A 115343-nucleotide genomic window follows, 5' to 3' on the forward strand; every position below is an offset into this window, starting at 1 on the left:
AACCAAATTACAGTCAGAATTGTTTTTAAGTAAAAGTATGGCTTCTTTACTCGTGATATCTTCATCAAACATAGCATTTAAAAGATGAGCTGTTTTTTCTTTGTGGTCTTTTGAAGTTTCAGTAATTAAACGCTTAAATTCTTCAGCATCTTTAGAGTTTGAATCTCTCATTATGCTGTTAGGAATCTCGGTGATAACGGGTCTGGCTTCCATAGGTTTGGCATCTTTTCTACCTTTTGTCCATGCTTCATTTTTTAAGGCAATGAGCTTTGGCTTCAAAACACTTTTTTTTGGATCTTCAGGAAAAGTAGTATTCAGATACTCTTCAATCTCTTTAATATTGGTGCTTTTTAGAATATTTTTCGAATTTTTTTGAGCTGCAACAGAACTACTGATCATTACAAAAAGTAATGAAAAGATGAACGTATTTTTTTTCATCAATGATCAATTTAATTAGTGTGTTTTTCATTTGTGGTTGTACGTCATAAGACATGACAACATAGGATTGTAAATTTTTACAACCTTTATTCTTTTGGGTGAATTTTATCACCCAGAAAATGGAAAATGATTAACTAATTAAATAGAAATAGGGAAGGGTGTTTTTTTTCATCTTGTGTGTATTTTTAATTTATTTTAAACTTAATATAAGTTATTGTTTTTCCTTTTGCAGAAAACAATTCTTCATAATAGGTTTTTATATCTTTTAAATGTTCGGTACCTGGATCATATTCTGCTGCACCATAAATGTCATGGTGTGCTGATACAATTTCATAGCCTGCCCCTTGAAGGTAGCCTAGTGTATAACCATGTAAAAACTCAGAATCGGTCTTTAAATGAATGATACCGCCCGGTTTAAGGAATTTTTTATATCGCTCAAGGAAATCAGGATGGGTTAGTCTATGTTTGGTACGTCTGTATTTGATCTGCGGATCAGGGAACGTAATCCAGATTTCATCTACTTCGTTTTCTCCAAAGAAATGATCTACCAATTCTATCTGAGATCGTACAAAAGCAACATTCCCCATGTTGTTTTCTACGGCTTCTTTTGCACCAAACCAGAATCTGGCACCTTTGATATCAATCCCGATAAAGTTTTTTTCAGGGAAAGCTTTTGCAAGTCCTACAGAATATTCTCCTTTACCACAACCTAGCTCAAGAACAATAGGGTTGTCATTTTTAAAGAAATCTGTTCTCCATTTTCCTTTCAGTGCAAAGCTGTGTAAAGCTTCTTCTCTTGTTGGCTGGATAACGTTCGGTAATATTTTGTTTTCAGCAAATCTTGCTAACTTATTTTTTCCCATGAGATATATAAAATCCCGCAAAAATAGCAAAATTTGTATAGATTACCTTGTCTTTTAACGATAAAAGACTTTTATGAAGACGTATTATTTTTTTGCTGAACTTCCCAAAGCTACCATAATGGGCTTCTGAATTGTTTTTTGAGATGCATATTGAGCACCACATACAATACTTGTGAAGAGGTAGTCTCCTTTATTCACTACGACAGAACTTTCGTTATGTGCAGGAACCGCAAGTCTATATTTTGTAGTACCCACACCTTCCATACGTACAATAATATTACAGTCTGATTTGTTTTGAATAAGAACAATACAGTCTTTACTCATCGGATCATTATCGAAAAGTGAGTTTAATATTTGTACGGTTTTATTTTTGTGTTCCGTAGGAGAAACAGCCATCAATAGATTAAACTCTTCTGCTTCAGTATCTTTAATAATGGTGGTGGATGCTACCGCAGTAGTATTGGTAACGTATACGTTTTTTGCATTACTGGGCGTATAAACAATCAGAGATTGTTTTGCCTGTAATTCTGCATTGTATTTGGCAATTTGTTTTTGTTTGATAATCGCATTCATTTCATCGAATGTGATCTTTGTAGAAGGTCTTCTTTTCAGCAATGCAAGTTGCTCCTGCATTTGTCTTACTTTTTGATCTTCCGGAAGGGCATTCTTGATGTATTCCTTCATCATTTCCATTACTCTAGGCTTTAGGATGCTTCTGCGAGGATCATCAGGATGGGCATCTCTTAAGAAAGCATTTATTTCATAAATGTTCTTGCTTTTTAAAATTTCGCTGTAGTCTTTATCCTTTCTCTGTGCAGAAAGAAGACCAAAGAATAGGAGGGCACTAAAGAGTAAAAGTAACTTTTTCATTCACTAATATTAAGGTAAAAAATAAATTATTCTTTTTCTTTATTTGTGTTTTGATGGTTTTAATTTAATCATTAGAGTCCACTACATTGTGATATAAAATTAAAGATATTTTTAAAAAATAAAGGAATGTATATCACTTAATTTTATGACGTACATTCCTTTACTACAAATATGATGCTAATTTATTTAATAATGTCCTGAAGATGAGAATTTCTAAGCCTTCTCTGGTAGATCGGCATATACTTCTCAATCGGGATTTTGACGGCCTCAAAATTACCATTCATGATATAAGGCTGAATATTTTCTGATGAATAGACAAATTGAAGGAAATTATCAATTAAATTTTCAGGGATTTTAAATTTCAGGAAGTAATCTTTTCCTAAATAATTTTTAATCTGAGAAATTGAACTGTTCATTTTTTCATAGGCAACATAGCGTTGTTTTTTCTTTCTTTCTCCAGATAGGATATCGTAAATACTTTCTAAACTAAAGGTAAGTCCGCCATCTCTTAATCCTGCAACAGGAAGTTCCGGTGGTGTTCCGTCTCCTTTTGGTTCCGGTAAGCCGATCACTTTTTTCAGTGCCCATGCTTTGTCATCTTTTTTCAGCGAGTTTACATCATATCTCAAATTTCCGGTAGGCTTAAACCTGCTGAGAACAATTTCCTGAATATCGTGATAGGCTATTTTTAATTCAATTAAATTTTTAGGTCCCAACATTTGAGGAGAAAGCTGAATATCTTTTCTTTCTGTTACAATGGAAGTAAAACGTACAATATCTCCGGCATTGGCAGGGATATTAAAATCACCATTGTAATCTGTAAGAACCGTTTTTTGAGTCGTAAGATTGGTTACATAAACCTGGTTAAGATATAATACAGAATTGTCCCTTAGAAAGACTTCTCCGGAGTATATTTGAGCATTGATTTTTACCAGAAAAACCAAGACTAATAAAGTGATAAGCTTCTTCATATAATGCAGCAAAATTACATAGAAATACAATAATTTATACCTAGTTAAATAGTGAAATCAGGTTAAAGTTATATTAAACTTTATGATAAAACTGTTAATGAATGTTATAAACCTAGTTTAGACAATAGATTAAACTATCTGTTCTTTACCAATAGCCAACTTGAATATTTTACCGATGTGCTTCCTCCAAATTCTGTCCAGCTGATAAAATACCAATAAGTGGCTGTGTTTATCGGTCTTCCGCCTAATGTTCCGTCCCAAGTAAACCTATTGGTAGGTGTTCCTCTGAAGACTTCGGCTCCGTATCGGTCAAATATTCTGAACACCAGATTGTCATTACCCATTAATGCAGAATAATCTATATCATCATTAAGTCCGTCATGATTTGGGGTGATGGTATTGATCAAATTAATAATGGTGAATGTTCTGGTAACCTCATCACACTTTCTGGAATCTCTCACATGGATCACATGATTTCCTCTAGGCACATTTTGGAAAACATTGGAAGATTGCCAACTGATTCCGTCCAAAGAATATTCATAAGGAGGAGTTCCACCGCTGGCACCAATGGTTACCGTATTTCCGTTAATTTCTATGGAAATAATCGCAGGGAGAACAGATTCGGTAACATTTACATTCTGTCTGTACGTACACCCGTCAAAAGTAAGATCTACCCAATAACTTCCTGCCGGAACGTTTGTAATGGAAGGAGTGGTTGCTCCTGTACTCCACAAATAAGCATCGAATCCAGGACCTGCATCTAATGTTGTCGTTGTTTTTGGACAAATTATTTGATCAAAAAGAACAGTTGATTTTTTAGGCGTTTTAATATTGATCGTTATTGAAGCAATGTTTGGGCAAACGCCAGGTTTTTCAAATCTGATATGGATGGTCTGCGCTCCGGTAAGATTCATCGGGTTACTGATAGGCGCAATGTTATTCTGAGCATCGGCCAAAGTTGCATGATAGGTTACGGTAACGTTAGGATCAATGGTAAATTGAGGAATGTACTGGGTGAGATTTACGTTTTTAATTCCATCCAGATCATCATCACAAACACTGATAACGAATGACGTTTTTATCAAAGGAATTTTAGCTCCGATACTGAAATTTAAAGGTTTAATAACAGAAGCACATCCATCAGGAGATTCAACTCTTATGTATATGGTTGTAGCTGCGGTATAGCTCCAGTTGTTAGGTAGTGTATTGGCATTTCCTGCGTTGGCATCCGCTAAATTGGCGTAATATCTTACATTCGTAAAATAAGCGGGAGTATTTAGAACAATAGGAGTGATGTTTGATAAAATAACAGTTACTGTTCCATCTAAATTATCATCACAGAAAACGCCATTATAATTGTTTAATATGATAGCCAGGTTGTATAAATTCAGAGTAATCTGAGCAATACTTTTACATCCTACATTATTCTTAACTACGGCATAAACGATCGTTCCATTGGGGGCAGGATAGGTTGTTGGCGCTGTAATTAATGCTGCTGTATTTTCATTCTGAGCATCCAGCAGGGTAGGGTAATACGCAATGGTTACCGGCGTATTGTTGGTAATATTAGCTGAAGTTAAATTAAAAGTTCCTTGTCCGTTGATGTTACAGGCGGTTAAGGTTGCATTATTTACGGTCAGTGCCTGAATATGAATCGTTACAGTGACCGTTTCACAATCTGGAAGATCGGGATGATTTCCGCAGAAAGTATAGGTTAAAGTATCTGTTCCTGTAGTTCCAGGAGTTGTAACAGTATATGTAATTATTCCTGTAGTGGGATTGATAACGGCTGTTCCTAATGTTGGCTGAGTTGTAATAGCAACGGTAGAAGGCACCGGTATTTGGGTAGAACTGCTAAAAGCCGGTGTGATGGTTTGTGTGGAACAGACATTATAAACTGCAGTCGTTTCCTTCATACAGTTCAATACCTTTAATTTTTCTGTGACCAAAGGTGCACAACTTCCCATGGTTACCGAACAGCTGTAAAATCCAGATTGGGTAGGCGTATAGGTTGATAAAGTGGCTCCCGGAATTAGAACATCATTCCGATACCATTGATACGAATCATAAATAAGAGGATCTACGGTAAGAACGATTCCCGGCGCGCAGCCATTACCCGATTTTAAAATGACCGGCTGGGTTGGGAACCCTGCAAAGAAACCGCCATATCCCACGGCATCACTTCCTGCACTGATTCCTGCCATAATGGCTTTAGAGGAAACTACAGTAATAGTCCCTGTGGTATTGGGAATTCCGTACGTTACCCAATTGTTGGTCCCCGTCATATTAAATGGGCCTGTGCTGGTAAGAGGAGTATTTCCATTGACGGTTACCACAGCGCCTCTTTCGGTAATTAAATTAAGCTTAGTGGGAATATTTAGAATTCCGTTAAGATTAGCATTGGAATGCACAAAGTTTTCATCAATAAAACCTAATTCATTGATCTGTTTTGGCAAATAACAATTCAGGGCGGGGATGAAATTAAATCCACCCGTTGCGACCTCACTTCCCGAAGCGGAATCTCCCGCTAAAAGCTGATAAACATAAGCGTTTTTGGAAGTTCTTACATATAAATTATAATGTCCACTTCCCTGAAGCTGATATTTGGTATCGGGAATTACAAAATATTGTCCCGTGTTTAGAGTAGCTACCGGAGGAATTTCATTATTTACGAAAATTTGGGTGTTGTCTTGTGTGGCAATCACCATCGCCCCTTCCATATTGGCGCCAATACTACCGTTGCCTTTTACGATGGCGAATTCGCTCCCCAGTCTTTCAACCGGAACCGACTGATCCATCAAAATATCCGAACTCGAATCATAATTTCCCGCATATTGACCGTTGAAGTTTCCGTTGGTAATATTTACAGGTTTATCAGAAACGATTTTAGATCCTATAAATCCGTTAAAGTTTCCTACAAGAGATCCATTTCCATCAATGATGTAAGATTGCCCTTTGTTTAATGTAAAGGTCATGGTGGGGTTGGTTGCTCCGGTGGTTCCGTTGGAGAACTGAACCGTACTCTTATATCCGGAAATTGTAACCGTTGTATTGTCTTCAGTGGCTAAAACACTGGTCATGAAATTTAAAATAAAATTGCTCACGGTGATAGGAGCACTTGCTGCATAAAATGTCTTTCCTGTAGAAGGAATTCCTTTTGAGGTAATAATTTCTGCGTGGTTAAAAACAGAGAATCTTAAATTGACATAAAAGGGAAATTCTGCTTTTAAATAAAGCCCCTTTGAGGTAGGCGTAAATAAATCTGTTTGCTGAGTAGTGATGATATAATCTCTTAATACATCAAACTTTTGAGGATTATTTTTACTGATATTCACAGTCCCGATCAAGACATTGTTATTATAAATACTTACCGGAAAAGAGGTCGTTCGGTTGGTAGATAGATATAATTTTTGATAAGGATTCGGATTTCCCGTTCTGTCTACCATAGGGGCAAACCAATGTTCTCTGTCCAACTGAGCGAAAGTTGACGTGAAAATATAAAGTATAAATAGAAAAGATAGAATTTTCTTCATTCAGGATCAGCTTTTACCACAAATTTAATAATAAAATATAGTTAATCCTTGAAAAAACAATAAAAAAACCACGATTCTAGAATCGTGGTCTCAATACTTATATGTTATTATTGTTATTCTCTGTTTTTAACAAGGATCCAACCTGAGAATTTAATTGGAGTTTGCTTTTTATTAGGCTCATTCCAGCTGATATCGTACCAGTAATTTCCTGTAGATACTTTATTAGTTCCGTTTGTCATTCCGTTCCATTTGTATCCGTTGGTTTTATTAGCCTGGAAGATCTGACTTCCATATCTGTCGAAGATATTAACGACTAAATTAGGTTTGTGAGCTAGTGAAGAATAATCCAACACATCATTTACACCGTCATTGTTTGGCGTAATGACATTAATTAAATTAGGAATTGTAATTTCTACTTCAATAGGAGCACAGTTATAGTCATCTTTTACATATACCGTTCCGTTTCCTCTAGGGACATCTGTAAAGATGTTAGAATCCTGCCAAGTGATATTATCCATTGAGTATTTGTATGGAACAGTGCCACCCACTACGTATACTGTAACTGTATTGTTGGCAATGTCAATATTTGAGATAACAGGTTGCTCAGAAGAGTAAACTTTTACCTCTTGTTTAGTGATACAGTCTCCTGTTTTTAGTTTTACCCAATAAGTACCAACACCTACATTGTTGATCGCTTGAGTTGTTGCCCCTGTGCTCCATTCGTATGCATTGAACCCTGGACCAGCGTCTAAAGTTGTTTTGTCTTCCATACAAATGATCTTATCTGCCAATACGGTAGATTTTACAGGAGGAAGAACCACCAATGTTATTTCTGCTACTTTGAAACATCCGTTTCCATTGGTCACTCTTACGTAAGCAACGCCATTAGGAGCAATATAGTTTGTAGGGTTAGGAATTTCATTCGTTCCGTTAGCTGCATCAGTAGGAGATGGATAATACTTTTTAGTAATCAAAGGCTCCACAGTAACACTTGCTATGGTAAGGTTAAATAATGCAGTCGCAGGATTAGTTTCAATAAAACAAGATCTTAAAGTTGCATTATTAACTACTGGACTTTTAGATACAGTTAAGTTTAACGTAATCTGCTCACAATCTACAAAGTTTGGATCGTTACCACAGAATTTATAAACAATTTTGTCTGCTCCAAAATATCCTACAGTAGGTACATAAGTAATTACTCCAGTGATTGGATCTACGCCTGCTGAGCCATTTGCCGGAGGAGTAATGATTGTTACCGTTCCTGGAACAGGTACCTGACTTGAGGTCGTAAATTGAGGGAGAATATTTAAAAGACCTTCACAAACAGTCATTGCTTTTGTAGTCTCTTGAAGACAAGTGTATACTTTATATGGCGGAGTTGTTTCAGGAGGACATGATCCTATGGTAATTCTTACTGTATAATCTCCAGACTGAGATGGAGTGTATGAATTAGTTGTTGCTGCCGGAATGGCGACTCCGTTTCTAAACCATTGGTAGGTTTCATAACTGTCATCAACTTCTAATATAAGACCCGGAATACAGTTTCCGGTTTGTTTAGCAATCAAAGGAATGGATGAAAATCCTGCAAAATAACCTCCATACCCCGCTGATGAATACCCACCGTTCATCCCAGCTGTTACAGCTTTTGTAGACGTAATAGAAACGTTACCTGTAATTCCTGTAATAGCATAGGTTACCCATTGATCATTACCCAAAAGAGGATAAGGTCCTTGAGCAGGGGTAGGAGTAACACCGTTTACTGTTACAGCAGCCCCTTTCTCTGTTAATATGTTTAACTTTAAGTTGATTGTAGAAGTCGTAATACCTGGCATTTCGTTAATCTTGCCAATTTCATCAATTTTTCTTGGTAAGAAACAGTTCAATGGTGGGATATAATTGTATCCTCCTGTATTATTTGCGCTACTGGCCGCAACTAGCTGATAGAGATAAGCATTTTTAGACGTACGGATGTACATATTAAAATGCCCTCCACCTTGGTTTTGATATTGATTTTGTAAGATTCTATAATAATCTCCTTCATTAATGGTTGCAATCGGAGTGGTTCCATTATTTAAAAAAATCTCGGTGTTATTTTCTGTAGCGATAATGATTCCACCTTCCATATTGGTATTACTGGTGGATATACTTTTTACCATCGCAAATTCATTTCCTAAACGGTCTGTAGGAACAGATTGATCCATAATAAGATCAGACCCATCCGTAGAAGTTGTGGTAGCGTAAAACCCATTAGAGTTACCATTGGTCACAGAAATAGGTTTGGTTGCTTCTATTTTTGCTCCGATAAATCCATCTTTGTTCACAGGTGTAGCTGTAGAAAGGCCAGTAAGAATGTAAGACTGTCCTTTGTTTAATGTAAAAGTAAGAGTAAGCGGTGTGGGACTAGGAATATTTACAAGCACGATATTAGGATCATATCCTGAAACGGTAACCACCGTATTATCTTCAGTAGCTAAGATTCCTGTTGTAAAATTTTTGTCGCTTTCAGCCACTGTTACAGGTGCTGCAGCCGAATAGAATTTTAATCCGATACCGGCTTTTCCTTTAGAGGTAATAACCTCAGCGTGCGAACTTACCGCAGCTCTTAATGATGCGAAATAAGGTTTGTCTCCCTTAGTGTAAACACCTAAATTGGTTACTGCCCCGGCGCTGGAGGAAGATGTAGTTCTGATTAAGCTTGCGTTTAAAGCAAATGTTTGAGGTGCACCTTTACTAATTGTTACAGTTCCAATTAAAGCATTATTACTGTATACTTTTACATCAAACGGAGTCACAGAATCTGTTGAAAAATATAAACGATGGACATATTCACCACCGATAGAAACGTCATAGTATGGCGCGAACCAATGTTCAGTGTCTCTTTGTGCAAAGAGGGTATTAACTGTAAAAACAATTAATACTAAGGATAGTAGAAATTTTTTCATAAACGTGGAATTAGGATTTTGCAAAAATAACAGAATATTTCAACATTCATTGAAAGTATTACTAAAAATGTAAATTTATAATATAAAAAAGCCACGATTTTTAAATCGTGGCTTAAAATAATTTATTATTCTCTATTTTTTACAAGAATCCAACCTGTATATTTTATTGGAGTCTGCTGCTTATTGGGTTCATTCCAATTGATGTGGTACCAATAGGTTCCGGTCTGTATTTTCTTATCGAAATGTTTACCGTCCCATCTGTAGTTGTTAAACTTATCGCCTGTGAAAATTTTATTGCCATATCTGTCATAAATCACGAAGGTTAAATTGAGTTTGTAAGACAGTTCGCTGTAATCTATATAATCATTTTTGTTATCTCCGTTTGGAGTAATCGCATTGATTAGATTCGGTATTGTAACCTCAACAGAAGTAGGGGTGCAATTGTAAGTATCTTTTACATAGAATGTATGCTGACCTCTTGAAAGATCGGTAAATACATTAGAATCCTGCCAATTGGTAATTCCGTCTACTGAGTATTTGTAAGGTGGAGTTCCTCCATTTACATGTACTGTTGCTGTGGTGTTAGAGATCTCTATTTGGGTAATTACAGGATCTACTGTTTTCTTAACTCTTACAACTTGTGTAATGAAACATCCGTTTTTTCCAAGAACTACGGTGTATTCTCCAACACCTACTCCTTGAATCCCTGATGTTGTTGCTCCTGTATTCCAAAGATAAGAATCATATCCCAGACCTGCCTCTAAATCTGTTCTCGCATCTATACAGATATATTTGTCTACAAGAATTGGTGATTTTTTAATAGGCTTTGCAACTAATTCAATTTTTGCATTGGCCGTACATCCTTCGCTGCTTGTTATTTTTACATATACAAAACCTCCTGCAGAACCATAGTTGGTAACATCTATAATTTGATTGGTGTTTGCATTTAAATCAGCTAGAGTAGGATAATATTTTTTAGTTACCTGAAGAAGATCAATAACGTTTGCTTTCGTTAGATCAAAAAATGCTTTGTCATCATACTGACAAGCTTCCAATCTCGCATCTTTTACAATGAATGGAACAACGGTTAGGGTTAATGTTACGATTTCACAATCTACAAATTCGCCGCCATTTCCACAGAACTTATAAACGATAACGTCTGGTCCTGTATATCCAGTCGTAGGATTGTAAGTAATTATACCTGTTGCCGGATTTACGGTTGCCGTTCCATGAGTGGGATTTGTTGTTATTATTACCGTACTTGGAACCGGAGCTTGTGGTGAACTTGTAAATGCCGGAGTGATTATTTTTGTAGCACAGGCATTTAGATTAGCTGTTGTATTTTTAACACAAGAATATACTTTATAAATAGGTGTTGTTACTGGGGCGCAAGTTCCCATACCTACTGTCACTGTATAATTTCCACCTACTAAAGGAGCATATGTGTTTGATGTAGCACCAGGGATGGCGACACCATTTAAATACCATTGGTAACTGTCATAACCACTATCTACTTCCAGTATGATCCCAGGAGCACATTCACCTGATTTTTTTGAAATTACAGGAATTGAAGAGAATCCTGCGAAATATCCTCCATATCCAGAAGTATTGTATCCACCATTAATACCTGCAGTTACTGCTTTGTTAGAAACGATTGTTAAGTTACCAGTAACACCTTCTATTGCATATGTTACCCAAGTTGTATTCCCTGTAAGTGGGTAAGGCCCTTGTGCTGCTGTAGGAGCAACGTTATTTACTGTTACTACAGCTCCTGCTTCAGTTACAATATTTAACTTTATTATCATGTCACTAGGAGTAGGATTCGGAAGAGGCATTTCATTTATTTTACCAATTTCATCTATTATTCTAGGTAAAAAACAGTTTAGTGGAGGTATATAGTTAAAACCACATGTAGCACTGCTGTTATTAACAGCAACTAATTGATATAAGTATACATTTTTTGAAGCACTTACTAGCATATTGGCATGCCCTGAAGTACCTTGTGTAAGATAGTCGTTTCCGGAAATTCTGTACCATCCGCCTTGGTTTATTGTTGCAACAGCAGTGGTAGATCCATTTAAAAATATTTGTGTATTATCTTCTGTGGCGATTACTATTCCTCCTTCTAAGTCTGCATCAGTAGATCTGGTTCTTACCATGGCAAAAGTGCTTCCCAGTCTTTCAACGGGAACCGATTGGTCTAAGATTGCATCTGATCCTGAGAGATTTGGAACGATGCCCACATTCCCATTAACATTTCCGTTAGTCAATGTAATAGGTTTATTGGAAACAATTTTGGCTCCAATAAAAGATTCCATATTGGCAACATTTGCTCCAGAACCTGCAAAAATAAAAGATTGCCCTTTATTTAGAGTAAAAGTATTTGATGTAGCGGTAGAGGTAGTGCCAATAAATGATACACCTGCATTCCAGGTAGCGGTTACGACTGTATTATCTTCGGTGGCTAATACTCCTGCTGTGAAATTATTTGTAGAAGATGAAGAAGCAGATGGTGTTGCAGCAACATAAAATTCTTTACCGGTTCCTGCTTTCCCCTTACTCGTCACAATTTCTGCGTGCGTAGTGCTGCTCACCATTCTTAAAGTGCAATAGAATGGTTTGCTAGCATTGAGGTACAAGCCTTTGTTAATGACTTTGAAAGCATCTGTAGACACAGTAGCCGCAATATTAGTCACAGGAATTACGAAAGTTTGAGGATTCCCTTTGCTAATCGTTGCTGTCCCTAAAACAGTGTTATTGCTATAGATGGTAACCACAAAGGGTGTTGTTGCATCTGTAGATAAATACACTGATTGTGTGTAACTTGTGGAAGCATAATAGGGTGCTATCCAATGTTCTGTATCTCTTTGCGCAAAGAGGGTATTGATTGTAAAAAAAATCAATACCAAGCTAAGTAGAAATCTTTTCATAAAAAGTGGAATTAGGATTTATACAAAATTAGGATAATATTTCAAACAATATTAATAAAAATTAATTAAAATTAGAAAATTATTCACGGTTTTTGATTAAAATCCATCCTGAATACGAAACGGGTAATTTGGTGTCTGGCTCTATCCATTTTAAAACATACCAATAAGTCCCTGTTGGTAGAGTTCTTCCGTTAGATTTTCCATCCCAGATATAATTACGATCTGAAGATTTATAAACTATAGCTCCGTATCTATCAACAACTTCTATAGTAACATCTTGTTTTATTCTTAGGTCAGAATAATTTAATACATCATTTTTACCATCCCCATTAGGAGTGATTGCGTTAATAAGATTTAATACTAAAAACTCTTTAGTGACAGGCTGACATCCATCTGCTCCTAGAACATATACGGTATGAAGACCTCTTGATAAATTTGTGAAAACATTTGACGCTTGATAGTCAATATCATTTAATGAATATCTATAAGGCGCTGTCCCTCCTGAAACATTAATAGTTGCAGTAGTTCCTGAAACCATAATACTTGTAATAGTAGGTGCTTGAGCAGTAGTAACATTAACAAATTGACGGAAAACACATCCGTTAAATCCTAAATCTACATAGTAACTTCCGGCTACTACAGTAACTGTTTCTGTGGTAGCTCCTGTGCTCCATAAATAAGATGTGAAACCTGGTCCTGCATTCAACATCACTTTGTCATTAGAGCAGATAATCTGATCACGAAGCGTTGTAGATTTTTTTGGAGTTTTTAACATTATTTTTAAAGTTCCTGTATTTGGGCAATCTGTAGCACTAGTAAATCTCACATAAAATGTACCTACTGAATTGATGATTTGTGTTGTAGATATTGCGTTGGTTCCTGTCTGTGTATTGGCTAAAGAGGTATAGAATGATAAGTTTACAGCTGGATTGTTTGTGAATAAGTTTTTATAATCAGTAAGGTTTACAGTTTCAGAACCATTAAGATCATTGTCGCAAACTTCTGCATTTATCGTATTCGATAATAATGTTATTTTATTTCCAATTTTAAAATTGATCTGTCCAAAAGCTGGTGGACAGTTCGATAGATTATTATCAACTCTTACATAAACAGTTGTGTTGGATGTATAAGTCCAGTTCGTTGGCAAGGTATTGTTATTTCCAGCGGTAGCATCCGCTTGGTTTAAATAATATCTTACGATGAAATTCGCAGAATTAGTAACGATTTGAGGGGTTACTGTTGCAAAATTTACATTAATGGCTCCTTCAAAACTATTATCACAAAGTGTAGCGTTATAATTGTTTGTATTGATATTAGGTGATGGAGTTGTTGTTAATGTAATCTGAGCCACTTTTGAACATCCAAATGGAGAGGTAACATTTGCGTAAATGATTCCTGCAGGCCCTGTGTAAGTTATAGGTGCTGTAATTTGACCTGTTAAATTAGCGTTGGTAAAATAAGTAATCGTAGTTCCTAAATCAGTTGAAAGACTTACCGAAGTAAGATTGTAAGTTCCATTTCCGTTTGTTCCCGCGCAAGATGATAAAGAACCATTATTTACGTTTGGAAGCGGATTTACAGTTAATGTGATTTGAGCTATTCTTGAACATCCTGCCGATGAAGCTACATTGGCGTAAATTATTCCTGCAGGTCCGGAATATGTTGTAGGGTTTGTAATCTGCCCCGTTAAATTTGAATTCGTAAAATAGGTAATTGTAATCCCAGGATCTGAAGAAACATTTGCCAACGCAAGATTGTACGTTCCGTTTCCGTTTGTTCCTGCACAAGATGATAAAGAACCGTTATTTACATTTGGAAGCGGATTTACAGTTAATGTGATCTGCGCTGTTTTTGAACATCCAGCCGATGAAGTTACATTAACATAAATAATTCCTGCAGGTCCAGAATACGTTGTTGGATTTGTAATCTGCCCCGTTAAATTTGAATTAGTAAAATAGGTAATTGTAATCCCAGGATCTGAAGATACATTTGCCAAAGTGAGGTTGTAAGTTCCGTTTCCACTAGTTCCAGTGCAAGATGTTAAAGAAGCATTATTTGCGTTCGGTGATAGATTTGCAGTCAATGTAATCTGAGCTGTTTTTGAACATCCATACTGGGAAGTTACATTAGCGTAAATAATTCCTGAAGGTCCGGAATACGTTGTTGGATTTGTAATCTGCCCCGTTAAATTCGGATTGGTAAAATAAGTAACCGTTGTTCCTGTATCTGTGGATACACTTGCTGTTGTTAAATTAAAAGTTCCATTTCCACTGGCATTTGTACAAGAACTTAAAGATGAGTTATTAACATTTAAAACATTAGTGTTGATAACTATTTTAAAATATTCAAAACTGAAAGGGTTTCCATTTCCCTGAATATAATAAATAAAAGTATCTGTAGTATTTGCTGTGGCTCCTGCGTTTGGAGTATAGGTAATCTGTCCTGTTGTAGGATTTACCGTTGCTGTTCCTGAACTAGGCGGAGAAATAATACTTGTTAATGAAGGAACAATAGCTTGTGTTGGGGTGGTAAAAGCCGGAGTAATTACTTTCGTATTACAAGAGCCTATATTATAAGTTGTTGTGGTAATTGGCGGACATAAAGTATAGTTATAAATAGCCGTTAGTCTTGTTTCACAATTATTTTTTGTGATTTGGCACGTGTAATCTCCTGCTCCGTATAATTCAGGATTAATAGAGTAGGAGGTAGCTCCAGGAATCAAAACTCCATTGAAATACCATTGGTAGGCATCATAATTACTGTCTACCTGAAGTAAAATTCCGGCATAACAATCTCCAGTCTTTGTAATGGCTGGTACAGAAGAAAACCCAGCAAAATAACCACCATATCCTACAGCGCCGTTTCCAGCTGCTATTCCTGCAGTTACAGGTAAAGTTGAATTAACAGTGATATTTCCTGTTACATTCGGTACAGAATAGGTTACCCAGTTCGGATTTCCGGTTACAGAATAAGGTCCGTTGGCTGCTGCAATATTATTTCCGTTAAGGGTTACGGTTGCACCTACTTGGGTGATGATATTAAGTTTCGTATCATAAGAATTATTTCCTATTTTATTGATGAATCCTATTTCATTGATCTCTTTAGGAAGAAAACAACTTAATGGTGGGATAAAATTCATTCCTCCCGTTGCATAGACGGTACTTCCGGAAGTACCGGCAAGAAGCTGATAAATATATACATTATTCGTAGCGGAAATACTCATGTTGTAATTTCCGTTTCCATGATTAATATAATTGGTTCCTTGTACAATATAGTATTGCCCTGCATTTAGGGTGACATTATTTAAAAGAGCTCCATTTACGGTAAGTTTGGTGTTATTTACGGTAGCAACCACTAAAGCTGCTTCCATTCCTGAATTCGCAGGCCCGTTACCTTTTACCATAACAAAGTCTTTTCCTAATCTTTCTACAGGAACAGCCTGATCCATCAATACATCTACATTGCTGTTGTTTTGAGTTGTATAGATACTGTTGAAGTTTCCGTTGGTTACAGATATAGGTTTATTAGCAACCAATTTTGCACCTACCAATCCGGCTAAGTTACTTGTTGCCAAATCGCTTTGTGCTTCTATGATATATGATTTACCTTTATTAATGGTGAAAGTTCTCGTCGGAGCCGAGATGCCATCAGTGAAAACAACATTAGGATTATATCCGGATAAGGTCACTGTTGTGTTATCTTCTGTAGCGATTACTCCGATGGTTGAGTTTACATAAGGTTTAGCTGTTGTGTTAGGAGCCAGTCCTATAAAAAAGTTTTTTCCAACTCCGGCTAGTCCTTTTGAAGTGATAATTTCTGCCTGATTGGGAACGCCAAATCTAAAGTTGGCAAAGAATTTTTTATTTCCTTTTACGTTTAATCCCATCGTTCTTTGTGTAAAAAGATTAGACAGCGTAGAAGCAATCATAAAATTATTCGGGATTGTTACCTGTACAGGATTTCCTTTGCTTACCTGTACGGTTGTAAATACTGCATTGTTATTGTAAACCTGTACGGGGAAAGGAGTTGTCTCGTTGGTTGATAAATATAAGTAACACTCTGGAGTGCCTATTAGAGAGCTTGCCGACATGGGGGCAAACCAGTGTTCGTTGTCTAATTGGGCATTTACAAATAGACAGAGAAATGTGCAAATAGCTAGTAGAAGTTTTTTCATTGGTTATAATAAGGGGCCGCAAATATAATAATTAAGAATCGAGATTTTGTAAAAAAAAATCTAATAATAGTCTCATATCATGCATATTGTTAATTATTTAATATTGACGTCATATTGGCTTTGTGAGTTTTTAATCTTGATAAGATTACGGCACAAAAAAAGAGGCTACCCTTTTCGGATAGCCTCACAATAAATAAGTTGAATTCTTTAAAATGTATAACCAATTCTTAAATGTAAATCGCTTTCTGCATAATTACCATAATCTGTTTCATGACGAAATCCCAAACCCGCACCCGCTTCGTAATTGAAGTTTTTACTGAAGCTTCTTCTGATTGCCCATTTAGGAACGATTGAAAAGCTTTCAATTCCTTTCAAATTTTCATTGTTTGAAAATAATACAGTTTCTGGTCTGTAATTAAAAGCTATCCCAAAGAAATTCCCTGAGTTATTGGAGGTTTTTAATCCTTTTTCGGCTCTTTTATTAAGATTGTAATAGAATCTAGGTTCAATTCTTATATTCGGATGCCATATACTGCCATTCCCAACAGACCAAGCGGGTTCTATGCCTACTTCTGTACGAAGAGCAAGTTTATTGGCTAGCCTTAGCTCATTATTTATCCAAGCTCCTACAAATCCGGCTTGAATATTAAATATAGATTTTTCAAGTTGATTATTCTGTTGCGAAAATGCGGTGCAGTATAATAGCAGGCAGATCATTAAAGTTGGTTTTTTCATTACATTTATTGTTTAGTGACTGACCATGTTCCATTCCAGTTCTGTTGCTTCCATGTTCCAGATTTAGTTTCTAGGCTTCCATATAATGTGAATTGGGAAGTAGGAGAGGTCGAAGGATTTAACGAACCACTACCTCCACCTAAAAGGTTGGAGTAAAATACTTCTTGTACACCATTGTTCGAAATTCGTGTAACTTCTACAACCCCGCTTTTATTCACAATTAAAACTAAGCTTCCATTGCCATCTCTCATATAATTTCCTACCCATTTCCCCATTAGGGTGAGGTGTAGTCATTCTGTGCACTTTTAAGGTAGGCGTCATCAATAATGTTACTGCAAGATGATATAAATAATAATCCGATTATTGTGCCTGTAAATAAAAATGTTTTTTTCATTATTATTTTTTATTAATAGTGAAGTTTCCTGAGGCTGTCCAATTAGGAGCTGTTTTTTTCCATTGCCCAATTACGGGTTTTGAATTATTGAGAATTCCTGAAAATGAATAATTTGATTTAGTATTCATGTCGAACTTTCCATCAAAATTTACATAGCCCTCTATAATTTCTTTAGTATTGCTGGGAGTGAAAATAATTTCCCCAGTCATCGTTCCTTCTTTTCCTATAATAAAACTAAGACTTCCGCTATCGTCTCCGCTAAAGGTACCTAACCATTCCCCTTGAAAAGAAGAATTAACTTGTCTTTTGCTCTCTTCATCGGAAGTGCAAGCATTAAAAGATAAAATTGGTATTAATAATAAAATTAGAATATATTTCATATTTGTTTAATCCCTATCTAGTTATTTTAGATTATTATTTAATATTTAAAAGCGAAAAAAAGCATGGGGCAGTAAACAAGTTGTGAGGAGACTTTTACTAGAATTAAAAGAAAAATAGGAGATTTAACCTATGGTATTATAAATTTGCTTCTTCATTTGTGTTTACAATATATGAAATAATGATAAAAAAGCAAAATTATTTAGTTTTTATTTGTTTTTTTGATTGCCTGTTATGAGAAAATGGCAAAATAAATCCCGATGAAAATATTCACCGGGATTATAATTTTTATTTGAAAGATTGATTAAGCTAAGCTTACTCTTACAAATCCTGTTACTTTAAGATCTCCGTTTACAGATTTTACATAGTCAGAAACAGAAATACTTCCGTCCTTAATGAAATCTTGGTGTACTAAAGTATTGTCTTTGTAGAATTTCTGCATTTTACCTTTCAAGATATTGTCGATAATGTTTGCAGGCTTACCTTCTTCAGTAAGTTTGTGTCTTTCGATCTCTAATTCTTTATCGATAGTTTCCTGAGAAACCGCGTTTTCGTCAAGAGCGATAGGGTTCATAGCAGCAACCTGCATAGAAACAGCTTTAGCAACTTCTTCAGATCCTTCTACTTTAGCAGAAAGAGCAGTGATAGCAGCAATTTTGTTTCCAGCGTGGATGTAAGCTCCTAAGAAAGGACCATCTAATCTTTCGAAAGTACCGATTTCGATTTTTTCACCGATAACACCTGTTTGCTCGATTAATTTTTCAGCAACAGTCATTCCGTGGAAAGCAGTCGCTAAAAGTTCTTCTTTAGAAGCAGCAACAACAGCCATTTCAGCTAATTCGTATGCTAGCTCAATGAATGCTTCGTTTTTAGCAACAAAGTCAGTTTCACAGTTTAAAGAAATAACAGCACCTAATGTATTATCTTCGTTTACTCTAGCGATAACTACCCCTTCAGCAGACTCTCTGTCAGCTCTGTTAGCAGCAACTTTTTGTCCTTTTTTTCTAAGGATGTCAATCGCTTTATCGAAATCTCCTTCAGCTTCTACTAAAGCTTTCTTGCAGTCCATCATACCTGCACCTGTTGTGTTTCTCAATTTTGCTACGTCTGCAGCAGCTGGTGTATAAGACATAATATCTATTATTTTTTTATTGTAAGATTAGTATTGATTTTTTTAGCTTATTTTTAGAGCAGTGCAAAGATAATGATTTTAATGATAAACTAAAAAATGACTTTTCACGTTATTTACTTATTTAATAATTTTTTAAATGTTTATTTAATGAAAAAAATATTTCTCCTCCTCTTTTTATGCATTTTTACCTTGGGCTTTTCTCAAAAGAAGAAAAAAACTAAATCTAAAGCGATTATAGAAAAGGAAACCCTGATTATATACACAGAGAATGATGCCGAAAGTACAAAAGAAGCCAGAATAATTGCTGGATTTTTAAAACAAAATCCGGGTCATGCTAAAACAGATTATTTTAAAAAGAAGTTAATAGAAATCATTATGGCAGATAATTCTCCGGAAGCAAAGCCTATTATTAAACCATTGAGTAAAGAAAAAGTTGAAAAAATTGTTAGCAATAATGAATTAAATAATCCCAGAGCCCTTGCTTCAAATTCAAATAATAAAGCTGCTGCGCCGGAAAAAAACGTTAGCTACGCAAGTGTAGGAAATACAAGTAAAAAGGCAGAGCCAAGCGAGAAAAGTAAGAAAACGGCAGCGATGTTAACGCATATGTTTAACAACGATCCGATGGATAAAGAGGCTTATATTAATATTAAAAATAGGTCTAAATGTAACTTAATTGTAAAAATAAGCGGAAAGAAATATTATAATTTGGATGTGCCGGCTAAGAGTCAAAACTTTATTTTAATAGATAAAGGTGAATATGTGGTAACAACAATGGTATGTGATGCAAAATATTCTTCTTTGAAAAAGATAGATAAAGATATTGAGATTGAATTGAACCTGAGTGATGATTAAATAAATCTGGAAGAACAGCATGAAAAAAGCGGCTAAGAAATTTCTTTGCCGCTTTTTATTTTTATCCTTTATATTGCCCCATTGCAATAAATTTGTCTTGTCTTTGGGTTTCAAGCTCTTGTCCTGTAAATTTAGAAAAAGCCTTAATGTTTTGTAAAATTGAAGCTTTTAAATTTAAGTACGTTGTTGCAGGATCATAATGCGCTCCTCCAAGTGGCTCTTCAATGATACCATCAATAAATTTCTCTCTTAAGGCATCTTTTGGGGTAAGATTTAATGCATTTGCAGCATCTTCCTTGTGATCCCAGTTTCTCCATAAGATAGAAGAACAGCTTTCTGGCGCAATTACGGTATACCAAGTGTTTTCCAACATATACACTTTGTTTCCTACACCAATTCCTAAAGCGCCACCACTAGCTCCTTCACCTATGATATAAGTGAAAATCGGAGTTTTTAGCTGAACCATTGTGAAAATGTTTCTTGCAATAGCTTCACCCTGACCTCTTTCTTCAGCCTCCAATCCTGGATAGGCTCCCGGCGTATCAACCAAAGTAATAACAGGAATGTTGAATTTTTCAGCAAGCTTCATTAGTCGTAAAGCTTTTCTGTATCCTTCAGGATTTGGCATTCCAAATCTTCTGTGTTGTCTTTCTTTAGTTGTTCTTCCTTTTTGAGTTCCTATGATCATTATTTTTTGACCATCAAGGGTAGCTAAACCTCCTATCATTGCAGGATCATCTGCGAAGTTTCTGTCTCCGTGAAGTTCTAGGAAACTTCCTTTGTCTACCATTCCGTGGATATAGTCTAGGGTATAAGGACGGTCCGGATGACGGGACAGTTGTACTCTTTGCCAAGGTGTAAGATTAGAATAGATTTCTTTTTTCTTTTCTATGATCTTGTCCTCAATTTGGCTGCATGCTAATTTTACATCAACACCACTTTCTTCTCCTACCAAAGAACATGTCTGATACTGGTCCATCAATTCTTGTATAGGAAGTTCGAAACTTAAATATTCCATTCTTGAAGTAAATTAAATCTTTCAAATTTATGAAAAATTATGGTAATTCTATTTAAAATTATTGATAGCATTGTTTATTCTAGCTATACTTTCTTGTTTTCCAATGATTTCTAAAATGTCTGGAACGTCTGGTCCTTTCAATTCTCCAACCAAGGCTAAACGAAGCGGCATCATTACTTTACCCATTCCTAAGCCCTTATTTTCTGCGAAATCATGTATTGCCTGCTTCAATGTTTCAGAAGTAAATTCAGTGCTTTCTAATGCAGTAGCAAATTCACCTAAAACTGCAGAAGTCTCGTCATTCCAAGCTTTTTTTGATGCTTTTTCATCATAAGAAACCGGAGCTTCGAAGAAAAACTTTCCATTTTCATAAATATCTTTCGGGAAAGTGGCTCTTTCTTTCATCAAATGAATGATCTTCAGTAGTTTTTCATCTTCAATTTTTAAATTTAAATCAGAATTTTTTAAAATTTGAAGTAATTCTTCATCAGATTTCAATTGAATATACTGATGGTTAAACCATTCTGATTTTTCTTTACTGAATCTTGCACCTGCTTTATGAACTTTATGAAGATCGAATTCTTTGATCATGTCTTCTAAAGGCAAAATTTCCTTATCATCCGCAGGAGACCAACCTAATAAGGCAACCATGTTGATGAAAGCATCAGGTAGATACCCGTTTTCTCTATATCCTTTAGAAATATTTCCTGTTTCAGGATCTTTAAAATCTAATGGAAATACTGGAAATCCGAATTTATCACCATCTCTTTTGCTTAATTTTCCTTTTCCTTCAGGTTTTAGAATCAATGAAAGGTGAGCGAATTGTGGAGCTTCCCAAGCCATTGCTTCATATAATAAAGTGTGTAAACCTAAAGAAGGTAACCACTCTTCCCCACGAATAACGTGAGAAATTTCCATTTCGTGATCATCGATGATGTTGGCGAAATGGTACGTTGGCATACCGTCATTTTTAACTAAAACTTTGTCGTCTAACGTATTGGTATTCACAGAAGAGTTCCCTCTAATGATGTCTACAAGATTCAACGTTCTGTCGATGGGCATTTTAAACCTTACAACATAAGGAGTCTTTTCATCCAACAGTTTTTGAACTTCCTCTTCAGAAAGAGCAAGACTGTTTCTTAAAAGGTTTCTTGTTTTGTTGTCATAAGAAAAAACGTCTCCTTTAGCTTCATATTCTGCACGAATAACATCTAATTCTTCCGCAGTGTCAAAAGCGATATAAGCATAATCTGTTTTCAAAATCTGCTCTGTATATCTGTCGTAGATATCCCTTCTTTCAGATTGTCTGTATGGAGCAAATTTCCCTCCTTTCTTAGGACTTTCGTCAGGAATAATGCCGCACCATTCTAATGCTTCTTCGATATATTCTTCAGCTCCTTCTACATATCTTGCAGTATCTGTATCTTCAATTCTCAATACAAACTCACCACCCTGATTTTTAGCAAAAAGATAATCATATAATGCGGTTCTTACGCCTCCCAAATGTAAAGGTCCGGTAGGACTTGGAGCAAAACGTACTCTAACTTTCTCCATTTCAATTAAAATTTTGATGCAAATTTACTTAAAAATATATGTTTTAAAGTTGTTTTATCATTCTGTTATTGGCTTTTTTGATTTTACTTCTTTTTTATAAAAGTAATCTCCATTAAAATAGTAGGAAGACTATTAGAGGGAAATGTTTTTCTTGTAGATAATCCAAATTCTAACTTGAAACGAATGAAAATAAACCCTAGATAAAAATTACTTTATGAGTATAAAGGTACAAAAGGCACAAGCTAAAGAAGATGACCGAAGGAGTTTTCAAAATTGTGCTTAGTAAAAAAGAAATTAATCCCAATTATGTTGAACATATTTCAAATTTCTTGAAACTAAGAGTATTTGGATAACAATACAAAAAACCAAAGCAAAAACCTTTTTGCTTTGGTTTAATTATATATGACCTATAATATGTATCTTATTTTTAGGACTTGTCACAAATGTTTTTAGTAAATATTGGTAATCTCACTTACTGTAATTTCGTGTCTTTCAGAATTATTCCCTTCGAGAATAAATGTTGCATAATATTTAGGAGAACCTGAATTCAAAGCATGCGTTTTCTTAATTATCTGAAGTTTGAATTTAGGATCAGAAACGTTCCCTGTATTGGTATTAGTTGCCCAAACTGAATTGCTTGCAATATATGGTGCATTTCTGTATAGGACTAAATTGCCATCACCTTGAGCAATAAGATAAGATTGAGATGATCCTATAGGGGAATTTGTATCTGTTGCCCATTTTGCTGGATATGGAGATGGTCCAAACCATTGAATAGGGCTTGCGTATAATACTAAATTACCATCATGTTGAAGATCTAAATGTAGATTGACATTAGCATAATTTAAGACTAAAGATTGACCTGTTGTTAAGCTTGAAATTTTGTTGCTTTCAGCAATAACTACAGTTTTAGTAAATGAAATCTTTTCCTGATCATTAATGTTTTTAGAACTTAAAGTTGTTGGTTGCTCATTAATCAAGTCCGTTTCTCTTGAACAAGATGCAAGCATAGCAGTTAATAGTAGAAAAGATGAAATTTGTAATAAATTTTTCATAAATATGTTTTTTTAATAGTTGTAAATATATGATTATTTATACAGTAAAATTACATAATAATGATTAATTCAATGTATTTATTTGGATATTAATAAAAATTAATAAAAAGTAGCTTGTATTGGGAGTTGATGAAAGACGTGAGTGGGGGAATGTTTTGTTTTGTAGAGCACCTAAATTATAAATTGAAAAAAGATAGAAATATGACAAAAGTCTAAAAAAATGTAAAGATTCAAATAGGTGTGACTTTACTTTTTTTTGTAAGTGTTAATTTTTAATAATGGTTTATTATTGGGTTTTTTAATCTTATTATTTACATTTGTAATAATTAACCTAAGAAGTGTATTATGTCAGAAATAGGTGAGAGGCCGAAGGAAAAATATTTTGTTTTGGGAGATGGGTCAAGCCATAAGTTAAAAAGAATGGAAGGGTGTAAGATAATCTACTTTTTGCAGGGTGATATGGTGAGGCGGGATTTTGAATATGAAAAAATAAATTAATGAAGAAGGAAGTGTCTTTTCTAATTGGGCTGAAAAATAATTTAGAATACACCAAGTTTTTTTACGAAATTGTAAGGAAATTATATCCAAGTGTTGAAATTGTTTTTGTTAGTTTTGGAAGTACAGATCATACTCATCAATGGTTAGATAATTTAAATGATCCCTTTTTAAAATACTATTACTCTGAAGAAAGCAAAACGTTATCTGATACTTATAATAAAGCAATAGCAATTGCTACAAAAAAGTTTGTTTGCTTTTTACATAATGATATGGTTCTGGGAAAACATTTTCTAAAAAATCTACAGGAAGATTTGTCAGAAAATAATATTAATTTTTATAAAGTTGTAGAACCACCCATTTTTACAGGAGATTTTCGAGATTGGAAATTAACTCAGGATTTTGGGGATGATATTAAGGCCTTTGATTTTGAAAGATTTTTCGATTTTGAAAATGAATTTATTTTAAATGTCAAAAATACTAATACTAAAACTGAGCATTCATCCTTTTTTTTATGTGCAAAAAGAGATACTTTATTGCAAATAGGTGGGTTAGATAACCTTTTTAATCCAATGTTTTGTGAGGATGATGATCTTATTCTTAGGCTAAAATTCTTAGGTTTGGAAACTATTCAATTGCACCGAGCTTTAGTATATCATTTCGTAAGTAAAACATCTAGGTTTTCTAAGGAATATGAAAATAAAACAAAAGCTATCGAAGAAAAATCCCAACGAAATTATATTAGAAAATGGGGATTTATAAACGGATCAAAATATTTGGCAAAGTACGATATCGGGATTGTATTAAATAATGGTAATCTTAAAATTTTATCTGAATTAGAGCCCTTTGCACAGGTTATTTATATTGACTTTCCGTTTGAAAATTATATAAATAAGGAGCAAACTCATACCAAATATAATTTAAGCGAAAAGATAAAACCTATCTCGAAAATTAAAGATCATGATGTTATGGTATTTGTGAATTCGAAAGCTTTAAATACCAAAACACTACATTCAATCTCAAATATTTCGGATATCATTACCGAAAATAAAAAAGATTATATTAATCCAAATGTTTTTTATAAACTTTTTTTGAAAATTATGAAACCATATCGTCCGTTGATTTTCTTTAATCAACCGAAAAGAATAGAAAAATCACTCATCCATAAAGAATTAGAAATTTGATGAAACTGTTAACAAAAATATTACCACTGCCTAAAATTTCCTATGGGATTACAGTAAATAACGAAGTTGAAGAAATTACGCTTCTTTTGAATACTTTACTTCCTCTAATTGATAAAGGAGATGAAGTTATTGTACTACAGGATATTACTGGGAAAAATCAAAGAGTTACAGATATTTTAGACAAGTACGGGGATAGAATTATTAGATTAGAAGCCCGATTAGATGGTGATTTTGCGACATTCAAAAATAACCTAATACAAGCTGCGAAAAATAAATATTTATTTCAAATTGATGCAGACGAAATCCCGAAAGAATCTCTTATAAAAGAAATAAAATTACATCTTTTTAAAAACAGAAAGAAAGATGTTTTTATGGTTCCAAGAATAAATATTGTAAATGGAATTACAGATGATCATATAAAACAATGGGATTGGAAGGTTAATGAAAAAGGATATATAAATTTCCCAGATTATCAACATCGAATCTTCCGATTAAACAAAGGTATTAAATGGGAAAACAAAGTACACGAGAAACTCTGTAATTATAAAAGGATAGCAGGGTTACCATCTTCAGACTATTCAATGTGCCTCCTGCATATTAAAGAAATAAAGAGACAAGAACAACAAAACTCATTTTACGATACTATTTTATAACCCTTTTTATGAGCATAAAAGTAATTTTAGATGCCGACGTAATTGCAGATTTCTACAAAGATAACCGAACCGGAATTTTTCGGGTTACTTTTGAACTCTTCAAAAAATTAAGTAATAATGATGTTATAGAAACATCATATGCTCATTTAAGTTTATGTAATAATGAAACATCTACTAAAGAATTAAATGTTTTTTTTACGGATAATTCTATAAAAATAAAGGATGCTAATAGTAGGAATAGAAGAAAGTTTCTACCATTCAGGAAAGAAAAACTTTTCAGGTACCTCTATAATAAAATAGGAGTTTACAATTACAAAAACATTCATTTTGAGGAGGCTTTTAAGGAAGCTGATGTTTTCCACTCATTTTATTATCCTATCAATAATGAAATCAGAAAATATACAAATTTAAAAAAGGTTGTTACTGTTCATGATCTAATACCTATTTTATTTCCAGATTTACACTTTACTTCAAGTCTGATCGAAAATATTATAGCGAGCATTGGAAAAGATGGATATGCAATTTGTGTCTCGGAAAATACAAAAAAGGATTTACTTAATTATGCTCCCCATCTCAATCCTGAGAAAGTTTTTGTTAATTTATTAGCAGCTTCTAAATTACTTTTTTATGTGTGTCAAAATGAAGAAAAATTTAATTCTATAAAAAAGAAATATAATCTTCCTGAAAAATATTTCTTGAGTGTGGGTACTTTAGAGCCACGTAAAAATGTAGATTTTGTGATTCGAACTTTTTTAAAAGTTATTAAAGAAAATGATATTGATGATTTAGGGCTGGTTCTGGTAGGTGCAAAAGGTTGGGATTATGATAAAATTTTTGATGAATATAATAACGCTGAAGAGTTAAAAGATAAAATTATAATCACAGGAAGAGTTCCAGATGAAGATCTTGCAAGCTTATATAGCCACGCCCATTCTTTTTATTATATGTCATTTTATGAAGGGTTTGGTTTGCCACCTTTAGAAGCGATGCAATGTGGTGTTGCCACGGTTACCTCTAACACTTCATCGTTGCCGGAAGTGGTAGGAGATGCTGGAATTATGTTAGATCCTAAAGACGAAATAGGATTATCTCAAACAATGTTGAGCTTGTATTTGAATGAATCTTTAAAAGAAGAATATGCTAAGAAAGGATTGGAGCGTTCAAAGCTTTTTTCTTGGGAAAAAAGTGTAAATGAACTTGTTACAATTTATCAAAAAATTAGTAATTCTTGATAAATTGTAAATAATACATTTTCCTAATTAATATTGTTTATCTTAATGACTCTATCTCCACGGATAATTTCCATTTTCTAAAACTGGTTTTTGTTGCACTGTTTTCTGGAAGAGCTCTCTTCACTGTATACTCATAATAAGACATGAAATTATAACAATTTTTTTCATGTTATGTTCTATATCTTATTTACTACATTATGTTTCTTTATTCAATGAGAATATCTGGAGGGCTTGCCTTTAGGATTATTTATTCATTTATTATATCTATTTCTTAGGAGTAAATAATTTGTTTATAGTTAAAGAAAGTAATGTTAATAGGCATTTATAACTTAAAAATTGATGAAATAATAAAGATTTTGAAAACTTAATTATTTTTTATTATTGATTGTTAATTATTGATTGTTTTTGATCTTATATTTGTGAAATTTTATAATAAGTAAATTATATGCTTGCAATGAATGAAAAACATTGCTACATCATCCATATATAGGCTTATTAATGAAAATAAACATAATTTGACTAACCAGAATTATCTATAAAAAGATACTGTGGTTAAGTACTAAGGAAAGTAAATAAGGATATAACCAACGATATAATTAATAATAAAATGACAAACACATTCAGAATGCTTCGTCATATCAATAAGTCGAAGTTTTTGTTACTTCTGCTTATAATATTTACAGTTTCTTGTTCACAACAAGAAGAAAGTTTGTTTGCTGAAAATGTTCCCACCATACCAGATAACAATAAGGAGTATGAAGGGATCGTAGATTATCTTACGGATCTTGGAACTCTTAATATCAATGTAATTGCTAACGGAAACTATCCGGGTAAAAATGATCCCTCTTTTATAAAGGGGATTAATACACCGAATGTAGCGTATTGTCATCCTGATGTACAATACTTTCCTAACGGATTCAATGGATATAAATATTGGATGGTTTTTACTCCTTACTTCGGAGTAGTAGGAAATGACCAAAACTCTAAAAGATATGAAAACCCAACAATTGTAGTGTCTAATGATGGTATAAATTGGAATGGCCCCAGTGGGGTTGCAAGTCCTCTGCAAAGAGCGCCTTCTGTTAATGAAAGTTTTTCAGAAAATAAAGTTGATCCTAGACAAGGTTTCTGGTCAGACGTTGATTGGACATTTGAAAATGGGAAGTTTTCATTATATTATAGAGCCAGTCTTATAAGGGCTGCTGCTTTGAGAGCAAGAGGAGCTAAAAGCGCAAATAATTTGAGAAAATTATTGAATAATTCTCAGAGAACCATAGTTAGGCAAACTTCTGCAGATGGAATATCTTGGACTCCTTTAGAAGCTGTTTATACAAGTAATAGTCCTTATGCTCCCAAAAATAATCATATTATTTCGCCTAGCATAGTTTATAATGGCCAAGGATATGTAAGTTATGAAGTAGAGAATAATATTAGTCCTAATTTTCCAGGAAATGATCCCTCATATATTATTAGAAGAACATCTGGGAATGGGCTAGATTTTTCAACTTTTAAACAAAGTAAGGTCGTTAATTTTATTAATAAACCTTGGACAAAAGTAAATTCTGAATATGCACCCTGGCATATTCAGGCAACTTATGTAGATGGATATTATTTCTTATGTATTGCTGCCGGAGAGGTGAAAAAATCTACTGCTGAAAGTCTTTACCTAGCTTTCTCTAAGGATGGACTTAATTTTAAAGTACTTCCTAAGCCATTAGTAGAAAAAAACACATATAGATCTTGTATTTTTCCAATGAATACAAATAGCGAGACGATTGACTTCGGTGCTGTTATAGCTTATAAAACAGGAGTTTTTAAGTATAGAGAATTTAAGCTTAATAAAGCAAAGCTAGACGCTTACCTTTCTAAATAAGTTCTATGAATACTGAAAAAAACAATATTTCAGTTTCTGTAATTATCCCTGTATATAATGCAGGAGAATTTTTAGATGAAACAATAGGAAGCGTTCTTTGCCAGAGTTTTGTGAATTTTGAACTTATTTTGATTAATGATGGCAGTACAGATCATTCAGCATTTATTTGTGAAGGTTATTTGAAAAAAGATAATAGAATACAATATTTTATTCAGGAAAATTCAGGAGTTTCAGTAGCAAGAAATTTAGGTTTATCATATGCATGTGGGGAATATGTGTTTTTTCTAGACTCTGATGATATTCTAGATTCTGAGTTTTTAAAAACATCCTATAATGCAGCTAAGAAACAAAATAGTGATATTACAATTGTAGGAGAAGAATATTGTAATCGGCTACCAAATGTTTCTGCATTGCCAACATGTGCTCAGTTTTTGAGTATGGATTTTCTGAGAAAATATCCAGATATAAGATTTCCTAAAAATATTCAGCCTTGTGAAGATGGTTTGCTTTCGCATCAATTATTTACTTTAACTAAAAATATTGGGGCAAATCCTGATGGGATTTATCATTATAGGCATCATGAAAATCAGAACCATTTGAAAATTAATGAAAATTGCTGGAATGTTATTGATCAAATTCCAGCGTGGTTTGATATTTTAAATGAATTTTATACTGAAAACAATTTGCTTAAATCTCATTCACTTCATTTAGCACTTTTTATAGAGCATGAACCCTTCGAATTCAGATATTTAGAAATGTCTTTAAATCAGGAGCAGAAAATTACATTGCATCGTTTAATTAAAACATTTATGCTGAAAGTTTTGCCTTATCTTTCGGATGAAGATAAAAAGTTGCTTAGTAAGCCGTTTCTTTATTTTATCAATTCAAATGATATTAATGATTTTAATCAATTTTATATTGAATACATAAAGCGTAAGAAAATGAGAAAGAAGGTGTACTTGTTTTTGATAAAGCTCATTCTACTTAAAAAGCTGAGAAGACAACTAAGAGGAAATATTGGTAAAAAGTTTTAAATAATGAAGATTTTATTCATTCAACACAAAAATTTTATTAATGGATCTGGTGGTACTGAAAAGATTTGTAGTTTTTTGGCTAATGGATTGTCTGATTTGGGGCATACAGTAGAGATTGCCACTAACCAGAATATTGAGGGAAGACCTATTTTTCCTTTAAATAAAGAAGTTTTAGTCACTAATATTTTTGATGAAAATATCTCTCAGATTGAACTAAAAGAAACTTTTAACTATAATGGTTCTAATCCTCTAAAATGGATTTTTTATAAAATTAAAAAGAAATCGACAAAGAGAGAGAATAAAAGATTAATTAAACAGATTGGAGGAAATGATGAGCTTTTTACGCTAAATCTTCATAATCGATCAAAAGCTTGGAAATCTTATATTGATTCTCTACATCCAGATATTATTATAACGATGTCAATCAGTTCTCTTTTAGAAATTACTTTCAGAAATGAATATCAGATTCCAATTGTTAATTCTACCAACGGAAGGCCGGATTATGATTATTCAGATATATTATGGCACAGAAGTGAAAAAGAAATGTCTTTGTTGAAAGAATCTTATAAAAAACTTTCAGCAATTCAGGTTTTGTTTGATAATTATAAAGAATTTTTACCAGAAACATTTCAGGGGAAAAGTATTACAATATCCAACCCTGTTCCTCAAATTGAAGTAAAACAAATTGTTAATCATTTAGTAGAAAAGGAGAGATATAAGATTATTAATATTGCATCTTTAGCTATAGATTGTAAGCAACAGCATATTGCCATAAATATATTTGCTAAAATAGCTCATAAATATCCGAATTGGGATTTATACTTCTGGGGAACAGGCCAGGATTATAATGTTTTATATAACCAAATTGAAGAAGTTGGTTTAAGAGATCGGATTTTCTTGAAAGGTTTTACAGCTAATCCTTTGGAAGAATTAGAAACTTCTGATATATTTATTTTCCCCAGTAAGTATGAAGGTTTTCCGTTAGCATTAACAGAAGGAATGTCTATAGGGTTACCAAGTATAGGTTTTAAAACATGTTCAGGAGTTAACGAGCTTATAAAGCATAATGAAAATGGTTTTTTAGCTACCACTGAACTTGAAATGATGAGTAATCTTGAAGCCTTAATGCAAGATAATACACTGAGACAAACTCTTGGTGAAAGTGCTCATCTATCTATGAAGAAATATGACAAAAAAAGTGTTTCCCAACTATGGAAAACACTAATTGATTCTTTTATGTAAAGTGTATTGACTATTTTAATAATTCAAAAATTTCTTCTTTCTGAGCCTCTATAGAAAATGGAAAAATAGCTTTTTCAGAATTGTTGTGTAAAGTATTCCAGGTTGATTCATTAGTGCAGATTTCAATGATGTTATCTGCAAATTTTTGATAGTCTTCATTCCCTGATATCAAAGCTGTTATTCCATCCTCTAAAAACATTCCTTCTGCTCCTATATCGGTAGTTAATACGGGAAGGGTATATTCTAAAGCTTGACCTATTTTACCTTTTACACCGGCGCCAAATCTTAAAGGTGAAACCGATGCAAAACATTTTTCATAGTAAGGTATAATATTCTCTACAAAACCAGCAATTTCAAACCTGTCAGAATTCAGCTTTTTAATAGCTTCGGAAGCTTCTGACCCAATTATAGTGATTTTTAAATCTGGTAAAACCTTCCAAACTAGAGGCATAATATTGTTGTGTAAAATTTCTACAGCATCTACATTAGGATCATGTAAAAATGTACCAATAAAGAAAATTCCATTTCGTTTTTCGAAAGGAGGCATATCTGCAGGCTTTACTTTTAAATTATGAACATTACTCACGGTAAATAATTTTGATTTATCTACAAAAGCGGTCATAAACTCCTTTTCTTTGTCACTAATTACGGCAATTTTATCAGCTTGCTTACAAAGCTCAGTTTCAATATGTTTATAGTGAACTAATTCTTTCGCTCTGTTTTCATCGTACTTAATTTCAAGGCCTCTTTCCATTCTTAGATAATGAATATCAACCATATCATAAATTATCTTTGCTTTAGGAGCTTCTTTTCTGAAAAAATTCAAATAATGTGCAAAAAGTTCTGGCCTGTGGCACCAAACAAAATCGAGCTTCGGTAAAAGCGTGTCAATGAAATGTTTCTTACCTTTCATTATACCATATTTACCGATAAATGGAGTATAAACAATTACATTATGCTCATTTAAATTTTTAATATACTTTTTTGATTCTACTTTTGGAATTGTTTTTCTCCAATCCATAAGATAGACATTGTAATGTTTTGCCAAGAATTTTGCTACTTCCGTAATTCTGTTAGATGCAGAATCTTTATCAAAGGTAGGAATCTGGCTGTCTACAATAAGTACATTCTTCTTATTTTCATCAGGAATAATAATTTTCTCTGATAAAGGATAATGGTTTTTTAGATATATATAATTCTTTATTTTTCTTTTGATACCCATACTTTTTATAATTTGAATATTTTCTTTGTGAAATTCTTTACATTATATTGATTAATAATATTTTGTGAAATTTCCACATATTTTAGTTCAAGGAAATTTTTAATTTCCTCAGGTTTTAAATGATTACTGTCTACTACTAATATATTGTTTGGATGGTAAAAATCATAATCTTTGACTGCAATATTAGTTGTTATTAATTTTTTTCTATATCCTAAACTTTCAAAAGTTCTGAAAGACAATCCTTTTTGATCTTGTCTTTGAATATCTATCATTGCTTTAGACTGAGAAATAAGCTTTTTTGTTTCTTGGAGTGAAAGATATTCTGTGGTTGAAATTAGATGCGGATATGTTAATTTTTCAAACCAGAATAATACAAAATAAATAGTAAAACCATTATTAAATAAATCTGTTGAAACTTTATCAATTTCATCAATTCTGGAATCATAAGATGAAACGTTGAAAATATCAAATTTTATTTCTTCGGATTCTAATGTTTCATCATATATGAAATTAGATGTTTCAATAAAATTATATTGTTTTATATCTTCTTTTTCATAAGAATAGACTTCGTTAAAAAAATGAGCGATCTCGAGTTGTCTTGGATATTTTTTACAGCTATCGTACAAATATGCAATGAAAATTTTCGAATTTTGCTTTAATTCCTTTAATAAAGAAACGTCAAGGAGATCAGGTCTGATAACAAAAATAATATCTTGTTTCTCTGAAATTTGCTTTAAAACTTGTTGATTGAAATATATTTTTTTGATATTCCTTCCAAATAGTTTAGTGACTCCATTCCATATTTTTACTAATTTATTTGGATAGGTGTATTTTATAGAATCGGTCTTAATATCTGTAACAGTTATATTGGGATTGTTTTGTAGTTCTTTCACAACAAAATCAATATAGCCATACGCAAAAGGATAAATTAATGTAATTTTCTTCGACGCCATTATTTAAATATTTCTTTCAGTTTTTCAATAAATGCTATTTCTTCATTTAAAACCATTTTTTTATAAGTTGTAAATTCAGAAATGTGGTTAGGATAATTTTCCAAAACATTTTTTATTTTAGAAATTATTTCAGGAATTTTATTCTCACTAAAATTGAATTTATAGGCTTCAGGAATCATCAGGTCTTCATAAAAAGCAGAAGATCCATTTTTTCCTGAAACAATGCAACAGTCTTGTGATACAGCTTCTCGTAACATCTTATCTCTTCCTGGGTTTTCACCAAAATCTACATAAAGTAGAGATTTAGCCATTAGATCTTTAATCTGATCAGCATTCATATTTTGGATAGGAATCCAATTGAGTTCTGGTGAGCTTTTAATTAACTGAGAAATTTCTTTTTTACCCTTTCGAGGATTGTAAAGTATATTTTTATTTGTAAGATCTTTGTGGATTGTATCCTTATTTACTAGAAAGCTAGGATTAATATAATCACAAACAAAATCTATTTGATTTTCGGGAATGCCGTGATTTTTAATATAAACGGAAGACCTATAAGATTGTGCCCATTGAAATACATTAGGTAAATGTTCAAAATGATATTCTTTATCTTTTTGTTGGTAGAATAATTTTGTAAAAATCCCCTGCCTTTTTATTCTATGATCCATTAATATTTTATAAAAATCAACACTTAACCACCATATCACTTTTTGGCTTTTAGGATATTCTTTTACTAAAAAAGTCATGGATTCCGGAATGATTAAAATGTTTTCTGCTTTGTCTTCAATAATATCAATTTCATTTGTCTTATAAACATTATAATTTTCAGGTTTGGCATTTTTTCTTTTAGGAAGGTAATGCATAAAGACATTCTTAACCTCAAGATGATATAATTTATCAGCTAATTGATGCAATGCTTCCGGACCGCCGGTAACGCTATTAGGAGGGCAAAATATGATGATTTTAGATTGGTTTGTATATGTAATCATTAGTTTGTATTCAAAATAATTCTTTATTTTAATTGGAAAACCCTTTCTACCCAGTGATCAAGGGTGTAGTAATTATAAATATCCTCAGGGATTTTTTCATAAGGTGATTCAAAAAAAGACTTTTCAAGATTGCTACAAGTTTTGTTTAAAACCAAAATGTTATGAGGATTATAAAAGTCATAACTTTTAATAGCTTCATTATCAGTAATTATTTTTTTCTCTAAAGCTAGTGCTTCGAAGACTCTGAAGCTAAGTCCATATTGGTTTTCTCGCGTAAGATCTAATAAGGCTTTAGAATTTTTATAATATTTAGGAAGTTTTGCATGACATATTTTTTTAATACTAAAAATTATGTAAAGATTTTCTGGGATTTTAATAAGCATATTTTTTAATTGATGCTTCCATCCTTTTTTTCCTATAATAATTATCTGGAATTTTAAGCTAGATTCAATTAATTTTTTCGCGAGTAATTTGATATAGGAAACTCTTTTGTTATCGTAAGATGTTATATAGAAGAGATCCATTTCAGGATTCTGTGTTTCGTATGAGACATGCGAAAGATAAATATAATTGGTGAGTTTTTCAAAATCGTGTACTCCAACATCTGCTGTGTCAAATGAGAAAATTTTATCAAAAAGTTTTAATTTTTCTGCTTCTACAGGAAATCTGTCTAGACTGTCATACAGATAAGTGATTAGTCTATCCGTATGCTTTTTTATATTTTCTAATGTAGATAAATCAAATGCATCGGGATTCAATACTAGAATCTGATCCTGATGACCTAAATCATCTAATGAGCTTAGAACAAATTTTTGTCTTTTTTCAGTTTTTAAATTTTTATTAAGAAAAATTTTGCTTACTGCATTTGTTGCTCTTTCACTAAAATTAGAATGCGTTACATCTGCTATTTTAATGTGGTGAGCATCAATGTTTTTAGAACATAATGTCTTTACTATATGCTCGTCATACCCCCAAAAATCGAAACTTATAACACAAATCTTCATTCAATTAATTTTGTACATTCTTTAATGATTCATATGTTTTAAATACACTTAGTGATTGTAAATATGAAAGTTGATAGCCTTCTTTACCATCTAGTATACCTAGTCTCAAAATGTATGCCTTAAAAAACTTGAATAGGGTTTTAGAGTATTGAGTTAACAGATTAAATTGTTTGCCTTTTGCTGATAATTCTTGTCCTTTTAAAACTCCATAATGAATCATCTTCTTTTTATAAGACTCATAATCATTAACGGAAAAATGTAAGAGTTTATTTTTTAGCTCTCCTATTGTTCCTTCTACTTTTAGAGTTTCGTGGACTTTTTTATCAGAAATATATCTTGATTTTGATTTTCTGAAGAGTCTAAAATTCTTATCAGTCTGTGTTCCGGAATAGTGTATAGGTTTTCCTGCAAAAAAGAATTTTCTGTAAAAATAATAGGCATCTTTCTTATCTGTTTTATTTAACTCTTCAATAATTTCTTGGCGAAGCTCAGGTGTTATTCTCTCGTCACCGTCAAGAAATAGAATCCAATCATTTTTTGCATTGTCTATGGTTAGATTTCTTTGTTTCGTGAAATCTTCAAATGTATTCTGAATAATTTTTACATTTGAAAATGTTTGAGCAATTTCCAATGTTTTATCAGTACTAAATGAATCAACTATTACAATTTCGTCACAAAAATCAAAACATTCGAGTACTTCTCGAATGTTTTTTTCTTCGTTATAAGTTATCATTAAGCCACTTACTTTTTCAGTGAGTTCAGGCATATTTATTTCTTGAAGTCTAAAATTGTTTTCTCAATAATTTTCACACAATCCAGTAATTGCTCTTCTGTGATTACCAATGGTGGTGCCAGTCTAATGATATTACCATGAGTAGGCTTAGCAAGCAATCCGTTTTCTTTTAATTGTAAACAAAGATTCCATGCAGTAGAACTATCCGGAGTATCATTGATTAGAATTGCATTTAATAAGCCTTTTCCTCTTACTTTCGTAATCAAATCAGATTTTTCAATCAATTTCTCAATTTCACTTCTGAATAACTGACCTAATTCTTCAGCTCTTTCAGATAGTTTTTCATCTGCAACAACATCTAAAGCGGCAATGGCAACGGCACAAGCAATAGGATTTCCTCCAAATGTAGAACCGTGTTGTCCAGGTTTGATAACATTCATGATCTCATTATTCGCTAAAACAGCTGAAACAGGATACATTCCTCCAGACAGTGCTTTTCCTAGGATTAAAATGTCTGGTTGTACATCTTCGTGATGGCAAGCAATTAATTTTCCTGTTCTTGCAATACCCGTCTGAACTTCATCAGCGATAAAAAGAACATTGTGTTTTTTACAAAGCTCAGAAGCATCTTTTAAGAAATTCTCGTCCGGAACATACACTCCAGCTTCACCTTGAATTGGCTCAACCAAAAATGCAGCAATATTTTGAGCATCTTGAGTTAAAATCTCTTCTAAGGCTTTAATATCATTGTAAGGAATTTTTATAAATCCTGGTGTAAAAGGACCGTAATTCTGATTCGCATCAGGATCATTTGAGAAAGAAACAATCGTTGTTGTTCTTCCATGGAAATTATTTTCACAAACCACTATTTTTGCTGCGTTTTCTGAAATTCCTTTTACTTCGTAACTCCATTTTCTTGCTAATTTTACCGCAGTTTCTACAGCTTCTGCTCCAGAATTCATCGGTAAAACTTTATCAAAACCGAATAGAGTAGTGATCTTCTCTTCGTACTCTCCTAAATTAGAATTGTAAAAAGCTCTTGAGGTCAAAGCTAATTTCTTAGCTTGATTTACTAAAGCCTCCACAATTTTTGGGTGAGAGTGCCCTTGGTTAACAGCAGAATAAGCGGAAAGGAAATCATAATACCTTTTGCCTTCTACATCCCAAACGAAAACGCCTTCTCCTTTGTCTAAAACGACTGGTAGAGGGTGATAATTGTGTGCTCCATGTTTGTCTTCAAGGTCAATAAAATATTGCGAGTTTTTTGCTGTTTCTACTGTTGACATATACTTTTGGTTTTGTACAAAGTTAATAATTTAATATGAGAAGACATAAAAACAAAAACTGCCTCATATTGATTCCATTTCTAATATTCTGATATATTTTAAAGATCTTTCTTTGAAAGAAAAAATCCGCCCTTGTATTAGGCGGAATGTTTTATGTAGAAATAATTTGTAAAATATTATCACTTATCTAAAGTTACTTGATTTTCAGTAAGATATTGATCAATGTATAATTTTAATTGAGACTTTTTTGACGGATCTTTTATTAAATCATAAATTAATATTAATCCATTAGCTCCAAAATCTACTAAAACAGAATTATCTTTATTAGAAGTACTTTGCCAATCTGAAATATTAATTTTTGGTGGGTTTTGATCAAGGTTAAGTAAATTAGCAAAACCTTTTGATTTGTCACCTCCTCTTGTTTTATAATATAGTTTTTTAGCATAATTTTTAGAAGCCTCCTGTATGTCTGTATCATTTGATATACTTGAGTTAAGTGCGTTTACAGCAGTTCTTATACCTGCTCTAGCAGCACTTTGACGATCTTGGTTTGTGGTTTGAGCTTGAAAAAGGATATCTATTTTAGCACCGGTATAAATATCTACTGTAACGTGTGTACCGTAATCATGTACTATTTGCTCTGGTGTTTTGAATTGTAAATCCTTCAAAAAATCTTGAGTTAAGTAGTTACTAAGCATATCTGTTGTAGCATTGAATCTAAATCTTTTTTGCTTAATTAATAGATTGTAACTTCCATAAATATATCTATGATCAAAAAGATTAGGATGGTTTGTGATTGCTGAACTGAATGGATTTGATATTGTTTTTCCATAAAGTTGCTGTTGATCTGTTATACTCACTTTTTTTGATATCATTTTTGAAAAAGCTACCGCATCCTCACCGTATTCATCTGAATATTCTTGAGATAATGTATTTTCATCAACTAATCTTGCACTTTGTTCTATTTTAAATTGATCAATGTCAATGACTTTAAGGCCTATAGAGTTAGAATTTGCATATTCTCCATTAGCATTATAGCTGTATCCTAGAGTATTATATATTCCAAACTCTTTATTGTCTTCAGGTAATATTGGATTCTCATTTACTGATTTTTCGACTCCTGCTTCAATCGCAATTTCATCACTTGAACATGATGACGTGGATACCATTAGTAAAGTGCTTATGCATAATAGAATTTTTTTTTCATAATTTTATGTAAATATTTTATTAAAATAATATTAAATCAAAAATTTGGGAAATAATATGAAGTGATAAAAGTTATGTTTTATTAATTAATGATTTTTGGCTTCTATAAATTTTATGTATACCCGTTTTTTGTCATTCCGCAGTAATATTAGCAATAATGAGCCTTTCGAAGATTTTATCTCCAAAATATCTTCGATTTAGTTTGTATATAAATTCGTTGAGATACAGTTGAAGATACTTTCTTTTGATTTTATGATAATTTCCCAATAGATTTCTTTTTGCGTTACTAATGGTAATATGAACCCATTTTAAGGTTTCATTAGTGGTTTGTTTATCTGATTTTTCTGTAATGTGAAGTTCTACAAAATCCGAAATATCAACGTACGATGTACTTTTATAGGTAAAAACAATGCTTTGATTATCAATCGATTCTTTTACCGTTTCTGTGATTTCTAAAGAAAGATGCGTTTCTAAAACTTTAGCCTTAAAATATCTACAAGATTTAAATTTTTCACCTGTTTCCAGATTTTCTAATGGGATAGATTCAGCCATTACAGCTACATTTTGTTTGCCTACAGCACCTTTTTCACGAACGCCTTTCTCTTGCTCTATCTTGCTGGATTCTACTGTAAAATAGGCTTCGTCAAACTCAATCATACCTTCCAAAGTGTATTTTTCGTCGCGTGCTCCCATTGCTTTTCGCAATTTATGAACCATTGCCCAAACAGGCTCATAGCGATTCAAACCCAATTGTTTCTGAATCTCTTTAGAAGAAAACCCTTTCTTAGTGACGCTCATCAGAAACATTGTTTTGTCCCAGATTAAAAATGAGAGATTGGAGTTCTGCATAATGGTACCGCTCTTCAAAGAAACCCTACTACGACATTTTTTGCATTCATAGCTCCATCTGCTTTTAATCCAAAAATGTTCCTGGTGGCCACATTTACACACGACCCCTATTTTATCTCTCTGAACCTTAAAATGAATTCTACAATCTTCCTCTGTACCAAAATCTGCTGTAAAACTAAATATATCCATATAACTAATTAGCGTTCAGGTAAATATAGTGAATTATGGCTAATTACGGACATACATTATAAATTTAATATGAGAAGAAATAAAAAAACTGCCTCAAAATGAGACAGTTTTCACAGTTTTTATTTTAAAATAATCTTAATGATTATCATATTTTCTATCCATTACAAAATCTTCCATAAATTTTGTGGTGTAGTTTCCTGCAAGATAATCTTCATTATCCATCAATTGTCTGTGGAAAGGAATGGTAGTTTTTACTCCTTCAATATAGAATTCTTCCAAAGCACGTCTCATTTTTGCAATTGCTTCTTCACGAGTTTGAGCCGTGGTGATCAGTTTTGCAATCATTGAATCGTAGTTAGAAGGAATTGTGTATCCTGAATAAACGTGAGTATCTACTCTGATTCCGTGTCCACCAGGAATGTTTAATCCTGTGATTTTCCCTGGAGATGGTCTGAAATCAGCATAAGGATCTTCCGCATTGATTCTACATTCAATTGAATGTAATTTTGGATAATAATTAATTCCAGAAATTGGAGTTCCAGCAGCTAAAAGAATTTGTTCTTTGATCAAGTCATAATCAATAACCTGCTCAGTGATAGGGTGTTCAACCTGAATTCTCGTATTCATTTCCATGAAATAGAAATTTCTGTGCTTATCAACCAAGAATTCAATAGTACCTACCCCTTCATAACCAATGAATTCTGCTGCTTTTACAGCTGCATCACCCATTTGCTCACGAAGCTCGTCAGTCATGAATGGAGAAGGTGTTTCTTCAGTCAATTTCTGATTTCTTCTTTGTACAGAACAGTCTCTTTCAGAAAGGTGGCAAGCTTTACCAAATTGGTCACCTGCAACCTGAATTTCGATATGTCTAGGCTCTTCAATTAATTTTTCCATATACATACCTCCGTTTCCGAAAGCAGCTACAGCTTCTTGAATGGCAGATTCCCAAAGATCTTTAAGATCTTCAGCTTTCCAAACAGCTCTCATTCCTTTTCCACCACCACCTGCGGTAGCTTTGATCATTACCGGATATCCTGTTTCCTCAGCTGTTTTTACAGCATGCTCATAAGATTCAATTAATCCTTCAGAACCTGGTACACAAGGTACACCAGCTGCTTTCATGGTAGCTTTAGCATTTGCTTTGTCTCCCATTCTTTCAATTTGCTCAGGAGAAGCACCAATAAATTTGATACCGTTCTTTTCGCAGATTCTAGAGAAGTTAGCATTTTCAGATAGGAATCCGTAACCTGGGTGAATTGCGTCAGCATTTGTAATTTCTGCAGCAGCAATGATGTTAGGGATTTTAAGATATGAGTCTTTACTCATTGCAGGACCAATACAAACAGCCTCGTCAGCAAATCTTACATGAAGACTGTCTTTGTCGGCAGTAGAGTATACCGCAACAGTTTTGATTCCCATTTCTTTACAAGTACGTAAGATACGCATTGCAATTTCGCCACGATTGGCAATTAATATTTTTTTGAACATCTCTCCGAAATTTTAAATTATAAATTTTGAATTTTAAATTATTTTAAATGAAAAGTCTTCATCTAAAATTTATAATCTTTAATCTAAAATTCCTTAAGATGGATCTACTAAGAATAAAGGTTGGTCATATTCTACAGGAGTAGCATCGTCAACTAAAATTTTAACGATTTTTCCGCTTACTTCAGAATCAATCTGGTTGAATAATTTCATTGCTTCAATTACACAAACAACTTTTCCAACAGAAACTTCGTCTCCTACGTTTACAAAAACATCTTTATCTGGAGATGGTTTTCTGTAGAAAGTTCCGATCATTGGAGATTTGATGGTGATGTATTTGCTGTCATCAGATGCAGCTTCAGCTTTCTCAGCAGGTGCAGATGTTGCAACAGGAGCTTGTGCCGGAGCAGCCATTTGTTGTGGAGCAGTATGGTATACCGCAGGTTGAGCATAAGCAATATCGCTTCCAGCTAATGGAGTTTTAATAGTGATTTCGAAATCTTTAGTTTTGTACTTCACTTCAGAAACTTCAGCCTTAGATACAAACTTAATAAGATTTTGTATGTCTTTAATGTCCATAAATTTGATATTTGATTTTGGGTCAAAGATACCAAAAAAACGTAAAAAACAACAAAAAACCGCCAAATTTTATCAAAATCGGGCGGTTTTTGTATTAAAACGAGTGTTTTTCAGTGAAAAACGACTCTTAGTTTTCTTCAGTAGTTGCTACTTCTTTTTCTAGTACTACTTTACCTCTATAGTAAAGTTTTCCTTCATGCCAGTGAGCTCTGTGGTAAAGGTGCATTTCTCCTGTTGTTGCATCTTTAGCTAATTGAGGAACTACAGCTTTGTAATGAGTTCTTCTCTTATCTCTTCTTGTGGACGATTGTCTTCTTTTTGGATGTGCCATCTTGTAATAACTTTTTTAATTTGATGAGCGATGAGATTTTTTTCATCATCTCATCATATTTAAATTATTTTAATTTTTATCTTTTAATTTCCTGAGCGCTTCCCACCGGGGATCGCTTTCAGGCTCTTTCTCTTCTGCTTCTTCAGTCTCTGTTGGACTGAATCTTTCAAGGATCTCTAAATCTTCTTCACTTATGTTGGGTGACACCTTTTTCATTGGTATTGAAAGGATCACATTTTCATAAATCAACTGTGCTACATTAAAAGCATGGTCGTTGGTTGGGATCGTGATAACATCTTCTTCGCTGTCATCATATTCTTCTCCAAACTTAACCAAAACCCTGATGTCGTTTTCAATAGGATAAGTAAAATCATCGTTTGTTATATCACAAACCAATTCTACGTTTCCATAGCTTTCTATTTCAAATTCTAAAAATGTAGTGTGCTTCTCAAGGAGAACATCTACACTAATCTTAGGATTTGTAAATTCTTGCTCAGTGTCAAATAATTGAAAGAACGTTTTGTCGATCTCAAATTTGAACTGATGCTTTCCAGTTTTTAGTCCGGAAAAGCTCACGTCATAGTTTCTTAACTTGTCCATAAAATGAGTGTGCAAAAATATGCATTTTTTTTATAATTACAAATAAAATCCCAAACAAATTAATTTTAAATTCGTTTTAAGGATTTATGCTAAATTTTCATCTGGTAAATCTTCATCAATTCCGTTGTCGCTAACCATTTTTCTTGGCTGCATACGATTGCTCATCAATTCGTTATATTCGCTTCTATTCTTGAAAATTTTGATGGCTGTAAAAATGGCTTCTGTAAAACTTTGCTCATCTGCAATGTTTTGTCCAGCGATGTCATACGCCACTCCATGATCAGGAGAAGTTCTTATAAAAGGAAGTCCGGCAGTATAATTTACGCCTTCTTCATACGCCAATGTTTTGAAAGGAGCCAGGCCTTGGTCGTGGTACATTGCTAAAACAGCATCGAAGCTTTTGTATTTACTCGGTTGGAAAAAACTATCAGCAGGATAAGGTCCGAAAGCCAAAATGCCATTATCTGAAAGTTCTTTGATCGCTGGAGAAATAATTTCAATCTCTTCGTTTCCGATCACTCCGCCATCCCCTGCATGTGGATTTAATCCTAAAACAGCAATTTTTGGTTTCGTAATATTAAAATCTTCAATTAAAGTTTGGTTTAATGCTCGGATCTGTTTTTTTATTTTTTCCTTAGAAATATTTTCGGCAACCTTTGCTAATGGAATATGATGCGTGGAAACAGCAACTTTTAAATCTTCTGTTACTAAGAACATTAATCCTTTTTTATTGAATTTTTCTTCAAAATAACCTGTGTGGCCAGCATGCTTAAAGCCCATCTTCATCATTTCATCTTTATTGATGGGAGCTGTTACGAGAACATCTATTTCTCCTTTTATCAACGCTTCAGTTGCAGCTTCCAAAGAATCTATTGCCAATTTGGTTGATTCTTCAGTCGGTTTTCCTAGTTCTACATTCGAATTGTCTTTCACAAGATTCACCATATTGATCTTTCCTGCCTGTGCCTGTGAAGTTTCGTTAATGTAATTAAAGTTTAAATTAAGCTTAAAAATATTTTTCTGATAGGTAAATAGTTTCCCTGAACCAAAAATTATCGGAGTAAAAAAATCCGTAATGGTTTTGTCTTTCAGAGACTTCATGATGATTTCTGGTCCTATGCCGTTGAAATCCCCGATTGAAATTCCTACTCGTACTTTATGGTTTTTTGGGCTCATTTTGATTATCTTTGAAGATTATAATTTTACAAATTTAGCAAAAAATAATATGTTCACAGGAATTATTGAAGCAGTTGGAGTTATTGAAAAGATTGAAGAAAAAGGAAGTAACATTGATTTTACTTTAACATGCCCTTTCACCAATGAATTAAAAATAGATCAAAGCCTTGCTCATAACGGTTGTTGTTTAACGGTTGTAGAGATTAAAGGAGATCAATATGTCGTTACGGCGATTAATGAAACATTAGAAAAAACCAATCTTGGAAAATGGGATGTGGGAACGGTTGTGAATCTTGAGCGTTGCATGAAAATGGACGGAAGATTAGACGGACACATCGTTCAAGGCCACGTTGACCATACTGGAGAGGTAGTGGGAATTGAGAATAAAGACGGAAGTTATTTTATTACCGTTAAATATGAATCTAACGGAAGTTTTGTAACTGTTCCTCAGGGTTCTATTACGGTAAATGGAATAAGTTTAACCGTTGCTAAAAGTGAAGATTCTCAATTTTCTGTAGCAATTATTCCTTATACATGGGAGTTTACCAATATGCAATATTTAAAACCGGGTGATAAAGTTAATCTGGAATTTGATATTATTGGTAAGTATATTGCTAGGTTAATTAATAAACAGAATGGCAATTAATAAATACAAAGGATATAGCTTAAGAAATCGGGTCTTTTTCGGTTTCTTACTCGTATGTTTTTTAAGTGTTGCCGCTTCGTCGCTGGTTCCTTACTTTGTTTTAAAGAGTAATTCTCTAAAGCAGAGTAGGATAGATATGCGGGATAAAACCAATGCCGTGATGGGGTATCTGGATTATGCTGTGAGCAGCGCTCTTGTGAAGACAAAAGATCTTCCCGAAGTTTTAGGCAATAAAATTCTTGAAATTGCGGATATTAATCAACATGATATTGTTATTTATGATTTAAAAGGAAATTACCTGCTTTCTAATAAAGATGAAAGCTTGGTTGAGCAAAAGACCATTCCTTTAAATATTGTGAATAAGATTCTGGCTACCGACGCAAGAGTGGATATCAGAGGATATGATCAGGCTAAAGATGCGGTTTTTACCTCCTCTTATTTAGTGCTGAAAAATAATGTTTTAGACCCGATAGGTATTGTGTACATTCCTTTGTATCACAACGAATCGGCCTATCTTAGTGTGTTACACGAATATGTTAAGTATATCTTATTGGTAGATATTTTTCTTATTTTATTTAGTATTTGGCTGAGTTGGGTTACTTCTAATAATTTGGCGAAAACAATTACTAAGTTTTCTGATATGATTACCCGTATTACATTGTTTGAAAATGAAATGCATCCTATCAGATATTATAAAAACGATGAGTTGAATGCGCTAAATGAAATGCATCCTATCAGATATTATAAAAACGATGAGTTGAATGCGCTAGCTAGAGCTTATAATAGGATGATCCTCCAAATTCAGGATCAAAAAGAAAGGTTGCGTTTTAAAGCCTCGGAAGAAGCTTGGCGGGAAATGGCGAAACAGGTTGCTCATGAGGTGAAAAACCCTTTGACGCCAATGAAGTTGACGATTCAGAATTTTGAAAGAAAATTTGATCCAGAAGATCCAAATATTAGAGAAAGAGTAAAGCAAATGAGTAAGACGATGGTTGATCAAATTGATTTGATTGCTACCGTTGCGTCTGCTTTTTCAGAATTTGCGAAACTTCCTGAGAAGAATAATGAGATTATCAATCTGAACACTGAGGTTGAAGATATTTTGCGTGTTTTCAATGACGACAGTATTTTTATACATTCCAATAAAAGCAATATTATGATCAATATGGATAGGATTTACCTTTCCAGAATTATTACCAATCTTGTTACCAATGCCAAACAGGCTGAAAGTGATGAGAGAAAATTGATTATTAATGTTGATGTGGAGCAGCATCAGAGGAGAGTAATAGTGTCTATTCAGGATAATGGCGTTGGTATCCCTGAAAACATATATGAACGTATTTTTGAGCCTAATTTCACGTCGAAAAATAGTGGGATGGGACTTGGTTTATCCATGGTCAGAAAAATGGTAGAAGATTACAAAGGAGAGATCTCCGTAAAATCTGAAGTCGGAAAAGGGTCAACATTCACAATTACATTGCCAACCAATTTATAGTGAAGCCTTTTACATTTAAACAATTCGATATTTATCAGTCTAAAAACGTCTTCCGTGTAGGAACAGACGGTGTTTTGCTGGGCGCTTTAGCGAATGTTGGTAATAAATCTAAAGTTTTAGAAGTCGGCACAGGGACGGGATTAATCTCATTAATGATGGCGCAAAGAAATATTGAAGCTCAGTTTTTAGGGTTAGATATTAATGAAGAGGCTGTAGATCTCACAAAATCTAATTTCGAAAACTCAATATTCAATTCAAGATTAAAAAATATTCTTCAGGATTTTAAAAGTTTTGAAACGGAAGAGGAGTTTGATTTGATTGTTTCTAATCCACCTTATTTTGAAGAATCAGGTTCTGAGAAGGATAAAATTGCTCGACAAACGGTTGAATTAAACTTTCAACAATTAATCTCAAAATCATCTCAATTACTTTCTGAAAAAGGAATCTTTTCTGTGATTATTCCTGCCGAAGTAGGAAGTGATTTTATTGAGATTGCTAAAGAAAATCAGTTATTTTTAACCCGAAGAATTAACATTAAAGGAATTGAAAATTCAAAAGTAAAAAGATTGATTTTAGATTTTTCTTTAACTGAAAACCCACTTGAAGAATCTGAATTTATTATAGAAAAAAGTCCGAGACAATACTCGGACCAATATCTTGAACTCACAAAAGAGTTTCATGTTTTCGGTAAATAAATTATTCGAATAATTCTGCTGTATCCAACACAGAAACTTTTCCATCTTCACATCTGATTGCCTCTCCAGGGAAGTTTTGAATCATGTGATAGTCATGCGTTGCCATTACTACGGCAGCTCCGTTTTCTAAAGCTACTTGTTTTAGTAACGTCATGATTTCGTTAGAGGTTTCTGGGTCAAGGTTTCCTGTTGGTTCATCCGCAAGGATAAGATCAGGATGGTTCAATAAAGCTCTTGCAATGGCTACACGCTGCTGTTCTCCACCAGAAAGTTCATGAGGCATTTTATGCTTCTTACTCTTCATGTTTACGCTTCCCAGAACTTCATTAATGCGGTCTTCCATTTTTGTTTTATCATTCCATCCGGTAGCTTCAAGAACAAATTTTAGGTTTTTCTCTACCGTTCTGTCAGAAAGCAATTGAAAATCCTGGAAAACAATTCCTAATTTTCTTCTCAAGTTAGGGATGTCGGAAGTTTTCATTTTTGCGAGGTCAAAACCCACAACAGCTCCATGTCCTGACGCTAAAGGAATGTGTCCGTAAAGGGTCTTTAATAATGAGCTTTTTCCGGAACCCGTTTTTCCGATAAGATAACAGAATCTGCCTTTTTTGATGTTAAGATTCACATCAGAAAGAACAGTGAAGTTTTTTTGCGCAATCTTGGCGTGTTGTAAACTTATAATACTATCTCCGGCGATATTTGTATGTGGCATAATTCAAATTTAAGAGGCTATTTCTAAAATATTTTTTCAGATCTTAAAAATAGAAAAAAGAAACCTAAAGAAACTAAATTTTAGTAAATTTTAACAACAAAAAATGCCTGAAAAAGTTCTTCTCAAGCATTTTTGTATATTGTAATTTAAGATATTATCTCTTAGCTCTTGCAGAACTTACAGATAGACTCTTTCTACCTTTAGCTCTTCTTGCTGCCAAAACTCTTCTACCGTTAGGCGTTGACATTCTTTCTCTGAAACCGTGTTTGTTTCTTTTTTTTCTCTCCGATGGTTGGAATGTTCTTTTACTCATTACTATATATTTAAGTCGTAATTAATATTAATTTTTCAGGTTGCAAAGATATAGATTTTTTTATAAGTTCCAAACTTAAGGCGTCTTTTTTTTGAAAAAGTTGAATCCTTTTATTTACACTGAACTATATTTTTTGAAAATAATTTTCAATAATAAAACTCCCCAAACAAGTCTTAATGAATTCTTTAGATAATTTTTTTTTGTATATTTAAGAAACTAAAAGATACAAATTTATGAAAAAACTATTATTTTTAAGTACACTAAGTGTGTTTGCTCTTTCTTGCTCAGACAAATTGTCTGAATCAAAAGTAAAAAAAGTGGTTAATAAATGTTTAGAAAAAAATCCAGTCGAGGGGCGGGGTTATGTTCGAACCGGTAAAGTTTCATTTTTGGTAAGTGGAGATATAAAAGAGTATAAAGAATTAGAGAAAAAAGGGTTACTAAAGATGGAAAGTATAGAAGAGAAAAAAGGCTTTTTTACCAATGAATATGAATTAGTAGCTCTTACGGATAAATCTAAACCATACGTTATAGATACGAAAGATGTGGATGGAGATGAAAAAGGGAATTATGTAAAGTTGTATACTAATAAGATAGATAAAGTTGGTTCAATTCAAGAAATACCCTCAATGAATATGGCTGAAGTAAGCGTTACATTTAAGAAAGATGATAAGACTCCTTTTTATGATGTTTTAGAAACAGATAAAACAGATTTTTACACAAAGAAAATCATGTTTAAAAAGACTGAAAATAATGGCTGGGTTTATTGTGATGAATAGAAAAATTAGATAATATTGTATTCATAAAATGAGAAAGATAGTGTAATTGAGATGTTTAGAAAACATAATTTAACGCTTTCTTTCTCATTTTATTATAGGGAAGAATATGCGCTATATTCAGACTAAAGCTGAAGTTTTAGCTTATATCTTTTTCACACTTATCCAATACTTTTTTGGTGGGGATATTTATAAATGGCTTTTATACTTTGCGCTGTTTGAAAATAATGAGTAATGATTTATTTAAAAGCTCTATCTTTGAAGACTCAAAATTTAAAGAAAATAAATGTTTACACCTGCAGAACTTTTAGAAATTAATACCCTTCTTACTCCAGACAACAAAATAGTTATTCTTACACACTATAATCCGGATGGAGATGCTATTGGTTCTAGCTTGGGCTTAAAGCATTATTTGCATGCAAAAGGAATCCATGCGGAAGTAGTTGTACCCAACGATTTTCCTAAATTTCTAAAGTGGATGCCTGAGGCAAGAAAGAATGTTATTGCTGAATACAAAAGGAAAGTAGCTTTTGATATTATTAATGAAGCAGATGTTATTTTCTGTCTAGATTTTAATTCTCCTGCAAGAATTGGTATTTTGGGAGAATGGCTGGTGAAGGCGACAGGTAAAAAAATTCTTATCGACCACCATCAGCAGCCTGAACAATTTGATTATGTATATTCAGATACCGTAATTCCTGCAACGTGTCAAATGGTATATCATTTCATTGAAGCAATGAATGATGAGCATTTGGTGAATAAAGATATTGCAGAATGTCTTTACACAGGGATCATGACAGATACAGGAGGTTTCCGTTTTCGTTCTACGAGTGCAGCAACGCATAGAATTATCGCTAATTTAATTGAAAAAGGAGCTGATCCTTCTGTTATAACTTCTAACACCTGGGATACCAACACAGTTTCCCGTCTTCACTTGTTGGCTTTGATTTTAGGAAGAATTGAAGTGGTGAATGATGGTAAAGTTGCTGTTTTATATTTAACAAGAAAAGAACTTCAGGAATATGGTTTCCAGAAAGGAGATACCGAAGGTTTTGTTAATTACGGATTGAGCATTGTTGGTGTGAGAATGTCTGCGTTCTTTATGGAAGACTTGTATGATGATTTCATTAAAATCTCTTTCAGAAGTAAAGATGATGTGGATGTGAACCAATTCTCAAGAAAATATTTCAGTGGAGGAGGGCATATCAATGCAGCAGGTGGAAAATCGAATGCTTCTTTAGCAGATACTCTTGAGATTTTTAAAGCTAAAATAGCAGAAGAGGCTTTATAATTGAGTTAAATTGGTTGACTACATTGTAGTTGTCATTCAGAATGAAACGAAGTGAAGGATCTTTTTTTAAGAGATTGCTTCGTCGCTGTAGCTCCTCGCAATGATACTAAAACTCTAATACTCAAGAAACTCGACGGTGTCCTTTTTCTTCCAGCTCTGTACACGTATATTCATAAACTTCTTGAAACATAACATCAAGATTTTTCTTACTGAATAAACTGAATTTCGTCATTTTTGGAGGATCCAGAAAAATATTACAAGACTTTGCTTTAGAGTACACTGATTTTGCGATGGCTAAATGTAAAATTCTGTCAAATTCTTTCATTAAACTCATATGCTTCAGTTCTTCATAACTTATTGAATTGACGTGCGAACCGATTAAAAAGTCGCACTTATCAATAATAGGTCCTATGGGCAGGTTGTCTAAAACACCTCCATCAACATATATTTTTTCTCCCATCTTGATCGGCGGAAAAATAAACGGAACGCTGGAAGATGCCAAAAGCGGCTGAAAAAGCGGCCCCTCGGAAAAGAAGTCTACAATGCCTTGCGTCATTTCTGTTGTAGCAACATAGACGGGGATTTTTAAGATCTTAAAATCATCTTCGGGAAAATGATCATTAAATAATTTCAGGATGAAATTGGAGCTGAATATTCCGTTTTTCGAAAGTCTTAAATAGGATCTTGAAAAAAATGTTGTTTCTTTTACAATCTCCATCATTTCATCAGGCGTTTTCCCGAAAGAATAAAAAGCAGCAACGATAGATCCGGCGCTTGTGCCTGAAATCACATGTGGCTTTAGATCATATTCTTCCAGCGCTTTTAAAACAGCAATATGGGCAATTCCACGCATTCCTCCGCCTGAAAGTGTCAAGCCGATGATTGGTTTCTTTTTTTTGAAAGAGAATAGCCCCATTGATAATTTTTATCTTCACTAAGATACAAGATTTTTTGATACAAAAGAATTAAGGCTCATCACAATCAGCGTCAATTTTTATGAAAAGCGACTTGTATTCTTTTTCCATTTTTTCGTCATGAACCGGACCAGAATTTTCTTCGTTTGCACAATTTCCCCAACCAAAAACGATTAAATCTAAAATAGCGTAATCTTTTTTATCGGGAGAATTCAAACGGCTTTCAAACTCATTCCTGATTCTTTGTGGATCGCTGTTTTTCTTGCTCATTTCTTCACGCAGCTTTCGCCATTCTTTCACCATTTCATTGTCATTAGAATTCAGGGCTTTTATAAAACGCTCACAGTTTTTAGAATACTTTTTATTTAATAAAACTGAAGGGTCAGAAAATGCCATTACCTCTGTCTTTTTCATCTCGTATTCCTGTAGCAAAGACTGGTAGGTTTGTTTTTTTATATTTTGCCAGTAAGGGGTGTTGACGATCTTTAAATTTTCAATTAATTTCTTTTTTTCATTGAAATCTTGTTCTAATTTTTCAAGAATCTGATCTCTGTCCATTCTCACTTGCTGAAGCGCTTCAAGTTTAAAAACCTGAGGTGTACTTAATGATACTGAGCCTAATTGAAAGTATAGTTTGTATGTTCCTTCAAGTTCCTCTTTGGTGTATTTGTTTTCGTCAAAATAACCTTTATTTTCACAGAGCTCTGTTTGGAAATTGAAAATTCCAGGCTTGCTTGGTTGGGTTTTTAGACTGTCTTTCGTTGTGCTTTGTGTAATTGCTGAGGAATCTTTTTGAATAATATTCTTAGAAATAGGATTTTCTTTTTTACAACTAAAAAGTGAAAGAAAAAGGAAGGTAATGATGTAGTTTCTCATAGATTATTTTTAGAAAACTAAATTTTTCGGCATATTGTGAAGGAGCTCTGTGTTGATTATTTCTGCACAGATACTCGGTTTTTCCCAGTGTCCGTTATGTCCACAATCAAGAACGTAAGATTTTATATTGGTTCGGTCGGGAAGGTTTTTGATGGTTTTTTCTGTTTTTACAGCATTGTCGTGTTTTCCTCCTAATACCAAAATTTTGGCTTCAAGATTTTCCAGCACATGTTTTTTATCGGTTCTGTCAACCATGCCTTTTACACATGCTAAGGCTCCTAAATTATTGGTGGAAAGAGCAATTTTCAAAGCAGTTTCAATTTTTCCTTCCAGAATATCTCTTTCGTTAGGATTGAATAAATTAGGAATTCCCGCTCTTGCATAATGCGCAAAGGCATCTTTGATAATTCTATAGCTTTTTATGCGTTGTTCTTTCTTTTCATCATCATCAGGAAAGTAGGTGGAGAAAAATAAAGTTAAACTTTTCAATGTTTCAGGATGTTTTTCAGCAAAAGCTAACGAGATATAACCTCCCATTGAATGTCCTAATAAATGAACTTTTTCTAGTTTCTGATCATCTAAAACTTTCTTCACTTCATCAGCCATTAAATCAATGGTGTGAATTTCTCCCATCACTTCAGATTGTCCATGACCGGGAAGATCTATTTTTAGCAGTGAAAAATTTTCAGACAAATGAGGCTCCATATCGCTCCAAATGGAACTGTTTTCCATGAAACCATGAAGTAGCACCAATGTTTCTTTTCCGTTTCCTTTTCTTTCAAAGTGTAGCATAGTTTCAGATATTAAAAGTGAATGTCAATATAATCAACAAATCCCGAACCGTTTACCATATCCTGTAGTCTCCATGTTTTTCCGCCATCTTTAGACATAAATGTTTTTGTTCCTTTTCGGGTATAAGGTTTTCCGTTGTCGTTTGAAGAAATACGCTGCGTAATCTCTCCTGTGAAGTTCATATGTTTAGGGGAAACAACAATTGCAGATCCTTTAATGGTTATAAAATCTTTCCCGAATTTAATGTTTCCTGAAACATCATAATCATCTCTACCCATTTTTTTGAAATTTACAGAACCTGATTGTATTGATGAATTTTGACTTTGGTAGGTAAATTTATGATCTCCACTAAAATCTTTAAAATTATTTTCGCTGTTTTTAGCTTTAATACTGTCATTCATTTTTGTTCTGACTGCATTAATAGAATCAATGATTTTTGTACTGTCTGATGGGTTGGGAGTAGATTGTGCTTCTTTTTTTGAACATGAAACAAATAAAGTGCTGATCGCAATTGCGGTTATTAGATTTTTCATCAATACTTAAAATTATAATATCAAATGTAAATAAAAAAGAGCATTTTAAAAATGCCCTTTTCGTATTATTTTACTAATTCCTCGTAAACTTTCTTTTCCCAAGGTTTTATGTCTGTAACTCCGTATCGTTCTTTTTTAGAAATCGCGATATTATCTAAGATGTCTACGAAATTTTTGTAGTTCGCTTTGTCGGTAGGTTCAATAATAATTGTGAAATTTTCTTTAGCTGGTGCATTTTGATAAGCCTCAGAAATAATCTTTGAAATCTTCACACCGCTAAAATCTGTTTCTTTTAAATTTCCTGTATTTAAGTCTTGTTTGTCTTGTTGATGATAGAATACTCTGTTGTCTTTTCCAAGAATAAACGTTACTTGGTTTTTAACATCAACTACGTTTGTTGTTGGTGTTGGACTTTTCGCAGGCAATCCCAGATCCATCACGTTAGGTTTTGTAAAGTTGGTGGTAAACATAAAAAAGGTAATTAATAAAAACCCTAAATCTACCATTGGAGTCATGTCAACTCGGATTAATTTTTTCTTTTGTTTGCCTCCTTGTTTTTCTTGTGCAATTACTTCAGCCATGATTACTAATTTTAAGTGTTAAACAGTTTGTGATAAAGAGTGAATTGTTTTTCTTTATTTGAAGGAATCAATACAAAGTTCATACCTAAATTAAGTAAATGGTATAAAATACTCAAAAATGATTACTAATTATTAATGTTATCTTGTTTTCTGTTTTAATTGTATAAAGTTTTGTGATATTTTAAGTGTTTGATTATGGTTTTGTTAAACTCGTTTATCTGATATTTTTGCAACAAAAAAACTCACACTTTTCAGTATGAGTTTTTAAATAATATTTTGAAATTTTTATTTATTCTTTTTGTAATAATTAACACCACATTCCAAGAATTTTTTGAAATCTTCTTTCGGCATATATCCTGAAACCGGAGCGTTGATCACTTTTCCGTCTGGGGTTATCAAAACATAGTGTGGTTGAGAGTTGTTATTAAAATTCACTTGTTGGAACAAACTCCATCGGTCTCCAATGGTTTTTACTTTCTTAACCTGACCTTCACCTACATCAATCTTAGTTTTTTGATCTTCAGGAAGTTCTTCTTTGTCATCAACATATAATGAAGCCAACACAATATCATTTTGAAGAATAGGTAAGATGTCTGGTTCACTCCAAACGAATTCTTCCATTTTTCTACAGTTTTCACAACCATAACCCGTGAAGTCAATTAAAACTGGTTTATCTTCTTTTTTAGCTAATTCAAGGGCTTTGAAGAAGTCATGTTCAGGATGCATTCCTAGAATTCCATCTTTTTCATCGTGGAAATAGCTAACATTCAATGGAGGCAAAATTCCGCTTAATAATTGCAGTTTCGGACGTTCGGAAGGAACTAATCCTTGAATCATATAAATAACGAAACCAATTCCTAATACGCCTAAAATTTTTCTACCGATAGAGATTTTAGGTTTCTTATCGTCGTGTGGAAATCTTATAATCCCGAATAAATATAATGCTAATCCGATTGCAATAATGATCCATATTCCGATGAACAGTTCTCTTTTTAATAAGAAAGTCTTAGAAACTAAATCTGCTTTTGATAAGAATTTCAACGCTAAGGCTAGTTCTATAAATCCTAAAACAACTTTTACCGTATTCATCCATCCTCCAGATTTTGGAAGGCTTTGTAATGCTTGTGGGAATAGTGCCAGCAATCCGAAAATAATTGCCCAAGCCAAACCAAATCCTGTTAAAGCTAATGTTAATAGCGTTGGAATATGAGATGAACCCGATAATGATCCGCCTAATAAACTTCCTAAAATAGGACCTGTACAAGAGAAAGATACAATCACCAAGGTTAATGCCATAAAGAATATACCGATGATTCCCCCAGCTTCTTCTGCTTTTGAAGATTTATTGGCGATAGAACTTGGTAATGAAATGTCGTAATACCCAAAGAAACTTCCCGCGAAGAAGATGAATACGATAAAGAATACAATATTCAACCAAATGCTTGTAGAAATTTCATTGAAGACGTTTCCTGCAATTCCGTCAATTAAATGGAAAGGAACGCTTAATAAAACAAAGATCAAGAGAATGAAAAATCCGTACATCAGTGCATCTCTTTTCCCTTTTGATTTGTCTTTGTTTCCTTTTGTAAAGAAAGAAACTGTTAGAGGAATCATTGGGAAAACGCACGGTGTTAATAATGCAATCAATCCTCCGATAAACCCTAGGAATAAGTAGGTCCAATAATTTTCACTGTCTTTTACAGCAGCTGTTCCGCAATCTGTTAAAGGTTTTTGGAAATCAATAGACTCTATTTTTAATTGTTTTGGATCTAATTTTGAAACTTCTTTTACCGTCATTTCTCCTTTTCCAGGATCAGCAGTTACTGTTTCAACCATTTTAACAGAATCTTTAGCAGGTTCCACTATGTCGGCAGTAACTTCTTCGGTAGCTCCTTTTGGAGTCACTTTTTGAGTGAATTCTAACGTATTCGGAGCAAGACAAACACGGTCGTCACAAGTTTGATAAGTAATTTCTGCTACTACATCACCAGGTTTTGTTCCGTCTTTTAATTTAAACTTTTGCTTAAAACCTGCGCTGTTGGAATAGAAGATGATCTTTCCGCCAAAAGCTTCAGAAAATTCTTCATGTTTTTTACCTGTTTCCGTAAACTTCCCAATCAGTTCGATATTTTTACCTGAAACTTTATATTCTGTCGGAATTCCGGTATCTTCAGGAATGTCTTTAGAATAAATATGCCAACCGCTTTCCATGGTTGCATTCAACACGGCTTCATATTGGTTGTTTCCTAATTCGTTAACCGTAAGTTTAAATTTTACAGGATTTTTGATTTGTGCATTAATTCCTGTTGCTAAAAACAGCAGAATTAATAAAAACCAGTTTTTAAATTTCATTTTACTTTAATTAAAAATTTCGAGAATATTGTTTCGTTTTCTCATCCCTTGCCTATGGTTTGCCTTCTCTAAATGATAGAATTCCAAGAATAGAATTTTTTCTTTAGGTATAAGATCCATTTTTTTTCTTCGCTAAAATAGCTAATTTTTCGTCCTTAAAAAAACGAAGGAACTCTCTTTTTTCTAACAAACCTTTCTATAAAAGATGTTCGCGCATGTATTTACCTTAGCAGTAACAGAAATACGTATTTTTTTGAATCAAAATGTTGTGTAAAATAGCTTCTATTGATTTTCTCAATACGTTCAATAATGCTGTGAAAAAATCCATAATAATCAAATATCACTGATTTCTCACGCCAGAATATTTTACAGTTGCTTCAGGATATCTTCTGTTGAAGCTCTCTCTTTATAATCCGGATTAAAATGTCTCCAAGAGATCACTTTGTTTTCATCAAGAATATAGGTTGCAGAAACAGGCAGTCTTCCCGAATTGTCTGATCTACTTTTTGTAAACTGATCTTGTAATTTTGAATTATAAAAGTCAAGAGTCTTACTATCCGGAGTATAGAGAACATCAAAAGCTTCTGCAATTTTATACCCTTCATCATATAAAACGGTATATCCTGTTTTTGTTTTAGAAAGCGTTTTTTCTATAAATTCTGGTTTTTCAGGAGAGATAATAACTAATCTTGCATTCTTAGCTTTTAATTGCGGAGCTAAATTTTGAAGCGATTCAATATATTTATTACAGTAAGGGCACCATTGTCCACGGATAAAAACTAAAATCAGTTTTTCCTTTTCTTTTGCTGAGGAAAATGTATTTCCTAAATGATCTTTTGCCGAAAAATCAGCAATTTTATCTCCAACCATTTTTCCTTTCACCATGTCTAACGTTTTTGGTGTTGCTTGCGTTGAAATTTTATCTAAAACGGCCATTCCAACTGTTGAAAACTGCTCCGCATTATAATATCCAAAGTCATATTGAACCAATTTTCCCGTAGCATCTAAAAATAAGAATGATGGAAAATTAACAATTTTAAATTCTTTTGCCAATGCAACGCCTTCTTTTTCTGCATCTATAGCAAGGTTTACAAAGTTTTTGTTGAATAATTCTCCAACTTTAGGATTGGTAAAGGTATTTTTCTGCATCAGTTTACATGGGCCACACCAAGTGGTGTATATGTCTATAAAAATGAGCTTGTTTTCTTTTTTTGCAATCTTTTTTGCGGCTTCCAAATCAATTTTTTGAAAGTCAATTCCTGTTTTGCTTTGTGCGCTAGCGGAAATTCCTATTAGCAAGCACAGACTGAATACAATTGTTTTAAACATAATGTTGATATTTATTATTAGGTTCCAGAAACCCGGAAAAAATCACCCAACGTTTTTGATTTATTTTGTAAAGTATTGTATATCAGTTTTAAAAATTGTCGTTGTTTTTAATTTTTCTAATTTGTTCTACACATTTATGCTTCTGGTTTTGGGCATTATGCTTGCTGGAATATCGATATTTGCTTTGGATCTCCTCAATGCTTTTATTTTTCATAAAAATATCCTGAATTAAGTTTTTACAATGCGTAGAAATAGAATTAATGTAACCGTTAAGTCTATCCCAATAATCCCGCTCGTTTTCAATCGCTAAATTGATTTCTTCTTGATGAGTAGCGTAATAGTTTTCCGGAATTTCTATGAGAAACTGTTTATTTCTCAGCTTTTTCAACCATAAGTTTTTAGAAATTCCTGAAATGTAATAACCAAGACAGGTGTGCGTTTTAAAGTCGTCAGTAAATAATTTTTCGTATAAAATAACCAGTGAATCCTGAAAAATGTCTTCGGCATCCTCTAGATTCCCTTTGTTATTAAGAACAAATTTTTTAGTGTAAGTAAAGTATTGTTGATATAAAATGGCAAAAGCTACATTGCTGTTTCTCTTAAAATCATCTATTGCTAGAGTATTTGTTGTTTTTCTGTCCATTTTATTTTCAACATTTTTTGAGTCTGCTTGCCGGCAGAAAACCTTCGATCTTGTCTATAAGGTAATATTCCTAAAATCTGATCTGTGGCATCGCACAGTAACCAAGCGTTTTCTTTTTCCAGAAAAGATAATTTTTCATCTCTCAGAAATTTTGAAATCTTCTTTTTTCCTGCCATTCCGATAGGGAAAAATACATCGCCTTCTACCTTCTTTCTTAGCTTTAAAGGAAGATTTACTTTTTCAATATCTAAAATCCATTCTAAAGATTGAGAACTTGAAATCTGCAACTCTATATTTTCAGAAATTTCTATTTCTTGATCTTCATTGATCTTTAAAATAATTTCCTGAGGGATTTCATTCGGAATGTCTGATATTTTGAGAGGTGAGAAAACCAATTCATTTCTATTGATAATCAATTGATACTCTTTTGAAAAAAAAGAACTTCCATTTTCAGCTTTGAAAATTTTAGAAATTTCCTCTTCCTGATTAAAACCGTATTTCTTTAAAATCTCAAACTTTACAAAATCACTTTCCTGATCCAGCTTTTCTTTGGATACAATTTTATGGTCTTTGTTAAATGTTGAAAGCTTATTTTCTATTTCTTTAATTTGATGTTGAACAAAATCTTTGGTCTGATTTAAGTAAGAAGAGCTTTTTTTGAAGTTTTCCAAAAAATGGTCGTTGGTTTCTAAAAGCTTGGGAACAATCTCGTTTCTGATTTTATTTCTTAAGTAATCACTTTTCTTATTAGAAAGATCTTCACGAAATTCAACGCTGTTTTCTTTTGCAAACTCGTAAATATCTTCTTTTGAAAAGGATAAAAGAGGACGAAGGATATTATTGTCATTGGAAGGGATTCCACTTAAACCATTAATTCCGGCTGCTTTTGAAAGATTGATGATGAATGTTTCCAATTGGTCATTCAAATGATGTGCAGTCACTAAAAATTCTAATTTTTCCTGTTGCTGAATATTTTTAAAGAAAGCATAGCGGAGCTCTCTTGCCCAAAGCTGAATAGAATTGTCCGGTTTTTGATCTTTTTCTGAAACTTCATATAAATGAAAAGGAATCTTGTTTTTCTCACAAAAATCCTGAACAACTTTTTGGTCGAGGTTAGAATCTTCACTGCGAAGTTTATAGTTGATATGAGCTATATGAAAGGAAAATCCAGAGTTTTGAAACAAATAAGCCAGCACCATAGAATCAGCACCGCCACTCACTGCTAATAAATAAGTGTGGTTTTCCGGATTGTGAATAAGATTTTCTAATTGATCTCTAAAACGTAATTTTTTCAACATCTAGGTTGATAATTTCTTTTGTACAAAGATAACCCATATAATTAAAATGAATTTTCCTAAATTTGATTCGTCTAAAAAAGATTATTTATGAAGATTATTAAAATTCTAGCAGTTTCTGCGATGGCGTTGGGGATGACATCTTGTATAAGCAAAAAGCAATACGATGCTCTAAGTTCAAACTATAAGCAATGTATTGAAAACATTGGCGAAAGACAGAGAGAGATTCAGGATCTGAAGTCTCAAAACTCTGCATTGTCAGGTGAGAATAATTTACTAAAAAGTCAGCATGATGCTTTAAAATCATCATTAGATGCTTGTTTGTCTAATACAGGTAAAAGTTCTGCAAATATTGATAAGCTAGTAAGTGAGATCAATTCTTCAAACTCTTACATCAAACAACTGATTTCTAATAATGCTAAAAATGACAGTTTAAACTTAGCATTATCGAACAAACTGAAAAGATCTTTGGATAATGTAACAGACGATGATGTTCAGGTAAAAGTATTGAAAGGGGTAGTGATGATCTCGCTTTCAGACAAAATGTTATATAAAGTGGGTGACTACAATGTATTGCCTGCAGCTCAGGAAGTATTAGGAAAAGTGGCTAAAGTAATTAATGATTACGATAAATATTCAGTATTAATTGAAGGTAATACAGATAACTCTCCTTTAAGTTCTCCAAACTTACCAAGAGACAACTGGGATCTTTCTGCATTAAGAGGTACATCGGTTGCTAAAGTTTTACAGTCTCAATTTGGAGTTGATCCTGCAAGAATTACAGCAGGTGGACGTTCTGAATACAATCCTAAAGCGACAAACATGAGCGTTTCAGGTAGAGCAGAAAACAGAAGAACAGAAATTATCATTATGCCTAAGCTTGATGAATTCATGAAGTTGATGGATATTGCTCCTAAGAAATAAGAATTTCAAATTCTACATACAAAATAACTCCCGAAGAAATTCGGGAGTTATTTTTTTAATCAAATTAATTCTTCTTTTTTCAATAAGGAAATAATTCTTTGGAAAAATGAAGAGGATATTCCTGGTTTAGTTTTTTTCACAGAAGAAGCCGCCTTGTCCGGGGACACTGCGGTCTTCTGATTCTTAGTGTTTATTTGTTTTTCCCCTACCTTCATTGTTATTTTTTTTCTTAGTGTTTCTACCCGTCTTTGCAAAGGTATTACAATGACAGATGAAAAAACATCCGTGTTTTTACGGTAATTGACATGGGGCTTTCCCTGTCTTTGGGAGAATGTTTGCCTCAAAATTTATTCTTTTTCCTTATATTTAGTTAAATTTGAATCACAAAAATTTGTAGAATGAGCTTTTTTGAAGAAAAGAATCCAGAAATGGACAGGTATTTGGAAACACACGGATCTTCCGAACCTGAAATTCTGAAAAAATTAAGAAAAGAAACCTTCCAGAAGACGACGCAGCCTCATATGATTTCGGGATATCAACAAGGGAGACTTTTAACCATAATTTCTCAGATGTTACAACCTAAAAATGTGTTGGAAATTGGAACTTTCACAGGGTATGCAACTTTATGTTTGACGGCTGGTTTAGCAAAAGACGGAAAAATAACAACGTTGGATGTCAATGAAGATCTTGCTTATTTACCAAAAAAATACTTCCAGGAAAGTGAATATTCTAGTCAGATCAACTTTAAACTTCAGGATGCAAAAGAGTTTTTAAAGGAAACGGATGAGATTTTTGATCTTGTTTTTATTGATGCTGATAAAGAAAATTATGCAGAGTATTTTAGATTAATTAAGCCTAGAACACAATCGGGTTCAGTGGTATTGTTTGATAATGTTCTTTGGTATGGTAAAGTACTGGAAGAAAATCCGAAGCAAAAATCTACTCAAATCATCAAGGAACTAAACGATTTGATCGCAAAAGATAATGATTTTGAAAATCTTATTTTACCTTTGCGTGACGGAGTGAATTTCCTAAGAAAGATATAAGATATTTATTATCTAAAAAATTATGAATAAAGGAATTTGTATTGTTACAGTAGCACCAGTGCGCGCAGAAAATTCTGACAAAGCTGAAATTGTTACTGAAATATTGTTTGGAGAAAGTGCAGATATTTTGGAAGTGAATAAAAACTGGACCAAGATAAAAATGCATTATGATGGCTATGAAGGATGGATGGATACCAAACAAATAAGGCCTGTAACAGACGAAGAGCTGGCGAATAGAAAAGTAACCTTAATCACTGAAGATTTTTCTTCTGTGCTGATGAATGATGGGAAGACATTGCTTTCTATGGGTTCTGAGGTTGAATTTCCTGCTGTAGCTTCCAGAAGAAGTCATGATACCCGTGAAAGTATTGCTTTAACAGCAAAAGAATTTCTTAACGTCCCTTATTTATGGGGCGGGAAAAGTTTTTTCGCAGTAGATTGTTCTGGTTTTACACAGTTGGTTTACAAAGTTCATCATGTGAAATTACCGAGAGATGCATCTCAGCAGGCAGAAGTAGGGGAGACATTAAGTTTCGTGGAAGAAAGTCAGCCTGGAGACCTTGCTTTTTTTGAGAATGCTGATGGTAAAATTATTCATGTAGGAATCATGCTCGATAATCAAAGAATTATTCATGCTTCCGGAAAAGTAAGAATTGATACCTTAGATTCTACAGGGATTTTTAATAAAGAACTGAATCAGCATACTCATAAATTAAGAGTGATTAAAAGTATCATTTAAATATGAAAATCTCGAGCATATTATTAATTGTAAATACTCTTTTACTTATCGTAATTTGGGCTTTTACAGGAATGAAATATGCTGGATTACCTGATAGTATTCCTACCCATTTTAATTTTCAGGGTAATGTAGATGGGGAAGCCGGAAAGGCGGCAATTTGGGCTGTACCATGTATCGCTACATTTATTTCGGTTCTCTTTGCAGGACTCTCGAGAGAACCTAATTCTACTTTATTAAACGTTCCGAAAAGTTTTCGAAATAAAAAGACGTTAGAACTATACTTATATTCTATTCAGTTTCCTGTAATGCTTTTGTTCTTGGACATTGTTATAGAAAGTATCCGTATTGCAGAAGGCAAACAGGCTAAGCTAAGCGAACTTGTTTTTTTTATTGTGGGATTATTATTTGCGGTGATTGGAGTTGGTCTTGTAAAATCAATTCAGGAGGGAATAAGAAATAAGGCTAATCATTAAAATAACCAGGTTTGAAATTTCTCTACACCATATTTGTTAATCTTCTCATCTTCGGAATGAAGGTTTTTTCGTTGTTTAATGATAAAACTAAAAAAGGCGTTGAAGGAAGGAAGCAATCTATCCATATTATTAAGTCTAAATTTTCTACATCTGATAAAGTAATCTGGATGCATGCTGCAAGCTTGGGCGAGTATGAGCAAGGGTTGCCAGTGTTAGAAAAACTGAAAAAAGAATTTCCGACACATAAAATTTTAGTTACTTTTTTCTCACCATCTGGCTATGAAAATGTTATTAAAAAGAAACATATTGCTGACTGTATCTGTTATTTGCCTTTCGATAAAAAATCAACAGTAAAAGACTTTATTTCCCAGTTTGAAACTGAACTATTTTTTACGGTGAAATATGATTACTGGTATCATCTTTTGGCTGAATTAAAAGAGCAGGGTGCAAAAACCTATGTTATTTCTGCTTTGTTTTATGAGAATCAGGCTTTCTTTACCTCGTACGGAAAATGGTTTGTAAGACAGTTGAAAAATAATATTGATTGGTTTTTTCATCAAACAGAAATGTCTTTTGCACTTGCAAAAAGTGTAGGCTTAGAGCGTTCTTCGATAGCAGGGGATACAAGATTTGATCGTGTGAAGCAGCTTCGAGAAAGAGACAATCATGTGAAGTATATCAACGAATTTATTGATGGGAATAAGACTATTGTTTTCGGAAGTTCTTGGGGTTCGGAAGAAAAGATAGCGGACATTATTTTAAAGGCGAATCCGTATGTTAAAATTATTATTGCTCCTCACGATCTCAAAAGGGTTCAGAATTTAAGAGAAATTTTTTCTGATACTTTGTTGTATAGTGAAATTGCAAATCAGTCATCATTTAATCATCATCGTTTGCTTATCATCGACAGTATTGGGTTATTGTCAAAACTCTATTCTTACGCTGATGTTGCAGTGGTGGGAGGAGGTTTCCACGATGCAGGTTTACATAATATTCTGGAAGCAGCAACTTTCGGAGCGCCAGTGATTTTTGGAGATCATTATAAGAAAAATCCCGAAGCAGATGATTTGATCTCAGCTAACGGCGGAAAATCTTTTGATGAAGAAAATGTTGCAGCCGACTTCGCACTATTTCTTCTCAATGATGAGAATGAAGAAGTACTAGCGGAAATGTCTGCAAATGCTAAGAAATTTGTGGATGAAAAACCTAATTCAACCGAAATTATCCTCAAGAAAATTCTATCTTAAAAATCCCTGACTTTTTATTTCTTTCATAATCTGATCTAAATTATCCGGAATGTTTTCACATTTCAGCCAATTAAAATCTAAACCATTATTAATACAAAGCTTTTGTAGATACGTATTGCTGTTGATTTTCTTATCAAGATTTTCTAAAAGTTCATCAATCTCCATCCAGTAATCTTCATCTAATTTTTTTGCTAAAATTAATGCTCGGAATATTTTATTGATGATATAAAGATAAAGCTTGTAAACATTGTCAAATCTTTGTCTACCAAGTTCTTCGTTGTTTTCCAGAATTTCATTGATGAGTAATATAAAGCTGTAACATGTCAATCTTTGTCTACCAAGTTCTTCGTTGTTTTCCAGAATTTCATTGATGAGTAATATATGCAGAGAGATTTCTCCAAACTTATCGGTCGTTATCTTTATGTGTTCTGTTATTTCGGCACTGATCTTTCTGATAATGGTTTGGAAATATTTTTGATTTCCAATGTATTTTGAAGCCAAAAGAACTTTCTCCTTTACATTTTCTTCCATTGCATCTCTTTTGTCATCGGTTGTTTCTGTATCAATCAATTCGAAATACAGTTTTTTAGACAAAAGTTTATCCTTCTTTAATAATCTGAAAATAAGACGGTCTTTTTCTACAGGAGAAAAATTACTTAAAGCCGCTTTAAATTCTTTTGAATACTCCATTAATTAAAAATTTTTGAATATTTAAGAAACCCATTTAATGCCCAATTGGCCGTGTAATACAATGATTTTACAGTAGAGAATTCCATAAAATCTTTGTACACCAAATATTGGTCTTTAATGATATTTTTTTTCTTTCTGGAAACGCTGTTTTCGCGCATTCTATATTTTGCTAATGTCTTTTTTACGGGATAGCCTTTGGGGATTTCTTTTAATAAATTCAACCACATTACATGGTCTTCACGTTTGCTTTTTATGGGAAAGAAAAATTTACCTACTCTTTGGGTATCATACATCGTGGAAACCGGTGCGAGTCTGCAAGTCTTCAGCAAGTTTGAGAAAGTAACGATCTTATCAGCAAGATAATCCTTTAAAATAGGCTGCATGGTATGTTCATCACATCTTGAATAATTACAATAAACAAGTTCTACGTTATTTTCCTGCATATAATCCGTCATTGTTTCCAAGTATTCAGGATACCATAAGTCGTCCGAATCCAGAAACGCAATATATCTTCCTTGGGCTCTTTCCAGGCTTTTATTTCTTGCATTTCCTGCGCCTCCGTTTTTCTCTAATGCTTCCAGTTTTATTCTGGGATCATTGTATTTCTTGATGATCTCTACGGTATTGTCTTTAGAAAGGTCGTCCGTTATCAGCCATTCCCAGTTTTCATAGGTTTGGTTGAGGACAGATTGTATCGTTTCTTCTATAAATTCTGCAGAATTATAGCAGGGAGTGATGATGGAAACAAGGTCTTTCATTTGTGCAAAGTAATATAAATAGATTTAAAGTTGGATGAGGGACTCTTAAAATTATAAAAATCTTTTTTCGTAAAGATGCCATGAGCATACTCCGACTCCTATAACAACAAGCATGCATACAAACGCCATGAAATAAGGATTGTAATTGGCAAATAAGCCTAATGTAGCAAATACTCGGATAATAGGGAAGTGGAAGATGTAAATACCATACGTGAAATCTCCATATTTTCCGAAGTTATTTAAAAACTTAAGAGAATAGGCGATATACAGAACGATGATGCTTATCATGATGGGTGAGAATAATTTAATTTTAAAAATCAAATCAATCCAAACCGTTAGAATGGCGATGATAAAAAGGATATTTTTATGTTTAATAAATTTTTCAAAATTAAAATACACCAACATTCCGCCAATGAAATAGCATAAAGCTCCCGGAATTTGTCTGGAAATTTCTACTCTGCCAGTCATCTCAAAATAATTAAGATAAATTAATGAAAGAAAATAAAATACTATTAAACTTACATTTCTATATTTATTATTCTTTCCAAAGAACAGGAAAAGTACCGGAACTAAAAAGTAAAAACACATTTCAATTTTTAAGGTCCAAAGGGCACCGTTTACAGCTCCATTCCCGAAAACTCCCGGAAGGTTGGGCGCCATAAAGTTCATAAATGCTGAGTTCCAGAAAAGATATTTATAGGTTTGGGAGTTGGTGAAGTATTCCGCAAAGGAGAGCGTGCTCACTAAGCTTAATAATATAGTACATAAAACTACAACCAGCCAATAGCCGGGAAGAATTCTATTCAGTCTTTTTTTGATGTATTTCTTCAGGGTACTTGTTCTTTCATAGCTTCGTGCAATTAAAAAACCACTAACGATGAAAAATGCAAAAACACCCACTTCTACAGGGCTATGTTTTAGGAACTCAAGGGAAGGTGATGCACTTAGAAAGCCTAAATGTCCAACAAAAACGATGAAAGCGAGGAGAACACGGATGAAGTCAAAATTATTTTTCGCGATATCTTGCATTTGTATTTTTCTACAAAAATAACTTTTTTAGTAAATATATAACACTATCATATAGTTCAATATTTGTTAAATAGAGGTAATATTGCAGGAATGAGCAGTAACAATTTTAAAAATATTGGTTTTTGAAATAATTTTTCACAAAAAACTATTAAGTAAATCAAAAAAATTATAATTTTAGCGCTTGAAAAATTTGATACATGAAGAAATTAGTTTTACTATTTGCAGGTTTATCATTATTTGTAGCTACAGGGTGTACTAAGGATGACGATGAAGTAGTTCTATCTCCAATCAGAGGAGTTTGGCAGCCATTGAAAGAGGTTGTTACGACTGTAGAAATAGGAGAAGATCCCGTTACAGATGTTATTACGTATACCGACTGTCAGAAAGAATCCAGATGGAGGTTTAATACGGATGCATTAGGACAAAGAATTGAATGGAATGACACCGCTACACCTGGAGTGTGTGCTATATCATCAAGTCAAAATTTCAATTATGTATATGACAGTAGTGCAAAAACAATACAGATAAAATATCAAGGTACTGTAGAACCATCTAACGGTAAGGTAGTTACTCTTAATGAAACTACAATGAACCTTGCTATAAGAGAAGAAACTTCTGATCCTACCATATATAAGACAAGAACCTATACTTTTAAGAGAATTCCTCAATAATAAGTAATCGTTAAATACATAATAAAAGGTCTCATCTTCGGATGAGATTTTTTTGTTTGGGTATGCATTATAATTAATCAAAAATTAAAGTTGCATTTCTTTTAAAATCATTATTTTTGTGAAAACTAGAGTTAAAATTATTCTAACATCTAGAGTCTAACATCTAATATCAATAATAACGTGTTTTACGATCATCAGCAGATAGAAAAAAAGTGGCAGAAATACTGGGAAGACAATCAAACGTATAAAACTTCCAATAACACAGATAAACCAAAATTTTATGTTCTCGATATGTTTCCGTATCCATCGGGGGCGGGGCTTCATGTGGGTCACCCGCTGGGATATATTGCATCAGATATTTATGCGAGATATAAAAGACATCAAGGGTTTAATGTTCTCCACCCGGTTGGTTACGATAGTTTCGGACTTCCTGCTGAGCAATACGCAATTCAAACAGGGCAGCATCCTGCCGTTACAACAGAACAGAATATTAACAGATATGAAGAGCAATTAAGAAAAATTGGTTTTTCATTCGATTGGGGTAGAGAAGTAAGGACTTCTGATGCTTCTTATTATAAATGGACACAATGGATTTTTATTCAATTGTTCCACTCTTGGTATAATAAAAATACAGACAAGGCAGAATCTATCGAAACATTGATCAAGCATTTTGAAGAGAATGGATCATTGGATGTAAATGCCAATCAAAACGAAGAATTAAATTTCACGGCAGAAGAGTGGAAAGAAGCATCTGAAATAGATAAAGAAGATATCTTATTAAACTACCGTTTGTCTTTCAGAGCAGAAACTACGGTAAACTGGTGTCCTGCTTTAGGAACCGTGTTGGCAAACGATGAGATAAAAGACGGAAAATCTGAAAGAGGAGGTTTCCCTGTTTTCCAAAAGAAGATGATGCAGTGGAGCATGAGAATTTCTGCATATTCTGAAAGATTGTTGCAAGGTCTTAAAACATTAGACTGGCCACAACCCTTGAAAGACGCTCAGGAATACTGGATCGGAAAATCTCAGGGTGCTCAGGTTCAGTTTAATATTGATTCTCACGACGAAATCGTTGAGGTTTTCACCACAAGACCTGATACTATTTTCGGAGCAACATTTATGGTGTTGGCGCCAGAAAATCCTTTAGTGGAAACTATTACTACAGCAGAGCAAAAAGCTGAGGTAGACAATTATATTGAAGAAACTTCTAAGAAGTCCGAAAGAGACAGAATGTCTGACGTGAAAAACGTTTCGGGAGCTTTCACAGGAAGTTATGCGATTAATCCTTTCAGTAATGAAAAGATGCCGATCTATATTTCAGATTACGTATTGATGGGGTATGGGACAGGAGCTGTAATGGCTGTTCCTGCACATGACGAGCGTGATCACAGATTTGCGAAGAAATTTAGTTTAGAAATTAAAAAAGTGGTGGAAACTGAAGAAGACGTTCAGGAGAAATCTTTTGATTCTAAAACAAGTGTTTGTGTAAATTCAGATTTCTTGAATGGGTTAAGCTATGATGAAGCAAAAGCATTAATCATTGATGCCGTTGAGAAAAAAGGAATTGGTCACGGAACTACAAATTACAGACAGCGTGATGCCATTTTCTCAAGACAACGTTATTGGGGAGAGCCGGTTCCTATTTATTATAAAGATGGAATGCCTTACACATTGCCAAATTCTGCGTTGCCTTTAGCACTTCCTGAAGTTGAAAAGTATTTACCAACAGAAGATGGAGATCCGCCATTAGGAAATTCAAAAACTTTTGCTTGGGATGAAGCCAACCAGAAAGTGGTTGCTACAGACTTAATTGATGATAAAACAGTATTTCCTTTAGAATTATCTACAATGCCGGGTTGGGCAGGAAGCTCATGGTATTTCCTTAGATATATGGATCCTAATAATGATGAGGTTTTTGCTAAAAAAGAATTAACCGATTATTGGGGACAAGTAGATTTATATATTGGTGGTAGCGAGCACGCAACCGGACACTTATTGTATTCTCGTTTCTGGAATATGTTCATGAAAGATCGTGGATATGTGAATCATGATGAGCCTTTCCAAAAGTTGATCAACCAAGGGATGATTTTGGGGATGAGTGCTTATGTGTATAGAATTGATGGGACTAATCAGTATGTTTCTAAAAATATAGCAAGCGAATATCAAACTCAGCAAATCCATGTTGATGTATCTTTATTAAAAGGAACCTCTGATGAATTGGATACGGAAGCTTTCAAAGCTTGGAGACCAGATTATGCTGATGCTGAATTTATTTTAGAAGACGGAAAATACATCACAGACCGTGAAGTAGAAAAAATGTCTAAGTCTAAATACAATGTAGTAAATCCTGACGATATCTGTAATGAATATGGAGCAGACGGGTTGAGGTTGTACGAAATGTTCTTAGGTCCGTTAGAGCAATCTAAGCCTTGGAATACACAAGGTCTAAGTGGAGTCTATGGTTTCTTGAAAAAATTCTGGAATTTATATTTCGACGGAGAAAATTTTGAAGTTTCTGATGAAGAACCTACAAAGGAGGAATATAAAGTATTGCATACATTAATAAAGAAAGTGGTTTACGATATCGAAAACTTCTCTTTCAATACATCTGTATCATCATTTATGATTGCTGTAAATGAATTACAAAAATTAAAATGCAACAAACGCAATATTCTAGAGCCTTTAGCCGTTATCATTTCGCCGTATGCACCGCATATCTGTGAAGAACTTTGGAGTCTGTTAGGACACAATACTTCTATTGAATTTGAAAAATTCCCGGAATTGGATGAAACGTACTTAGTAGAAGACGAAATTCAGTATCCGGTAAGTGTAAATGGTAAAATGAAATTTAAATTATCCCTATCTGCGCAATTATCTGCTAAGGAGGTTGAAGATTTGGTGATTAAGGATGATAAAATTCAACAAATTCTGGAAGGGAAAGCACCAAAAAAAATCATAGTAGTGCATCACAGAATTGTGAATATTGTAATTTAAAAAAAAATTAACATTGGTAATTTAAAAAAAATGAGGGGTTAAATTTTTTAATATTTTAACATAAATGTTAAAATTGAGGAAAATAATTAAAAAATTGAAAAAAAATTATAATATCGAAATCGTATTAAAATTTCTTTATCAAAAAAAACAAAAATGTTTATTTAAGACTCTTGCATTTTAATTAATTTTGCCTTTAATTTACAAACTGTAAAATTTTAAAACAATATAATTTAGTTAAATATGGAAATGAATGTTTCAAAAAATGATGAGCAATTAGTTGCTAGAAAAGCAGGAGGTTTAAATCCGGCTATTATTATTCCTATTTTATTCGTTATAGGAGTTTGTATCTATTTATTCGTTCTTGGTAGCCCAGGAAATTTTAAAGATGCAGATAAACTAGGTGGTGGTTCTGTAGCTTTCTCAAGTGTTGAAGGAAAAGACATTCATCCAGAGTCGTTTTTAGGTATTATCTACAAAGGAGGGGTTATTGTACCAATCTTGATTACTTTCATGATTACAGTAATTGTTTTCTCTTTTGAAAGACATTTCGTACTTGGAAAAGCTGCTGGGAAAGGAAACTTAGACAATTTCGTAGTACAAGTAAGAAGCTTATTGAACCAAAACAAAGTTGATGAAGCTTTAGAAGAGTGTGACAGACAACAAGGATCTGTAGGTAACGTAGTGAAAGAAGGTCTTACTACTTACAAAGCGCTTTCTCATGATACTACTTTAAATAAAGAGCAGAAAATGGTAGCTCTTAACAAAGCTATCGAAGAAGCTACTACTTTAGAGATGCCAATGTTAGAGAAGAACATGATGATTCTTTCTACATTAGGAACTGTTGCAACGTTGATCGCACTTTTAGGAACTGTAATCGGGATGATTAAAGCATTCTTCGCATTAGGTTCTGGTGGTGGTACTCCAGATGCAGCTGCACTTTCTACAGGTATTTCTGAAGCATTGATTAATACAGCTTTAGGTATTGGTACTTCTGCTATTGCAATTATTCTTTACAACTACTTCACATCTAGAATTGATGGATTAACTTATAAGATCGACGAGATCGCAATGAGCATCCAGCAGTCTTTTGCTGAATTCAACTAAGAATTGAATCTTTAGCAAGGTGTTTGCATTAGCAATAAAAGAAGTTTAATTAAAAATAATTCAAAACAATGGCGAGAGTCAAACCAAAAAGACATGGAGTAGTGACGGATATGACGGCAATGTGTGACGTTGCATTCCTACTACTTACATTCTTTATATTGACCACTCAGTTTAAGAAACCTGACGTGGAGCAGATTAAACCGCCATCTTCAATATCAGAGAAGTTACTTCCTGATGCGAGTTTGATGACCATCAACGCTACTGCGGACGGGAAATTTTATTTCCAGCCCGTAGAAAATGCATCAGAGAGACTACAGCTTTTAGATAAAATGGGTCAGAAGTATGGAATTACTTTTGACAACAACGAAAAAGCTGCATTTCAAAAAGTACAAGCGATTGGGGTTCCTATGAACCAACTTAAGAGCTATCTTGATTTGTCAGATGAGGAGCAGAAGAATTTCAAGAGTCCTAAAGGGATTCCTATGGATAGTACAAATAAGCAGTTAGTAGACTGGGTACAACAAAGTTTAAGCGTAAATCCTGATTACAAATTAGCAATCAAGGGTGACGTTACTACTGAGTATCCTAAAGTTAAAAGCCTATTTGAAGGTTTAAGAGATATTGATTTTCTTAAATTCTGGTTGATTACATCACAAGAAGGTAAACCATAATATAATCATTTAGAAATGGCAGAAGTACAAGTACAGGAAAAAGGCGGCAAAGGCGGCAAGGTACGTTCCAAGAAACAGAATACCAGGGTAGATATGACTCCTATGGTGGACTTGGGTTTTCTATTGATTACCTTCTTTATGTTCACAACCACATTCTCTAAACCGAATGTAATGGATTTGGGTCTTCCGGCAAAGCCGAAAGAAAATACACCAAAACCACCTCCAACAGAGATTAAACTTTCTAACTCAATTTCTTTATTATTGGGTAAAAACAATAAGGTTTTTTGGCATCAGCAAGATAATACATCTTTAACTGACCAAAATCTTAATGAAACTACTTACGATAGAGAAGGGATTAGAAAAGTAATTGAGCAAGCAAAAGCTAACGCGGCAGATAAAACAAAATTTACTGTTATTATCAAACCGACAGACGATGCAGTATACAAAAACTTTGTAGACATTCTTGACGAAATGGCTATTACCAAAAGTGAGCAATACGGTGTTACCGATGTGAAGCCTTGGGAACAAACTATTTATAATAAGAAGGTTGGTAATTCTGGAGCTCCAGCAGCACCAGCAACAAAGTAATTTAACCATAAAATTGTAAATCTATGGCAGATGAAAATGTATACAATCAAAATCTTACTTTAGACGAGATTGTATTTGAAAATAGAAACAAGGAGTATGGTGCCTATGATATTAGACATCAGTATCCAAGACTTCTGACAAAGTCTTTTATTCTTGGAACGGCATTATTCCTAGTTGCGGCTTTATCTCCTTTTATTTATCTTACAATTAAGAGACTTACTGAACCACCTAAGCAAGAAGTGAAGGCAGATTTAGTAGAGATTCTTCAGGAAGATAAAATTATTGAGGAGCCAAAAGAAGAATTACCACCTCCACCACCTCCACCAAAAGAAGAGGAAAAAATTGAGGTAATCCAGAACGTTGTTCCGGAACCGGTAAAAGCTCCGAAAATCGAAACTCCACCGCCGCCAATTTCTAAGCAATTAGAAACAACGACGGGTCTGAACAATCAGGAGGGTGTAAAAGCTCCGGCTTATACTCCACCACCTCCACCACCATCTACAGGTACAAGAACTTCAACTGCTGAAGTGAAGCCTCAGGTGAGCGATACTCAGGTCTATAGTGAGGTAGAGCAAACTGCAGAATTCCCAGGAGGGATCAACTCTTTCAGAAAGAAAGTAGGAGATAGCTTTGACAGTTCTGCGATGAATGGAGATGAAGGTACAGTAAAAACTGAAATTACTTTCGTAGTAGAAAGAGATGGAAGTATTACTGACATTAAGGCTAATGGAAAAAATGCAGACTTCAACTCTGAAGCTGTAAGAACGATTAAGTCTATTAAGAATAAATGGAGTCCGGCTAAAATTAATGGTCAATCTGTTCGTTACCGATTCAGATTACCTTTAACAATGAATTTTGAAGGATAAATTTATCTTTAAATAATAATTAAAAAAGAGAAGCAATAGCTTCTCTTTTTATTTTTTTTGGTATTTTTGTTTTATGATGTTCAATTGGTTATCCCTGATTACAGGATTGTTTTATATAGTACTAGGAGGAATCGTTATTTACTACAAATTCTTCTTTACAACTTTAGAACCTGCGGTTGCTTATGCAATGGGTGGGCTTCTTATGCTTTACGGGGTGTTCAGAATATACAGAGCCGTTTCAAAAATTAAAAATTCGGGAAATGAGGAATAGTATTAAACTTGTAATGCTATTCGTTCTTAGTGTTATTATTACAAATTGCAAAAAAGAAGATAAGTCTCCATCTTATCATAAAGGAGATCTTACAATCCTTACCGACGAATCTTTTAAAAGTGTTACTGAAGCTTTAGCTGATGGATATATGATCAATTATCCTGAAACGAAGATTAAAGTTGTTACCAGAAAAGAAGATTTAGGTTTTCTTGATTTGTTACAAGGTAAAGCAAGAATTGCCGTCATGTCTAAAGAGCTTTCTCCTGAAGAAGTTAAAGCTTATGAAGAGCAAGTGGATATGAAAATTTTACCTGCAAAATTTGCTGCTGATGCAGTGGTTTTTGTAGTTCCTAAAAGTTCTACAAAGACAAGCATTTCAATGGATGAAATTAGAAATGAACTTCAATCTGACAATAAAGCATTTATTTTTGATGGAACCAATTCAAGTAATTTGAATTTTGTAGCTCAGAAACTTAAAAAACTACCAAAAGATTTGAAATTTTCAGTAATTCCTGGAAGCCAGAATATTATTGAAGAATTAAATAAATTCCCTGATAAAATAGGAGTTATTGGTCTGAATACATTTAGCAGACCTTATGATGAAACTTCTGAAAAATTAAGAGAATTGGTAAAAGTTCTTCCTGTAGAAAATGAAGGAAAACTTTATACTGCTGATTCTAGTACATTACGTGAAATGAAGTATCCTTTTACAAGAGTTTTATACTTTTTAACAAATGAAGGAAATTTTAACATTGCGAATGGGTTTATAAGATATTCTTGTACTCAACTTGGCCAGATGATCGTAGAAAAGGAAGGATTACAACCATACAATATTTACAAGAGAGAGGTGCAAATGCATTAAAAATAATAAATTAACCTTTTGTCCACAATGATTACACTATTTTGGTCTGAAAATTGTGGAGTAAATTAACTCGATTTAGAATATATTAAAAATGAAAGATATAATGATTATGAATGTAAAGAAGATTGCTTTTGGAGCAGCCGTGGTATTTTTTGCCAACTTTGCCTCTGCGCAAACAGTACAAGATGGTATTAACAGTATTGACAGTGATAAATTTGCTCAAGCAAAAACTAATTTCACTGACATGATTGCTAAAGCGCCTACAGCTGAAAATTATTTCTATTTAGGAAACACATTTTTAAGACAGGGTGAACCAGATTTTGCAAAAGCAACAGAAAGTTTTAACAAAGGTCTTGCAGCAGACGGTAAAAGTTACCTTAACAAACTTGGTTTGGCTACTGTAAAACTAGGAAAAGGAGATAAAGGGGCAATTGCTGAAATTCAGAAAATTGTAACGGATTCTAGAGAAAAAGATGCAGAAGTATTGTTCAGAGCTGCTGAAGCTTTAACATTATTTGAAAAAAATAACTCTCCTGATCTTGCGATTCAGTTCTTGAATAAAGCGATTGAAAGAGCATCTAAAAAAGAAGTACCTGCACATTACTACTATACACTAGGAGACGCTTACAGATTGAAGAAAATTCCTGGTGATGCAATGAGCGCTTATGATAAAGCTTTGCCATTGGCAAAAAATAAAGCATCCGTTTATACAAGAATCGGAACTTTATGGATGGCTGCACAACAATGGAAGCAAGCGAAAGAAAGTATAGATAAAGCAATTGCTACAGATGCAACATATGCACCTGCATACAAAGCTTTAGCTGCTTATGATATTAAATATCAGGAAAACGCGAAAGCAACTCAGGATTTGATCAACTATACAAAGTATGCTGATGAAGATCCATATACACAATTAGAAATTGCTAAACTTTATTTTACAAATGAAGATTATGCTAACTCTAAAATGATTTTGGATAAGATTTTTGATAAAGTTGAAGATCCAATCAAATTTAAATTAAGAGCATATCAATTATTTGCTGATGGAAAATATCCTGAAGCAAAACAAAGCATAGACAGTTTTGTTTCTCAGGCTGAAAAGTCTAGAGTACAGCCTGCAGATCAAGGTTTACTAGGTCTTATTGCTGCTGGTTTGGCTAAAGACGAGAAAGATGCTGCTAAGAAATCTGCTTTAATGGCTGAGGCTCAGCAAAAAATTGGTTTGGCTAAAGCTGCAAAAGACGAAACAATGAAGTGGGATATGGAGCTTGCTAAAATCGCTGGAGGTGGTGGAGCATCGCAAGGTGCTGCTGATTCTGGACCAACAAACCCAACAATTGAAGGTTTAAAGCAAAAAGTTGCTGCTAATACTCAGGATACAGATTCGTTGTTTAAGTTGGCAACAGCTTATCAGGATGCTAAAAACTGGAACGGAGCAATTCTTACATGGCAAAAAATGAGTACTCTTCTTCCTGATTGGGCTCCTGCTTACTACAGCCAAGGATATTCTTATCAGCAAGCTGGAAATAATGACGCTGCAAAAATTGCTTACGAGAAATTTATCTCTACAGTAAAACCTGCAGATAAGGAAGCAAACAAACAAACATTGGCTTATGCTTACTTTGCGGTAGCATATATGAGTAAAGATGCAGATCTTGCAAAAGCAAAAGATTATGTTGCAAAATCTTTACAATTAGATCCAACATACCAAGATGCTGTAAAGCTAAACGGAGAAATCAACAAGTAATTTAAATTTTAAATTATAGATATTAAAACTTCCCATTCGTAATGTTTGGGAAGTTTTTATTTTAAATCCTATATTTGAAAATAGGAAACGTCTAGGGTTAAAAATTCGAAAATAGGAGAATAATAATTAGGCGTTCCGTCGTACAAATTAAAAATTAAAAATGAAAACAGATATACTTGCCTTTGGGGCACACCCTGATGATGTTGAATTAGGATGCGGTGGCACCATTGCCAAATTAATTGCAGAAGGAAAAACATGCGTGATCGTTGATTTAACGAAAGGAGAGATGGGAACTAGAGGGACAGATGAAACAAGAAGAATAGAGGCAGGAAATTCAGCGAAGATCTTAGGCGTTTCGGCAAGAGAGAATTTAGGAATGAAAGATGGCTTTCTTGTGAATTCTGAAGAATACCAAATAATGATCGTGAAAATGATCCGCAAATACCAGCCAGAAATCGTTTTAGCGAATGCAATTGATGATAGACATCCAGATCACGCAAAAGGAGCTAAATTAGTGTCTGATGCGTGCTTTTTAGCGGGTTTAAGAAAAATCGAAACGACAGAAGACGGAGAAAACCAAGACGTGTGGAGACCGAAGCATATTTTCAACTATATTCAGTGGAAAAATATCAAGCCGGAGTTTGTTATCGACATATCTGAACATCTTGATAAAAAGATTGAAGCATGTATGGCTTTCAAAACTCAGTTTTATGACCCCAATTCTGACGAACCGGAGACTCCGATCACGTCAAAAGACTTTTATGAGAGTTTAACCTATCGTGCACAAGATTTAGGGAGGCTATCGGGAGTTGCTTATGCTGAGGGATTTACGACTGAGAAGTTAATTGCTTTGAAAAATTTTGATGGAATTGTTTTGTAATTAAAAAACATTTCCTATATTTGCACCACCAAAAACGGTGATTGTAGCTCAGTTGGTTAGAGCGCCGGATTGTGGTTCCGGAGGTCGGGGGTTCGAGACCCCTCATTCACCCACATTTAAACACATTTTCTTCATTGAGAATGTGTTTTTTTTATGTAGTAATGCCAAGAAAGTATAGAATGTAATATTCTAAGGAGCTATTTCCCGCTTTCCATTGCAATCTTTTTTTTCAAAAAAGGATTTTCATTTCTATCGGGGCTAGGGTATTGGTCATTCTTACAGCAATACACCAAAATACAAATCAAACAAAAAAATCTAAGTTTATTATTCTACAAGAAATAAATTCTTTAAATCTGTGTCAGAATAATTTTATTATAGCATTAGAGTTAATTGTATTTTTTTTATTTAAAGTATGTTAATTCTATCCTAATACCTGCAAAACATCATGTATCACGGTAAAAAAAATTACTACATTTATGCATACCAACTTCAAATATGGAAATAAACGTTACAGTAAAGCAATTGGGTAAGAAGCATCCTATCCTTTCAGAACAGAAACTTGAAATAGGTTTTAATGATAGTATGATCTCATTAGAAAATTTATTAAAATTAATTGTTCAGCAACAGGTAGAAGTATTCAATGCGAAATCATTTGAATTAGAAGGAGAAGATAACACCAAAATTCCTTTAGAGAATTATCTGAATATTCTTACAGATACCGGAAAGGCAGGTTTCGGAAATATTTATAATCAAAAGAAAGCTGATTTACAGAAAGCACAGGAAAATGCTATCCAGGCATTTGAAGACGGAATGTTTGCTGTTTTTTATAATGATGAGCAGCTTGAAGATCTCAAACAAATCATAGACCTAAGTTTACAACAGACATTTGCTTTCATCAGACTTACTTTTCTTGCAGGAAGTTATTGGTAATTATAGACACTGAATCTCAAAATACATGGAAATCACAGAAAAATTAAAATCGAAAAAGGTTGTAAATTACTATAGAAATTTACGAAAAGAACTAAAAGAACAAATAGAAACAGGTCAGCAGTCAGAACTGGATCTCACGAAAGAAGTTACAGAGTTAGGTCTGTTGATTGTTGGTAAAACAAATTATTATGAAGCCCTGACTTTAGGCAGTAAGCGTGCTGAAGAAATTAAAGAACTTGTAAAGTCTGATATTTGGGAAGATAAAGAATATTATAAACTGCTGGTTTATTTTTTCGGTAAAAATGCTGAGCTAGTAAAACACGCATGGAGTAGAATGCCTTATAAAATGTACCAGACAGGATATTACCGTCGCTCGTTTCGTGCTCCCCATAATCATAAATTTACCATTCTTAATCAGTTAAATCTAATTGGGAATCTTTTGCAGCTGGCAAGCACCTATTCTTATGGTGATGGTGAGCAAAATTATAATCTCACGTTAGAAGAACAAATCATTTATGACCATGCAATATCGAATAATTCACATCAGTTTTACATTTGGTCAGCGGCAATAGATACAGGAAATAATGGTATTTATGAATTGATTGAAGATATTATTTTCAATAAACATAATGAAGGAAAAGTATCCCGTAATATTATCAAAGCATTATTGAATAGCGAGCAGCAACGTTGCTGGGAATTAGTTGAAAAACTTTTGCTTGCTGCACAACGTCAGGAAGGCCTTCGACAGACCGTTTTAGAAGCTTTAGATGAAACCAGTATCGGTGCTTTGCAATATATGACCAACGTAATCGTAGAGCATAAGCTTACTCGTTTTTCATCCGTTGTTCGCTCGGTAGATACATGGACTGGTTTAGGCTGGGACGGGGAGAAAGAATCTGTGGTGAGAGGTATTGTATCATTGGCTCATACGTATTTTAATGATCCCGAACAGATTCCTATTGCGATAAAAAGTAAGAATAATAATGAAGTTTACATGGCGCTTTGGGTGCAGGCAGTATGGGATGTAGAAAAAACGATTCCTTACCTGCATCAGTTATTTGATAAAGGGAATGCGGAAAAGAAATGTTTAGCGATAAAGTTCGCTGGAGAAACGCAGGATCCTTACATCCAAATGCCGTTGTATTATAAAGCAATATTGGAAGGGGATGTGCAAGTGTTAGCATTTGCAGGAGAGCCGTTATCGGATTTACTAAGTGCTAATAAAGAGTCGAAATTTTTTATTAACAATCCGGATTATCCGGATTTATTTGAGAAGCTGCATGAACTCACCAAAAAAATAGATACAAAGGAAAAGAAGTTCGAAGGAAAGATATTCTCTTGGCTTAATGCCACTTTCAATAAAAGTAATTTGTATGCTTCTATGTTTTATCTGGTCGGGGAGGATCGTGATAAATTGGCTGTTGTTCTTTCTTATTTTGATCAGTTTGAACTTTCATTACGAGAGTTGCTGACCCGAAATATTTTAGGAGATCTCTACTGCTATTCTTATTCCTATAATGCTCAAAAAAAGAAAAAAGCGGTAACTCCTTTCCAAAAAGAATTTGCATTTAAAATTCTAAAAGATAGAGGAGAGTCTTTGGTTGCTTCAGGAATGAATGTTTTACAACAAAATCCTTTAGATAAAGAAGAAGTAATAACTTTCTTTGATTTGTTTAAAAGAAAAAGCGGAACACTTCGTCAGAAATTAGTAGAATTGATTGTAGCGCAAACAGATGAAGCAGCTACGCCGTTGGTGGCTGAATTAATGGTTAAAGGTGATATCGAGCAACGTACTGCTTCATTGGATATCATGTTGCAGTTTCAAAAAAGTAAAAGAGTTCCTTTTCAGATTACTGAATGGACTCAGCAATATGCTGAAAAATCAAAAGTATCAGAAAGAGAACAGATTTTACTTAATCAGCTTAATCCTTCCGAGAATAAGGAAGTTCTTTCTGAAGAAAACGGATTCGGATTTTATGATCCTTCTATAATATCAAAATATGAACTCCCTAAAGTAGAAGCTGATTCTGTGTATTTGCAGGCTACTAAAAAAGATAAATACGGATTTACACAATCAATAGATCATATAAAAGGAGAATTAAAAAAATTATGTAATCTATTCCTTCAATATAAAGACCACGAATATGAAGTGGAAGACTGGAATGGTTCTGCGATGAAGGTTTTAATGGGTAATTCTTTCCGTCAAATAAAAAATAATATTGGAGGTTTTACCCCTCAACAAATAGCTGAAAACTATCCGTTACACGAAATATGGGAGCAATGGTATCAGGATTCAGGATTGCAGCCGCAGGATTTATTTTTACTGACTTTTATAGATAATTGCGACAGAAAGGTATTCAGAGAGTTTTTAGAAGGTTATGTCTTTTACCATAAAGATATCATAACCAACCCAATGAAAGGAGGCTATTATTGGGAGAATCCTATTAGCAGAATTCTGGAATCCCTACAATCTACACATGCCTTTGAAGAAAAAACAGATTTCTTAATTGATGCCTGCAGTACATTGTTTGCCAATCTTCCCGAAGATATTATCAATTATAAAGGGAAAGATGATAAAGATTACTATTATACTTTTAGAGGAAATGGGTGGCAAAAATTAGGTTTTTTTGATGTTTTTTTAAGGGCAATCCCTTTACAGGACCTTACTGATGAACAACACATCAAGCAATGGAATTTATACCGATGGATGCAGTATAATGGGTTGCAGGAAAATATAAAAATAAGTGTTCCTCCTTTCCATGCGTTTTGTAAAGCTTATCAGTTGGGAATTATTACCAAGGGTGAATTGTATGAAGGCATTTTCATGGGCGAATCTATTATACGAGATCTTACCACTACCAAATTTTACCATCACAGTGAGAAATATTTAGAAAAATATCCTTTCCTAAAACCCATTATAGATGAAATTCAAGCTAAATTTTTAGATATAGAACTTATCCGTGGAGATGCGGCTACAGAAGTTTCTCATTTTGTACAGGAGTTTCAGAATATCTATGGAACACAACGCTTGGTAGAGTTACTTAAAGGATTGGGGAAATCAAAATTATACGCCAATTATATCTATAACTACAGCAATGAGAGTATGACGAAGCAAAAGTTGTTCTCGTTTCTTTTATCTAATTGTCATCCTTTAGAAAGTGATACGCAGGAAGCTTTCAATGAAATGATGAAAAAGGAAAAGATTGTAGAGCTTCGTTTAATTGAGGCTGCAGTCTATGCTCCGCAATGGCAAAAGTTTATCAGCAGTTATTTAGGTTGGAAAGGTTTGGATTCTGCAATCTGGTGGATGCATTCCCATACCAAAACCAGCAGCTATGAGGCGCAAAATTCCGAATTAGAAAGTGAAGTTGCAAAATATTCATCTGTAGATGTTCAGGAATTTAAGGATGGAGCAGTAGATAAAGAATGGTTTACAAAAGCATATAAAGAATTAGGGAAAGCCCGTTGGGAAATGCTTTATGAGTCTGCAAAATATATTTCAGACGGAAATGGACACAGGCGAGCAAGGCTATATTCTGATACGCTTACGGGCGATTTAAAAATAAAAGAAGTAACGGCAAAAGTTAAAGACAAACGTGATCAGGATTATCTTCGTGTGTATGGATTAGTACCACTGAGTAAAACTAATCCTACAAAAGATGTATTGAGCCGATATGAATACATACAGCAATTCAAAAAAGAAAGTAAGGAGTTTGGTTCAATGAAACAAGCTAGTGAAGCTTTGGCTATTCGGGTGGCGTTAGAAAATTTAGCAAGAAATGCAGGGTATCCGGACCCGATAAGATTGACTTGGGCTATGGAAACCCAGCAAATTCAAAGCCTTTTATCTAAAGAAACCCAAGTTACCATTGATGGCGTTACTGTCGGCTTAATTATAGAAGACGATGGGAAAGCTGAAATTGTAGTATTCAGAGATGATAAGCAATTGAAATCTATTCCACCAAAAATCAAAAAAGATAAAGCCATTGTTGAATTGGGGAATAACCGAAAGATCATGCGCGAGCAATGGGCCCGTTCCAGAAAAGGATTGGAGGAAGCAATGATAAGAGGAGATGAGTTCTTTTTTGCAGAAATTAAAAATCTTTTTGATCATCCGGTAATCAAGAAACATTTAGAGAAACTGTTATTTATTTCAAACGCTAATACAATCGGGTTCTTTAATGATGGTAGTTTGATTAATGCACAAGGCGAAATTCAGGAATTAAAAGAAGATGCAACTTTGCGTATTGCCCATTGTGTAGACTTGCATGAGCATTCAGTTTGGAGCGACTATCAACATTATTGTTTTACAGAAAAATTAGTACAACCGTTTAAGCAAGTATTCAGAGAATTATATATACCAACACCCGATGAGTTGCAGGAAAAATCTGTATCTCGTCGCTATGCAGGACATCAGGTTCAGCCGAAGCAGGCATTAGCATTGCTAAAAACAAGAGGCTGGAAAGTAGATTACGAAGAAGGTTTACAAAAAGTATATCATAAAGAAGGTTTCCAGGTGAAGCTCTATGCAATGGCGAATTGGTTCTCGCCTGCTGAGGTAGAAAGTCCAACGCTTGAAACAATAGAATTTCATTCATTAAAAGACCATAAGAATATTCCGTTTGAAGATATTAATCCGAGATTATTTTCAGAAGTAATGCGGGATATAGATTTAGTAGTATCGGTAGCGCATGTAGGAGATGTAGATCCTGAAGCCAGCCATTCTTCTATTGAAATGCGAGCTGTCTTGATGAAAGAAACGGCCAGATTATTCAAGTTAGACAATGTAAGAATTGAAGGCTCACATGTGTTGGTAAAAGGTCAAATGGCAGAATACAGTGTACATCTAGGAAGTGCTGTTGTGCATCAGGTTCCGGGGAAATATTTATCGATCCTTCCTGTTCATTCGCAGCAAAGAGGAAGATTGTTTTTACCTTTTGCCGATGATGATCCGAAATCTGCTGAGGTAATGTCTAAAGTATTATTATTAGCTAAAGATGATGAAATACAGGATCCAACGATACTTTCACAAATAAAAAGAGAGTATGTTTAGGATATAGTCTTTTCTGAAATATAGATTCAAATAAAAGTACACTCTTGAAGTGTGCTTTTTTTGTAGTATTATGTTTTTGTGGGAATAAAAAAAGCACCTTTTTTCAGATGCTTGTGTTTTTAAGATATTGTTTTGGCTTAAACCTCGTCGTCAGAATCTATTGTGTAAGATTTGCTTTTGAAGTCCTTGTCATGCTTTTCTGATATTACATCCTCACCTTTTTCGTTAATGATGAAATCTGTGGATTCATTAAACATCTCCTGAAAACTTTTAAAATCCTCTTTGTAAAGATAAATTTTGTGTTTCTCGAATGTAGCCTCTCCATTCTCTCCGAAGTTCTTTTTGCTTTCGGTAATCGTAAGATAATAATCTCCTGCTTTCGTCTCGCGCACATCAAAGAAATAAGTTCTTCTTCCTGCTTTTAACACCTTCGTGAAAATTTCATTTTCATGGCGTTCCTTGTATTCACTCATTGTTAGATATTTTTTAATCTTGTTAAGAACAAATATAAAAGTTTTCTTTTAATCACAAAATTTTTTTTATGATTTATTTAACAATTCCGAACGAAATGGCTAAGCAGTTAAAGAATTGGTAATTTCGGTAAGATTAATAATTTTATCTGCTCTCTGAGCGCTAGACTCTCTGTGTGTGATAATTATGGACGTTGCGTTATGAATTTTTGTTTCTATATTTTCCAATATATTCTGTTCCGTTTCAGTATCCAATGCAGACAGTGAATCATCGAAAATAATGATGTTTGGATCTTTAATTAAGGCTCTGGCAATACAAATCCTCTGCTTCTGGCCTCCCGAAAGCATTACACCACGCTCACCAACCAGTGTTTTATATTGATCTTTGAAGCCGGTAATGTTCTTATCTACATCAGCGATCTTGGCATATTCAACTACTTTTTCGTGGGAAGGGTTGTCTATTGCAAACCCAATATTAGTCTCAATAGAATCTGAAAACAGATAACTTTCCTGAGGAATATAGCCAATATAATTTCTGTAGTTGTCGAGGTTATGCTCCTTCAGGTTTTTACCATCAATTAAAATTTCACCTTCTGTAGGATCAATTAATCGGCAAAGAAGCAGGGCAATGGTAGATTTTCCACTTCCTGTTTTACCCATTATAGCAAGAGATTGTCCGGCATCTATTTTAAAACTTAAATTATCTAAGGCTTTAATTCCGGTATTTGGATAAACGTAAGAAACATTTTTAAACTCAATGTCTCCTTTAATAGGATAAACGTCAAAGTTTTCATTAACGATATCCGACTTCTTATCTAAGAACTCATTAATTCTCTGCATAGATGCTTCTGCTCTTTGGTTTACGGACGTAACCCATCCAACCATAGAAAAAGGAAAGATCAAGGTGTTGATATACATAAAGAAATCTGCAATTTTACCGATGCTTAATTCTCCGTCAATATATTTTTGTCCACCAATTAAAATAATGGCTACGTTCAATAATCCGATTACGAATAAAATGATAGTAAAAAAGTAAGCTTCAGTTTTAGCCAAATCCAACGCTTTATCTTGATAGTCGGTTACTTTTACGCTGTAATTTTTCTTGATGTATTTTTCTTTTGCAAAAAACTTTACCACACGAATTCCCGAAAAGCTATCCTGTACAAAAGTGGAAATTGCAGACTGACTTTTCTGCATTATCTTCGACTTTTTATTAATAATGGAACTTACTTTATAGATTAGGAATGATAAAATAGGAAGGGGCAACAATGTCCAAAGAGTCATTGAGGCATCCGTTTTTACCATGTAAATACTTGTGATCAGTAATAAGACAATTAAGTTGGCCACATACATTACCCCGGGTCCCAGATACATTCTCACTGCTACTACATCTTCGCTTAATCGGTTCATTAAATCTCCGATCGTCGTTTTTTTGTAGTCTGTAAGTGATAATTCCTGATAATGTTTGTAGATTTTATTTTTAAGCTCGTATTCAATTCTTCTTGAAGCTACAATAATGGTCTGCCTCATCATAAAGGTGAAAAAACCTGTGAGAAGGGAGCACCCAACAATAATAGCAACGTAAATTAAAACCTGTTTACTAAAGCCAACATGCCCTTCTTTGGCAAAGCTGGCAAGGATATCAACAGACTTACCAACAAACTGTACCTTATAGATATTAAAGAAATTGCTGGCGATAATAAATAGTACCCCCCAAAACAATAATATTTTGTGTTTCCAAAAATAAGGGTTTAGAGTTTTTAAAGCTTTCATAAAGTTTTGCAAAATTACAAAAATACCATCACACTACGAATTTCATAAATTTTAAATTTCGTATCTTTGCACCCATAAAAAGCTCTTTGAATGTTAGGACGACGACAAATCCGTGAAAAAGTAGTAGAAAGTGTGTATTCTTACTACCAAAATCCAATAAAATTTGATGTTTTAGAGAAAAACATGTTCTCTGGAATAGAAAAAATCTATTATCTGTATATCTATGAACTCAACTTTTTAGTGGCGTTGAAAGATCTTGCAGAACATCAGATCGAAATCGGTAAGAATAAATACATCAAAACCGATGCTAATACCAATCCTAATCAAAAATTCATCAGCAACCAGGTATTAATTAAGCTTGAAGAAAATCCTGAGAGATTATTTTTTACTGGTCAGCATAAAGAATTAAAGTGGGATCTTCATGATGATCTATTGGTAAGAACTTTCCAAAGAATTACTGCAGGAAAGCGTTATCAGGATTTCATGAAAGAAGATGGGTATTCTTTTGAGGAAGATCAAAAATTTATTGGAAAACTATTTTTAAGATACATCGCTGAAAATGAAGATTTTCATGAATATCTTGGAGATAAGGAATTAACTTGGTATGATGATATTCATATTGCTAATTCAATGGTTCAAAAAACGATTGGTTTTCTAAAAGAAGATGAAGACAGCAGAACATTGATCAAAATGGTGAAAGATGAAGAAGACAGAGATTTTGCAGGTAAATTGTTGAGAGACACACTAAACAACTGGGAAAGCAATGAGAAAAAGCTGGGCGAGAGATTAGAAAACTGGGATTTGGACAGAGTTTCTTTAATGGACAAAGTTATTTTAACAACAGCAATTTCTGAGCTTGATAATTTTGCCTTAACCCCTTCAAGAGTAATTATTAATGAATATATTGAGATCGCTAAAGTATTTGCTACAGACAGATCAAATATTTTCATTAATGGGATTTTAGATAAATATTGTAAAGATCAAAATAGAATTTAATAAAATGAAAAAGACGTTATCAATTATCGCTTTGTCTATTATAGGCCTTGGTTTAGTTTCTTGTAAAAAAGAAAATAAAGAAGTTCAGGGATCAGATGCTGTAGCAATAGATTCTAGTGCTGCGAATAATTTGCCACCAGCTGATTCTACAGCAGCTCATGTAGGAGAAGCAGCGGGTACTCCAGCAGTAGCAGCAACTCCGGCTCCATCTAACCAACCATTAACAACAGTTGCTTTATCTGAAAATAGCTTCGATTTTGGGAAAGTTAAAAAAGGAGATAAAGTAGAGCACGTATATGAAATTACCAATACAGGAACTAATCCTTTGGTGATTTCTGAAGTAAAGCCTGGATGTGGATGTACCGTTCCTGATTTTACAAAAGAACCGATCTTACCTGGTAAAAAAGGAAAAATAACGTTGCATTTTGACTCTTCAAGCTTTGACGGAAACGTAAGTAAGTATGCAGACGTTTTTGCTAACGTAGATAAGGCTCCAATTAAATTAACATTTACAGCTAATATTCAACCATAATATAATGAGTGTATTAACAATATTTTTACAAGCAGCACCTGCAGGAGGTTCGTCTCCAATGATGTTGATCATGATGGGGGTAATGTTTGTAGGGTTTTATTTCTTAATGATAAGACCACAACAAGCAAAACAAAAGAAGGAAAAAACTTTCCAGGAGAATCTAAAAGTTGGAACTAGAGTAGTGCTTACTTCTGGTCTTCACGGAAGAATTGCTCAGGTTCAGGATGATGGTTTCGTTATTGAAACTTTATCTGGAAAATTAAAATTCGAAAAAGCAGCTGTTTCTAGAGAATTTACAGAAACTCGTTTTGGAGATAAAGCAGTAAAAACAACTGATAAACCAGTTGAGAAAAAAGAGATTGAAACTGAAAATAAATAATTTTTAGTTTTTAAGATATTACGTTTCGGCGCGGTGAGCAAAGCTCACCGCGCCGATTCTTTTTATAAAATCAATATTACACATAAAATTATGCATTCTGTCATTCAGAACGAAGCAAAGCGGAGTGAAGAATCTATCTTAATAATCTTAACAGCTTAATTAAAACTTAATGGTTTAATAGCAGACTTCTCTTTTGTAAAAACGATATTAATTGTGCTATTCGTGATAAAATTTGTGAAGTTTGTGTTTAAAAAATATCTTTGCCCAATGAATCAAAACACAAACAAAACCGTTCTTATCCTAGGTGCAAACTCCGATGTTGCCAAGCAATGTATCATTCAATATATTGAAAAAGGATTTTCAGTGATTGCTGCTTCCAGAAATACGAAATCGCTTGAGGATTTTATCACCAGAAATAATATAAATTCATCAAAAATTACAGTTTTATACTTTGATGCAGCTGATTTTGATTCACACCAAAAATTTTATGATGAACTTCCTGTAAAACCTCATATTGCGGTGTATGCAGCCGGTTTTTTGGTTGATAACGAAAAGGCGTTGAGAGATTTTAAAGGCGCTCAGCAAATGATGATTACCAATTATATGGGAGCTGTTTCTATTTTGAATATTATTGCAATGGATGAGCATAATAAAAACTTAGAAAGAATGATCGGACTGTCTTCGCTTTCAGGAGTGAGAGGAAGAAAAAGTAATTTTGTTTACGGGAGTACAAAAGCAGCATTTACTCAATATTTAGCAGGATTAAGACAGGAATTAGCTTCAAGAAAAATAACCGTGAATGTCTTAGTTATCGGCTATATCAGAACAAAGATAAATGAAGGATTGGAATTGAATGAATCTCTGATTATGGAACCCGATTATGTGGCCAGATTTATTGTCAACGCAAAAAACTCTTTTAGCATTGTTCCGAACTTTAAATGGAAAATTATTTATTATATTTTAAAAGCTTTACCTGAAAGTCTGGTTGCTAAATTACCGTAATATTTTTCATTGTATTTTTGTTTTTAGCAATCTATTTTCGTTGATTTTGAAAAATAGATTTATTTAATATTTTCAGTGTTTTAAATTGGGATATCTCTCAGATTAATAATAGTTTATATACGTTTCAGATTACTTTTTTTTATTATTTTTAGGAATTGATTCCTATTGAATAGATCAACAATAAAATAAAAAACAAATGAACGATTTTAAATTGAACAACATCCAACAACAATGGGATGCCTTCATGTACTCAGCTATTGCATGGGCTCCAAAGATTATTTCAGCAGTAATTTCGGCAATTCTGATCTATCTTATCGGATCTTGGCTTATAAGAATGGTCAATAGATTACTAGAGAAAGCCTTCAAAAAGCGTAATATGGATGCTTCTTTACAGCTTTTTCTTTTAAATATTATTAAATGGGGACTCAATATTATGCTCTTCATTGTTGTCGTGACGCAACTGGGAGTCCAAACCTCTGTATTTGTAGCGATAATAGGAGCTGCAGGCTTGGCAATAGGCTTAGCATTACAGGGCTCACTGACCAATTTTGCAGGCGGTATTATTATCTTATTATTAAAACCATTTAAGATAGGTGATTTTATTTCGTCTAGTTCAGGCGTTTCGGGGACGGTGAGTGGAATAGATGTTTTTCATACAAGAATAATAACTCCACAAAATCAATTGATTGTAATTCCTAATGGAGAGATTTCAAATAAAAGTATTACTAATTTTACACAACTAGGAACCCGAAGAACTTGGTTTGATATAGGAGTTTCTTATCATACAGACTTGAAAAAGGCAAAAGAAATATTATTGGAAGTGATCAACAATAATCAATATGCTCTTAAAGATCCTGCACCACAAGTAGTAGTCACTGAACTTAAAGATAGTGCCATCAATTTGTCTGTGCGAGTTACGACTTCCAATGAAAATTTCTGGACAATGAATGAAGAATTAACCATAGAATGTAAAGTAGCTCTTGATCGTGCCGGAATTGAAATTCCTTTCCCCCAAAGAGATATTCATGTTTACAATAAATAATTGATTCTTATTCGTTTGAGACTCATTACCATTATTCCTGCATTTATAAATGTGGGAATTTTTTGTATTTGTATAAATTTTAAAATAGAAAATTATTTCTTATATTTTCTAGATGTAGTAGAATAGGGTTAATATTGAAATTTAATAACATTTTGGATTAGGAAGATGATTTTTTATCCTAAACAGATGAATATTAATTAGCATTATTATATAAAAATTGATTTTATACAATAATGCTTGAGACATACTATTAGAAATCAATTACTGAAATATTAGGGATTCCATTATCGAATTGATATTTAAATTTATGTGTTTCTAATTCTCCATTTTCATGATAAAACTCTAACCTGAGTTCATATTTTCCGGATAAATTATAAAAATCATTTAAAGAGCATTCAACAGAGAATGTATGATCTTGTAAAGGTGAGGTATCCCAAGCTAATGCTTGGTAGTCATTATCTTCATCGTCAGCATTGGTATCATGATATACAATGATAACACTTACAGGAAGGCTCGAGGTATATTTTCCACTAATAATAATTTTATTATTAATAAATTCTCCTTTAAGTTTTGTTAAATTATTTTGAACCGGAGTGTACCAATTGCTTTTTTTTACCGTAGTAAAAGGTTGAGATGTAGAGAATACTGCACTTTCTGCTTTTGTTAGAAATATAGGCTCTTTACCATAGGTGTAATTTCCGGCTCCCATAAGGGCTGTTCCTAAAGTTGGTTGATCTGTCTTATGTTCTTTATCATGAGGGAAATTTAGCCCATGACCTAGCTCATGGGCAAGGCCTCCTATCCACTTTGTTGCAAGATCTCCTTGTGCTCCTGGATTTCCAAGTTTATCTACATCCATTCCGGGATAATCTAATGCATAACAAGTTGTACCTACCCCGTAGAATGGGGGACCGCCTGGATCATTAGGATCAGAACTATAGGAAGGAATAATCACTAATATATGTTCACTTTTCTTAGCGGTAGGATTATTCAGAAAATAATTGTCGATTTCACTTTTTACTGCAGGATATCCTTCATCATAAGAATAGGCTGTTTTTCCTTTTTCTCCTTTAATGGTAATAATATTAACTTTTGTATCGGATAAAAGATCAAGACCAAACGATTTATAGCCATATCCAGCTTTTTGTAGATTGTCACCATAAAATTTTTGTAATTGTAATAATATATTACTTAGCCTTTTCCTATAATTTTGTACGGTATCAATATCGTTAGGGACAAAATAAATAACGTTTAATTTGTAAGGATTATCTTTCCAGGTGTTGGTAAGAATATTGTCATCTTCTTTTGTAGTCCAAGAATCATTATTACATGAAGAAAGTGAAATAAAGCTAAGTAGTAAAATGATTACTAATGTGTTTGTATTTTTTTTTCTTTTCATAATTCAGTTTTTATTGTTAAATAAAAGTAACAATAAAATTGAACTAAATAATGATGATTCTGATTTAATTAACTTTAAATCAAGTTGTTGTGTTTTGGGTGATAAGAAGAAAATGATTTTATTTTACATTAAATAATAAAATTATGCATGTAATAATGTTTTTTGTATAAAGTAAATTCTTTAAAACCTTAATAAATAAGTTTATTATAAATAATAATTATTTGTTCATAAACAGAAGCTCCTTTCAAAATATCAGGAAAAAACTTTCCAATCAATTTTTTAATCAAATATTAAACGATTTTAGAATTTTCATTAATATCTAACGCTGTCAAAAACTCCAAATCTAGATAATAGTTATTGGGGATGTATTTATCAAAGTAAACTTTTGTGTTGGAATGTTTTTGAAAAATTTCTTTTAATGCAATCTTATCAATGTTTGTAAATGCTGTGAGGATTGGTAAAGACTTATCATAATATTGAATTGTAATTTTAGTTTTTACAAATTCAATATCACTTTTATTATAGAAAATGTTAGCATAATCATTTTGATTTTTTCCTACACCAAAAACATAGCTTTCTATTACAGCATGAGTTAAGTCTATATTCTCACAAATCTTATGGCGTTTTATATCTTGAATCACGATGTCTTTATGAAAATTTTCAAGTGGAAAGCCTTCTTCCTCATCCATCATATAGCGAATGTAAAGATATAGAGGAATTAAAATACAAAGTCCTCCAATAAAATACTCAGCTTTGAAAGAAGATTTGTGATACGGAGGGAGTTTGGGTTTACCACCTGCTCCATAGGCAACTAAATACATTCCAACAAACAAAGTGATGATAAGAGGTATTTGCCAAATTTTAAATTTTGATTTTTCTTTCATCATTAAAATCTGTGTTTTAATAAAAAAGCGGAGAAAAATCTCCGCTCTAAATTTATGCTTTTAAATTCAATTGTAATTCCAATTCATCGAGCTGTGCTTCGGCAATTGCGGCAGGCGCATCAATCATCACATCACGCCCTGAATTATTCTTAGGGAATGCGATATAATCTCTAATTACTTCATTTCCATCAAGAATAGCAACCAAACGGTCAAATCCGAAAGCCAAACCACCATGAGGAGGTGCTCCGTATTTGAAGGCGTTCATTAAGAATCCGAATTGAGCTTCTGCTTCTTCTTTTGAGAATCCTAATAAGTCAAACATTCTTGATTGAAGATCTCTATCGAAAATTCTGATAGAACCTCCACCAATTTCGTTTCCGTTCAATACCATATCGTAAGCATTGGCTCTTGCTTTTCCAGGATCAGTTTCCAATAAATGAATATCTTCAGTTTTTGGAGAGGTGAAAGGGTGGTGCATCGCGTGATAACGTCCACTTTCTTCGTCAAATTCCAATAACGGGAAGTCAACAACCCAAAGTGGTGCAAATACATCTCCTTTTCTTAATCCTAAACGGTTTCCAAGTTCCATTCTCAACGCAGAAAGCTGAGTTCTTACTTTGTGCTCATTTCCTGAAAGGATCAACATTAAATCGCCTTCTTTCGCTCCAAATTTCTCGATGATCTTCGCTAAATCTTCCTCGTTGTAGAATTTATTCACAGAAGAAGTTTTTACACCGTCATTCTGGAATTTAGCCCAAACCATTCCTGAAGCTCCAATTTGAGGACGTTTTACCCAATCCACTAATTCGTCGATTTGCTTTCTTGTATAATCTGCGCAACCTTCAACATTGATTCCGACAACCAATTCAGCGTCATCAAATATTTTAAAATCTTTTCCTTTTACTAATTCGTTTAATTCAACGAACTCCATTCCAAAACGGATATCCGGTTTGTCGTTCCCATATTTCTGCATGGCATCTGCGAATGTCATTCTTGGGAAGGTTCCGAATTCCTGACCTGTAATATCTTTGATCAGAGTTTTCGTCATTCCTTCAAAAACATTCATCACATCTTCCTGCTCTACGAAAGCCATTTCACAGTCGATTTGTGTAAATTCCGGCTGTCTGTCGGCTCTTAAATCCTCATCACGGAAACATTTCACGATCTGGAAATATTTATCCATTCCACCAACCATCAACAATTGTTTGAAAGTCTGTGGAGATTGTGGTAAAGCGTAAAACTGTCCCGGATTCATTCTGCTTGGTACAACGAAATCTCTTGCTCCTTCCGGAGTAGATTTGATTAAGACCGGAGTTTCAACCTCTATAAATCCTTCGTCTGAAAGATAATTTCTTACTTTCTGCGCCATTTTGTGACGGAAGATCAGTTTATCTCTTACCGGAGCTCTTCTGATATCCAAGTAACGGTATTTCATTCTTAATTCTTCACCACCGTCCGTTTCATCTTCAATCGTGAAAGGCGGAAGTTGAGATTCATTAAGAACTTCTAATTTTTCAACTAAAATTTCAATTTCTCCTGTTGGAATGTTTGGGTTTTTACTTACTCTTTCTATTACTTTTCCTGTAACCTGAATTACGAATTCACGTCCCAATTTTTTTACATTTTCCATCAATTCCGCTGAAGAACGGTCTTGGTCGAAAACCAACTGAGTAATTCCGTAACGATCTCGAAGATCTATCCAAATCATAAATCCTTTATCACGGATAGTTTGTACCCATCCTGAAAGCGTAACTTCTTCATTAAGATTTTTTAGAGATAATTCTCCGTTTGTGTGCGATCGAAACATAATTATTTGTTTAAAGTTCAATGTTTAAGACCCAATATTTTGAGTCTTTAATTTTCGTTTGCAAAGATAAGATTTTTGGAGGTTTTAAAAACAAAAAAACTTCCCGAAGGAAGTTTTAAAATATTATTTATTGAATTTTTTTACAAAACCAATTTATATTTATTTTGAATGGAATTATTTTTTGATAAATTTAGAAGAGAATTTTCCGTCTTTATTTTCTATCGTTAAAATATAATTTCCTTTAATAAGTGAAGATACATTTACACCTTTGCTTCCATCTACATTGTCTTTAGAGATTACTAATCTTCCTTCGAATGAATAAATGTTCATTTTACCAGTTGCATTGAAGCTGATGATATCATCTGCAGGATTTGGATAGCAAACTATACTCTTGGTAAGTTTAACTTCTTTTGTTCCTAAAACAGTACTTTCAATATAAACAGCATTTTTAAAAGTTGGTCCCCAAACTCCTTGGTTATCTTTTACTCTTACATTAAAGATATGAAAACCTATTGGCTGAGCAATTGGGATGTTGTTTTGTAAAATATTTTCAACAGCATTATCAAAGCTACCATCTACTGCTGTTAATACAGTTGCATTTCCTTCTCCCGGATCTGTATCCCAAAAATATTCTGCATTTGTAAGATTTACCGCTCCTGTAATAGAAGGTGTTCCGGTATGAATTACATTTTTAAATATTGGTCCCCATACTCCTTGGCTATCTTTTATTCTTACATTAAGAACATGAAAACCGGCAGATGCTGGAATCGCAATGTTATTTTGCAAAATATCTTCAATAGCATTATCAAAATTACCATCCAAAGCTGTTAGTGGATTTGCACTTCCCTCTCCTGGATCTGCATCCCAAAAGTACTCCGCATTATTTATTTTTACTTGCGCTTGAAATAAAAATACAAATAACGAAAAAGCACATATAAATATCTTTTTGTTCATTGTTATCATATTTTTATTATTTGGAAATTCCTGTTGCTTCAGCTTGAATAGTTGTGGTTCCTGAATAAACCTTTCTTGGTGTATTTAAGAACATTACTCTTGGCTTGTTTCCTGCGTTACTTGGCCAGTAGTTCACCCATGAGTTAGAACCTCCCAAAGGACCTATATCATTTCTAGTAAGATCCAAATCTTGATATTCGTCGTCATTAATACCTGCGTTTATGATAGCTCCAGTAGAAACTTCAGTAGTTAAATTCATTGTATAAACACCATTAATGTTTCCACTTGAAATATCGACTCCTGCTGATCTAAGTGATTCAGTACTAAAGTTATTATTAGCGATAACTGTAGCTGAAGCGGCGGAACTGGCACCAATATGGTAATCATATTGATACGAACTAGGATTTATCAAGATATTATTAGCGATATTTATAATTCCAGAATTTACTGTGCTGATTGATATTGTGTCATCGTAGGAATTTACAGTATGACTTGTGATAAAACGGTTATTTTGAATAAGATTTGTAGAATTTGCTTTGATTGAATTAATTGCAAGAACAGGATTTATATATGTTATAGTATTAGTTCCTTGAACTTTAGCATCATTGTTAAATATTTTTAAAGGGTAACTAGTTGTATTGAGACTTATTACACTTGTAAATTCGGCACTTAAGTATAAGGAGTTTGCAATTATTTGAACATCTGTTGTTGCTAATGGTGCAGCATCATTAGTTAAATTAAGAGTTCTCAGAGAATTTGCTGTGATTTTTCCATGAACAAAATATAAGTCGTTACAAGAGCTTTGCGAGACATTAGCCGTTACATTTTTAGAATTGTCTAAATCAATGTTTTGGTCTACAGTACAATTAATTATATTTAAAGTAGCTCTTCCACCCGATAAGGTTACTACTGATGTAGCAATCGAACTTTGAAAAGCATACATGTTGTTTATTGTAACCACTCTATTTACCGCAGGGACAATAGAAATAGTTCCTTGAACATAGTATTTACTGAAATTGATTTCAGAAGCAAAAGTAAGAGATTTGTTAATGGTAAGGTTCTCTAAATAAGGAATATTTCCTGTTTTAGGTCTGATAATAATACGGTCACCATCATTAGCTGCAGCTATTGCTTCAGAAATTGTGGCATAAGCTCCTCCGGCTCCCAAATCACGTACATACAGGTCGGCCGCTTTAATTTTTCCAAAACTTATTATGCATACCAATGCATAAAAAAGGTACTTTGTTTTCATTGTTATAGTTAGTTTTTTTGTTAATTCGACAAAAATATAGATTTTTTTCTTATTGAAAAGATCGTTGAAAATATAGAAAATTAAATTTTTCGGAAAGGAGTATAAGTGTTTGCTTTAAAATTAATATTATGTTTATTATTTTGATAATAGTATAAGATTATTATTTATCATTATTGAATTTTTAAATATTTATAATGATATTGTTAATTTTAATAATTCATTAGTGTGCATATAAGGAATTATTATTTTATTATAAGTTTTTACTAATATTTGAATGTGTAATTTTGAAAGCATTCAAGTGAATCATGAAAAGATATTTAAATTTCTTAAAAAGAGCATTCAACGGGGAAGATGTGGATTATACCAAAATAAGTATCAGAAGTGCAGTGCTTCTTTTGGCAATTCCTATGATGTTGGAAATGGCAATGGAATCTGTTTTTGCATTGGTGGACTTATATTTTGTAGGACATCTTAAAGAAAGTGGATATGCGATACAAACTGTGGGTTTAACAGAATCTGTTCTTTCCGTCATGTATTCTATTGCTATTGGGATGAGTATGGCCGCAACCGCTTTAGTAGCGAGAAGAATTGGGGAGAAGAATCCTGAGCAGGCTTCGAGAAGTGCCGCACAGGTTTTATTTGTTTCCTTTATTGTGACACTTGTCCTGAGTGTATTTGGGGTGATTTATGCCGAGGAAATTTTAATTCTCATGGGATCTAAACCGGAAGCCGCGGCATATGGTAAAGATTTTACAAGACTCATGATGGGAAGTAGTGTTATCATCATGCTTTTGTTTTTGATTAATGGGATTTTCAGAGGAGCAGGAAATGCAGCAATCGCTATGAAAAGTTTATGGATTGCCAATATTGCAAACATTATATTGTGTCCTGTTTTAATCAAAGGTTTCGGACCAATTCCTGCACTGGGACTTACAGGTGCTGCTCTTGCAACTACGATAGGAAGAAGTATTGGGGTTGTTTACCAATTATATCATCTCTTAGTTGCTGATACCCAAATTAGAATCAAATTACATTATTTTAAACCCAATCTTAAACTGATAAACTCTGTTGTAAAAATTGCAACACCTGGAATCTTTCAATTTGTGATTGCATCTTGCAGTTGGATTTTTCTGGCTAAACTGGTTGCTACAACAGGTGAAGAGAATGCTTCAGCAGGGTACCAAACTGCCCTTAGATTAATGATGTTTTTTATTCTGCCGGCTTGGGGATTAAGTAATGCTGCTTCTACGTTGGTAGGACAAAATATGGGAGCTAATGAAATCTTGCGAGCAGAGCAGTCTGTAATGAAAACGGTAAAATATAACGTTGTTTTCATGCTTATTGTGAGTTTGATCTTTTTCTTTTTAGGAGACTTCTTAGTAGGTTTTTTCACTCAGGAAACGGAGATTAAAAATTACGCAAAAAATGCATTGCACATTATGAGTGTTGGGTTTGTTTTTTATGGAATAGGAATGGTTATGATTAATTCTTTTAACGGAGCAGGAGATACATGGACACCGACTTGGGTTAATTTCTTTGGATTTTGGATGTTTCAGATTCCATTCGCTTATTTTCTTTCAGAACATTTGGAAATGGGTCCAAAAGGTGTTTTTATTTCTATTCCGGCTGCAGAAACCCTAATAACAGTTATTGCATTTATTTTGTTTAAAAAAGGAAAGTGGAAAACGATGAAAGTCTGAGAAAGTGAGAAGAAAGCTATATGTTTATGAAGTCTGAGATCTACGCCTGAATAATAACCTGCAACTTCTATCCTAACATTATAATAATTTTAACAAGCAATGTTTTGAAGTCTCAATCTGATTGTCTACATTCGTTATAAATCAACAAAATACTTTAATTTATGGGAAAAGGAGACAAGAAATCCAGAAGAGGAAAAATTAATAACGGAAGCTACGGAAAGAGAAGACTTCGAAAAGCTTCAAAATCATTTGCAGTTGCAGAAGAAAAATCTAAGAAGTAATGAAAATAAAAAAGACCAAAGATAAATTCTTTGGCCTTTTTTGATATAATCAAATTAAACTATTTTCCAAAAAGACCTCCCAGGATATCTCCTAGTCCGCCACCTCCTTGTTGTTTTTGTTGAGCGTTTCCACCTCCAAGAACACTTCCTAAAATGTCATTTAGAGGATTTCCTGAAGATTGTGATTGTCCATTACCAAGAACACTTCCTAAGATATCGTTCAATGGGCTAGAACTTTGAGTCTGAGCTTGGTTAGACGCATTTCCTAAAATCCCACCCAGAAGATCTCCTAGACCTCCAGCACCAACATTGCTCTGTTGTTTTTCTTTTCCAATATATCCCATGATCACAGGAGCTAGCATGGCTAGAATAGGTCCAATTTTATCAATTGAAATTCCTGTGTTTTGTGATAATTGGTTCTCTACATTTTCTTTGTCACCTCCAAAAACATGATTTAGAATTGATCCGCCTTCAGATTGTCTTGCTTCTAATTGTGAAGCATCGTTTAAAATACTCCCATCATGGTCTTTATCCAATGCACTATTCAAAGCTTCTGCTTCTTTAGCATCTTGAGATTTATTTCTAAGATAAGAAATAACCAACGGGGCTGCTACAGCTAATAAAGCGATTATTTGGTTCTTACTGATACCAAATTTATTCTCAGCTTGTTGTGCAACTTCGTTACCCGTGTTACCTGTAAGTAAGTCGATTAAACTCATGTTTGTGTTTGTTTTATTATTAAGTAAATCAAAGTTATTAAAAAATGTGTTTGATATTTTTTTTTAACAATATTTTTTACTAAAGTTTTCTTATTTCCTCAGAAGTATAGCCTTTACTTTTTAATTCTTTGATGTAATCTTCTGCGCTTTCTATCATCCAAAACATGGGTTCGGGAGCCGTTTTTTTATCAATAGTGAACTCCAAAATACCAACATTATTGTTCATCCATGGTAGCATATAGTAATTTAATCCGCCTTTATAACTTTTTAGATTATGAAATTCCTGCCCTTTTGAAGTGGATAGCAATACTTTAAAAGAAAGAAAATAAAAAGCAGGAATTAAAAGGCAAACCCACGATAATTTTTTAATCAACGGATATTTTGCAAATGATGATGAGATACCATATCCTATAGACAATGCGAAAATAAGATTAAACGGTATAAAGAATACATAATTGTCGGATACGGCATAAAATGTTGCAAAACCATAGACTAGCAATGAAGCCAGGAAGAACACAAAAAACATTTTTCTGTTCGTTTTGTACAATGAAATAATACCAATTATTCCAAAAATAATAAACACATTAAAATTATAGAGCAGATATATTGCTGATTTTCCTAAATCCTGAATACATTGAACTGTGTTTTTTTTAAATGTTTCTTCAATCCAATGACCTCTATCTGTGGAAAATGGTGAATTTAAAGGCAATCCGCTTAAAGAATTCAAAATAAACATTGATCCAAAAATAGCTAGGAAAATAAAAAGTGAAGAGTAAACTGACTTTTTTTCGGCTTTACAATAGAACAAGAAAAGTAAAAAAGCAGGTACTAATAATATGTTTTGTATATGCAGCCAAAGACTTATCCCGAGGAAAATAGCACTTAATAGAATGTATTTATTCTCCTTTGATTGAAAAGTTTTAATAATACAAAAAAAGAATAGACTTATCCATAAGGTATTGTATGTATAAACCTCTACTATTTCGGTGTTTTTCCAAAAAGTAAAACTAAAACCGAATATAAAAGCGGTCATGATAGCGACCCAGTCGGATTTTACAAGAACTTTAATACTAAGATATACAACGGAAACTGTAGCTGCTGCACAAAAAATAATCAGTAATCTGCTTGCTTCTATAGCATTAAGATTTGTGATATCTGTGATTAAAATCACGGTGTTGGTATATAGGAAGTGTGTGGTAGCAGTAGCCGTTTGCATGTATTGCCCTTTTTCTGCAAGAAGTACAAAATCTACAGCATCAGCAAAAGGAATTCTGCTGAAACTTCCAATATAATAAATGAAAAAGAAGAGTAAAAATAAGAGAATAGAATAGTAAAACTTCTTAGACATTTATTAATTTTTCAAAATTGGAACATTAGAACATGCCTCTCCAAACATTAGAGATTTTACGATGGGTTGTAACTGTTCAACCAATTCTATATAAGCATTTTCAGGGATTTCTTTATCGGAACAACCTTTTACCAAAACTCTTTTTCCTCTCATTTCTTCAAAGTCGTAAGTCTGTACAGCGTTGTGCATTAAGATAACCTCAAGATCTTCAAGATTTCCGAATACTATTTTTTTTGCAACGCTTGTAAGTTTAGCCGTTAGCACAAAATAAGCCCAAAGAGGAACAATAGCATCTGCTGAATTATAGATGTAAATATAAGTGCCCTCATATTCCTCAGTATTAATCAATGCTACTTTTTCGCGGAAATCTTTTTCCTTCAATATCATTTCCATAAAAAGGAAATCTTTAAGGTCAATTCCCTTTCTTATCCCTTTAGGAACCAGATCGGAAAGATCAAAATTTATCAAACCGCTTTCTGCAACTTTATTTCTGATTTCAAATTCTTCTGACATTTTTTATCATTATCTTTGAACAAATTTACAAATTAAGATCTTATAAAGCTCTAATTTGTTCTCTATCCTTGTCATAGAAACCTCCCATGATTAAAAATCATTCAATAAAAATAAAAGGAGGTCCTTGATGACTATAAAAACAAATAAAAAGGTTTCAGGAAAAATGGAATATTATATTATCGCAGGAGAGGCGTCCGGAGATTTACACGGAAGCAATTTAATGAAATCTTTAAAACAGAAAGATCCTAACGCAGAATTTCGTTTTTGGGGGGGGATCTGATGAAAGAGCAGGGGGAATATTGGTAAAACATTACCGTGATCTTGCATTCATGGGATTCTTGGAAGTAGCAATGAACCTGAGAACGATCCTGAATAATATTAAAATTTGTAAAGAAGACATTAAGGCTCATCAACCGGATGTTTTAATTTTGGTTGATTATCCTGGTTTTAATTTAAGAATAGCAAAGTTTGCAAAAGAGCTCGGAATCAAAGTAATCTATTATATTTCTCCCCAGCTTTGGGCTTGGAAAGAAGGTAGGGTAGAGATCATCAAAAAATATGTTGATGAAATGATGGTAATTCTTCCTTTCGAAGAAGAGTTTTATAAAAAGCATGGGGTGCATTCTCATTTTGTTGGACATCCTCTATTAGACGCCATTTCGAGTTTGAAAGAAATTAGTATTGATGATTTCAAAAAAGAGCATGGTTTAAATGAAAAAGAAATCATTGCCCTTTTACCGGGTTCCAGAAAACAGGAAGTGGAAAAAATGCTCGAAATTATGCTTTCTGTGAGGCCTCATTTTAAAAATTATCAATTTGTAATTGCCGGGGCACCAAGTCTTCCGAAGGAGTTTTATCAGAAATATGTTGACGATAACGTTCATTTTGTTTCCAATAAAACCTATGATTTATTAAGATGTTCTAAAGCAGCGTTGGTAACGTCTGGAACAGCTACGTTAGAAACAGCTTTGCTGAATGTTCCCGAAGTGGTTTGTTATCGAGGAAGTAAGATTTCTTATGCTATTGCCAAAAGACTGGTTAAAAACATCAAATATATTTCTTTGGTTAATTTGATTATGGATCGTGAGGTTGTAAAAGAATTAATTCAAAATGATTTGAATACCAAAAGCCTTGTTGAAGAATTAAATAAAGTTTTGGAAGGCGAGAAGAGGAATCAACTTTTAAAAGATTACGAATTACTCAGAGAAAAATTAGGAGGAAGCGGAGCAAGTGATCACGCAGCCGATGTGATTTTAAAAATTTAAAATATTGACTTACATATAAATATCGTAGAAAATTTTTCTACGATATTTTATTTTTTAGACGAATCTGGCGTTTTTTTCTAAAATCTAAAAAATTGATGTGCTATTCTTATTTCAAATAAATATTTTTGAGTAACACAAATATTTTGAATAAACAACCACTTTTGATTCTGGTCACCTGTTTCATTCTTGGGATTTTTTTTCAGGATAAGTTTCCGGTAGATGAAAATTGGGTTTTTCTCATCATCGGTATTTGTTTACTCATTACAATTTTTACATTCTTTAAATCCTATTTTTTGTTTAAACTAAAGCCTTATATGCTAGGTTTAATGTTTTTTGCCGTAGGGATTGCTCTTCATTTTTTCAACTCCTTTTCTTCTGAAAAAAGGATTGATTCTCAAAATCAAACAATAGTTTTTAAAATTTCTAAAAAACTAAATTCAACAGATAAATACAAAAAATATGAAGTAATTGCTCAATCAGAAAAAGAAGATTTTAATTCTATTCTGTATATTCCAAAAAAGAGTAAAGAACTTGATTTTAAGCATTATTACAAGGCTAAAGTATATCTCACGCAACCGAAGCCTCCTCAATATGATTTTCAGTTTAATTATGCTAAATATTTACAGCGAAAAAATATTGATCGTCAAAGTTATTTGTCAGAAGGAATTTCTTCTGCTTTTAGAAATGATTTAAGTTGGAATGAAAAGATTCTGCAGAAAAGACTTGAAGTTCTCCAAAATATTGATCAATCTACAATGTCACCACAAAGTAGAGAATTTCTAAAAGGGATTATTTTAGCAGACAGAACAGAAATAGATTCAGAAACAGTGCGTGATTTTAATACATCCGGATTAATGCATTTCTTAGCAATTTCTGGAACCCATATTGTGGTTATTTTCGGACTGTTTTATTTTTTATGTATGTATTTTCTTTCTTTAAAGCTGAGAAAATGGGTGATGATTTTAAGCCTGATATTTATTTGGTTATTCGCTGCGTTCATCGGGTTTGGGAACTCTGTATTACGGTCTTGTATTATGTTGAGTGTGTATTTTATTTATGTTTTACTTCAAAGAAAATCAGATGTTTTGCATTCATTGGCATTGTCTGCTTTTATTATTTTGATTCTGGATACCCAACAGATTTTTGATGTAGGATTTCAATTAAGCTTCATGGCTGTTCTTGGGATTTTTTGGTTGAATCAGCCTATTTTAAAACATTTCCCAAAACAGGATAATTACTTTAAAAAGTTAGTTTTCAATACAATTTCAATTTCTGTGTCAGCGCAACTGGCAACACTTCCTTTGGTATTGTATTATTTCCATCAATTTTCATTTATTTCAATTTTGGCGAATTTTATTATTGTCCCTTTTTCGGAAATTATTATTGTCTTTTCATTTTTAATGACTGGTTTGATTGCTTTTAACATTGATTTTACTTTAATCGATATTGTATATGATTTTACCATTAAAATTTTGTTGAAAGGAATTCATTGGTTCGCTGATTTTTCCATGTTTTTTGAAAACATTCCCATGAATTTAATGGAGGTCCTTTCGCTTTTTGTGATCGTGTATTTGCTGAGGTTTGCCATTTTAAAATTCAATTATAAAAATTCAGCGAGATTGGTAATGGCCGTTTTTGTGTTTTTAATTATAAGAATAAGTTGTAACACAATTGAATATCAAAATGAAGAAGTTCTGATTCATGATTTTTATAAACATAAAGTATTTTCTGTGAGAAAAGGAAATGAAGTTTGTTTTTGGGTTGAAAATAATTCAAATCTTGATAAGATTACTAAATATATTATTAATCCATACAAATCTTCAAGGAGATTACAAGCGATTGAAGTGAAATTTTTTCCAACTTTAACACAAAAGGTGGTGTATAAGGGTAAAGTTTACCATATAAATTAATTGTCACCCTTTTTCGTTTTTCCTTTATTTATAATGCTTTATAGCTTTATTTAGAAAGATTATAAACTGACTAATAGTGAGATTTCTCACTTTTGAATATAGTTAACATTTCTTAATTTTGTAGAAATTCAAATTTAAACTTATATGGCAGGTTTAACGAGTTCTACAATAGGTAGAAAATATGCTATGGCATTATCAGCTATGTTTTTGCTGATTTTTCTTATACTGCATTTAACGACAAACTTATTATCCGTTATCAATCGCGATGCTTTCAATACAGCATCCGATTTCATGGGGTATAATCCTTTTGTTCAGTTCCTCATGCAACCTGTTCTGGGTTTTGCAGTTCTTTTCCATTTTATTCTGGGATTTGTATTAGAGGTTAAGAATAACAAAGCGCGTCCTGTAAAATACGCTGCGAACAACGCTTCTGTGAATTCTTCATGGATGTCTAGAAATATGATTATTTCTGGTGCTGTTGTTTTAGCATTTTTAGGATTGCACTTATATGATTTCTGGTTACATGAAATCAACTACAAGTATGTAGAAGGATTGGCTCCTGATGCAGAACGTTTTTGGCCGGAATTGCACGAGAAGTTTGCTGATTTCTGGAGAGTGGCAATCTATGTAATTGCTTTTGTTTTATTGGGATTACACTTAGCTCACGGTTTTCAGTCTTCATTCCAATCAATTGGTGCAAGACATCCGAAATACACTCCGGTAATTAAAGCTTTAGGAAAATGGTACTCAATCCTTATTCCTGCAGGATTTATTTTTATTGCGATTTTTCATTTTATAACTCAATAATATCAATATACTAATATGAGTAAATTAGATTCAAGAATTCCAGCTGGTCCTCTAAAGGATAAATGGAAAAATCATAAAGACCATATGAACCTTGTTGCACCAAACAACAGAGATAAGATTGATATTATTGTTGTAGGTACAGGTTTGGCAGGAGGTTCTGCAGCTGCTACTTTGGCAGAGCAGGGATATAATGTGAAAGCATTTTGTTATCAGGATTCTCCAAGAAGAGCGCACTCTATTGCTGCTCAAGGGGGAATTAACGCTGCTAAAAATTACCAAGGTGATGGTGACTCTACGTATAGACTATTCTATGATACAATCAAAGGAGGTGACTATAGAGCAAGAGAAGCAAACGTATATAGATTAGCTGAAGTTTCGGCTAATATTATAGACCAATGTGTTTCCCAAGGGGTTCCTTTTGGAAGAGATTACGGCGGACAATTAGATAACCGTTCATTTGGTGGAGTTCAGGTTAAAAGAACTTTCTATGCGAAAGGACAAACAGGTCAGCAATTATTGTTAGGTGCATATTCTTCTTTAAGCCGTCAAATCGGTAAGGGGAGAGTAAAAATGTATAACCGTCACGAAATGCTGGATCTGGTAATCGTAGACGGAAAAGCAAGAGGGATTATCGCAAGAAACCTTGTAACTGGTGAAGTTGAAAGACATTCTGCTCACGCTGTAGTTATTGCTTCTGGAGGATATGGAAATGTATATTTCCTTTCTACAAATGCAATGGGTTCAAACGTTTCTGCAGCTTGGAAAATTCACAAGAAAGGAGCATATTTTGCAAACCCTTGTTATGTACAGATTCACCCGACTTGTATTCCAGTTCATGGAACACAGCAGTCTAAACTGACGTTGATGTCTGAATCATTAAGAAACTCAGGAAGAATTTGGGTTCCTAAAAAGATTGAAGATTCAGTAGCGATCAGAGAAGGCAAATTAAGAGCTGAAAGTATTAAAGAAGAAGATAGAGATTATTATTTAGAGAGAAGATATCCTGCATTCGGAAACTTAGTTCCTCGTGACGTTGCGTCTAGAGCGGGTAAAGAAAGATGTGATGCTGGTTTCGGAATTGAAAATAACGAAACTAAAGAAGGTGTTTACTTAGATTTCTCTACAGAAATTATCAAAAAAGGTAAAGAATCAGCTATCGAAAAGCATATTCACAACCCTAGTGATCAGCAAATTTATGACTTAGGAAAAGCTTGGATTGAAGAAAAATACGGTAACCTATTTGTAATGTACGAAAAGATTACTGCTGATGATCCTTACAAAACTCCTATGAAGATTTATCCTGCAGTTCACTACACAATGGGTGGTGTTTGGGTTGATTATAACCTTCAGTCTACAATCCCTGGATGTTTCGTAATTGGTGAAGCTAACTTCTCAGACCACGGAGCAAACAGATTGGGAGCTTCTGCATTGATGCAAGGTCTTGCAGACGGATATTTTGTACTTCCTTATACAATTGCAGATTATCTTTCTTCAGATATTAGAACAGGAGCTATTCCTACAGATTCAGCTGATTTTGTTGAAGCTGAAAAAGGAATTAAAGATAAAATAGATTTCTTCTTAAATAACAAAGGAACTCATTCTGTAGACCACTTCCATAAGCAATTAGGGAACATTATGTGGAATAAAGTAGGAATGGGAAGAACGCCTGAAGGATTAAGAGAAGCGATCAGAGAAATTGAAGAAGTGAAAAACGATTTCTGGAAAAACGTAAAAGTTCCGGGAGATGTAGAAGGGATGAACACTGAGCTTGAAAAAGCATTCAGAGTAGCAGACTTTATTGAGCTTGGACAATTAATGGCTATTGATGCATTACACAGAAACGAATCTTGTGGTGGACATTTCAGAGAAGATCATGCGACGCCGGAAGGTGAAGCAGAAAGAGATGACGTCAACTTCAAATATGTAGGAGCTTGGGAATATCAGGGTAATGATATCAAGCAGGAAGTTCTGCACAAAGAAGATCTTATCTACGACAACATAGAAGTTAAAGCGAGAAGTTATAAATAATCTCCAACCTATAAATATAAAATTATGAGTGCAAAAAAAGGCCTTCATCTTACGCTGAAAATTTGGAGACAAAAAAATAGTAAAACTAAAGGTCAGTTTGAGACCTATAAAATATCGGATGTTTCTACAGATTCTTCATTCTTAGAAATGTTAGACATCCTTAATGAAAATATTATTAACGAGGGAAAAGAACCTATCGCTTTTGATCACGACTGTCGTGAAGGAATTTGCGGAATGTGTTCTCTTTACATCAATGGTAGAGCTCACGGTCCGGATACAGGTATCACAACGTGTCAGTTGCACATGAGAATGTTCAAAGACGGTGAAACCATCGTTATCGAGCCTTGGAGAAGTGCTGCTTTCCCGGTTATTAAAGATTTAATGGTAGACAGAAGTGCATTCGACAGAGTAATGGCTGCGGGTGGTTTTATTTCTGTGAATACCTCAGGAAATACATTAGATGCTAATGCTATTCCGGTTCCTAAAGAAGATGCAGACAAAGCAATGGATGCTGCGGCTTGTATCGGATGTGGAGCTTGTGTGGCTACTTGTAAAAACGGATCTGCAATGTTATTTGTTGGAGCTAAAGTTTCTCAGTTTGCTTTACTGCCTCAAGGTAGAGTAGAAGCTAAACGTAGAGTTCTTAACATGGTTCAGGCAATGGATGAAGAAGGATTCGGTAACTGTTCAAACACTGGAGCGTGTGAAATAGAGTGTCCTAAAGGAATTTCTCTTGAAAACATCGCTAGAATGAACAGAGAATACATGGCAGCTCTAGTAGACCAAGGATAGAATTGATTTAAATACATGAAAAAGATCGTCTCCTCAGTGGTAGACGATCTTTTTAGTTAAATCTTTCATAAAAAATGCTTTTAAATTGTATTAAATATACTGAAAAACTTATTTTTGTTAAATTATAAAATTCAATAATGAAAAAATATCTTTTATTGTTTATCATCGCAGTGTTTGTGATGTCTTGCTCTAAAAAAGTTGAAGTAAAAGGAAAAATCACTGGAGGATCTCCATTAGAAAGAATAGAGTTTATCGAAGCTTCTGGTGTTGCAACATTACCGTTAGCAAACATTGGACTAAAGAACGATGGTACTTTCGAAGGAAGTTTTGAAGCGCCTAAGAGCGGAATGTATGTGATTTCTTATGGGGGTAAGCAAAATTTGGTTTACTTAAAAGCGGGTCAGGCGCTTAATATTTCTGGAAACGGAACTACTTTCCCTTCAGAATATGTAATTACTGGTGATGCTAAAAAGAATAATGATTTCTTTACTGCAGCTCAAAAATATCTTACAACTTATGCTCAGGGAGTTAATATGAATGAGCTAATGACGAAAGATGAGCCTACATTCATTAAAGGAATTGAAAAAGTGGAAGCTGATATTAATAAAAATATCGACGAAAACGTTAAGAAATTCAATCCTGATAACGAAGTTGTTCAATGGAAAAAGAATGATATCGCAAGTACATTACTTTCTATCATGACTCAGTATGAGATTACACACAAGCAGATGGGGAATCCTTCATTTAAAGTGACTAAAGCTTTTACAGATTATGAAAATAAACTTCAGGCTAATAAGGATGAAATGGTGAAAAGTAATCCAGCTTATAGAAGCTACCTTTTATCTAAAATGAGTCCTGATTTCCAAAAGTATGCGGAAGCAAACAGTAAAGGAAAAACTGACCTTACTACTTCAGAATTATTCAATCAATTCTTGAAAGGTAAAAAAGATGTTTCACAAATTACTAAAGATTATCTTTTGGCATTTGTAATGGCTCAGTCTGATATTCACCCGAATACTCCTGAGAAAACATCTGATAAAATCAAAAAAATCATTGATGAAGATATTAAAGATGCTACAATCAAAGCAGATTTAAAGAAAATTCAGTTTGCCATCAACGGATTCAAAATCGGTGATGTTGCTCCTGAAGGTGCATTGGTAAAACAAGACGGTAAAGCTTTTAAGCTTTCTGAAAATAAAGGAAAACCATATATGTTAGCATTCTATGCTTCTTGGAATCCTTATATCGGTGAAGCTACGGTTCCTGTATTAAAAGAAGTTGCTAATTTCTACAAATCTAAAATGAATTTCGTATTCGTAAATGTAGATGATACTAAAGATCAGTTTGTAAAAACAAGCAATTCTTTATTGAAAGGAATTACAGGAGTAAATGTATATGCTGACGGAGGATTAAATTCTGATATCGCTAAAAAATATGGAGTATATGGATTCAAATTACCTTGCTTCATTATTATTGATAAAGACGGAAAAATTGCCAGTAAGCCATTCTTCAATCTTGGAGATCCGGAATTGGTAACTGTTTTAGATAAACAAACAGGGCTTTCAGCTCCGAAAGTAGATCCAAATATCCAGTTGCAACAAGGTGGTATAGGTGTAGATCCTTCTGCTCAACAGCAGGCTCCACCAGCAGCAAATCAGCAACCTGTTCCTACAAAATAACAAACTTTAACATAGATAGAAACCTTGTCCTTCGGATAAGGTTTTTTTATTGTATTTTTGCAAAATGAAATCGCGAGGTTTCATTTTATTATATTAGAAAAAATAGAAAATAGGGAATGAGAAAGAAGAAAGATATTATTCTTGAAAATATTAAACTGTTTGGCGCAGGAGCAAAAGGAATTGCAATCGGAAAAACAGAAGAAGGAAAGACTGTGTTGGTTTCCGGTGGGGTTCCGGGAGATGTAGTGAATGCTAGAGTAAAAAAATCCAAGTCCAAATATTATGAAGCTGAAACTACTGAGGTTGTAACAAAATCTCCATTTAGAGTAGATGCAAAATGTATTCATTTTGGAACGTGTGGTGGTTGCAAGTGGCAAAATATGAGCTATGAAAAGCAACTTGATTTTAAGCAAGAAGAAGTATACAATAATATAAAAAGAATTGGCGGAATTGATGATTTTGAAATCATTCCAATTTTAGGTGCCGAAGAGCAGTATTTCTACAGAAATAAAATGGAGTTCTCTTTCTCTAATGCGAAATGGCTTACTCAGTATGAAATAAGTTCTGAAGAAAATTTTGGAAATAGAGATGCTCTTGGTTTCCATATTCCGGGAATGTGGAGTAAGATCTTAGATCTTAAAGAATGCTTGCTTCAGGAAGATCCTTCTAACGCGATTCGTTTAGCTGTAAGAAACTTCAGTGTTGAAAACGGGTTGGATTTCTTTGATGTTAGAAATCAGGAAGGTTTTTTAAGAACATTAATGATGAGACAAAACTCTAAAGGTGAATGGATGGTTTTATTCCAGCTTTATAGAGAAGAGAAGGCAAACAGAGAGAAACTTTTCCAATATTTATTAGAAAAATTCCCGCAGATCAAAACGTTGGTGTATGCTATTAACCCAAAACAGAACGATTCTATCTATGATTTAAATGTAAATATTTATTTCGGTGATGGATTCTTAATGGAAGAAATGGATGGATTGAAGTTCAAAATTGGTCCAAAATCATTTTTTCAAACAAATTATAAACAAGCCTTAGAACTTTACAGAAAAACGTTAGAGTTTGCTGATTTAAAAGGGGATGAAGTTGTTTATGACCTATATACAGGAACAGGAACAATTGCTCAGTATGTTGCCAGAAATGCAAAACATGTGATCGGAATAGAATCTGTTCAGGAGGCTATTGATGCTGCTATCGAACATGCTGAATTAAATGGTCTTACCAATACAACTTTCTATTGTGGAGATATGAAAAATGTCTTCAATGATGAATTCTTGGAAAATCATCCAAAAGCAGACGTATTAATTACAGATCCACCAAGAGATGGAATGCACCAAAAAGTGGTTGAGCAGATCTTGAAATTGGCTCCGGAAAAAGTAGTGTATGTAAGCTGTAACTCTGCAACTCAGGCAAGAGATTTAGCTTTAATGAAAGATCATTACACATTGGTTAAAATTTTACCGGTAGACATGTTCCCGCAAACACACCATGTGGAGAATATTGCATTACTGATTAAAAAATAATTTATTTACATTTGAAGATCAAAATATTAATATGAAATGTCAGTTCCATCTGACCAAATTAAAAAATATAAACGTACAGATGAAATATTTTAAATTCTTCATACTGACCTGTTTTTTAGGAATGCTTTTTTCATGCGGAGGAGATGACGACATCTGTGAAAGCGGAGAGGGCACACCCAGAATGAAGATAGGCATTAAAAGTTTTGAAACGGGAAAGCCTGGGACGATAGATACATTGTATGTAGCCGTAGATTATGGCTCAGGGACTAAGGTAGACCTCGGAAAAACGGCAGCCGTTACATCCCGATTGATACCTTTGCGTGTTGACGATGCTCCTTACACAGATATTTATATTAAAACAAGGCTAAAGGGTGCCGAATCCAAGGTTAGAATAAACTATATAACAAAAGCTACCTATGTTTCTCCCGGTTGTGGAATTAAAAAAACATACGAGAACTTAACAACAGAACTAATTACTCCTACAGTCGTAAAGAAAGTAGAAGTAGACTTAAATCAAATAGAGAATGAAGACAAGACTAATATTTTCCTTCTTTTTTAGCGTACTAAGTTTGTTGAGCTTTGCTCAGGAAAAGAAAGAAGTGAAAAAAGAAAAATGGATATATAAACCCAATTTTATGGTTGGTTTTGATCTTCTAAATGGAGGAAGTTCTTTCTTTTCAGATAGGAAGATGTATCAGGGATTTATATCATCTAAAATTAAGAATGATCTTCACGCAGTTATTGATGCTGGATTTGATTCTAATGTATATCAGAAAAACGGGTACGATGCAAAAGCAAATGGCCCGTTTCTGAAATTAGGAGTTTTCTATATGCTGGCCAAAGATGCTGAAAATGAATTCAACGGTTTTTATGTTGGAGGAAAAGCAGCGGGTTCATTTTATACCCAGGAATATATGGCCATTCCGGTTCGTGGATTTGGGGGAAGTAGTACTTCAATAGCATATCCGTCTTCTACACAATCTTCATATTGGTTGGAAGGAATGATAGGAGGAAGAGTTCAACTATTTGAATCTAATTTTTATATAGATGTTAATCTTCAGCCTAAATATTTAATTTTTACAACAAAACAAGACGAAATTCAACCAATGATCGTTCCCGGCTTTGGAAAGAGTTCTTCTAAGTTTGCCATGGGATTCGCTTGGAATATTGCGTATAAGTTTTAATCATTAGTTTTTTTTTGATTTTTTGTATTGCCCATAAGCAAGTCGTATAAACTCTTTAATTCTTTTGGAGGTGCACCTGCATCAAAAGAGGAAGAGGCATATTCTTTTTCTTTCACGAAGAAGGTTATGGTTGATGCCAAAGCTTTATCAGAATATCTATCGGTTGTAGGTGAAGAAAATGCATCTACTTTTGACAACTCAATCAAACTTACTTGTTCTGTAATTTTTCTCCACTCATCAGTTGATAAAGAACTGGTTGTAATATCTCCATTCAGGGAGGTAATTTTTGAATTTGGTGTAAATGTTATGAGCCTGTTGGTACCCCTTGTCTGTTTTTTTAATTCAATTTTTTCGATTTTCTGTTTTTGCCAGGTATTGCTTAATTTATTTTTGTTAATTATTCTCTGTTGTTGAGAAAAATAATTATTTGTGATAATGTTGAATAAAATTATAAATAATAAATATCTATTTTTCATATCTATGTTGCTGTTTTTTGTGGGTTTTGTTTGTTTTTTTAAGAGTAAATGTATAAAATATAAATTACATTTGTAACTCAATAAAAAATATACAAATGCAAAAAATTACTTTCTTTAAACATTTTTTTTTATCATTTATACTGTACACAGGTATAGTTCAAGCACAGCGTGCATCAGATAAAATTGTGAAAAAAGATGAATTTGGTAAAAAATATCAAGCTGAGCTTATTAAATCTAACGGAATAGATAGATGCTCAACCGTAGAATATGAAAACTATCTTAAGGAAAGGTATCCTAGAAGGATGTCTAATGAGCAGTTTGAGAAATGGCTGGCGCCATTGGTGCAAAAAGCAAAAGCTAACAAATCGGAAAGTGGAGGTATTATTACGATTCCTGTTGTCGTACATGTTATTCATAGTGGACAAAATGTTGGGGTCGCTCCTAATATTGTTGATGCTCAGGTAGAGTCTCAGATCACTGTCATGAATAATGATTTTAGAAGAATAGCGGGTACGACTGGTTTTAATTCGAATGCCGTGGGTTCAGATACTCAAATCCAGTTTGTTTTAGCAAAAGTAGATCCTAATGGAAATCCTACGAATGGAATTGACCGAATAAATTTATGTAAAGCGTCTTGGGGGGAAGGTGAAATAGAAAACTTGGTAAAGCCTCAAACAATCTGGGATCCTACTCAATATATGAATATGTGGAGCTTGAAATTTTCGAATAACACTTTATTAGGATATGCCCAGTTTCCTTCTAATTCTGGTCTTGGTGGTTTGGAAGTAGATGGTGGTCTTGCTAGTACAGATGGTGTAGTAGCAAAATATTCTACATTTGGAAGCAGTGACTATAATGATGGGACATTTCTTTTGAATGCGCCTTACGATAAAGGAAGAACAATGACTCATGAGGTAGGGCATTTCTTAGGATTAAGACATATTTGGGGTGACAGCGCTTGTGGTAATGATTATTGTGCAGACACGCCTACTGCTCATGGGGCAAATTATATTTGTAATACAACAATTGCAAGCTGTGATGATCCGTCTATTTATGAGATGGTTCAGAATTATATGGATTATACAAATGATACTTGTATGAATATTTTTACAGTTAATCAGAAAGAAAGAATTACGGCTGTAATGAATAATTCACCCAGAAGAATGGAATTAAAAGTATCTACTAAAGATGCTGCCATTCCGTTGTTTCCAAACGATGCCGAAATAAAGCTGGAAGGCGATTGTAGTTCTCAATCTTGTATCTCGATAGATAAAAATGTAGTGTTATTATTGACAAATAGAGGGACTAGTACAATGACCAATGCGGTTATTACATATACTATTAATGGAAACTCTCAGACTTATAACTGGTCCGGAAGTTTAACGCTAGATAAATCTCAAACAGTATCTATTACTGTTCCTTCATCTGTTCCTAGTGGACCTATGAATATTAAAATAACAAGTGTAAATGGTGTAGCAGACCAAAGAGATGGTAATAGCAATATTGATACACAATTTGTTTCTTCTTCACCAACTAGTATTGGTTCTCCGGATCTTGTGTTTAGATTACAATTAGATTATTGGGGATCGGAAACTACATGGACTTTGAAGAATAGTGCGGGAGCTATAGTATATAGTGGGGGTCCTTATACCGATGTTGCTAATCCTACACCAAGTACTCCGCTTCCGGCTCTTATTACTCAAAACTGGGCATTGGTTCCTGATTGTTATACTTTTACAATTAATGATTCATTTGGAGATGGAATTTATACAGACGGAGGTTATTATGATATCAAGACTCAAGCAGGTGCAGACGTGATAATTGGAAGCCCGTTTGGATCATCACAATCATCTTTATTTAAATATCAAGTATTATCTACTAACGAAGTTGTTAAAAATACGCTGGGTATTTACCCGAATCCGACAACAGATATTTTGAATATTACGAATCTTAAAGGTAAAGCGACTTATATAATTCATAATGCTGTAGGTCAACTTGTGAAGAAAGGAACAATTGATAACAATAAAGTGAATGTAGCTGAGTTGTTGAAAGGAAATTATATTATCTCTGTAAAGGATAATAATATATCTGAAAATTTCAAGTTTATCAAAAAATAAAATATCTTCTATTCTAAATTAGAATATTAAAGATGTTTAAATGTCTAATATTAAGTAATCCTCAGGTTCTCCTGAGGATTATTTGTTTTTTTAGAGAGTGGTGTGAAAAAAAAACACGAATAAGTTGTTTGAGGTTAATATTTAATACCTGAAAATGTTTATATTTGGCGAAATATATAATTAAAAATTTATGAAAAAACTACTTACTCTTTTATTTTGTAGTTTGATTGGTGGTTCGGCAGTGGCTCAATGGTCACCTGCTGGTATAAAGAGAGGTTCTGATATTGATCCTTCTTTAGCACAGCCAAAATACAAACTTGATTTAAATAAAATAAAAAGTCAACTTAAGAATGCTAAGGAAACGGGAGCAAATGCTCAGGCTGTGGAAATCTTACTTCCTACTCTAAGAGGAAAAATGGAAAGATTTGCGGTTTACAGTTTTCCTGTAGTTGTAAAAGAATTAGCTGATCAATATGAGCTTGGTTCTTATGTTGGAGTGGGGATTGATGACCCTTCTAAATATTTAAGATTTTCTCTTTCTCCAAATGATTTTCAGTCTATGATTATCAATGGAGGAAGTTATGAATTTATCGAACCTTCAAAGTCTGATAAAACTATTTATGAGCTTCATGCAAAATCTAAACCAACTGGTGGGAAAAGTTTTCTTTGTAGTACAAATGAAAGTCCAGCAGTAAAACAGCAGATTTCTGAATTGCTAGAAAAAGGACAATCATTTACTAATCAGCCAACTGATTTCTCAAAAATGTCTGATAAGAAATACAGAACAATGAGATTGGTGATGTCTGTTACAGGTGAGTATACACAATATCACGGAGGCACTGTAGCTGGTGCTCTTGCAGCAATTAATAACACAATGACTCGTGTAAATGGAGTATTTGAAAAAGACTTTGCCTTACATCTTAATTTACAGAATTATACTAACGTAATTTTCACGGACCCTACAAATGATCCATATTCAGATGCAGCTGCGGGTGCAGGTGGTGCTTGGAACCAAGAATTGCAAGGAGCATTAACAAGTATGGTAGGAAATATCAATTATGATATTGGTCACTTATTCGGAGCTTCTGGAGGTGGTGGAAATGCAGGCTGTATCGGTTGCGTTTGTCTTGATCCTGTTGGTACTGGATATGATCCTGTAGCAGGATATGGAAAAGGTTCAGGATTTACCTCTCCAGCAGATGGTATTCCTCAAGGTGATAACTTTGATATTGATTATGTTGCTCATGAAATGGGGCATCAATTAGGAGCTAATCATACATTCTCTAAATCTCTTGAAGGAACAGGAGTAAATCAGGAACCAGGTTCGGGATCTACCATTATGGGGTATGCCGGTATTACTGGTGCTACTACAGATGTTCAGCCACATTCGGATGCTTATTTTCATATTGCAAGTATTAAGCAAGTTCAGACCAATCTAATTGCGAAAACTTGTGATGTTGAGACGGCTATCACAAATAACCCACCAGTTATTGCAGCATTGCCATCTTATACAATTCCTAAAGGAACTGCATTTGTTTTAACAGCATCTGCAACTGATCCGGAGAATGATC

At 33.5% G+C, this 115343-nt stretch carries 100 protein-coding genes, 1 tRNA gene and 1 pseudogene (2 of these 102 cut by a window edge); 49 read left to right on the forward strand and 53 right to left on the reverse strand.

Annotated elements, in window-relative coordinates:
* From AMQ68_RS15020 to tsf, 12 genes are all read right to left on the reverse strand, one after another.
* Positions 1–438 carry the 5' portion of a DUF6759 domain-containing protein gene (locus AMQ68_RS15020; RefSeq protein WP_054511450.1) on the reverse strand. It extends 207 nt beyond the left edge of the window, so the window shows 438 of its 645 coding nt (coding positions 1–438); the start codon lies at positions 436–438; its stop codon lies off the left edge, out of view.
* Positions 439–623: 185 nt separating this feature from the next.
* The gene (trmB, locus tag AMQ68_RS15025) at positions 624–1301 is read right to left on the reverse strand and encodes a tRNA (guanosine(46)-N7)-methyltransferase TrmB (protein WP_054511451.1); all 678 of its coding nucleotides are present in this window, start codon (positions 1299–1301) and stop codon (positions 624–626) included.
* A gap of 84 nt (positions 1302–1385) precedes the next feature.
* The gene (locus AMQ68_RS15030) at positions 1386–2171 is read right to left on the reverse strand and encodes a DUF6759 domain-containing protein (RefSeq protein ID WP_054511452.1); all 786 of its coding nucleotides are present in this window, start codon (positions 2169–2171) and stop codon (positions 1386–1388) included.
* A 182-nt stretch (positions 2172–2353) separates the two neighbouring features.
* The gene (locus AMQ68_RS15035; protein WP_071254850.1) at positions 2354–3142 is read right to left on the reverse strand and encodes a hypothetical protein; all 789 of its coding nucleotides are present in this window, start codon (positions 3140–3142) and stop codon (positions 2354–2356) included.
* A gap of 134 nt (positions 3143–3276) precedes the next feature.
* Positions 3277–6675: a T9SS type B sorting domain-containing protein gene (locus AMQ68_RS15040; RefSeq protein WP_054511454.1), complete on the reverse strand. Its 3399-nt coding sequence runs from the start codon at positions 6673–6675 to the stop codon at positions 3277–3279.
* A gap of 113 nt (positions 6676–6788) precedes the next feature.
* Positions 6789–9617, reverse strand: a complete 2829-nt coding sequence (locus AMQ68_RS15045; protein ID WP_054511455.1) for a gliding motility-associated C-terminal domain-containing protein — start codon at positions 9615–9617, stop codon at positions 6789–6791.
* A 125-nt stretch (positions 9618–9742) separates the two neighbouring features.
* Complete coding sequence (locus tag AMQ68_RS15050; RefSeq protein WP_054511456.1) at positions 9743–12547, reverse strand: gliding motility-associated C-terminal domain-containing protein; 2805 nt, start codon at positions 12545–12547, stop codon at positions 9743–9745.
* 79 nt (positions 12548–12626) lie between these two features.
* The gene (locus AMQ68_RS15055; RefSeq protein WP_054511457.1) at positions 12627–16721 is read right to left on the reverse strand and encodes a T9SS type B sorting domain-containing protein; all 4095 of its coding nucleotides are present in this window, start codon (positions 16719–16721) and stop codon (positions 12627–12629) included.
* A 207-nt stretch (positions 16722–16928) separates the two neighbouring features.
* Positions 16929–17456 (reverse strand): hypothetical protein, encoded by a 528-nt coding sequence (locus AMQ68_RS15060; protein ID WP_054511458.1) that lies wholly within the window; start codon positions 17454–17456, stop codon positions 16929–16931.
* A gap of 5 nt (positions 17457–17461) precedes the next feature.
* The gene (locus tag AMQ68_RS15065) at positions 17462–17731 is read right to left on the reverse strand and encodes a hypothetical protein (RefSeq protein WP_054511459.1); all 270 of its coding nucleotides are present in this window, start codon (positions 17729–17731) and stop codon (positions 17462–17464) included.
* A 121-nt stretch (positions 17732–17852) separates the two neighbouring features.
* On the reverse strand, positions 17853–18230 hold the full coding sequence (locus AMQ68_RS15070; RefSeq protein WP_054511460.1) for a hypothetical protein: 378 nt from the start codon (positions 18228–18230) through the stop codon (positions 17853–17855).
* 302 nt (positions 18231–18532) lie between these two features.
* The gene (gene tsf, locus AMQ68_RS15075; RefSeq protein WP_054511461.1) at positions 18533–19360 is read right to left on the reverse strand and encodes a translation elongation factor Ts; all 828 of its coding nucleotides are present in this window, start codon (positions 19358–19360) and stop codon (positions 18533–18535) included.
* Between the two features lie 147 nt (positions 19361–19507).
* Here tsf and AMQ68_RS15080 point away from each other — a divergent pair, with 147 nt between their 5' ends.
* Entirely contained in the window at positions 19508–20215 is a 708-nt protein-coding gene (locus tag AMQ68_RS15080; protein ID WP_054511462.1) for a DUF6759 domain-containing protein, read from the forward strand.
* A 61-nt stretch (positions 20216–20276) separates the two neighbouring features.
* Here AMQ68_RS15080 and AMQ68_RS15085 read toward each other — a convergent pair whose 3' ends face one another.
* The 3 genes from AMQ68_RS15085 to AMQ68_RS15095 all read right to left on the reverse strand — a co-directional run bounded on the left by AMQ68_RS15085 (position 20277) and on the right by AMQ68_RS15095 (position 23842).
* Positions 20277–21233 carry an acetyl-CoA carboxylase carboxyltransferase subunit alpha gene (locus AMQ68_RS15085; protein WP_054511463.1) on the reverse strand — a complete coding sequence of 319 codons (957 nt, stop codon included), beginning with the start codon at positions 21231–21233 and terminating at the stop codon, positions 20277–20279.
* A gap of 48 nt (positions 21234–21281) precedes the next feature.
* On the reverse strand, positions 21282–22787 hold the full coding sequence (gene gltX, locus AMQ68_RS15090; RefSeq protein ID WP_054511464.1) for a glutamate--tRNA ligase: 1506 nt from the start codon (positions 22785–22787) through the stop codon (positions 21282–21284).
* Between the two features lie 449 nt (positions 22788–23236).
* Positions 23237–23842 (reverse strand): hypothetical protein, encoded by a 606-nt coding sequence (locus tag AMQ68_RS15095; RefSeq protein ID WP_054511465.1) that lies wholly within the window; start codon positions 23840–23842, stop codon positions 23237–23239.
* 345 nt (positions 23843–24187) lie between these two features.
* Between AMQ68_RS15095 and AMQ68_RS25355 the strand changes: the two genes are divergently transcribed.
* From AMQ68_RS25355 to AMQ68_RS15125, 7 genes are all read left to right on the forward strand, one after another.
* The gene (locus tag AMQ68_RS25355; protein ID WP_160317993.1) at positions 24188–24340 is read left to right on the forward strand and encodes a hypothetical protein; all 153 of its coding nucleotides are present in this window, start codon (positions 24188–24190) and stop codon (positions 24338–24340) included.
* Positions 24340–25521: a glycosyltransferase family 2 protein gene (locus tag AMQ68_RS15100; RefSeq protein ID WP_054511466.1), complete on the forward strand. Its 1182-nt coding sequence runs from the start codon at positions 24340–24342 to the stop codon at positions 25519–25521. The genes AMQ68_RS25355 and AMQ68_RS15100 overlap by 1 nt, the downstream gene beginning before the upstream one ends.
* Complete coding sequence (locus tag AMQ68_RS15105) at positions 25521–26174, forward strand: glycosyltransferase (protein ID WP_054511467.1); 654 nt, start codon at positions 25521–25523, stop codon at positions 26172–26174. Before AMQ68_RS15100 ends, AMQ68_RS15105 begins: the two co-directional genes overlap by 1 nt.
* Positions 26175–26182: 8 nt before the next feature.
* On the forward strand, positions 26183–27406 hold the full coding sequence (locus AMQ68_RS15110; RefSeq protein WP_054511468.1) for a glycosyltransferase family 1 protein: 1224 nt from the start codon (positions 26183–26185) through the stop codon (positions 27404–27406).
* Between the two features lie 607 nt (positions 27407–28013).
* On the forward strand, positions 28014–29279 hold the full coding sequence (locus AMQ68_RS15115; RefSeq protein ID WP_241775149.1) for a hypothetical protein: 1266 nt from the start codon (positions 28014–28016) through the stop codon (positions 29277–29279).
* A gap of 5 nt (positions 29280–29284) precedes the next feature.
* Entirely contained in the window at positions 29285–30313 is a 1029-nt protein-coding gene (locus AMQ68_RS15120) for a glycosyltransferase (protein WP_054511469.1), read from the forward strand.
* Positions 30314–30316: 3 nt separating this feature from the next.
* A complete protein-coding gene (locus tag AMQ68_RS15125; protein WP_054511470.1) occupies positions 30317–31555 on the forward strand; it encodes a glycosyltransferase in 1239 nt (412 codons plus the stop codon).
* A gap of 10 nt (positions 31556–31565) precedes the next feature.
* On the opposite strand, the gene AMQ68_RS15130 is transcribed toward AMQ68_RS15125, so the two are convergent.
* From AMQ68_RS15130 to pdxA, 13 genes are all read right to left on the reverse strand, one after another.
* Positions 31566–32777, reverse strand: coding sequence for a glycosyltransferase family 4 protein (locus tag AMQ68_RS15130; protein ID WP_054511471.1), 1212 nt, complete (start codon positions 32775–32777; stop codon positions 31566–31568).
* A 5-nt stretch (positions 32778–32782) separates the two neighbouring features.
* The gene (locus tag AMQ68_RS15135) at positions 32783–33730 is read right to left on the reverse strand and encodes a hypothetical protein (protein ID WP_054511472.1); all 948 of its coding nucleotides are present in this window, start codon (positions 33728–33730) and stop codon (positions 32783–32785) included.
* On the reverse strand, positions 33730–34716 hold the full coding sequence (locus AMQ68_RS15140; RefSeq protein WP_054511473.1) for a hypothetical protein: 987 nt from the start codon (positions 34714–34716) through the stop codon (positions 33730–33732). The genes AMQ68_RS15135 and AMQ68_RS15140 overlap by 1 nt, the downstream gene beginning before the upstream one ends.
* Before the next feature lie 23 nt (positions 34717–34739).
* The gene (locus tag AMQ68_RS15145; RefSeq protein ID WP_054511474.1) at positions 34740–35720 is read right to left on the reverse strand and encodes a hypothetical protein; all 981 of its coding nucleotides are present in this window, start codon (positions 35718–35720) and stop codon (positions 34740–34742) included.
* A 4-nt stretch (positions 35721–35724) separates the two neighbouring features.
* Positions 35725–36486 carry a glycosyltransferase family 2 protein gene (locus tag AMQ68_RS15150; protein ID WP_054511475.1) on the reverse strand — a complete coding sequence of 254 codons (762 nt, stop codon included), beginning with the start codon at positions 36484–36486 and terminating at the stop codon, positions 35725–35727.
* A gap of 2 nt (positions 36487–36488) precedes the next feature.
* Entirely contained in the window at positions 36489–37739 is a 1251-nt protein-coding gene (gene rocD, locus AMQ68_RS15155) for an ornithine--oxo-acid transaminase (protein WP_054511476.1), read from the reverse strand.
* Positions 37740–37918: 179 nt separating this feature from the next.
* Positions 37919–38908 (reverse strand): MAC/perforin domain-containing protein, encoded by a 990-nt coding sequence (locus AMQ68_RS15160; RefSeq protein WP_054511477.1) that lies wholly within the window; start codon positions 38906–38908, stop codon positions 37919–37921.
* Between the two features lie 169 nt (positions 38909–39077).
* Complete coding sequence (locus AMQ68_RS15165; RefSeq protein ID WP_054511478.1) at positions 39078–39983, reverse strand: IS1595 family transposase; 906 nt, start codon at positions 39981–39983, stop codon at positions 39078–39080.
* A 135-nt stretch (positions 39984–40118) separates the two neighbouring features.
* Positions 40119–41474 carry an acetyl-CoA carboxylase biotin carboxylase subunit gene (gene accC, locus AMQ68_RS15170; protein ID WP_054511479.1) on the reverse strand — a complete coding sequence of 452 codons (1356 nt, stop codon included), beginning with the start codon at positions 41472–41474 and terminating at the stop codon, positions 40119–40121.
* A 93-nt stretch (positions 41475–41567) separates the two neighbouring features.
* The gene (gene accB / locus AMQ68_RS15175; protein WP_054511480.1) at positions 41568–42050 is read right to left on the reverse strand and encodes an acetyl-CoA carboxylase biotin carboxyl carrier protein; all 483 of its coding nucleotides are present in this window, start codon (positions 42048–42050) and stop codon (positions 41568–41570) included.
* A gap of 127 nt (positions 42051–42177) precedes the next feature.
* The gene (rpmF, locus tag AMQ68_RS15180) at positions 42178–42381 is read right to left on the reverse strand and encodes a 50S ribosomal protein L32 (protein ID WP_034678990.1); all 204 of its coding nucleotides are present in this window, start codon (positions 42379–42381) and stop codon (positions 42178–42180) included.
* Positions 42382–42450: 69 nt separating this feature from the next.
* The gene (locus tag AMQ68_RS15185; RefSeq protein WP_054511481.1) at positions 42451–42981 is read right to left on the reverse strand and encodes a DUF177 domain-containing protein; all 531 of its coding nucleotides are present in this window, start codon (positions 42979–42981) and stop codon (positions 42451–42453) included.
* Between the two features lie 84 nt (positions 42982–43065).
* Complete coding sequence (gene pdxA / locus AMQ68_RS15190) at positions 43066–44157, reverse strand: 4-hydroxythreonine-4-phosphate dehydrogenase PdxA (protein ID WP_054511482.1); 1092 nt, start codon at positions 44155–44157, stop codon at positions 43066–43068.
* 49 nt (positions 44158–44206) lie between these two features.
* On the opposite strand from pdxA, the gene AMQ68_RS15195 reads away from it, so the two are divergent.
* From AMQ68_RS15195 to AMQ68_RS15205, 3 genes are read left to right on the forward strand one after another with little or no spacing between them, the layout of a single operon-like run.
* Positions 44207–44803, forward strand: a complete 597-nt coding sequence (locus AMQ68_RS15195; RefSeq protein WP_054511848.1) for a riboflavin synthase — start codon at positions 44207–44209, stop codon at positions 44801–44803.
* Positions 44793–46298, forward strand: coding sequence for a HAMP domain-containing sensor histidine kinase (locus AMQ68_RS15200; protein ID WP_071254858.1), 1506 nt, complete (start codon positions 44793–44795; stop codon positions 46296–46298). The genes AMQ68_RS15195 and AMQ68_RS15200 overlap by 11 nt, the downstream gene beginning before the upstream one ends.
* The gene (locus tag AMQ68_RS15205; protein ID WP_054511483.1) at positions 46298–46993 is read left to right on the forward strand and encodes a tRNA1(Val) (adenine(37)-N6)-methyltransferase; all 696 of its coding nucleotides are present in this window, start codon (positions 46298–46300) and stop codon (positions 46991–46993) included. Before AMQ68_RS15200 ends, AMQ68_RS15205 begins: the two co-directional genes overlap by 1 nt.
* A 1-nt stretch (position 46994) precedes the next feature.
* Here AMQ68_RS15205 and AMQ68_RS15210 read toward each other — a convergent pair whose 3' ends face one another.
* Entirely contained in the window at positions 46995–47705 is a 711-nt protein-coding gene (locus AMQ68_RS15210) for a cell division ATP-binding protein FtsE (RefSeq protein ID WP_054511484.1), read from the reverse strand.
* Between the two features lie 154 nt (positions 47706–47859).
* A complete protein-coding gene (gene rpmH / locus AMQ68_RS15215; RefSeq protein ID WP_054511485.1) occupies positions 47860–48018 on the reverse strand; it encodes a 50S ribosomal protein L34 in 159 nt (52 codons plus the stop codon).
* 233 nt (positions 48019–48251) lie between these two features.
* Between rpmH and AMQ68_RS15220 the strand changes: the two genes are divergently transcribed.
* Both AMQ68_RS15220 and AMQ68_RS15225 read left to right on the forward strand, forming a co-directional pair.
* On the forward strand, positions 48252–48797 hold the full coding sequence (locus tag AMQ68_RS15220; protein ID WP_054511486.1) for a hypothetical protein: 546 nt from the start codon (positions 48252–48254) through the stop codon (positions 48795–48797).
* Positions 48798–49080: 283 nt separating this feature from the next.
* Entirely contained in the window at positions 49081–50085 is a 1005-nt protein-coding gene (locus AMQ68_RS15225) for a bifunctional oligoribonuclease/PAP phosphatase NrnA (protein WP_054511487.1), read from the forward strand.
* Positions 50086–50206: 121 nt separating this feature from the next.
* Here AMQ68_RS15225 and AMQ68_RS15230 read toward each other — a convergent pair whose 3' ends face one another.
* The 9 genes from AMQ68_RS15230 to tilS all read right to left on the reverse strand — a co-directional run bounded on the left by AMQ68_RS15230 (position 50207) and on the right by tilS (position 59403).
* The gene (locus tag AMQ68_RS15230; RefSeq protein ID WP_054511488.1) at positions 50207–51001 is read right to left on the reverse strand and encodes a patatin-like phospholipase family protein; all 795 of its coding nucleotides are present in this window, start codon (positions 50999–51001) and stop codon (positions 50207–50209) included.
* A gap of 49 nt (positions 51002–51050) precedes the next feature.
* Positions 51051–51875 carry a hypothetical protein gene (locus tag AMQ68_RS15235; protein WP_054511489.1) on the reverse strand — a complete coding sequence of 275 codons (825 nt, stop codon included), beginning with the start codon at positions 51873–51875 and terminating at the stop codon, positions 51051–51053.
* A gap of 9 nt (positions 51876–51884) precedes the next feature.
* Positions 51885–52667 (reverse strand): alpha/beta fold hydrolase, encoded by a 783-nt coding sequence (locus AMQ68_RS15240; protein ID WP_054511490.1) that lies wholly within the window; start codon positions 52665–52667, stop codon positions 51885–51887.
* A gap of 11 nt (positions 52668–52678) precedes the next feature.
* On the reverse strand, positions 52679–53200 hold the full coding sequence (locus AMQ68_RS15245; protein ID WP_054511491.1) for a hypothetical protein: 522 nt from the start codon (positions 53198–53200) through the stop codon (positions 52679–52681).
* Between the two features lie 65 nt (positions 53201–53265).
* Positions 53266–53781, reverse strand: a complete 516-nt coding sequence (locus tag AMQ68_RS15250; RefSeq protein ID WP_054511492.1) for a biopolymer transporter ExbD — start codon at positions 53779–53781, stop codon at positions 53266–53268.
* A 285-nt stretch (positions 53782–54066) separates the two neighbouring features.
* Entirely contained in the window at positions 54067–56133 is a 2067-nt protein-coding gene (locus tag AMQ68_RS15255) for a protein-disulfide reductase DsbD (RefSeq protein WP_054511493.1), read from the reverse strand.
* A 366-nt stretch (positions 56134–56499) separates the two neighbouring features.
* On the reverse strand, positions 56500–57462 hold the full coding sequence (locus tag AMQ68_RS15260; protein ID WP_054511494.1) for a redoxin domain-containing protein: 963 nt from the start codon (positions 57460–57462) through the stop codon (positions 56500–56502).
* An 88-nt stretch (positions 57463–57550) separates the two neighbouring features.
* The gene (locus tag AMQ68_RS15265; RefSeq protein ID WP_054511495.1) at positions 57551–58105 is read right to left on the reverse strand and encodes an RNA polymerase sigma factor; all 555 of its coding nucleotides are present in this window, start codon (positions 58103–58105) and stop codon (positions 57551–57553) included.
* The gene (tilS, locus tag AMQ68_RS15270; RefSeq protein WP_054511496.1) at positions 58078–59403 is read right to left on the reverse strand and encodes a tRNA lysidine(34) synthetase TilS; all 1326 of its coding nucleotides are present in this window, start codon (positions 59401–59403) and stop codon (positions 58078–58080) included. The genes AMQ68_RS15265 and tilS overlap by 28 nt, the downstream gene beginning before the upstream one ends.
* An 87-nt stretch (positions 59404–59490) precedes the next feature.
* Here tilS and AMQ68_RS15275 point away from each other — a divergent pair, with 87 nt between their 5' ends.
* The 5 genes from AMQ68_RS15275 (at position 59491) to AMQ68_RS15300 (ending at position 63829) form a co-directional block, all read left to right on the forward strand.
* Positions 59491–60324, forward strand: coding sequence for an OmpA family protein (locus AMQ68_RS15275; RefSeq protein ID WP_054511497.1), 834 nt, complete (start codon positions 59491–59493; stop codon positions 60322–60324).
* A gap of 398 nt (positions 60325–60722) precedes the next feature.
* Positions 60723–61370 (forward strand): O-methyltransferase, encoded by a 648-nt coding sequence (locus tag AMQ68_RS15285; RefSeq protein WP_054511499.1) that lies wholly within the window; start codon positions 60723–60725, stop codon positions 61368–61370.
* A 22-nt stretch (positions 61371–61392) separates the two neighbouring features.
* Positions 61393–62109 carry a C40 family peptidase gene (locus tag AMQ68_RS15290; protein ID WP_054511500.1) on the forward strand — a complete coding sequence of 239 codons (717 nt, stop codon included), beginning with the start codon at positions 61393–61395 and terminating at the stop codon, positions 62107–62109.
* Positions 62110–62111: 2 nt separating this feature from the next.
* Entirely contained in the window at positions 62112–62582 is a 471-nt protein-coding gene (locus AMQ68_RS15295) for a DUF1648 domain-containing protein (protein ID WP_054511501.1), read from the forward strand.
* An 11-nt stretch (positions 62583–62593) separates the two neighbouring features.
* Positions 62594–63829, forward strand: a complete 1236-nt coding sequence (locus tag AMQ68_RS15300) for a 3-deoxy-D-manno-octulosonic acid transferase (protein ID WP_082384111.1) — start codon at positions 62594–62596, stop codon at positions 63827–63829.
* Here AMQ68_RS15300 and AMQ68_RS15305 read toward each other — a convergent pair.
* From AMQ68_RS15305 to AMQ68_RS15315, 3 genes are read right to left on the reverse strand one after another with little or no spacing between them, the layout of a single operon-like run.
* A complete protein-coding gene (locus AMQ68_RS15305) occupies positions 63821–64519 on the reverse strand; it encodes a hypothetical protein (RefSeq protein WP_054511503.1) in 699 nt (232 codons plus the stop codon). The two genes, AMQ68_RS15300 and AMQ68_RS15305, sit on opposite strands and share 9 nt — an antisense overlap.
* A complete protein-coding gene (locus AMQ68_RS15310; protein ID WP_054511504.1) occupies positions 64519–65277 on the reverse strand; it encodes a glycosyltransferase in 759 nt (252 codons plus the stop codon). The genes AMQ68_RS15305 and AMQ68_RS15310 overlap by 1 nt, the downstream gene beginning before the upstream one ends.
* A gap of 51 nt (positions 65278–65328) precedes the next feature.
* Positions 65329–66306 carry an acyltransferase gene (locus tag AMQ68_RS15315; RefSeq protein ID WP_054511505.1) on the reverse strand — a complete coding sequence of 326 codons (978 nt, stop codon included), beginning with the start codon at positions 66304–66306 and terminating at the stop codon, positions 65329–65331.
* Positions 66307–66503: 197 nt separating this feature from the next.
* On the opposite strand from AMQ68_RS15315, the gene AMQ68_RS15320 reads away from it, so the two are divergent.
* From AMQ68_RS15320 to AMQ68_RS15380, 13 genes are all read left to right on the forward strand, one after another.
* Positions 66504–66977, forward strand: coding sequence for a lipocalin family protein (locus tag AMQ68_RS15320; RefSeq protein ID WP_054511506.1), 474 nt, complete (start codon positions 66504–66506; stop codon positions 66975–66977).
* Positions 66978–67157: 180 nt separating this feature from the next.
* Positions 67158–69971: a leucine--tRNA ligase gene (leuS, locus tag AMQ68_RS15325; protein WP_054511507.1), complete on the forward strand. Its 2814-nt coding sequence runs from the start codon at positions 67158–67160 to the stop codon at positions 69969–69971.
* 240 nt (positions 69972–70211) lie between these two features.
* The gene (locus AMQ68_RS15330) at positions 70212–71075 is read left to right on the forward strand and encodes a MotA/TolQ/ExbB proton channel family protein (RefSeq protein WP_054511508.1); all 864 of its coding nucleotides are present in this window, start codon (positions 70212–70214) and stop codon (positions 71073–71075) included.
* A gap of 68 nt (positions 71076–71143) precedes the next feature.
* Positions 71144–71746, forward strand: coding sequence for a biopolymer transporter ExbD (locus AMQ68_RS15335; RefSeq protein WP_054511509.1), 603 nt, complete (start codon positions 71144–71146; stop codon positions 71744–71746).
* A 15-nt stretch (positions 71747–71761) separates the two neighbouring features.
* Positions 71762–72334 (forward strand): biopolymer transporter ExbD, encoded by a 573-nt coding sequence (locus AMQ68_RS15340; protein ID WP_054511510.1) that lies wholly within the window; start codon positions 71762–71764, stop codon positions 72332–72334.
* Positions 72335–72357: 23 nt separating this feature from the next.
* A complete protein-coding gene (locus AMQ68_RS15345; protein WP_054511511.1) occupies positions 72358–73200 on the forward strand; it encodes an energy transducer TonB in 843 nt (280 codons plus the stop codon).
* Between the two features lie 73 nt (positions 73201–73273).
* The gene (locus tag AMQ68_RS15350; protein ID WP_185113405.1) at positions 73274–73471 is read left to right on the forward strand and encodes a C4-dicarboxylate ABC transporter; all 198 of its coding nucleotides are present in this window, start codon (positions 73274–73276) and stop codon (positions 73469–73471) included.
* Complete coding sequence (locus tag AMQ68_RS15355; protein ID WP_054511512.1) at positions 73461–74333, forward strand: PstS family phosphate ABC transporter substrate-binding protein; 873 nt, start codon at positions 73461–73463, stop codon at positions 74331–74333. Before AMQ68_RS15350 ends, AMQ68_RS15355 begins: the two co-directional genes overlap by 11 nt.
* Positions 74334–74424: 91 nt before the next feature.
* Positions 74425–76077, forward strand: coding sequence for a tetratricopeptide repeat protein (locus AMQ68_RS15360; protein WP_054511513.1), 1653 nt, complete (start codon positions 74425–74427; stop codon positions 76075–76077).
* A gap of 160 nt (positions 76078–76237) precedes the next feature.
* Positions 76238–76957 (forward strand): bacillithiol biosynthesis deacetylase BshB1, encoded by a 720-nt coding sequence (gene bshB1, locus AMQ68_RS15365; RefSeq protein ID WP_054511514.1) that lies wholly within the window; start codon positions 76238–76240, stop codon positions 76955–76957.
* Between the two features lie 36 nt (positions 76958–76993).
* Positions 76994–77069, forward strand: a tRNA-His gene (locus tag AMQ68_RS15370).
* A gap of 383 nt (positions 77070–77452) precedes the next feature.
* The gene (locus AMQ68_RS15375; protein WP_054511515.1) at positions 77453–77887 is read left to right on the forward strand and encodes a hypothetical protein; all 435 of its coding nucleotides are present in this window, start codon (positions 77453–77455) and stop codon (positions 77885–77887) included.
* A gap of 25 nt (positions 77888–77912) precedes the next feature.
* Complete coding sequence (locus AMQ68_RS15380) at positions 77913–82940, forward strand: DUF4132 domain-containing protein (protein ID WP_054511516.1); 5028 nt, start codon at positions 77913–77915, stop codon at positions 82938–82940.
* Positions 82941–83077: 137 nt separating this feature from the next.
* Here the strand turns inward: AMQ68_RS15380 and AMQ68_RS15385 are convergent, their stop codons facing one another.
* Together AMQ68_RS15385 and AMQ68_RS15390 are read right to left on the reverse strand one after the other, a co-directional pair.
* On the reverse strand, positions 83078–83413 hold the full coding sequence (locus tag AMQ68_RS15385; protein ID WP_034679055.1) for a DUF3276 family protein: 336 nt from the start codon (positions 83411–83413) through the stop codon (positions 83078–83080).
* Between the two features lie 99 nt (positions 83414–83512).
* Positions 83513–85183 (reverse strand): ABC transporter ATP-binding protein, encoded by a 1671-nt coding sequence (locus AMQ68_RS15390; protein ID WP_054511517.1) that lies wholly within the window; start codon positions 85181–85183, stop codon positions 83513–83515.
* A gap of 90 nt (positions 85184–85273) precedes the next feature.
* On the opposite strand from AMQ68_RS15390, the gene AMQ68_RS15395 reads away from it, so the two are divergent.
* The 5 genes from AMQ68_RS15395 (at position 85274) to AMQ68_RS15415 (ending at position 89134) form a co-directional block, all read left to right on the forward strand.
* Complete coding sequence (locus AMQ68_RS15395) at positions 85274–86179, forward strand: transcription antitermination protein NusB (RefSeq protein ID WP_054511518.1); 906 nt, start codon at positions 85274–85276, stop codon at positions 86177–86179.
* Between the two features lie 4 nt (positions 86180–86183).
* A complete protein-coding gene (locus AMQ68_RS15400) occupies positions 86184–86711 on the forward strand; it encodes a DUF1573 domain-containing protein (RefSeq protein ID WP_054511519.1) in 528 nt (175 codons plus the stop codon).
* Positions 86712–86715: 4 nt separating this feature from the next.
* Positions 86716–87090 carry a preprotein translocase subunit YajC gene (yajC, locus tag AMQ68_RS15405; RefSeq protein WP_054511520.1) on the forward strand — a complete coding sequence of 125 codons (375 nt, stop codon included), beginning with the start codon at positions 86716–86718 and terminating at the stop codon, positions 87088–87090.
* Between the two features lie 267 nt (positions 87091–87357).
* Positions 87358–88092, forward strand: a complete 735-nt coding sequence (locus AMQ68_RS15410; protein ID WP_054511521.1) for an SDR family NAD(P)-dependent oxidoreductase — start codon at positions 87358–87360, stop codon at positions 88090–88092.
* Between the two features lie 196 nt (positions 88093–88288).
* On the forward strand, positions 88289–89134 hold the full coding sequence (locus AMQ68_RS15415; RefSeq protein ID WP_054511522.1) for a mechanosensitive ion channel family protein: 846 nt from the start codon (positions 88289–88291) through the stop codon (positions 89132–89134).
* Between the two features lie 250 nt (positions 89135–89384).
* On the opposite strand, the gene AMQ68_RS15420 is transcribed toward AMQ68_RS15415, so the two are convergent.
* The 5 genes from AMQ68_RS15420 to AMQ68_RS15440 all read right to left on the reverse strand — a co-directional run bounded on the left by AMQ68_RS15420 (position 89385) and on the right by AMQ68_RS15440 (position 95430).
* Positions 89385–90533 carry a hypothetical protein gene (locus tag AMQ68_RS15420; protein ID WP_054511523.1) on the reverse strand — a complete coding sequence of 383 codons (1149 nt, stop codon included), beginning with the start codon at positions 90531–90533 and terminating at the stop codon, positions 89385–89387.
* A 290-nt stretch (positions 90534–90823) separates the two neighbouring features.
* Complete coding sequence (locus AMQ68_RS15425; protein WP_054511524.1) at positions 90824–91420, reverse strand: hypothetical protein; 597 nt, start codon at positions 91418–91420, stop codon at positions 90824–90826.
* A gap of 49 nt (positions 91421–91469) precedes the next feature.
* Entirely contained in the window at positions 91470–93224 is a 1755-nt protein-coding gene (aspS, locus tag AMQ68_RS15430; RefSeq protein WP_054511525.1) for an aspartate--tRNA ligase, read from the reverse strand.
* 174 nt (positions 93225–93398) lie between these two features.
* The gene (locus AMQ68_RS15435; RefSeq protein ID WP_054511526.1) at positions 93399–94178 is read right to left on the reverse strand and encodes a T9SS type A sorting domain-containing protein; all 780 of its coding nucleotides are present in this window, start codon (positions 94176–94178) and stop codon (positions 93399–93401) included.
* A 16-nt stretch (positions 94179–94194) separates the two neighbouring features.
* Positions 94195–95430, reverse strand: coding sequence for a hypothetical protein (locus tag AMQ68_RS15440; protein ID WP_054511527.1), 1236 nt, complete (start codon positions 95428–95430; stop codon positions 94195–94197).
* A gap of 305 nt (positions 95431–95735) precedes the next feature.
* Between AMQ68_RS15440 and AMQ68_RS15445 the strand changes: the two genes are divergently transcribed.
* Positions 95736–97130, forward strand: a complete 1395-nt coding sequence (locus AMQ68_RS15445; protein WP_054511528.1) for an MATE family efflux transporter — start codon at positions 95736–95738, stop codon at positions 97128–97130.
* A gap of 161 nt (positions 97131–97291) precedes the next feature.
* Positions 97292–97411 (forward strand): 30S ribosomal protein THX, encoded by a 120-nt coding sequence (locus AMQ68_RS24730; protein ID WP_071254860.1) that lies wholly within the window; start codon positions 97292–97294, stop codon positions 97409–97411.
* Between the two features lie 59 nt (positions 97412–97470).
* On the opposite strand, the gene AMQ68_RS15450 is transcribed toward AMQ68_RS24730, so the two are convergent.
* From AMQ68_RS15450 to AMQ68_RS15460, 3 genes are all read right to left on the reverse strand, one after another.
* Positions 97471–98130 carry a DUF937 domain-containing protein gene (locus tag AMQ68_RS15450; protein ID WP_054511529.1) on the reverse strand — a complete coding sequence of 220 codons (660 nt, stop codon included), beginning with the start codon at positions 98128–98130 and terminating at the stop codon, positions 97471–97473.
* 79 nt (positions 98131–98209) lie between these two features.
* Complete coding sequence (locus tag AMQ68_RS15455) at positions 98210–99478, reverse strand: DUF2723 domain-containing protein (RefSeq protein WP_054511530.1); 1269 nt, start codon at positions 99476–99478, stop codon at positions 98210–98212.
* A 3-nt stretch (positions 99479–99481) separates the two neighbouring features.
* A complete protein-coding gene (locus AMQ68_RS15460) occupies positions 99482–99991 on the reverse strand; it encodes a DUF2480 family protein (RefSeq protein WP_054511531.1) in 510 nt (169 codons plus the stop codon).
* A gap of 163 nt (positions 99992–100154) precedes the next feature.
* Between AMQ68_RS15460 and lpxB the strand changes: the two are divergent.
* From lpxB to AMQ68_RS15505, 9 genes and pseudogenes are all read left to right on the forward strand, one after another.
* Positions 100155–101256, forward strand: a pseudogene (lpxB, locus tag AMQ68_RS15465) (lipid-A-disaccharide synthase).
* A gap of 161 nt (positions 101257–101417) precedes the next feature.
* Positions 101418–103166, forward strand: coding sequence for a ComEC/Rec2 family competence protein (locus AMQ68_RS15470; protein ID WP_241775165.1), 1749 nt, complete (start codon positions 101418–101420; stop codon positions 103164–103166).
* Positions 103167–103310: 144 nt separating this feature from the next.
* Positions 103311–103973, forward strand: coding sequence for a succinate dehydrogenase cytochrome b subunit (locus tag AMQ68_RS15475; RefSeq protein WP_054511533.1), 663 nt, complete (start codon positions 103311–103313; stop codon positions 103971–103973).
* A gap of 15 nt (positions 103974–103988) precedes the next feature.
* On the forward strand, positions 103989–106001 hold the full coding sequence (locus tag AMQ68_RS15480) for a fumarate reductase/succinate dehydrogenase flavoprotein subunit (protein ID WP_054511534.1): 2013 nt from the start codon (positions 103989–103991) through the stop codon (positions 105999–106001).
* A 24-nt stretch (positions 106002–106025) separates the two neighbouring features.
* On the forward strand, positions 106026–106793 hold the full coding sequence (locus tag AMQ68_RS15485) for a succinate dehydrogenase/fumarate reductase iron-sulfur subunit (protein ID WP_054511535.1): 768 nt from the start codon (positions 106026–106028) through the stop codon (positions 106791–106793).
* Positions 106794–106930: 137 nt separating this feature from the next.
* A complete protein-coding gene (locus tag AMQ68_RS15490) occupies positions 106931–108472 on the forward strand; it encodes a TlpA disulfide reductase family protein (RefSeq protein WP_054511536.1) in 1542 nt (513 codons plus the stop codon).
* 116 nt (positions 108473–108588) lie between these two features.
* Positions 108589–109995, forward strand: a complete 1407-nt coding sequence (gene rlmD / locus AMQ68_RS15495; protein WP_054511537.1) for a 23S rRNA (uracil(1939)-C(5))-methyltransferase RlmD — start codon at positions 108589–108591, stop codon at positions 109993–109995.
* A gap of 31 nt (positions 109996–110026) precedes the next feature.
* Positions 110027–110554: a DUF6452 family protein gene (locus tag AMQ68_RS15500; RefSeq protein ID WP_082384115.1), complete on the forward strand. Its 528-nt coding sequence runs from the start codon at positions 110027–110029 to the stop codon at positions 110552–110554.
* Positions 110520–111179, forward strand: a complete 660-nt coding sequence (locus AMQ68_RS15505) for a DUF6048 family protein (RefSeq protein ID WP_054511538.1) — start codon at positions 110520–110522, stop codon at positions 111177–111179. The genes AMQ68_RS15500 and AMQ68_RS15505 overlap by 35 nt, the downstream gene beginning before the upstream one ends.
* Here AMQ68_RS15505 and AMQ68_RS15510 read toward each other — a convergent pair.
* The gene (locus AMQ68_RS15510; RefSeq protein ID WP_123905719.1) at positions 111176–111655 is read right to left on the reverse strand and encodes a hypothetical protein; all 480 of its coding nucleotides are present in this window, start codon (positions 111653–111655) and stop codon (positions 111176–111178) included. The genes AMQ68_RS15505 and AMQ68_RS15510 overlap by 4 nt on opposite strands.
* Positions 111656–111840: 185 nt before the next feature.
* On the opposite strand from AMQ68_RS15510, the gene AMQ68_RS15515 reads away from it, so the two are divergent.
* A complete protein-coding gene (locus AMQ68_RS15515; RefSeq protein ID WP_160317994.1) occupies positions 111841–113772 on the forward strand; it encodes a M43 family zinc metalloprotease in 1932 nt (643 codons plus the stop codon).
* A 190-nt stretch (positions 113773–113962) separates the two neighbouring features.
* On the forward strand, positions 113963–115343 hold the 5' end (the start) of the coding sequence (locus tag AMQ68_RS15520; protein WP_054511541.1) for a reprolysin-like metallopeptidase. 1625 nt of this gene lie beyond the right edge of the window; only the first 1381 of its 3006 coding nucleotides appear in the window; it begins with the start codon at positions 113963–113965; its stop codon lies beyond the right edge, outside the window.

The sequence above is a fragment of the Chryseobacterium sp. ERMR1:04 genome, assembly GCF_001297705.1.
Taxonomy (GTDB): domain Bacteria; phylum Bacteroidota; class Bacteroidia; order Flavobacteriales; family Weeksellaceae; genus Chryseobacterium.

Excerpts from the sequence above, each read along its gene's own strand:
- trmB (WP_054511451.1), bottom strand. The coding sequence starts at position 1,301 with ATGGGAAAAAATAAGTTAGCAAGATTTGCTGAAAACAAAATATTACCG.
- AMQ68_RS15030 (WP_054511452.1), bottom strand. The coding sequence starts at position 2,171 with ATGAAAAAGTTACTTTTACTCTTTAGTGCCCTCCTATTCTTTGGTCTT.
- AMQ68_RS15035 (WP_071254850.1), bottom strand. The coding sequence starts at position 3,142 with ATGAAGAAGCTTATCACTTTATTAGTCTTGGTTTTTCTGGTAAAAATC.
- AMQ68_RS15040 (WP_054511454.1), bottom strand. The coding sequence starts at position 6,675 with ATGAAGAAAATTCTATCTTTTCTATTTATACTTTATATTTTCACGTCA.
- AMQ68_RS15045 (WP_054511455.1), bottom strand. The coding sequence starts at position 9,617 with ATGAAAAAATTTCTACTATCCTTAGTATTAATTGTTTTTACAGTTAAT.
- AMQ68_RS15050 (WP_054511456.1), bottom strand. The coding sequence starts at position 12,547 with ATGAAAAGATTTCTACTTAGCTTGGTATTGATTTTTTTTACAATCAAT.
- AMQ68_RS15055 (WP_054511457.1), bottom strand. The coding sequence starts at position 16,721 with ATGAAAAAACTTCTACTAGCTATTTGCACATTTCTCTGTCTATTTGTA.
- AMQ68_RS15060 (WP_054511458.1), bottom strand. The coding sequence starts at position 17,456 with ATGAAAAAACCAACTTTAATGATCTGCCTGCTATTATACTGCACCGCA.
- AMQ68_RS15065 (WP_054511459.1), bottom strand. The coding sequence starts at position 17,731 with ATGGGGAAATGGGTAGGAAATTATATGAGAGATGGCAATGGAAGCTTA.
- AMQ68_RS15070 (WP_054511460.1), bottom strand. The coding sequence starts at position 18,230 with ATGAAATATATTCTAATTTTATTATTAATACCAATTTTATCTTTTAAT.
- tsf (WP_054511461.1), bottom strand. The coding sequence starts at position 19,360 with ATGTCTTATACACCAGCTGCTGCAGACGTAGCAAAATTGAGAAACACA.
- AMQ68_RS15080 (WP_054511462.1), top strand. The coding sequence starts at position 19,508 with ATGAAAAAAATATTTCTCCTCCTCTTTTTATGCATTTTTACCTTGGGC.
- AMQ68_RS15085 (WP_054511463.1), bottom strand. The coding sequence starts at position 21,233 with ATGGAATATTTAAGTTTCGAACTTCCTATACAAGAATTGATGGACCAG.
- gltX (WP_054511464.1), bottom strand. The coding sequence starts at position 22,787 with ATGGAGAAAGTTAGAGTACGTTTTGCTCCAAGTCCTACCGGACCTTTA.
- AMQ68_RS15095 (WP_054511465.1), bottom strand. The coding sequence starts at position 23,842 with ATGAAAAATTTATTACAAATTTCATCTTTTCTACTATTAACTGCTATG.
- AMQ68_RS25355 (WP_160317993.1), top strand. The coding sequence starts at position 24,188 with ATGTCAGAAATAGGTGAGAGGCCGAAGGAAAAATATTTTGTTTTGGGA.
- AMQ68_RS15100 (WP_054511466.1), top strand. The coding sequence starts at position 24,340 with ATGAAGAAGGAAGTGTCTTTTCTAATTGGGCTGAAAAATAATTTAGAA.
- AMQ68_RS15105 (WP_054511467.1), top strand. The coding sequence starts at position 25,521 with ATGAAACTGTTAACAAAAATATTACCACTGCCTAAAATTTCCTATGGG.
- AMQ68_RS15110 (WP_054511468.1), top strand. The coding sequence starts at position 26,183 with ATGAGCATAAAAGTAATTTTAGATGCCGACGTAATTGCAGATTTCTAC.
- AMQ68_RS15115 (WP_241775149.1), top strand. The coding sequence starts at position 28,014 with ATGACAAACACATTCAGAATGCTTCGTCATATCAATAAGTCGAAGTTT.
- AMQ68_RS15120 (WP_054511469.1), top strand. The coding sequence starts at position 29,285 with ATGAATACTGAAAAAAACAATATTTCAGTTTCTGTAATTATCCCTGTA.
- AMQ68_RS15125 (WP_054511470.1), top strand. The coding sequence starts at position 30,317 with ATGAAGATTTTATTCATTCAACACAAAAATTTTATTAATGGATCTGGT.
- AMQ68_RS15130 (WP_054511471.1), bottom strand. The coding sequence starts at position 32,777 with ATGGGTATCAAAAGAAAAATAAAGAATTATATATATCTAAAAAACCAT.
- AMQ68_RS15135 (WP_054511472.1), bottom strand. The coding sequence starts at position 33,730 with ATGGCGTCGAAGAAAATTACATTAATTTATCCTTTTGCGTATGGCTAT.
- AMQ68_RS15140 (WP_054511473.1), bottom strand. The coding sequence starts at position 34,716 with ATGATTACATATACAAACCAATCTAAAATCATCATATTTTGCCCTCCT.
- AMQ68_RS15145 (WP_054511474.1), bottom strand. The coding sequence starts at position 35,720 with ATGAAGATTTGTGTTATAAGTTTCGATTTTTGGGGGTATGACGAGCAT.
- AMQ68_RS15150 (WP_054511475.1), bottom strand. The coding sequence starts at position 36,486 with ATGCCTGAACTCACTGAAAAAGTAAGTGGCTTAATGATAACTTATAAC.
- rocD (WP_054511476.1), bottom strand. The coding sequence starts at position 37,739 with ATGTCAACAGTAGAAACAGCAAAAAACTCGCAATATTTTATTGACCTT.
- AMQ68_RS15160 (WP_054511477.1), bottom strand. The coding sequence starts at position 38,908 with ATGGTATCCACGTCATCATGTTCAAGTGATGAAATTGCGATTGAAGCA.
- AMQ68_RS15165 (WP_054511478.1), bottom strand. The coding sequence starts at position 39,983 with ATGGATATATTTAGTTTTACAGCAGATTTTGGTACAGAGGAAGATTGT.
- accC (WP_054511479.1), bottom strand. The coding sequence starts at position 41,474 with ATGTTCAAAAAAATATTAATTGCCAATCGTGGCGAAATTGCAATGCGT.
- accB (WP_054511480.1), bottom strand. The coding sequence starts at position 42,050 with ATGGACATTAAAGACATACAAAATCTTATTAAGTTTGTATCTAAGGCT.
- rpmF (WP_034678990.1), bottom strand. The coding sequence starts at position 42,381 with ATGGCACATCCAAAAAGAAGACAATCGTCCACAAGAAGAGATAAGAGA.
- AMQ68_RS15185 (WP_054511481.1), bottom strand. The coding sequence starts at position 42,981 with ATGGACAAGTTAAGAAACTATGACGTGAGCTTTTCCGGACTAAAAACT.
- pdxA (WP_054511482.1), bottom strand. The coding sequence starts at position 44,157 with ATGAGCCCAAAAAACCATAAAGTACGAGTAGGAATTTCAATCGGGGAT.
- AMQ68_RS15195 (WP_054511848.1), top strand. The coding sequence starts at position 44,207 with ATGTTCACAGGAATTATTGAAGCAGTTGGAGTTATTGAAAAGATTGAA.
- AMQ68_RS15200 (WP_071254858.1), top strand. The coding sequence starts at position 44,793 with ATGGCAATTAATAAATACAAAGGATATAGCTTAAGAAATCGGGTCTTT.
- AMQ68_RS15210 (WP_054511484.1), bottom strand. The coding sequence starts at position 47,705 with ATGCCACATACAAATATCGCCGGAGATAGTATTATAAGTTTACAACAC.
- rpmH (WP_054511485.1), bottom strand. The coding sequence starts at position 48,018 with ATGAGTAAAAGAACATTCCAACCATCGGAGAGAAAAAAAAGAAACAAA.
- AMQ68_RS15220 (WP_054511486.1), top strand. The coding sequence starts at position 48,252 with ATGAAAAAACTATTATTTTTAAGTACACTAAGTGTGTTTGCTCTTTCT.
- AMQ68_RS15225 (WP_054511487.1), top strand. The coding sequence starts at position 49,081 with ATGTTTACACCTGCAGAACTTTTAGAAATTAATACCCTTCTTACTCCA.
- AMQ68_RS15230 (WP_054511488.1), bottom strand. The coding sequence starts at position 51,001 with ATGGGGCTATTCTCTTTCAAAAAAAAGAAACCAATCATCGGCTTGACA.
- AMQ68_RS15235 (WP_054511489.1), bottom strand. The coding sequence starts at position 51,875 with ATGAGAAACTACATCATTACCTTCCTTTTTCTTTCACTTTTTAGTTGT.
- AMQ68_RS15240 (WP_054511490.1), bottom strand. The coding sequence starts at position 52,667 with ATGCTACACTTTGAAAGAAAAGGAAACGGAAAAGAAACATTGGTGCTA.
- AMQ68_RS15245 (WP_054511491.1), bottom strand. The coding sequence starts at position 53,200 with ATGAAAAATCTAATAACCGCAATTGCGATCAGCACTTTATTTGTTTCA.
- AMQ68_RS15250 (WP_054511492.1), bottom strand. The coding sequence starts at position 53,781 with ATGGCTGAAGTAATTGCACAAGAAAAACAAGGAGGCAAACAAAAGAAA.
- AMQ68_RS15255 (WP_054511493.1), bottom strand. The coding sequence starts at position 56,133 with ATGAAATTTAAAAACTGGTTTTTATTAATTCTGCTGTTTTTAGCAACA.
- AMQ68_RS15260 (WP_054511494.1), bottom strand. The coding sequence starts at position 57,462 with ATGTTTAAAACAATTGTATTCAGTCTGTGCTTGCTAATAGGAATTTCC.
- AMQ68_RS15265 (WP_054511495.1), bottom strand. The coding sequence starts at position 58,105 with ATGGACAGAAAAACAACAAATACTCTAGCAATAGATGATTTTAAGAGA.
- tilS (WP_054511496.1), bottom strand. The coding sequence starts at position 59,403 with ATGTTGAAAAAATTACGTTTTAGAGATCAATTAGAAAATCTTATTCAC.
- AMQ68_RS15275 (WP_054511497.1), top strand. The coding sequence starts at position 59,491 with ATGAAGATTATTAAAATTCTAGCAGTTTCTGCGATGGCGTTGGGGATG.
- AMQ68_RS15285 (WP_054511499.1), top strand. The coding sequence starts at position 60,723 with ATGAGCTTTTTTGAAGAAAAGAATCCAGAAATGGACAGGTATTTGGAA.
- AMQ68_RS15290 (WP_054511500.1), top strand. The coding sequence starts at position 61,393 with ATGAATAAAGGAATTTGTATTGTTACAGTAGCACCAGTGCGCGCAGAA.
- AMQ68_RS15295 (WP_054511501.1), top strand. The coding sequence starts at position 62,112 with ATGAAAATCTCGAGCATATTATTAATTGTAAATACTCTTTTACTTATC.
- AMQ68_RS15305 (WP_054511503.1), bottom strand. The coding sequence starts at position 64,519 with ATGGAGTATTCAAAAGAATTTAAAGCGGCTTTAAGTAATTTTTCTCCT.
- AMQ68_RS15310 (WP_054511504.1), bottom strand. The coding sequence starts at position 65,277 with ATGAAAGACCTTGTTTCCATCATCACTCCCTGCTATAATTCTGCAGAA.
- AMQ68_RS15315 (WP_054511505.1), bottom strand. The coding sequence starts at position 66,306 with ATGCAAGATATCGCGAAAAATAATTTTGACTTCATCCGTGTTCTCCTC.
- AMQ68_RS15320 (WP_054511506.1), top strand. The coding sequence starts at position 66,504 with ATGAAGAAATTAGTTTTACTATTTGCAGGTTTATCATTATTTGTAGCT.
- AMQ68_RS15330 (WP_054511508.1), top strand. The coding sequence starts at position 70,212 with ATGGAAATGAATGTTTCAAAAAATGATGAGCAATTAGTTGCTAGAAAA.
- AMQ68_RS15335 (WP_054511509.1), top strand. The coding sequence starts at position 71,144 with ATGGCGAGAGTCAAACCAAAAAGACATGGAGTAGTGACGGATATGACG.
- AMQ68_RS15340 (WP_054511510.1), top strand. The coding sequence starts at position 71,762 with ATGGCAGAAGTACAAGTACAGGAAAAAGGCGGCAAAGGCGGCAAGGTA.
- AMQ68_RS15345 (WP_054511511.1), top strand. The coding sequence starts at position 72,358 with ATGGCAGATGAAAATGTATACAATCAAAATCTTACTTTAGACGAGATT.
- AMQ68_RS15350 (WP_185113405.1), top strand. The coding sequence starts at position 73,274 with ATGATGTTCAATTGGTTATCCCTGATTACAGGATTGTTTTATATAGTA.
- AMQ68_RS15355 (WP_054511512.1), top strand. The coding sequence starts at position 73,461 with ATGAGGAATAGTATTAAACTTGTAATGCTATTCGTTCTTAGTGTTATT.
- AMQ68_RS15360 (WP_054511513.1), top strand. The coding sequence starts at position 74,425 with ATGAAAGATATAATGATTATGAATGTAAAGAAGATTGCTTTTGGAGCA.
- bshB1 (WP_054511514.1), top strand. The coding sequence starts at position 76,238 with ATGAAAACAGATATACTTGCCTTTGGGGCACACCCTGATGATGTTGAA.
- AMQ68_RS15375 (WP_054511515.1), top strand. The coding sequence starts at position 77,453 with ATGGAAATAAACGTTACAGTAAAGCAATTGGGTAAGAAGCATCCTATC.
- AMQ68_RS15380 (WP_054511516.1), top strand. The coding sequence starts at position 77,913 with ATGGAAATCACAGAAAAATTAAAATCGAAAAAGGTTGTAAATTACTAT.
- AMQ68_RS15385 (WP_034679055.1), bottom strand. The coding sequence starts at position 83,413 with ATGAGTGAATACAAGGAACGCCATGAAAATGAAATTTTCACGAAGGTG.
- AMQ68_RS15390 (WP_054511517.1), bottom strand. The coding sequence starts at position 85,183 with ATGAAAGCTTTAAAAACTCTAAACCCTTATTTTTGGAAACACAAAATA.
- AMQ68_RS15395 (WP_054511518.1), top strand. The coding sequence starts at position 85,274 with ATGTTAGGACGACGACAAATCCGTGAAAAAGTAGTAGAAAGTGTGTAT.
- AMQ68_RS15400 (WP_054511519.1), top strand. The coding sequence starts at position 86,184 with ATGAAAAAGACGTTATCAATTATCGCTTTGTCTATTATAGGCCTTGGT.
- yajC (WP_054511520.1), top strand. The coding sequence starts at position 86,716 with ATGAGTGTATTAACAATATTTTTACAAGCAGCACCTGCAGGAGGTTCG.
- AMQ68_RS15410 (WP_054511521.1), top strand. The coding sequence starts at position 87,358 with ATGAATCAAAACACAAACAAAACCGTTCTTATCCTAGGTGCAAACTCC.
- AMQ68_RS15415 (WP_054511522.1), top strand. The coding sequence starts at position 88,289 with ATGAACGATTTTAAATTGAACAACATCCAACAACAATGGGATGCCTTC.
- AMQ68_RS15420 (WP_054511523.1), bottom strand. The coding sequence starts at position 90,533 with ATGAAAAGAAAAAAAAATACAAACACATTAGTAATCATTTTACTACTT.
- AMQ68_RS15425 (WP_054511524.1), bottom strand. The coding sequence starts at position 91,420 with ATGATGAAAGAAAAATCAAAATTTAAAATTTGGCAAATACCTCTTATC.
- aspS (WP_054511525.1), bottom strand. The coding sequence starts at position 93,224 with ATGTTTCGATCGCACACAAACGGAGAATTATCTCTAAAAAATCTTAAT.
- AMQ68_RS15435 (WP_054511526.1), bottom strand. The coding sequence starts at position 94,178 with ATGAACAAAAAGATATTTATATGTGCTTTTTCGTTATTTGTATTTTTA.
- AMQ68_RS15440 (WP_054511527.1), bottom strand. The coding sequence starts at position 95,430 with ATGAAAACAAAGTACCTTTTTTATGCATTGGTATGCATAATAAGTTTT.
- AMQ68_RS15445 (WP_054511528.1), top strand. The coding sequence starts at position 95,736 with ATGAAAAGATATTTAAATTTCTTAAAAAGAGCATTCAACGGGGAAGAT.
- AMQ68_RS24730 (WP_071254860.1), top strand. The coding sequence starts at position 97,292 with ATGGGAAAAGGAGACAAGAAATCCAGAAGAGGAAAAATTAATAACGGA.
- AMQ68_RS15450 (WP_054511529.1), bottom strand. The coding sequence starts at position 98,130 with ATGAGTTTAATCGACTTACTTACAGGTAACACGGGTAACGAAGTTGCA.
- AMQ68_RS15455 (WP_054511530.1), bottom strand. The coding sequence starts at position 99,478 with ATGTCTAAGAAGTTTTACTATTCTATTCTCTTATTTTTACTCTTCTTT.
- AMQ68_RS15460 (WP_054511531.1), bottom strand. The coding sequence starts at position 99,991 with ATGTCAGAAGAATTTGAAATCAGAAATAAAGTTGCAGAAAGCGGTTTG.
- AMQ68_RS15475 (WP_054511533.1), top strand. The coding sequence starts at position 103,311 with ATGGCAGGTTTAACGAGTTCTACAATAGGTAGAAAATATGCTATGGCA.
- AMQ68_RS15480 (WP_054511534.1), top strand. The coding sequence starts at position 103,989 with ATGAGTAAATTAGATTCAAGAATTCCAGCTGGTCCTCTAAAGGATAAA.
- AMQ68_RS15485 (WP_054511535.1), top strand. The coding sequence starts at position 106,026 with ATGAGTGCAAAAAAAGGCCTTCATCTTACGCTGAAAATTTGGAGACAA.
- AMQ68_RS15490 (WP_054511536.1), top strand. The coding sequence starts at position 106,931 with ATGAAAAAATATCTTTTATTGTTTATCATCGCAGTGTTTGTGATGTCT.
- rlmD (WP_054511537.1), top strand. The coding sequence starts at position 108,589 with ATGAGAAAGAAGAAAGATATTATTCTTGAAAATATTAAACTGTTTGGC.
- AMQ68_RS15500 (WP_082384115.1), top strand. The coding sequence starts at position 110,027 with ATGAAATGTCAGTTCCATCTGACCAAATTAAAAAATATAAACGTACAG.
- AMQ68_RS15505 (WP_054511538.1), top strand. The coding sequence starts at position 110,520 with ATGAAGACAAGACTAATATTTTCCTTCTTTTTTAGCGTACTAAGTTTG.
- AMQ68_RS15510 (WP_123905719.1), bottom strand. The coding sequence starts at position 111,655 with ATGAAAAATAGATATTTATTATTTATAATTTTATTCAACATTATCACA.